The sequence below is a fragment of the Aeribacillus sp. FSL M8-0235 genome, assembly GCF_038000355.1.
In the GTDB taxonomy this organism is placed as follows: Bacteria; Bacillota; Bacilli; order Bacillales; family Aeribacillaceae; genus Aeribacillus; species Aeribacillus composti.
In genome coordinates this window covers 3614097-3729439 of record NZ_JBBOBW010000001.1, presented here as the reverse complement: position 1 = coordinate 3729439, position 115343 = coordinate 3614097, and the positions used below count along the sequence as shown (strand labels likewise).

98 protein-coding genes, 6 pseudogenes and 1 riboswitch (2 of these 105 cut by a window edge) are annotated in these 115343 nt (G+C 41.0%); of the genes and pseudogenes, 58 read left to right on the top strand and 46 right to left on the bottom strand.

Annotation, left to right across the window (positions count from 1 at the left end; all coding sequences use genetic code 11):
- From NSQ71_RS18060 to NSQ71_RS18045, 4 genes are all read right to left on the bottom strand, one after another.
- Positions 1 to 1237, bottom strand: partial view of an ABC transporter permease gene (locus NSQ71_RS18060; protein ID WP_063389124.1) — the 5' portion only. It extends 686 nt beyond the left edge of the window; 1237 of the gene's 1923 nt are visible here — the first part of the coding sequence; it begins with the start codon at positions 1235 to 1237; its stop codon lies beyond the left edge, outside the window.
- Positions 1227 to 1988 carry an ABC transporter ATP-binding protein gene (locus NSQ71_RS18055; protein ID WP_340734369.1) on the bottom strand — a complete coding sequence of 254 codons (762 nt, stop codon included), beginning with the start codon at positions 1986 to 1988 and terminating at the stop codon, positions 1227 to 1229. Before NSQ71_RS18055 ends, NSQ71_RS18060 begins: the two co-directional genes overlap by 11 nt.
- A gap of 94 nt (positions 1989 to 2082) precedes the next feature.
- Positions 2083 to 3087 carry a sensor histidine kinase gene (locus tag NSQ71_RS18050; RefSeq protein WP_063389122.1) on the bottom strand — a complete coding sequence of 335 codons (1005 nt, stop codon included), beginning with the start codon at positions 3085 to 3087 and terminating at the stop codon, positions 2083 to 2085.
- Positions 3080 to 3775, bottom strand: a complete 696-nt coding sequence (locus NSQ71_RS18045; RefSeq protein ID WP_066251529.1) for a response regulator transcription factor — start codon at positions 3773 to 3775, stop codon at positions 3080 to 3082. The genes NSQ71_RS18050 and NSQ71_RS18045 overlap by 8 nt, the downstream gene beginning before the upstream one ends.
- A 307-nt stretch (positions 3776 to 4082) precedes the next feature.
- Here NSQ71_RS18045 and NSQ71_RS18040 point away from each other — a divergent pair, with 307 nt between their 5' ends.
- From NSQ71_RS18040 to NSQ71_RS18025, 4 genes are all read left to right on the top strand, one after another.
- Positions 4083 to 4988, top strand: a complete 906-nt coding sequence (locus NSQ71_RS18040; RefSeq protein WP_311066685.1) for a carbon-nitrogen hydrolase family protein — start codon at positions 4083 to 4085, stop codon at positions 4986 to 4988.
- Complete coding sequence (locus NSQ71_RS18035; protein WP_311066684.1) at positions 4954 to 5622, top strand: GNAT family N-acetyltransferase; 669 nt, start codon at positions 4954 to 4956, stop codon at positions 5620 to 5622. The genes NSQ71_RS18040 and NSQ71_RS18035 overlap by 35 nt, the downstream gene beginning before the upstream one ends.
- A 247-nt stretch (positions 5623 to 5869) precedes the next feature.
- On the top strand, positions 5870 to 6415 hold the full coding sequence (locus NSQ71_RS18030; RefSeq protein ID WP_339210686.1) for a hypothetical protein: 546 nt from the start codon (positions 5870 to 5872) through the stop codon (positions 6413 to 6415).
- 441 nt (positions 6416 to 6856) lie between these two features.
- Complete coding sequence (locus NSQ71_RS18025) at positions 6857 to 7306, top strand: SgcJ/EcaC family oxidoreductase (protein ID WP_063389118.1); 450 nt, start codon at positions 6857 to 6859, stop codon at positions 7304 to 7306.
- A 386-nt stretch (positions 7307 to 7692) separates the two neighbouring features.
- Here NSQ71_RS18025 and NSQ71_RS18020 read toward each other — a convergent pair whose 3' ends face one another.
- From NSQ71_RS18020 to NSQ71_RS18010, 3 genes are all read right to left on the bottom strand, one after another.
- Entirely contained in the window at positions 7693 to 8895 is a 1203-nt protein-coding gene (locus NSQ71_RS18020) for a transposase (RefSeq protein ID WP_027725900.1), read from the bottom strand.
- A 163-nt stretch (positions 8896 to 9058) separates the two neighbouring features.
- Positions 9059 to 10630 carry a bifunctional metallophosphatase/5'-nucleotidase gene (locus NSQ71_RS18015; RefSeq protein WP_340734367.1) on the bottom strand — a complete coding sequence of 524 codons (1572 nt, stop codon included), beginning with the start codon at positions 10628 to 10630 and terminating at the stop codon, positions 9059 to 9061.
- A gap of 243 nt (positions 10631 to 10873) precedes the next feature.
- Positions 10874 to 11983, bottom strand: a complete 1110-nt coding sequence (locus NSQ71_RS18010) for an IS4 family transposase (RefSeq protein ID WP_340734366.1) — start codon at positions 11981 to 11983, stop codon at positions 10874 to 10876.
- Positions 11984 to 12705: 722 nt separating this feature from the next.
- Here NSQ71_RS18010 and NSQ71_RS18005 point away from each other — a divergent pair.
- From NSQ71_RS18005 to gucD, 7 genes and pseudogenes are all read left to right on the top strand, one after another.
- Positions 12706 to 13584: pseudogene (locus NSQ71_RS18005) on the top strand (IS982 family transposase).
- 112 nt (positions 13585 to 13696) lie between these two features.
- Positions 13697 to 15052: an MFS transporter gene (locus NSQ71_RS18000; RefSeq protein WP_340734448.1), complete on the top strand. Its 1356-nt coding sequence runs from the start codon at positions 13697 to 13699 to the stop codon at positions 15050 to 15052.
- A gap of 466 nt (positions 15053 to 15518) precedes the next feature.
- Positions 15519 to 16547 carry a mannonate dehydratase gene (locus NSQ71_RS17995; protein ID WP_340734365.1) on the top strand — a complete coding sequence of 343 codons (1029 nt, stop codon included), beginning with the start codon at positions 15519 to 15521 and terminating at the stop codon, positions 16545 to 16547.
- 23 nt (positions 16548 to 16570) lie between these two features.
- Positions 16571 to 18100, top strand: a complete 1530-nt coding sequence (gene garD, locus NSQ71_RS17990) for a galactarate dehydratase (protein ID WP_340734364.1) — start codon at positions 16571 to 16573, stop codon at positions 18098 to 18100.
- Between the two features lie 82 nt (positions 18101 to 18182).
- Positions 18183 to 19106, top strand: a complete 924-nt coding sequence (gene kdgD / locus NSQ71_RS17985) for a 5-dehydro-4-deoxyglucarate dehydratase (protein WP_340734363.1) — start codon at positions 18183 to 18185, stop codon at positions 19104 to 19106.
- A gap of 428 nt (positions 19107 to 19534) precedes the next feature.
- Positions 19535 to 20230, top strand: a complete 696-nt coding sequence (locus NSQ71_RS17980) for a FadR/GntR family transcriptional regulator (RefSeq protein ID WP_340734362.1) — start codon at positions 19535 to 19537, stop codon at positions 20228 to 20230.
- A gap of 263 nt (positions 20231 to 20493) precedes the next feature.
- Entirely contained in the window at positions 20494 to 21969 is a 1476-nt protein-coding gene (gene gucD, locus NSQ71_RS17975) for an alpha-ketoglutaric semialdehyde dehydrogenase GucD (protein WP_340734361.1), read from the top strand.
- A gap of 120 nt (positions 21970 to 22089) precedes the next feature.
- Here gucD and NSQ71_RS18660 read toward each other — a convergent pair whose 3' ends face one another.
- Together NSQ71_RS18660 and NSQ71_RS17970 are read right to left on the bottom strand one after the other, a co-directional pair.
- Positions 22090 to 22170 carry an IS3 family transposase gene (locus NSQ71_RS18660; RefSeq protein ID WP_445659463.1) on the bottom strand — a complete coding sequence of 27 codons (81 nt, stop codon included), beginning with the start codon at positions 22168 to 22170 and terminating at the stop codon, positions 22090 to 22092.
- Positions 22171 to 22380: 210 nt separating this feature from the next.
- A complete protein-coding gene (locus tag NSQ71_RS17970) occupies positions 22381 to 23778 on the bottom strand; it encodes an IS4 family transposase (protein ID WP_445659464.1) in 1398 nt (465 codons plus the stop codon).
- A 172-nt stretch (positions 23779 to 23950) separates the two neighbouring features.
- Between NSQ71_RS17970 and NSQ71_RS17965 the strand changes: the two genes are divergently transcribed.
- The 3 genes and pseudogenes from NSQ71_RS17965 (at position 23951) to NSQ71_RS17955 (ending at position 27855) form a co-directional block, all read left to right on the top strand.
- On the top strand, positions 23951 to 24418 hold the full coding sequence (locus NSQ71_RS17965; RefSeq protein WP_445684716.1) for a PTS sugar transporter subunit IIA: 468 nt from the start codon (positions 23951 to 23953) through the stop codon (positions 24416 to 24418).
- Positions 24419 to 24520: 102 nt separating this feature from the next.
- Positions 24521 to 25798: pseudogene (locus NSQ71_RS17960) on the top strand (IS110 family transposase).
- A 575-nt stretch (positions 25799 to 26373) separates the two neighbouring features.
- Positions 26374 to 27855, top strand: coding sequence for a transposase (locus NSQ71_RS17955; protein ID WP_340734358.1), 1482 nt, complete (start codon positions 26374 to 26376; stop codon positions 27853 to 27855).
- Between the two features lie 260 nt (positions 27856 to 28115).
- On the opposite strand, the gene NSQ71_RS17950 is transcribed toward NSQ71_RS17955, so the two are convergent.
- The 6 genes and pseudogenes from NSQ71_RS17950 to acnA (NSQ71_RS17930) all read right to left on the bottom strand — a co-directional run bounded on the left by NSQ71_RS17950 (position 28116) and on the right by acnA (NSQ71_RS17930) (position 33291).
- Complete coding sequence (locus NSQ71_RS17950; RefSeq protein ID WP_340734357.1) at positions 28116 to 28358, bottom strand: hypothetical protein; 243 nt, start codon at positions 28356 to 28358, stop codon at positions 28116 to 28118.
- A 57-nt stretch (positions 28359 to 28415) separates the two neighbouring features.
- On the bottom strand, positions 28416 to 28706 hold the full coding sequence (locus tag NSQ71_RS17945; protein WP_340734356.1) for a GNAT family N-acetyltransferase: 291 nt from the start codon (positions 28704 to 28706) through the stop codon (positions 28416 to 28418).
- Positions 28706 to 28870 (bottom strand): hypothetical protein, encoded by a 165-nt coding sequence (locus NSQ71_RS17940; RefSeq protein ID WP_340734355.1) that lies wholly within the window; start codon positions 28868 to 28870, stop codon positions 28706 to 28708. Before NSQ71_RS17940 ends, NSQ71_RS17945 begins: the two co-directional genes overlap by 1 nt.
- 98 nt (positions 28871 to 28968) lie before the next feature.
- A pseudogene (locus tag NSQ71_RS18655) lies at positions 28969 to 29088 on the bottom strand (DUF6431 domain-containing protein); the annotation flags it as partial.
- A gap of 288 nt (positions 29089 to 29376) precedes the next feature.
- On the bottom strand, positions 29377 to 30489 hold the full coding sequence (locus NSQ71_RS17935; protein WP_340734354.1) for a lactonase family protein: 1113 nt from the start codon (positions 30487 to 30489) through the stop codon (positions 29377 to 29379).
- A 72-nt stretch (positions 30490 to 30561) separates the two neighbouring features.
- Positions 30562 to 33291: an aconitate hydratase AcnA gene (gene acnA / locus NSQ71_RS17930; protein WP_340734353.1), complete on the bottom strand. Its 2730-nt coding sequence runs from the start codon at positions 33289 to 33291 to the stop codon at positions 30562 to 30564.
- A gap of 208 nt (positions 33292 to 33499) precedes the next feature.
- On the opposite strand from acnA (NSQ71_RS17930), the gene NSQ71_RS17925 reads away from it, so the two are divergent.
- Positions 33500 to 34369, top strand: a complete 870-nt coding sequence (locus tag NSQ71_RS17925) for a LysR family transcriptional regulator (protein WP_340734352.1) — start codon at positions 33500 to 33502, stop codon at positions 34367 to 34369.
- Between the two features lie 79 nt (positions 34370 to 34448).
- Positions 34449 to 35686: pseudogene (locus NSQ71_RS17920) on the top strand (IS701 family transposase).
- 759 nt (positions 35687 to 36445) lie between these two features.
- On the opposite strand, the gene NSQ71_RS17915 reads toward NSQ71_RS17920, so the two are convergent.
- From NSQ71_RS17915 to NSQ71_RS17895, 5 genes are all read right to left on the bottom strand, one after another.
- Entirely contained in the window at positions 36446 to 37057 is a 612-nt protein-coding gene (locus NSQ71_RS17915) for an RraA family protein (RefSeq protein ID WP_020959283.1), read from the bottom strand.
- Positions 37054 to 38397, bottom strand: coding sequence for an MFS transporter (locus NSQ71_RS17910; RefSeq protein WP_340734350.1), 1344 nt, complete (start codon positions 38395 to 38397; stop codon positions 37054 to 37056). The genes NSQ71_RS17915 and NSQ71_RS17910 overlap by 4 nt, the downstream gene beginning before the upstream one ends.
- 475 nt (positions 38398 to 38872) lie before the next feature.
- The gene (gene prpF / locus NSQ71_RS17905; RefSeq protein WP_301101100.1) at positions 38873 to 40030 is read right to left on the bottom strand and encodes a 2-methylaconitate cis-trans isomerase PrpF; all 1158 of its coding nucleotides are present in this window, start codon (positions 40028 to 40030) and stop codon (positions 38873 to 38875) included.
- A 163-nt stretch (positions 40031 to 40193) separates the two neighbouring features.
- Complete coding sequence (acnA, locus tag NSQ71_RS17900) at positions 40194 to 42920, bottom strand: aconitate hydratase AcnA (RefSeq protein WP_340734447.1); 2727 nt, start codon at positions 42918 to 42920, stop codon at positions 40194 to 40196.
- 344 nt (positions 42921 to 43264) lie between these two features.
- On the bottom strand, positions 43265 to 44131 hold the full coding sequence (locus NSQ71_RS17895) for a LysR family transcriptional regulator (protein ID WP_020959278.1): 867 nt from the start codon (positions 44129 to 44131) through the stop codon (positions 43265 to 43267).
- Positions 44132 to 44275: 144 nt separating this feature from the next.
- On the opposite strand from NSQ71_RS17895, the pseudogene NSQ71_RS17890 reads away from it, so the two are divergent.
- From NSQ71_RS17890 to NSQ71_RS17830, 13 genes and pseudogenes are all read left to right on the top strand, one after another.
- Positions 44276 to 45756 (top strand): annotated as a pseudogene (locus NSQ71_RS17890) (transposase).
- A gap of 324 nt (positions 45757 to 46080) precedes the next feature.
- A complete protein-coding gene (locus NSQ71_RS17885; RefSeq protein ID WP_063389111.1) occupies positions 46081 to 46422 on the top strand; it encodes an IDEAL domain-containing protein in 342 nt (113 codons plus the stop codon).
- Positions 46423 to 47311: 889 nt separating this feature from the next.
- On the top strand, positions 47312 to 49240 hold the full coding sequence (locus tag NSQ71_RS17880; protein WP_066251439.1) for a sigma-54-dependent Fis family transcriptional regulator: 1929 nt from the start codon (positions 47312 to 47314) through the stop codon (positions 49238 to 49240).
- Positions 49241 to 49445: 205 nt separating this feature from the next.
- Positions 49446 to 50435, top strand: a complete 990-nt coding sequence (locus NSQ71_RS17875; protein ID WP_066251437.1) for a thiamine pyrophosphate-dependent dehydrogenase E1 component subunit alpha — start codon at positions 49446 to 49448, stop codon at positions 50433 to 50435.
- Between the two features lie 25 nt (positions 50436 to 50460).
- Positions 50461 to 51480 (top strand): alpha-ketoacid dehydrogenase subunit beta, encoded by a 1020-nt coding sequence (locus tag NSQ71_RS17870; protein ID WP_066251433.1) that lies wholly within the window; start codon positions 50461 to 50463, stop codon positions 51478 to 51480.
- A gap of 29 nt (positions 51481 to 51509) precedes the next feature.
- Positions 51510 to 52877 carry a 2-oxo acid dehydrogenase subunit E2 gene (locus NSQ71_RS17865; RefSeq protein WP_340734349.1) on the top strand — a complete coding sequence of 456 codons (1368 nt, stop codon included), beginning with the start codon at positions 51510 to 51512 and terminating at the stop codon, positions 52875 to 52877.
- Positions 52878 to 53267: 390 nt separating this feature from the next.
- A complete protein-coding gene (locus tag NSQ71_RS17860) occupies positions 53268 to 53849 on the top strand; it encodes a class D sortase (RefSeq protein WP_222422786.1) in 582 nt (193 codons plus the stop codon).
- A gap of 681 nt (positions 53850 to 54530) precedes the next feature.
- A pseudogene (locus tag NSQ71_RS17855) lies at positions 54531 to 55019 on the top strand (sugar phosphate isomerase/epimerase family protein); the annotation flags it as partial.
- Between the two features lie 500 nt (positions 55020 to 55519).
- Positions 55520 to 56728, top strand: a complete 1209-nt coding sequence (locus tag NSQ71_RS17850; protein ID WP_063389097.1) for an ABC transporter substrate-binding protein — start codon at positions 55520 to 55522, stop codon at positions 56726 to 56728.
- Between the two features lie 21 nt (positions 56729 to 56749).
- On the top strand, positions 56750 to 57622 hold the full coding sequence (locus NSQ71_RS17845) for a branched-chain amino acid ABC transporter permease (RefSeq protein WP_327873546.1): 873 nt from the start codon (positions 56750 to 56752) through the stop codon (positions 57620 to 57622).
- A complete protein-coding gene (locus tag NSQ71_RS17840; protein ID WP_327856166.1) occupies positions 57619 to 58617 on the top strand; it encodes a branched-chain amino acid ABC transporter permease in 999 nt (332 codons plus the stop codon). Before NSQ71_RS17845 ends, NSQ71_RS17840 begins: the two co-directional genes overlap by 4 nt.
- A gap of 10 nt (positions 58618 to 58627) precedes the next feature.
- A complete protein-coding gene (locus NSQ71_RS17835; protein ID WP_117016884.1) occupies positions 58628 to 59401 on the top strand; it encodes an ABC transporter ATP-binding protein in 774 nt (257 codons plus the stop codon).
- Positions 59394 to 60086: an ABC transporter ATP-binding protein gene (locus NSQ71_RS17830; RefSeq protein WP_066251407.1), complete on the top strand. Its 693-nt coding sequence runs from the start codon at positions 59394 to 59396 to the stop codon at positions 60084 to 60086. Before NSQ71_RS17835 ends, NSQ71_RS17830 begins: the two co-directional genes overlap by 8 nt.
- A 599-nt stretch (positions 60087 to 60685) precedes the next feature.
- Here NSQ71_RS17830 and NSQ71_RS17825 read toward each other — a convergent pair.
- Positions 60686 to 61798 (bottom strand): cobalamin-independent methionine synthase II family protein, encoded by a 1113-nt coding sequence (locus NSQ71_RS17825; RefSeq protein WP_340734348.1) that lies wholly within the window; start codon positions 61796 to 61798, stop codon positions 60686 to 60688.
- Between the two features lie 188 nt (positions 61799 to 61986).
- Positions 61987 to 62514, bottom strand: a complete 528-nt coding sequence (locus tag NSQ71_RS17820) for a YceI family protein (protein ID WP_063389090.1) — start codon at positions 62512 to 62514, stop codon at positions 61987 to 61989.
- A 544-nt stretch (positions 62515 to 63058) separates the two neighbouring features.
- Here NSQ71_RS17820 and NSQ71_RS17815 point away from each other — a divergent pair.
- Both NSQ71_RS17815 and NSQ71_RS17810 read left to right on the top strand, forming a co-directional pair.
- Entirely contained in the window at positions 63059 to 63508 is a 450-nt protein-coding gene (locus NSQ71_RS17815) for an alpha/beta fold hydrolase (protein ID WP_117016880.1), read from the top strand.
- 84 nt (positions 63509 to 63592) lie between these two features.
- On the top strand, positions 63593 to 63850 hold the full coding sequence (locus NSQ71_RS17810; RefSeq protein WP_261308803.1) for a hypothetical protein: 258 nt from the start codon (positions 63593 to 63595) through the stop codon (positions 63848 to 63850).
- Between the two features lie 99 nt (positions 63851 to 63949).
- On the opposite strand, the gene NSQ71_RS17805 is transcribed toward NSQ71_RS17810, so the two are convergent.
- Positions 63950 to 64603: an HAD family hydrolase gene (locus tag NSQ71_RS17805; protein WP_340734347.1), complete on the bottom strand. Its 654-nt coding sequence runs from the start codon at positions 64601 to 64603 to the stop codon at positions 63950 to 63952.
- Between the two features lie 595 nt (positions 64604 to 65198).
- Positions 65199 to 65984: an HAD family hydrolase gene (locus tag NSQ71_RS17800; protein WP_066251396.1), complete on the bottom strand. Its 786-nt coding sequence runs from the start codon at positions 65982 to 65984 to the stop codon at positions 65199 to 65201.
- Positions 65985 to 66166: 182 nt separating this feature from the next.
- Here NSQ71_RS17800 and NSQ71_RS17795 point away from each other — a divergent pair, with 182 nt between their 5' ends.
- A complete protein-coding gene (locus NSQ71_RS17795; RefSeq protein WP_063389087.1) occupies positions 66167 to 66466 on the top strand; it encodes a hypothetical protein in 300 nt (99 codons plus the stop codon).
- A gap of 414 nt (positions 66467 to 66880) precedes the next feature.
- Here NSQ71_RS17795 and NSQ71_RS17790 read toward each other — a convergent pair whose 3' ends face one another.
- Genes NSQ71_RS17790 through NSQ71_RS17780 form a run of 3 tightly spaced genes read right to left on the bottom strand, consistent with a single transcriptional unit; the run spans position 66881 to position 69135 of the window.
- Positions 66881 to 67603, bottom strand: coding sequence for an amino acid ABC transporter ATP-binding protein (locus tag NSQ71_RS17790; protein WP_063389086.1), 723 nt, complete (start codon positions 67601 to 67603; stop codon positions 66881 to 66883).
- On the bottom strand, positions 67600 to 68256 hold the full coding sequence (locus NSQ71_RS17785) for an amino acid ABC transporter permease (RefSeq protein ID WP_063389085.1): 657 nt from the start codon (positions 68254 to 68256) through the stop codon (positions 67600 to 67602). The genes NSQ71_RS17790 and NSQ71_RS17785 overlap by 4 nt, the downstream gene beginning before the upstream one ends.
- 57 nt (positions 68257 to 68313) lie before the next feature.
- Entirely contained in the window at positions 68314 to 69135 is an 822-nt protein-coding gene (locus NSQ71_RS17780) for a basic amino acid ABC transporter substrate-binding protein (RefSeq protein WP_117016876.1), read from the bottom strand.
- Positions 69136 to 69556: 421 nt separating this feature from the next.
- On the opposite strand from NSQ71_RS17780, the gene thiM reads away from it, so the two are divergent.
- Positions 69557 to 70363 (top strand): hydroxyethylthiazole kinase, encoded by an 807-nt coding sequence (gene thiM, locus NSQ71_RS17775; RefSeq protein WP_327863460.1) that lies wholly within the window; start codon positions 69557 to 69559, stop codon positions 70361 to 70363.
- 16 nt (positions 70364 to 70379) lie between these two features.
- Positions 70380 to 71030: a thiamine phosphate synthase gene (gene thiE / locus NSQ71_RS17770; protein ID WP_063389082.1), complete on the top strand. Its 651-nt coding sequence runs from the start codon at positions 70380 to 70382 to the stop codon at positions 71028 to 71030.
- Positions 71031 to 71229: 199 nt separating this feature from the next.
- On the opposite strand, the gene metE is transcribed toward thiE, so the two are convergent.
- Positions 71230 to 73527 (bottom strand): 5-methyltetrahydropteroyltriglutamate--homocysteine S-methyltransferase, encoded by a 2298-nt coding sequence (metE, locus tag NSQ71_RS17765; protein WP_340734346.1) that lies wholly within the window; start codon positions 73525 to 73527, stop codon positions 71230 to 71232.
- A gap of 141 nt (positions 73528 to 73668) precedes the next feature.
- A riboswitch (cobalamin riboswitch) is annotated at positions 73669 to 73867 on the bottom strand.
- A gap of 398 nt (positions 73868 to 74265) precedes the next feature.
- Here metE and nfsA point away from each other — a divergent pair.
- From nfsA to NSQ71_RS17735, 6 genes are all read left to right on the top strand, one after another.
- Positions 74266 to 75015 carry an oxygen-insensitive NADPH nitroreductase gene (nfsA, locus tag NSQ71_RS17760; RefSeq protein WP_117016915.1) on the top strand — a complete coding sequence of 250 codons (750 nt, stop codon included), beginning with the start codon at positions 74266 to 74268 and terminating at the stop codon, positions 75013 to 75015.
- 487 nt (positions 75016 to 75502) lie between these two features.
- The gene (qoxA, locus tag NSQ71_RS17755; protein ID WP_063389080.1) at positions 75503 to 76468 is read left to right on the top strand and encodes a cytochrome aa3 quinol oxidase subunit II; all 966 of its coding nucleotides are present in this window, start codon (positions 75503 to 75505) and stop codon (positions 76466 to 76468) included.
- A gap of 23 nt (positions 76469 to 76491) precedes the next feature.
- Positions 76492 to 78432, top strand: a complete 1941-nt coding sequence (gene qoxB, locus NSQ71_RS17750) for a cytochrome aa3 quinol oxidase subunit I (RefSeq protein WP_144597612.1) — start codon at positions 76492 to 76494, stop codon at positions 78430 to 78432.
- A gap of 1 nt (position 78433) precedes the next feature.
- Positions 78434 to 79048: a cytochrome aa3 quinol oxidase subunit III gene (qoxC, locus tag NSQ71_RS17745; RefSeq protein WP_144597610.1), complete on the top strand. Its 615-nt coding sequence runs from the start codon at positions 78434 to 78436 to the stop codon at positions 79046 to 79048.
- Position 79049: 1 nt separating this feature from the next.
- A complete protein-coding gene (qoxD, locus tag NSQ71_RS17740) occupies positions 79050 to 79355 on the top strand; it encodes a cytochrome aa3 quinol oxidase subunit IV (RefSeq protein ID WP_130156413.1) in 306 nt (101 codons plus the stop codon).
- A gap of 493 nt (positions 79356 to 79848) precedes the next feature.
- Positions 79849 to 80550 carry a TrmH family RNA methyltransferase gene (locus NSQ71_RS17735; RefSeq protein ID WP_327856162.1) on the top strand — a complete coding sequence of 234 codons (702 nt, stop codon included), beginning with the start codon at positions 79849 to 79851 and terminating at the stop codon, positions 80548 to 80550.
- 41 nt (positions 80551 to 80591) lie between these two features.
- On the opposite strand, the gene NSQ71_RS17730 is transcribed toward NSQ71_RS17735, so the two are convergent.
- A complete protein-coding gene (locus NSQ71_RS17730; protein ID WP_340734345.1) occupies positions 80592 to 80873 on the bottom strand; it encodes a biotin/lipoyl-binding protein in 282 nt (93 codons plus the stop codon).
- Between the two features lie 294 nt (positions 80874 to 81167).
- On the opposite strand from NSQ71_RS17730, the gene NSQ71_RS17725 reads away from it, so the two are divergent.
- Together NSQ71_RS17725 and NSQ71_RS17720 are read left to right on the top strand one after the other, a co-directional pair.
- Complete coding sequence (locus tag NSQ71_RS17725) at positions 81168 to 81998, top strand: glycerophosphodiester phosphodiesterase (protein WP_339198053.1); 831 nt, start codon at positions 81168 to 81170, stop codon at positions 81996 to 81998.
- Between the two features lie 310 nt (positions 81999 to 82308).
- Positions 82309 to 83775 (top strand): nicotinate phosphoribosyltransferase, encoded by a 1467-nt coding sequence (locus NSQ71_RS17720; protein WP_340734344.1) that lies wholly within the window; start codon positions 82309 to 82311, stop codon positions 83773 to 83775.
- A gap of 61 nt (positions 83776 to 83836) precedes the next feature.
- Here NSQ71_RS17720 and NSQ71_RS17715 read toward each other — a convergent pair whose 3' ends face one another.
- Complete coding sequence (locus NSQ71_RS17715) at positions 83837 to 84646, bottom strand: bifunctional hydroxymethylpyrimidine kinase/phosphomethylpyrimidine kinase (protein WP_066251370.1); 810 nt, start codon at positions 84644 to 84646, stop codon at positions 83837 to 83839.
- Between the two features lie 200 nt (positions 84647 to 84846).
- Here NSQ71_RS17715 and NSQ71_RS17710 point away from each other — a divergent pair, with 200 nt between their 5' ends.
- On the top strand, positions 84847 to 85419 hold the full coding sequence (locus tag NSQ71_RS17710) for a TetR/AcrR family transcriptional regulator (protein WP_157727879.1): 573 nt from the start codon (positions 84847 to 84849) through the stop codon (positions 85417 to 85419).
- A gap of 82 nt (positions 85420 to 85501) precedes the next feature.
- Complete coding sequence (locus NSQ71_RS17705) at positions 85502 to 86449, top strand: SDR family NAD(P)-dependent oxidoreductase (RefSeq protein ID WP_340734343.1); 948 nt, start codon at positions 85502 to 85504, stop codon at positions 86447 to 86449.
- A gap of 138 nt (positions 86450 to 86587) precedes the next feature.
- Here the strand turns inward: NSQ71_RS17705 and NSQ71_RS17700 are convergent, their stop codons facing one another.
- Entirely contained in the window at positions 86588 to 87223 is a 636-nt protein-coding gene (locus tag NSQ71_RS17700; RefSeq protein ID WP_063389070.1) for a L,D-transpeptidase, read from the bottom strand.
- 748 nt (positions 87224 to 87971) lie between these two features.
- Between NSQ71_RS17700 and NSQ71_RS17690 the strand changes: the two genes are divergently transcribed.
- On the top strand, positions 87972 to 88655 hold the full coding sequence (locus NSQ71_RS17690) for a uracil-DNA glycosylase (protein WP_340734342.1): 684 nt from the start codon (positions 87972 to 87974) through the stop codon (positions 88653 to 88655).
- A 1078-nt stretch (positions 88656 to 89733) separates the two neighbouring features.
- On the opposite strand, the gene speE (NSQ71_RS17685) is transcribed toward NSQ71_RS17690, so the two are convergent.
- Positions 89734 to 90582 carry a polyamine aminopropyltransferase gene (gene speE / locus NSQ71_RS17685; RefSeq protein WP_094244739.1) on the bottom strand — a complete coding sequence of 283 codons (849 nt, stop codon included), beginning with the start codon at positions 90580 to 90582 and terminating at the stop codon, positions 89734 to 89736.
- A gap of 151 nt (positions 90583 to 90733) precedes the next feature.
- Here speE (NSQ71_RS17685) and NSQ71_RS17680 point away from each other — a divergent pair, with 151 nt between their 5' ends.
- The gene (locus NSQ71_RS17680; RefSeq protein WP_063389064.1) at positions 90734 to 91039 is read left to right on the top strand and encodes a YwdI family protein; all 306 of its coding nucleotides are present in this window, start codon (positions 90734 to 90736) and stop codon (positions 91037 to 91039) included.
- A 221-nt stretch (positions 91040 to 91260) separates the two neighbouring features.
- On the opposite strand, the gene NSQ71_RS17675 is transcribed toward NSQ71_RS17680, so the two are convergent.
- The gene (locus tag NSQ71_RS17675) at positions 91261 to 92490 is read right to left on the bottom strand and encodes an IS110 family transposase (RefSeq protein WP_027725928.1); all 1230 of its coding nucleotides are present in this window, start codon (positions 92488 to 92490) and stop codon (positions 91261 to 91263) included.
- A gap of 432 nt (positions 92491 to 92922) precedes the next feature.
- Here NSQ71_RS17675 and NSQ71_RS17670 point away from each other — a divergent pair, with 432 nt between their 5' ends.
- The 4 genes from NSQ71_RS17670 (at position 92923) to NSQ71_RS17655 (ending at position 95862) form a co-directional block, all read left to right on the top strand.
- On the top strand, positions 92923 to 93294 hold the full coding sequence (locus NSQ71_RS17670) for a DUF423 domain-containing protein (protein WP_063389063.1): 372 nt from the start codon (positions 92923 to 92925) through the stop codon (positions 93292 to 93294).
- A gap of 286 nt (positions 93295 to 93580) precedes the next feature.
- On the top strand, positions 93581 to 93736 hold the full coding sequence (locus NSQ71_RS17665) for a cytochrome c oxidase subunit 2A (RefSeq protein ID WP_117016867.1): 156 nt from the start codon (positions 93581 to 93583) through the stop codon (positions 93734 to 93736).
- A gap of 15 nt (positions 93737 to 93751) precedes the next feature.
- Positions 93752 to 94225, top strand: coding sequence for a cytochrome c oxidase subunit II (locus NSQ71_RS17660; protein WP_063389062.1), 474 nt, complete (start codon positions 93752 to 93754; stop codon positions 94223 to 94225).
- Positions 94222 to 95862 carry a b(o/a)3-type cytochrome-c oxidase subunit 1 gene (locus NSQ71_RS17655; RefSeq protein WP_063389061.1) on the top strand — a complete coding sequence of 547 codons (1641 nt, stop codon included), beginning with the start codon at positions 94222 to 94224 and terminating at the stop codon, positions 95860 to 95862. Before NSQ71_RS17660 ends, NSQ71_RS17655 begins: the two co-directional genes overlap by 4 nt.
- 383 nt (positions 95863 to 96245) lie before the next feature.
- Here NSQ71_RS17655 and gerQ read toward each other — a convergent pair whose 3' ends face one another.
- Together gerQ and NSQ71_RS17645 are read right to left on the bottom strand one after the other, a co-directional pair.
- The gene (gerQ, locus tag NSQ71_RS17650) at positions 96246 to 96689 is read right to left on the bottom strand and encodes a spore coat protein GerQ (protein ID WP_063389060.1); all 444 of its coding nucleotides are present in this window, start codon (positions 96687 to 96689) and stop codon (positions 96246 to 96248) included.
- Positions 96690 to 96699: 10 nt separating this feature from the next.
- Positions 96700 to 97077, bottom strand: coding sequence for a cell wall hydrolase (locus NSQ71_RS17645; protein ID WP_144597646.1), 378 nt, complete (start codon positions 97075 to 97077; stop codon positions 96700 to 96702).
- A 302-nt stretch (positions 97078 to 97379) separates the two neighbouring features.
- Here NSQ71_RS17645 and NSQ71_RS17640 point away from each other — a divergent pair, with 302 nt between their 5' ends.
- Positions 97380 to 98138 (top strand): alpha/beta fold hydrolase, encoded by a 759-nt coding sequence (locus NSQ71_RS17640; RefSeq protein WP_445684701.1) that lies wholly within the window; start codon positions 97380 to 97382, stop codon positions 98136 to 98138.
- A 15-nt stretch (positions 98139 to 98153) separates the two neighbouring features.
- On the opposite strand, the gene NSQ71_RS17635 is transcribed toward NSQ71_RS17640, so the two are convergent.
- Together NSQ71_RS17635 and hemQ are read right to left on the bottom strand one after the other, a co-directional pair.
- Positions 98154 to 98288 carry a hypothetical protein gene (locus tag NSQ71_RS17635; RefSeq protein ID WP_340734341.1) on the bottom strand — a complete coding sequence of 45 codons (135 nt, stop codon included), beginning with the start codon at positions 98286 to 98288 and terminating at the stop codon, positions 98154 to 98156.
- A 200-nt stretch (positions 98289 to 98488) separates the two neighbouring features.
- On the bottom strand, positions 98489 to 99256 hold the full coding sequence (gene hemQ, locus NSQ71_RS17630; protein WP_063389059.1) for a hydrogen peroxide-dependent heme synthase: 768 nt from the start codon (positions 99254 to 99256) through the stop codon (positions 98489 to 98491).
- A gap of 225 nt (positions 99257 to 99481) precedes the next feature.
- Between hemQ and pta the strand changes: the two genes are divergently transcribed.
- Positions 99482 to 100456: a phosphate acetyltransferase gene (gene pta / locus NSQ71_RS17625; RefSeq protein ID WP_066251515.1), complete on the top strand. Its 975-nt coding sequence runs from the start codon at positions 99482 to 99484 to the stop codon at positions 100454 to 100456.
- A gap of 76 nt (positions 100457 to 100532) precedes the next feature.
- Here the strand turns inward: pta and NSQ71_RS17620 are convergent, their stop codons facing one another.
- The 5 genes from NSQ71_RS17620 to NSQ71_RS17600 form a co-directional block, all read right to left on the bottom strand.
- Positions 100533 to 101039 carry a YwhD family protein gene (locus tag NSQ71_RS17620; RefSeq protein ID WP_063389058.1) on the bottom strand — a complete coding sequence of 169 codons (507 nt, stop codon included), beginning with the start codon at positions 101037 to 101039 and terminating at the stop codon, positions 100533 to 100535.
- A gap of 15 nt (positions 101040 to 101054) precedes the next feature.
- The gene (locus NSQ71_RS17615; RefSeq protein ID WP_144597598.1) at positions 101055 to 101717 is read right to left on the bottom strand and encodes a site-2 protease family protein; all 663 of its coding nucleotides are present in this window, start codon (positions 101715 to 101717) and stop codon (positions 101055 to 101057) included.
- A 100-nt stretch (positions 101718 to 101817) separates the two neighbouring features.
- Positions 101818 to 102336, bottom strand: coding sequence for a YwgA family protein (locus tag NSQ71_RS17610; protein ID WP_063389056.1), 519 nt, complete (start codon positions 102334 to 102336; stop codon positions 101818 to 101820).
- 17 nt (positions 102337 to 102353) lie between these two features.
- Positions 102354 to 103679, bottom strand: a complete 1326-nt coding sequence (locus tag NSQ71_RS17605; protein ID WP_063389055.1) for an HD domain-containing protein — start codon at positions 103677 to 103679, stop codon at positions 102354 to 102356.
- 166 nt (positions 103680 to 103845) lie between these two features.
- Positions 103846 to 104070, bottom strand: a complete 225-nt coding sequence (locus NSQ71_RS17600) for a DUF1450 domain-containing protein (protein WP_094244732.1) — start codon at positions 104068 to 104070, stop codon at positions 103846 to 103848.
- 182 nt (positions 104071 to 104252) lie between these two features.
- Here NSQ71_RS17600 and NSQ71_RS17595 point away from each other — a divergent pair, with 182 nt between their 5' ends.
- The gene (locus NSQ71_RS17595) at positions 104253 to 104930 is read left to right on the top strand and encodes an RsfA family transcriptional regulator (RefSeq protein ID WP_066251351.1); all 678 of its coding nucleotides are present in this window, start codon (positions 104253 to 104255) and stop codon (positions 104928 to 104930) included.
- A gap of 230 nt (positions 104931 to 105160) precedes the next feature.
- On the opposite strand, the gene NSQ71_RS17590 is transcribed toward NSQ71_RS17595, so the two are convergent.
- The 3 genes from NSQ71_RS17590 to NSQ71_RS17580 form a co-directional block, all read right to left on the bottom strand.
- The gene (locus tag NSQ71_RS17590; protein WP_063389052.1) at positions 105161 to 105775 is read right to left on the bottom strand and encodes a PH domain-containing protein; all 615 of its coding nucleotides are present in this window, start codon (positions 105773 to 105775) and stop codon (positions 105161 to 105163) included.
- Between the two features lie 19 nt (positions 105776 to 105794).
- Positions 105795 to 106628 (bottom strand): lipoate--protein ligase family protein, encoded by an 834-nt coding sequence (locus NSQ71_RS17585; RefSeq protein ID WP_340734340.1) that lies wholly within the window; start codon positions 106626 to 106628, stop codon positions 105795 to 105797.
- A gap of 285 nt (positions 106629 to 106913) precedes the next feature.
- Positions 106914 to 108974, bottom strand: coding sequence for a transglycosylase domain-containing protein (locus NSQ71_RS17580; protein ID WP_340734339.1), 2061 nt, complete (start codon positions 108972 to 108974; stop codon positions 106914 to 106916).
- Between the two features lie 197 nt (positions 108975 to 109171).
- On the opposite strand from NSQ71_RS17580, the gene speE (NSQ71_RS17575) reads away from it, so the two are divergent.
- The 4 genes from speE (NSQ71_RS17575) to argS all read left to right on the top strand — a co-directional run bounded on the left by speE (NSQ71_RS17575) (position 109172) and on the right by argS (position 113244).
- Positions 109172 to 110002, top strand: coding sequence for a polyamine aminopropyltransferase (gene speE / locus NSQ71_RS17575; RefSeq protein WP_082829608.1), 831 nt, complete (start codon positions 109172 to 109174; stop codon positions 110000 to 110002).
- 93 nt (positions 110003 to 110095) lie between these two features.
- On the top strand, positions 110096 to 110977 hold the full coding sequence (speB, locus tag NSQ71_RS17570; protein ID WP_063389049.1) for an agmatinase: 882 nt from the start codon (positions 110096 to 110098) through the stop codon (positions 110975 to 110977).
- 164 nt (positions 110978 to 111141) lie between these two features.
- The gene (locus NSQ71_RS17565; RefSeq protein WP_063389048.1) at positions 111142 to 111567 is read left to right on the top strand and encodes a DUF1934 domain-containing protein; all 426 of its coding nucleotides are present in this window, start codon (positions 111142 to 111144) and stop codon (positions 111565 to 111567) included.
- Positions 111568 to 113244: an arginine--tRNA ligase gene (gene argS / locus NSQ71_RS17560; protein ID WP_340734338.1), complete on the top strand. Its 1677-nt coding sequence runs from the start codon at positions 111568 to 111570 to the stop codon at positions 113242 to 113244.
- Between the two features lie 517 nt (positions 113245 to 113761).
- Here the strand turns inward: argS and NSQ71_RS17555 are convergent.
- On the bottom strand, positions 113762 to 114286 hold the full coding sequence (locus NSQ71_RS17555) for an RNA polymerase sigma factor (RefSeq protein WP_327873552.1): 525 nt from the start codon (positions 114284 to 114286) through the stop codon (positions 113762 to 113764).
- A gap of 222 nt (positions 114287 to 114508) precedes the next feature.
- On the opposite strand from NSQ71_RS17555, the gene NSQ71_RS17550 reads away from it, so the two are divergent.
- Positions 114509 to 115343, top strand: partial view of a (Fe-S)-binding protein gene (locus tag NSQ71_RS17550; RefSeq protein WP_117016864.1) — the 5' end (the start) only. Its footprint extends 1283 nt past the window's final position; the window shows 835 of its 2118 coding nt (coding positions 1-835); it begins with the start codon at positions 114509 to 114511; the stop codon falls past the right edge of the window.

Genomic DNA, 115343 nt, shown 5'->3' with positions numbered 1-115343 from the left:
ACTTCTGCATCATATCGTTATACCCTGCAAAAAGAGTTTCATCTGGAGACAGATTGATCTTTTCTACATCGTCGTCACTAATGATTGGGAGAGGCATGGATGCCGGGTCAACTTTCAATTCCTTCAGCTTTGTATCTAATATTTTTTCCATATTGATGTTTGCGTGGATCACATCAATCATTTTTTCACTGTATGGAATGTGATGCGCATGTAATGCTTCTTTAAAATGCTTTGCATCTTCCGCATTCGTCAGAGCAAAATCGGCGGCGACATAATTTTCAGCGGATTTTTCCGATGAATAGTAGGAAATATAACTTAAAGATAACAATCCGATGGCAAGAGCAGAGACGGTTGTAATGATCGTTAATAATAAAGCATTTGACTTCATTCGGAACATAATCGATGAAAGAGATAGTACCTCATGAATATTTAAATAACCATCCTTCTTTTTTCTAATGAGATAAAAAATAAAGCTGACAGACCCTTTATAAAATAAATAGGTTCCGATAATGACAGATCCTAGTATAAAGATCATCGCAAGGAATAGCTCATTCATCGTAGTAAAATCGCCGCCAAATAACTTAGACGAAATATAGTAGCCTATAATGATGAAGAATATGCCGAGAATCCCGATAATCATTTCCAACAGGGATACTTTTTTTACTTCTGTAGTGGAAGCAACTTTAAATAAAGATAAAATGTTCTGCTTTTTAATAAATACGTAATTCAACAGCATGATACAAAGATAAATCGCACTAAAAACGATCACTGTTTGGATCAAAGCATTAGGTGAAAAAGTAAGCGTTGCAATGGCATTGACACCGGTAATTTTAAACAAAATCATAATGAATAATTTGGAGCTGGAAAATCCAATAAAGACTCCAATGAATAATGAGCTGAAATAAATGATAAAATTCTCAGCCGTAAGAATGCGGAATATTTTCCCTTTTGTCATGCCGATTAATTGAAGCAAGCCAATTTCTTTACTGCGCCGTTTAATGAAGATGTTATTGGCATACAAGAGAAAGACAGTCACAATGACAATCAATAATACGGATGCAGTTCGAATGGCAGCAGCCCCTTTAATCGAGCCTTTTGTTGCATCCATTGACGGATCATATTGCAATGTGACAAACGCGAAATAAAGGGCTACTGTAAACATTAAGGCAAATACATATAAATAGTAGTTTTTCAGATTTTTTTTCAAATTACGGAAAATCAGCTGATTAATGCTCATTTTGCACCCCGCCTAATACCCCTTGGGTTTTCATAATATGCTGAAAGAACGTTTGTCTTGTTTCTTCCCCTTTTATTAATTGGGTATAAATTTGTCCGTCTTTTATAAAAAAGACCCTGCTTGAGAAGCTTGCTGCAACCGGATCGTGGGTGACCATAACAATGGTGGCTTTTCGTTTTTGATTTAATTTTTGCAGCTTGTTTAATAGATCAGATGCCGACTTTGAATCAAGGGCGCCTGTTGGTTCGTCGGCGAAAATAATGCTCGGCTCATGAATAAATGCCCTTGCTGCTGAAGTGCGCTGTTTTTGGCCGCCGGAAATTTCATTCGGATATTTGTCTTTGATCTCATAAATTCCTAGTTCTGTCGCTAGTTCATTAAATTTTTGCTCCGCGTCTTTTTTTGCTGTTTTTGTAATGGATAAAGGCAGCAGGACGTTTTCTTTCACTGTTAGTGTATCGAGCAAATTGTATTCTTGAAAGATGAATCCTAAATGTCTTTTGCGGAATTCAGCCAGTTGTTTTTCTTTCATGCTTACAATGTCTTTTCCTTCTATTTTGATCGTTCCTTGGCTGACTTGATCAATTGAGGATAGAACATTGAGCAATGTTGTTTTCCCTGAGCCGGATGCCCCCATGATGCTGACGAATTCTCCCTTTTCGACACGAATGTCCAATCCCTTTAACACTTCTTGTTTATTAAATTTGTTTCCATAGCTTTTGTAAATTTTTGTTGCCTCTAAAATATACATATCGCGTCCCTCCTTGATATTTTTATCATAATCGTCCTTCTTGTATTTTTCCTTCGATTCAGCGAACAAAATGAAAAAGCATGTGACAAAATTGTCACATGCTTGTAATGCGGACAAATTCATTTTTCTTTGGAAAGGTTAAGGTAACAGTCGTTCCTTCTCCAAGCTTTGACTCTACTTTAATATCTATCAGCAATGTTTCGGCGGCTTTTTTCGCCAAGTATAATCCCATGCCTGTTGAGGCATTGTCCTGATGTGCGGTCGTGGATGTGAAGCCTTTGTCAAAAATGCGCGGCAGATCCTTCGGGTCAATGCCACGGCCAAAATCCTTCACTTTGATCATTGTTTGATCATTTTGCCGATAGCTTTGAATGATGATATCGGATGAATCGCTGTATTTTACCGCATTTGTTAACAGCTGTCTCATGATAAAGGCGAGCCATTTCGCATCGCTTAGCACTTCGGCAGCCTCTAGCTCGACCTCAAACCCAATTCCTTTTTGCATACACCATGATTGCAAAGCTTTTATCTCTTTGAAAATGAGTGGTTCCAGTGCAACATTTTCAATATATAAATCATTTTCCATGAAAGGAATCCGTTTTTGATGAAGCTGCTGGTCAAGCAGCAGATGAATGCGCAGCCATTCATATGTCAATTGTGCTTTGATAACTTCATCATCTAATCGTTCAATGATTAAATGCATCGCTGTCAGCGGTGTTTTAACTTCATGAATCCATGACAGCAATTCATCTTTTTCCTGCTCGAGCGCAATTCGATTTTGCGAAGCCTCTTGTTTCAAAAGCTTCGTTTGGTTTATTATCCGCTGTTCAATCATTTTTTCAAAAGGGCTTTCAGCATTCGCTATACTTGTTAAATCAAGGCTGTTTTCCCATCCTTCCAAGCTTTTATAAAACTTTGTTTCTTTATTGTAGCGGATGATGACAAAAATGAAAAAAATAATCATCAATAAAAAGACAATATAGAGAACGGACTTTAATGAAATGGTTGAATCAAGATAAGAAATAAAAAGGATAAACAGCTGCATGAATAAAAAGAGAAGGATCCAGCTCTTTCTTTCAATAATATATTTTTTAATCATATACGGCTGCCTCTTCCTTTGCCATGTAGCCTTGGCCGACTTTCGTTTCAATAAAGCGTCCCAACCCGAGCTCATCCAATTTTTTTCGCAAACGATTGACATTGACCGTTAAGGTATTATCGCTGACAAAGCGCTCATCCTCCCACAGGCTTTTGATTAATTCTGTCCGGCTGACGATTTTGTTTTTCTTCTCAAGCAAATGCTTTAATATCAATAGTTCATTTTTAGTTAGTTCAATTGTTCCTTTATCATTTGTGACCGTATTGTTCTCATAATCGACCGTCGCCCCGCACCATGCCTTCAGCTTCATTCGTTCTGTATTATAGTTGTATACTCGGCGGAGAATTGCTTGTATTTTTGCGATAAGCACCTCGAAATGAAACGGTTTTTGTATAAAATCATCCGCTCCAAGCTGCATTGACATCACCATATCGGTCGGGTGATCCCGCGATGATAAAAAAATAATCGGAACGTTGGAATGGGAGCGGATCATTCGGCACCAATGAAATCCATCAAACTTTGGCAGCTGAATATCAATGATGACCAAATCAGGCTTGATGGCTGTAAATTCTTCAATCACTTTTCCAAAGTCAGTAATGCCGTATACATCATAAGACCATTGTAATAACCGTTCTTTTATTTCATGAAACAGGGTGGTGTCATCCTCAATCAGCAAAATTTTAAACAATGCTTTCACCACACTTTTCCTCTGATCTTTTTAAACGTTTCGCTATTCCATAGCGCTGTCGATTAAAAGAACAGCGGTTCGTTTTTTTCGATGTTTTCTATAATTTCCAGAACACATTTTGAATGTGTGGCTGTTCAAAAGTTTTTCGGTCTTCTGAAGATTGTAATATCACGTGATAATTCATTTTCGTTCACTATTTTTGCATAATTATTATACTGTATTTAGCAAATTAAAATAAACTGGTTTTATGTTATACTTTGTTCAGTAATAAGCGGGGAACAGATTATGATGAAGGGAAAGAGGCTACATGAAAATACGTGTATCTGCTGTTCAATATCATCTTCATTCCATCGAAAGCTTTGAAGATTTTGCAAACCAAGTAACGCATTATGTGAAAACCGCAGAAGAGTTTGATGCTGATTTTGTTCTTTTTCCTGAATTTTTTACGACTCAATTGCTGTCCATTCCGAATCAAAAGCAGACGATTCAAAATTTACCTCATTATACGGACCGATATTATTCACTATTTACATCGCTTGCTAAAGAAACGGGCATGCATATTATTGGAGGCACTCATATTATCGAAAAAGAGGGACGATTGTATAATACAGCCCATTTATTTTATCCCGATGGCCGGATAGCTGAACAAGCGAAGCTTCACTTGACGCCGACGGAAGTGAAAGAATGGCATCTGACTCCCGGAGAAACGGTTCAAATATTTGAGACCGAAAAAGGAAAAATTGCCATGTTGACTTGTTATGATATCGAATTTCCAGAAATCGTTCGAATTGTACGAGGAATGGGAGCTGACGTTGTGTTCTGTCCGTCTTGTACAGATGACCGCCACGGATTTCAACGAGTGCGGTATACAAGCCACGCCAGAACGATTGAAAATCAAATCTATGTGGTGACAACAGGGACAGTAGGTTCGCTTCCTACCGTTGATTTTATGAGGGCAAATTTCGGCCAGGCAGCGGTCATTACTCCGAACGACGTCCCATTTCCGAAAAACGGGATTTTGATGGAGGGGGAAATAAACCACGATATGATTATTACGGCGGATCTTGATTTATCTCTCTTATACAAAGTGAGAGAAAACGGATCTGTCACCACTTGGAGAGACCGCCGCTTTGATTTATATCCTGATTTAAGTGTTCATGGACGAAAGGGGAATGGAGATGAGCCGCTACAGAAAGAGATTTTATCTGAATAATCAAGGCCGCAATGTCGAAGTGGTGATAAGGAATTATAATGAAGCAGATTTTGATGAATTAATTGAAATTCAAAAGGAAAGCTTTCCGCCGCCTTTTCCATCAGAACTTTGGTGGAATAAAGAGCAATTAACGAATCACGTGACATTGTTTCAGGAAGGCGCTTTATGTGTTGAGGTAGAAGGAACGTTAGCAGGATCGATGACATCTTTAATCGTGAATTTTGATCCCGCCCATCCTGATCATACTTGGGAAGAGATAACGGACAACGGCTATATCCGTAACCATGATCCGAATGGCAACACTTTATATGTTGTGGATATTTGCATCCGTCCGTCCCACAGAAAGCTGGATTTAGGAAAATGGCTTATGCAATCAATGTACGAAGTAGTTGTCCATAAAGGATTGGATCGCTTGCTCGGCGGCGGCAGAATGCCGGGATATTATAAATATGCGGATGAGATGTCAGCTGAACAATATGTCGATGCTGTCGTCAGCGGAAATTTAAAAGACCCGGTTATTTCATTCCTTCTCCGTTGCGGACGGACGCCTCTTGGAATTGTGGCTAATTATTTGGAGGATGAGGAATCCCGTAACTATGCTGTTCTAATGGAATGGAAAAATCCGTTTAAATAAGTAATTGAAAAAAGCTGCTTGAACGCCAATTATTGGTGATACAGCGGCTTTTTTTCATGCTCGCTCTCTGCTAATATTTTAAACTTGCATTCACATGGAATATGAGCCAGTTTCCATATCAAACTTCGGCTTTTTGGATCTGTACTTCCGATATGATCGTTCGGCATTTACATATTGCAGCCATTGCCTATTCACTTTTGCCTAAGGTAAAATCAAGCATAATAAGGCATGACTGGGGCGATAAATAGTGGATGAACGAACGAGGCATTATTTTGCGGAATTGCAGTCAAGTGATAAAAATGCGCAGTACGAAGCGTACAGCAGCATTATGAAGATCACTGAAGAAAAAGTCGATTGGGCGTATGAAGTATGGGATCAGCTGAAGGAAGAGCTGACAAGTAAAGACCCTCATAAGCGCTCGCGTGCTGCTCAGTTTTTAAGCCGCTTAGCGATCAGCGATCCCGAACAGCGAATGTTGGAGGATTTTCCTCAAGTTTTGGAAGTAACCTATGATAAAAAGTTTGTAACTGCCAGACATAGTTTGCAGGCTATTTGGAGGATTGGTTTAGCTGGGGAAAAGCAAAAAGAGATGGTTATCCGTCATTTGGCAGCTCGGTTTGACAACTGTGTTGACGAAAAACATGCGACACTTATTCGGTTCGATATTATTCAAGGGCTGCGAAACTTGTATGATAAAGTGCAGGATGAAGCGATCAAGCAGCTTGCCTTCGATTTAATTGAAAAGGAAGAAGATCCGAAATATCAAAAAAAATATGCAGCAGTATGGAAATAGAAAAAAAGAGCCGTCAGTAGCAACACTCCCAGTAAATGAATGGCAATATGATTGCAAGAATGATTGTTTGCTGATTATGTAGTGGCTTTAGAGGATCGGAAGGTATTTGCAGACTGTCGCAGGCATTCATTTCCAACAGATTAATTGAAGAACAAACATATTCTTACAATAACAGAAGGAAAAATAATGCCCTTTTAAAGTGATTGCACATCAAATAAATGCCGTTTGAAGTGAAAAAAGAAGAAAATTTTCATTTTGAAGTATTATACGCTGTCAAGCTTCTATAAAAAATGCTTTTGATCATTCGTCTCAGCGTTTCAAAGCAGAGGTTTCAAAAGAAAAAACTGCACGTAAATATTAAATCGGCAACATTTTATAAAAAAAATTTTTCAGTTGATTGGCTATCATAGAACAAAGAATTACATTTCGGAGTGATAAACGATGGAAAATTCTCAAATAAATGAAGTTCAAGAGCTGTACCAGCAACTAATTAATGCGTGGAACAATCGAACTGCTAGCGGAATGACGGATCTGTTTACTAAGGATGGCGAAAGCATTGGTTTCGATGGCAGTCAGTCGATTGGACGCGATGAAATATTCGCACATCTCCAGTCCGTCTTTGAACACCACCAGACAGCTAAATTTGTCAGCAAAGTGAAAAATGTCCGGTTTCTAGCTCCTGATATCGCTATTTTACGAGCGATTGCCGGTATGGTTCCTCACGGCCAGTCCGATTTAAATCCTGATGTGAACACTCATCATACACTTGTTGCAGTGAAAACGGAAGGAATTTGGCGTATTCAACTTTTTCAAAATACTCCAGCTCAGTTTCATGGCAGACCTGAATTGGTTGAACAAATGACCGAAGAGTTAAGACAGCTGCTTAAATAATCCATGTCCTGTTCAGGGGAATGGTGAAATATACTTTCATGCAAAAAGAAGATTAGGAAAATCCTAAATCTTCTTTTTTGATGTGTGCGAATAAAACGCTTCACATTTTCATAACGAAAAAATCATTTTTATATAATCATCGTTGATATCAAATTTGTTATTAATGACTTTTTGTTGCTGTAAGCCTTTGTGATATTTGGACAAGTATACTTTGATACCTATTAGTGGCATTTGTTTTAAATGAGCATTTTGCAAAATTAGATTTTTATTAAAAAGAGTTTTAAAAGAAACCCAAATAAATTGGGGTATTTTGTATCTTTGGTTTACAAATATTCTGTTTGTCCTTTTTTGGGCATACTTGCAGAATTTTTCGCTTTAAAAATTTTTTAAGCGGTTTGTTGCTTTTTACTCTCTTTTGCCATTGCGAGAGCTGAAACCAGTAATACGATGGCGTTCAAGTAAATATGAGTTTTTACTTTATCGATTCCCCACACATGCAGGGAGTTCGCTGTAAGATAACTTTTCATTCTTGAATTGCACCGTTCTACACTGGTTCGCTCATTGTAAAGTTCTTTCCAACGTTTGGAATCGCGGTGTGGATTAGAGTACCGGCGAAGATCCTTATTCACGTTAATTTTTACTACCATTCCATAGTTGGAAGATGAACAGGCTGCCATTCCTAATGGGCAATCCACTTTTCCGGTTGCGTGTGGACATCTGAATTTGAGCTGGTCCTTATTGGCTCCCCAATAAGTCATTTCGTACCCCATAGAACAGCGTGGGGTTCCATTGGAGGCAATTCCTTCGGGAGGCTCCTTTTCATTACGCAAATTGAGTGGAATAATAGCTTGAGCCCCGATGTTCTTGGCGGATTCGTAGTTTTTAAGCTGGTCGTACCCACCATCCATTATCAGGAAATCAATTTTAGAGTTTGTACAACTCTTTACTTGTTCAATTAATTGTGGTGCGACATCCCCATCGTTGATATGAGCAGGGGTTACTTCAATCGCCATTGGTAATTCACTTTTGGTGTCAACGGAAAGATGCATCTTATAGCCAAACCAAGTAATTTTATTACCGAAGGAATCAAACTTTGCCCCCCAATTGGCGTTGCCTGTTTGTTCACTTCGCTTCTTAGGCTGCTTCTTTTCGTAAGCATCAATGGCGGCACTGTCGATAGCCTGATGTTTTCCATCAATTACTCCTTCCTCTTGAGCTAACTGGACGAGATCTTGAAAGATTCTTTTCACGAGTCCAGTTTTGGTTAGTGAAGAAAATACTCGGCTAAGAGTAGAGATGGATGGTGCAGGCCTGCTAATATCTAAACCACATTGGTAACGAAAACGCAGGTCATTTTTCAATCGATTGTGAAGAGAAGTAAAAGTATCAATACCTTCTAATGGGGCAGCGATAAGAGCCCTTAATATCCCTTCTTTGGAATGTCCTTCAGCCCCTTGGGGTGAAGAACTTTTCAATTGTTTAGCATAAGGACGCAAATCTAGAGCACTAAAAAAGATCGGTAATTTCTCTTTTGACTCTAAAATTTGCAATTCTTCAAAGGAAAATAGACTTTCTTGTAGAATATACAAAGTGACTTCCTCCTTGTGGATTTTTGTGGTTTGGTCACTTCAAAATTCTACAAATAAGGGGTGAAGTCCTTTTTTATGCTTTAGAAAACCTTATGGCTCTTGGGTTGAAAAATGTGCAAAATGCTCAAATAAAAAGCGGGCAAATCGGAAAATGCTTTTACTACTATAAAACTACCCTCCAATTATGATTGCAAGCTGCGATGATAGTTTTGTGCTCTAATATGTAGTTGGCAATGAGTTCGGTCATGTCGATGGGGATATTTTTAACGATCGGTTTTTCTTTAAACATATCAAAATTGCCTGTTCCACCTGCGCGGTAGCTGTTCATGACGACATCATATTCTTTGTCAAGCTCCAATGGGCTGCCGTGATAATTTAGCTTCACAACTCGTTGGCCAACTGGATTAGAGATTTTTAATTCGTATTCAATTCCTTCCCACATATCATAATTGTAATGCTGCGGTTTAGGATATAAGAAAGCGGGATTGACAGAAATTGTTCCGTTTTGAACCGTAAAATACTTGGCGCTTTGCTCTAAAGCATCTTTAATATCTTGGCCGCTGATGCGGATGACAGTTAATGTGTTCGGATAAATATAATTGGAAACAATATCGCGCATTGTAACATGTTGTTTGAATCCAGGCAAGTCATTATTGAATAAGGCAGTGGCAGAAATATCAACTTTGGCTGTTTCCATTTGCACCTTATTGATAAATTCTATAAAAGGATTGTCTTGTAATCGGGTCTTCAATGGATCAGATACGGTCATGTCACCAATAACGGTTCCGATCGGCTGATCCAGCCATTTTTGCGTTTCTTGTTCAATATCGGATATCAATGCCAAAACATCTTGATTCGCTTCCATTTTTTCATCAATTTTGATTAAGTTGGAATGACTAACGATTGCGGGGCTGTTTCCATTTGCCTTTTGTCTAACTTTCATCGTCACTTCACCCAAAAATTGCCCCTTATGGCCTGGCTGAATGATTGTGATGCCGTTTAGTTTATCTGCGAGTGGGCGGTGCTGATGGCCTGTGATTAAAATATCAACACCCTCTAGTTCTTGGCACATTTGGTATGCTTGGTTTTCTCCTGTCAGCTGTTCTATAGGCTCTCCAGTTTGTAGATCTCTTTCAAATCCCCCATGATATGAGACGATCATCACATCTGGTTTTTCTTTTTGGCGAATATCGCTCACCCATAATTTAGCCGTTTGCAATGCATCTTTGAAAACAAGTCCCTCAATATTTCGCGGCTCTTCCCAATTAGGGATGAAATGAGTGGTTATACCAAGTACAGCAATTTTGACTCCGTCCAATACCTTGACGAGATAAGGTGTTCCAAAAGCGGGCTCTCCTGTTGTTTGCTTCAAGATATTAGCGGACAGCCAAGGAAAAGCTGATTGATCAATCGCCTTTTGTAAATAACTTCGTCCATAATTAAATTCATGATTTCCCAATACGCATGCATCATATTGGAGATCATTCATAACTTGAATCATCGGATTTTCACTGTCGGGCCTGTTTTTTGCATGGTAATAAGTCAACGGGCTTCCTTGAATCAAGTCTCCATTATCAAGTAAAAGTACATAGCCTTTTTTTCTTTTTTCTTTTATAATCGTGGCTATTTTAGCCAGTCCGAAATTTTGTTCTTCTTTGTCTCTGTAATTGGTCGGGTAAATGTAGCCGTGAAGATCGCTGGTTACAAGCAGATGAATCGCAGTTTCTTTCTCCATTATTTTCCTCCTTCTTTTTTTCATCATAACAAATCGTTGTAAAAATAAAATAGATAATTGAATGAAAAGCAGTAGCGTTGCATAAAAAATAAAAACATTTTATGCAGAATTTTCTGAATAAAATGTTTTATGATAAACGAAAAACAAGGCAGTAACCAACTAAAGGTGATCACTATCCATTTGGTAATAAATGTATTTGTTTTGTTGTTACATGGCTACCGCGCTTCGCCGACTTTTTTCAACTCATTCCCGTTGAATTCGTTCCACCCACACGGTACTTGGTTTCCAAAGAAAAACGCGAAGCCAACGATAAATCTGGGTGAGGGAATGTTTCGATTTCATTTCAAGTTGAATAAGAATGAGTAAACAGTAAGAAATCAGAGCTAAGTAAACCTGATTTTCTACAGCTTCTGGACTCGTTCCATAAAGATGTTTGAGTGTTAAACGTTGCTTAATCCACTTAAAAAATAGTTCAATGGCCCATCGAGAACGATAGATATGACCAAGTTCTTCTGGATCTAGGTCGAATCGGTTCGTAATAATTCGAATTCGATTCCCGTCCGAATCGAATGTTTCGATTAATCGAAAGACATTTTCCGTTCGTTTTTGTGGTGTCCCAATGACCACCATCGAATCAGATAAAATAGAGGAATTGGATGGGACAGAGAACGATTCAAGAAATCGAACATAGGCATTCTTTTTCAGACGGGAAGCGAAAAAGAGGCCTTTATCACAGTAATAATCGAACTTTTCGTAGTCTACATAACCACGATCAAACACGTACATGGCATCTGTTTCGTCGATCAGTTGTTCCATTTGTGTTCGATCATTGTTCCCTGCTGGGGTCATGACCATTTTTTCCGGATAAACCGTATCTTCATTGACAAACACCAGTCGTAAATGAACCTTAATTCCCGACTTCGTTTTGCGAAACGTAGCCCATTGATATTTTTTCAGATTCAGTGAAATGGTCGTAGAATCCACGATTTTTAAGCCACTCACCTGACTGGAAGAACTCGTGGACATCTGGCGGATTTGATTCACTAAATCCAGAAAGATTTCTGCGAGTAATTCGGGTTTTACTTGGCGATGTTTTCGAGAAAGTTGTGAAGCACTAATAGATGTCAATCCTAATTCTCGCTGAAAATCATCCAGTAACGCATCATCGGCGATGGGGCGCGGTCTTTCTCGTTGTTGAAGTTGAGCATGCAAAAACAAAAGTAAATACGCTTTTGTGGTTAATTTTTTCGTATATTTATCTTGTTTCATCTCTTCAATTCTTTGTGTAAATTTAACAGAATTGAGAGGAGTGCCCCATTTACCAAATGAAGAAAATAGTGTATCCTTGTCCATAGACTTCATCCTTTATATTGGATTTGGACAGGGACCACCTGTACCATCCATTATAAAGGATTTTTTTATGGACTTTTTTCAATTCAGAATTTTCGAATTAAATTAATGCAACGCTAGTGACATAAAATCAATAAAAAACAAGAGAAATAATGAAAGACGATATAAAACAGTCATACCAAGAGTTGCAATAAGATATTACTCTGCGAAAGTTGAGTTTTTAAATTTCTAAATTGACTAAATATTTATTTTGTCTTACAATATAAAAAACTTACAAACAAACAATAAAAAGAGGGGAGGCCTAAGACAAGACAAATTTAAATTTAAAAATCGTTATTACCTAAATTATAATTGGTGATTTAACTTATCAATGTGAATGAGGAGGTGTAAATAGAGAAGAAGTAAATTAGATCATAATATCAAGATTAATTATCCATATTGCATACAACAAATATCGTTTATAAACCAACAAAAAGATTTTTGTAAGCGATTACTTCATGTTCTGTATGAAAAATGTTTGAATATTAGCAATTTACTGACCCTATTAATAAACAGAACTTATCTAGAGTTAGTAGTTATTATATATTGAAATAGTCGAAGCAATGAAAAATATAGACTCAATACCCGTGGTGCTAGATAAAATCAAACAAGCATAAAAATAGCCCTTGCATGAAGGATCTCCTTTAAAATGAAAGTGCTACCAAACATTTAAAAGGAGAAGTCACATGCAAGAGCACTTTCACTTTACAACAGACGGAGCGAAAATTCAAAAACAATATGTAGCGATTTTGTTCTTTGTATCTGGACAATTGTCTTTGATTCAGATGTATTTACAACGCCGAAATCGCCATTTGTTGAAGCAAGAAGATGAAGTCATCATCGCCGTCCATGTTCTTGGAAAGTTGTTAGGTTTTACATCCGAACGAGCTTGGCACCGATTTGTGATCGGAAACTTATTTTCGAAAGATTTATTTCCTGAACGCTCTCGATATAACCGTCGTTGTCGAAATCTTGGCTTTGCCGTCAAATGGATACGATATCAACTAGCCAAACGTGGGCAACATCACGCTTATGCGGTAGTGGATAGCTTACCTATTGAACTCTGCCACCACGCACGAATGTATCGCGTCAAACGGTTTTAAGGAATCGCAGATATCGGGTATTGTGCATCCAAAAAGATGGCTTACTATGGGTTTAAGCTTCATCTCCAGATCACTGACCAAGCGCTTCCGATGGGATATGTCGTCACCGAAGCATCCTGTCACGACCGGACAGCTGCGGAAACCGTGATGGCCCAACTTCCTCATCCGTATACATTTGGTGACAAAGGATAGGTGAGCCAAGACTTGCAAAAGAAACTGTATGATGAATACAAGATCACTTTTTGGACGCCCGTTCGGAAAAAACAGAAAATCCATCAATCGAAAGCATGGAAACGATGAATGAAACGAAAGCGCAAAGTCATGGAAACCGTGTTTTCAGTTCTCATTGATCAGTACCGGATCAGAGAGATTCGAGCCAACTCTGTTTCTGGATTTGAATCAGCTTTGGATGGCATTTTACTAGCTTATTCACTCGTCATTCTTGGGCTAGTTGAGCGTTAAAGTTCAACTAGCACCACGGGTAGCCTCAATGTTAGATGTTGTAATTATTAAATGTTCAAATCATCGTGATATGGCTGACAATACTAATGCTAAAAAAGAAGGAGGAATAAATATGTTAGAAACAAACACAAAAAAAGAAGCCGTCGTACAGACAAAATCAAAAAGAAGCCAAGTTCGCTGGTTCATTGTTGCCATGCTGTTTTTAGTCACTTCTGTCAACTATGCTGATCGCTCAACTATTTCTATAGCAGGATCAGCTATACAGAAAGAACTAGGCTTAAGCGCTGTCTCAATGGGGTATATTTTTTCGGCCTTTGCTTGGGCTTATGTTATTGGGCAGATTCCTGGAGGATGGTTTTTGGATCGCTATGGTTCTAAAATTGTCTATGCTTTTAGCATCTTTTTTTGGTCACTTTTCACTTTGCTTCAAGGGTTTGTTGGTTTTGTTAGTGCTGGTGCTGCTGTTGTGCTTTTATTTGTCTTGCGTTTTCTTGTGGGACTATCTGAAGCACCATCATTCCCTGCGAACAGTCGAATAGTAGCGGCTTGGTTTCCATCTCAAGAACGCGGAACAGCTGCCGCTTGCTTTAATTCCGCTCAGTATTTTGCAACAGTTATTTTTGCACCTATTTTAGGTTGGATCACAAGTTCTTTTGGCTGGCCATATAACTTCGCATTTATGGGTGTTTTAGGAATTATTTTGTCTTTTGTTTGGATGAAAGTGATTCACAATCCTAAAGATCATCCCCGTGTAAACCAAGCAGAGTTAGAATATATCGAGCAAGGTGGAGCTCTAATTGACATGGACAAAAATAAGAATAGCAACAAAAGTGATGAAAAACCAAAATTAGTTTATCTGAAACAACTATTAAAAAACCGTATGATGATTGGGATTTATATAGCTCAATTCTGTATTAATACACTTACTTACTTCTTTTCAACTTGGTTCCCAGTATATTTAGTTCAGGAACGCCATATGTCTATTCTTAAAGCAGGGTTTGTTGCCTCTCTTCCGGCAATTTGTGGATTTGCAGGAGGAATTTTAGGTGGTATTTTCTCTGACTATTTGCTAAGAAAAGGCTATTCTTTGACAGTAGCAAGAAAAGTTCCTATCGTTCTTGGGATGTTTATGTCTATGAGTTTGATTATTGCTAACTATGTAGATATGAATTGGATTGTTATTGTTGTAATGGCTCTTGCTTTTTTCGGAAAAGGATTTGGCGCATTAGGATGGGCTGTAATGTCCGATACCTCGCCGAAGGAGTTAGCGGGGTTAAGTGGTGGTTTATTCAATACATTCGGCAATATTTCAGGAATTACAACACCGATTATAATAGGTTATATTGTTGAAGGAACTGGATCTTTCAACGGAGCACTTATCTTTGTAGGAGTGAATGCACTAGTAGCTATATTCAGCTACCTTGTTATTGTTGGTGAAATCAAACGTGTGGAACTAAAAAAAGCATGATTAGAATGCACATGCTATCAAGTAAATATAAAAATCTTAATGGAGCATAGATGTCCATATCATGCTCCATCTTATTTATAGCTGCCGGAGACCTTTATAGAGCATATTGAAATAAGGAATGGAAGCCGCTCATGTAGGTGGAACTAGTGACCTACTATTAATCATTTCATGGATTTCCTACTATCTCATAAAGATAGATCTTAATATTTAATTTTCCCGCAAAATAAAAATTTTAATTGATTATTTATAAATTTATAAATTGACTAAATATTCATTTTGTCTTACAATATAAATAACTTACAAATAAACAATAAAGGAAACTAATTGGATAATCAGGTTTAACTTTGCGATTTTTTATTTACAATCGAGCAAAAAATAGAAAATAGCTATATTTAGCTTAATTCGTATGTGATTTATTTTTTATATCCAACTCCATAAATAATAAATCAATTTATGAGGTGATAAAATGTTTCAAGTTTCAGTTACAGTCAATACTACCAATTTAACTGATCTCGATTTGAAACAATTGTGTCAGCTTGGTGTAGATTGCATTGACTTTGGTAATGGAAATTCCTTCGAAGGGGTTAAAGAACAAGGATATCCTGACTTAGATAAGCTGTTAAAACTAAAAAAGAGAATCCGCTCATGGGGAATGGATATTAATCGGGTAACTCTTCCTAACATTACAGAGAATTTTATGAAAAACCGTCCTGGAAGTGAAAAGGAACTAGAAAATTCATGTAATGCGGTTAAAGTTTTTGCGGAAGCAGGGATAACACTTGTACGGCAACGTTTTGAAGGTGATGTATTTGAAGGTCTTTCTAGAAAATATAAAGCAGTTCAACGTGGAGGAGCTATTGCGCGAGGAGAAAGTATCGGCCTTATGACAGAAAAACGGCAAAAACCTACATTTGAAGAACTTCAAGACTGGTGGAAATCTTTCCAAATCGCTTATAGAGAGCTGGTCCCTATAGCTCAAGAAAATAATGTCAGAATAGCAATACATCCTTCGGATACGCCACATCCAGATTCACCTTTTGGTGGATTAGGACTACACAGAATTATTGACGATTTTCCAAATAAAAATGTAGGGTTTGTTTATTGTGTTGGAACAAGAGCTGAAGCAGGAGGGTCATCTTTAGTTCTTGATGAAATCAACTACTTTGGACGAAAAGGAAGAATATTTTTGGTTCATCTTCGTAATGTAAGAGGAAGTTTACCAACCGAAGGGGCATTTGAAGAAGCATTATTAGATGATGGTGATTTAAATATGTTCAGAATATTTCTTGAACTTAGGAAGGTTGGTTATCAAGGATGTATCAATCCCGACCATGTTCCAATTTTGACCGGAGATGAACCGGACTACGACGACAGATGGAAGTATTCCAATATCGGTTGGAAGACTTCCAGCATAGGATTTGCTTATTCCATAGGATATGTAAAGGCCTTAATAGCAGCAATGTATGAATTTGAAGGAAAACCAATATATAAATAATCAATACTGAAGGGGGAGTAATTTTGAAAGTTTATAGAAATAATCGCCCACCATTGTACATACAGGTACATCCGGATGACAATACGGCTATTATTGTAAATAGTGGCGGATTGGATGAAGGCACTGAATTTCCTTGTGGCTTAAAATTAATCGAGCGAATACCGCAAGGGCATAAAGTTGCCCTTCGCGACATTTATGAAGGTGAAGAAATTGTAAGATATGGAGAAGTTATCGGTTATGCCAAAACTACAATAAAAAAAGGGAGTTGGGTAAAGGAATCATTAGTGCTTATGCCGACTCCTCCAAAACTAACTTCTTTAACCTTTTCTAATAAGGTTAAAGAAGTTCTTCCGTTAGAGGAGGAATTCATTTTTTTAGGATTTCGCAACGAAGATGGTACAGTAGGCACCAAAAATATTCTGGGGATTACTACAAGTGTTCAATGTGTAGCTGGTGTTTTAAATGTTGCTGTAAAGAAAATAAAGGAGGAACTTTTGCCTCTATTCCCTAATGTTGATGATGTTATTGCCATAAATCATGCTTACGGCTGTGGTGTGGCAATCAATGCACCTGATGCAGTAATCCCGATTCGTACTCTTCAAAACTTAGCGAGACATCCTAATTTCGGTGGGGAACTGATGATTATCGGATTAGGATGTGAAAAATTATCTCCCGATCGTTTAAACAATGGCATTAATGACAACATCCTCATTTTACAAAATGAAAATGGATTTATGAATATGATTAATTCCATTATGGAAATGGCCGAAAAAAAGTTAAAAAAACTAAACGAAAGAAAGAGAGAGAAAATACCTGTTTCAGAATTGGTTATAGGTGTACAATGTGGTGGAAGTGATGCCTTCTCCGGGGTAACTGCTAATCCGGCTCTAGGTTATGCTGTTGATCTCCTAATTAAATCAGGAGCAACTGTATTATTTTCGGAAGTTACTGAAGTGAGAGATGCGGTGCATCTGTTGGCACCACGTGTAATTAATGAAGAAGTAGGAAAAGCGCTAATCAGAGAAATGGAATGGTATGATAATTACTTAAGAAGAGGGGAAGCCGATCGTAGCGCTAATCCGTCTCCAGGAAATAAACGTGGTGGATTAACAAATGTTGTAGAAAAGTCACTTGGTTCCATTATCAAATCCGGAAGCACACCAATTGTAGATGTATTAGCTCCGGGGGAAAGAGTAAGAAAAAAAGGACTTATTTTCGCAGCTACACCTGCCAGTGATTTTGTTTGCGGAACTCTTCAATTAGCATCAGGAATACATTTGCAAGTTTTCACAACAGGAAGAGGCACACCTTATGGATTATCAATGGTTCCGGTAATCAAAGTATCTACTCGAAGCGAACTACGCGAACAATGGCCTGATCTGATTGATATCGATGCCGGAAAAATCGCTACTGGAGAAGCAACAATTGAAGAAGTTGGTTGGGAGATTTTTAAAGAAATTATAGAAGTAGCAAGCGGAACAAAAAAGGCATGGGCCGATAAATGGAAAATTTATAATGATTTAGTTTTATTTAATCCATCTCCAGTAACATAAACAAAAAATATTAAAAACATATACAATTGTCTTACAATATTATTGACTTAAGTATATAATTAAAGAAAGGCGGAACTTACTTATGGATAAATTAAGAAAATCCCCTAGGGGGATTATGGGATTCCCAGTGACGCCAATGGATTCTAGAGGCAACATAGATCTTGATGGTCTAAGGGCAAATATCGATTTCTTAATTAAATCCGGGTTATCATCAATATTTGTCGTTTGCGGAGCCGGAGAACTACAATCAGTTAGTAATGATGAATATAAGGAGATTGTGAGAGTTGCTTTAGAGAGAACGAAGGGAAAAGTTCCTCTTTATACAGGGGTTGGAGGAAATATTAAACAGGCTTTGGAACAGGCAAGAATTTCGCAAGAGTTAGGAGCCAATGGATATTTAATCTTTCCTCCTTATCTCATAGACCCTTCCCAAGACGGTTTATATGCTTACTTAAACACCATTATTAATAGTACAGACTTAAACGCTATCGTATATAACAGAGGCAATTGTATGTTAGAGGTCGAAACGCTTCAAAAATTATGCGAATTACCACAACTAGTGGGTTTCAAAGATGGAATAGGTAATATTGAGTTGAATGCGGAACTTACGCATGCCATAGGCGATCGCCTCGAATGGATTAATGGAATGCCCTTAGCAGAAGTAACAATGGCAGCTTATCTTAATCTTGGCTTTAAGTCTTATTCATCTGCTATTTCTAACTATATTCCGCATATTTCTATCAAATACTATCATGCGCTGTTAAACGGAAACAAGGCAGAAGGGCGTGAAATCTACGAAAATGTAATTCTTCCTATTCATAGAATTAGAAAAAAGAAAAAAGGATATGCAGTAGCACTTATTAAAGCAGGCATGGAAATAGTAGGTTTACCAGTAGGTACTAATGTAAGACCGCCAGTTACACCAGTGGAGAAAGAACATTATGAAGAGCTCGAACACATAATCAAAAAAGCATTAGAAAAATATCCAAATGATGTAAAGGTTTAATTAGGAAACTATTCTTGAAGCAGGATTTGTTTCTATACTTCCTGTCTTATTTACCTTTATTGTCTTTGTACTTGGAGAAACTTTTTTAATAAAGAATGCTTGGTATCTAATCAAATGTCTGTGCCTTTGTTTTTCTAAACAAAGTGTATGTCCGACCTCCATCTCATGGATAGGTTGAACGAAGGAATTCGTGAGATATGGGAGGGTACACCGCCATGAGAAAGGTGAAGATCCAACTGGTGCGATCATAGGAACGCCCTCCCCTATTTCCGAGAAATGGGATCGTAGGGTATTTTCCTCCAGAGCTGTTGTATCGAAAAGTTTAAATATATTCAAGATCTATCCATTCTGGATGCATCCTTGCGAAAATTGAAGAGATTCAAAGAAAAACGAGAAAATCGATATTTTTATAGAGGGAGGGAGATTAAATGAGTGAACTAAAATACGCTGTAAGTTCGGTACGCAGGAGTACTTTGTCGCAACAAGTTTTAGATCAATTGATACAGCTTCTAGTAAGTGGTAAGTTGAAACCAGGAGATAGATTACCATCTGAGATAGAATTAATGGAACAATTAGAAGTAAGTAGACCTGTTCTGAGAGAAGCTCTAAGATCCCTTGAGACACTAGACATTATAACAAGGAAGCCACGTGGGGGAACATATATTAATGATAAAGTGGGAAGTGATCCTTTTAAGGCGATGCTTGCTGTGTCAATTAATAATGTTCCAGCCATCATTGAAGCTCGTATGACATTAGAGCTCGGATTGGTGACGATTGTTGCTGAAAAAATAACGGATCAGCAGTTAAAAAAATTAAAAGATACCATTGATCAAATCAGAGAACATGCTGATAGTAACTATGGATTTTTAGATAAAGAATTTCATCGAATCATTGCATTGAGTGCTAATAACCCTATTGTTGAAGGAATGATTATTTCCTTACTCATCACACATGAAAAAACAGACAGTTTGATTAAATATAGAGAGCCAGATATTACAATCGAACATCATCTTGCAATTTACGAAGCGCTTAAAAATAGAGACCCAGTAGAAGCTTTCAAACAGATGTACAGGCACTTAAGTTTTGTGCGCAATAAGATTTTAGCTGATTATGAAAATGAGTAATATATGTAATATTAAATATTCAATTAGGGGAACTTTTCATGTGAGTCATTACTTTATTGTTTAGGCGAACGTATTAAAATGTTTGAATCTGATTTTAAAATGCTTAAGCATATGAAAGGAAATAAACCCCTTTTCGAAATTATTTACTGTAAATGGTTGTATTTTCTACAAAATTTCTTATTGCAATAAACGAGTCAAGCCATTTTTCGAGATTAAGGCATGGCTCTATATTCGCATTTTCAAGTGACAAGGGGGATCTTAACATGGCGGTATCGGAAGTTAAAACTAAAAAACAAACATATCTCAATTATATAGATGGCAAATGGGTTCACTCATCCACAAAAAAAGTTGATAAAAGCATCAACCCAGCCAATAAAAATGAAATAGTAGGATATGTTCAACAATCCAATGAAGAAGATGTAAATAAAGCCGTAGAAGCGGCTAAGAAAGCGCAAGTTAATTGGAGAAGACTATCTAGTGTTAAAAGAGGGGAATGTCTTTATAAGGCTGCTAGTGAACTGGAAAAAAGAATGGATGAAATCGCAGAAACAATGACACGGGAAATGGGAAAGACATTCCCTGAGTCAAAAGGAGAGGTACAGAGAGGAATTGCAATCCTTCGTTACTATGCGGGAGAAGGAATGAGAAAGATTGGTGATGTTATTCCTTCTTCAGACAGCGAAGCGCTTATGTTTACAACCCGTGTACCACTTGGTGTTGTCGGGGTTATCACTCCATGGAATTTTCCTGTAGCCATTCCTATTTGGAAAATTGCCCCTGCCATTATATATGGAAATACGGTTGTATTCAAACCGGCTCAAGAAACAGCAGTGACTGCTGCTAAAATTGTTGAATGTTTAGATCAAGCTGGTTTGCCAGCTGGTGTTGTTAATATGGTAACCGGCAGAGGATCGGTAGTAGGAAATGCTATAGCCGAACATCCAGATATTAATGCAATTACCTTTACTGGTTCAAATGAAGTTGGAAGAACAATTGCTCAAAAAGCAGTGGCACGGGGAGCTAAATATCAGCTTGAAATGGGAGGCAAAAACCCTGTAATTGTATTGGATGATGCTGATCTTGACCAGGCTGTGGAAGCAACTGTTAGTGGAGGACTGCGCTCCACTGGACAAAAATGTACAGCAACAAGCCGAGTGTTCGTTCATAGTAATGTATATGATGAATTCAAAGAAAAACTATTATCGAGAATAAAACAAATAACAATAGGCAATGGATTAAATAATGATACATGGATGGGTCCTTGTGCTAGCGAAAAACAGTTTGAAACAGTTCTGTATTACATACACAAAGGAATCGAGGAAGGTGCCACTTTACTGTACGGTGGTAATCGTTTAGAAGATGGGGAATTTAAAAATGGATTTTATGTGCAACCAACTATCTTTGAAAATGTCTCTCCTAATATGACAATTGCTCGAGAAGAAATATTTGGGCCTGTATTAGCTTTAATTAAGGTGGATACGTTGGAAGAAGCATTAAATTTAGCAAATGATACTCCATTTGGCCTTAGCGCCTCTATCTTTACCCAAAATATAGGAAACGCCCTATCATTCATAAATGAAATTGAAGCGGGATTAGTTCGCATTAATGAAGAGAGTGCAGGCGTAGAGCTACAGGCTCCTTTCGGAGGAATGAAGCAATCTAGTTCACACTCAAGAGAACAAGGACGAGCTGCCATTGAATTCTTTACATCAATTAAAACTGTTCTTATTAAAAGTTAAAAGTGTCTGTTTGTCGCATTCCTAAATTATTGAAAATTAATGTAATGGAATATCAGAAAAAGAGAGCCTATCTATCTGTAACTATAACTGAACTGAACCAAAAAAGTTAGACACGGAAATTTAGACAATGATTTGGGTATGAGTTCGGTATTGAACCGGACTCATGCCTTTTAATTTTGTCTTGATTCGTGTTTTTGGCAAGTAGGAAATGTATCAAATGGCAATTAAAAATGTACCACTTGCCAATCCCTATATTTACTTATTGTGTAATAATGATTCTTTATACGTAAACGTCAAATAGCCCCCCACCTTTTTGAAGGCCGGGACTTGAAGTATTATTTAGTTAACTCAACTTTCGCACCCTTAAAATTGCTCTAAACCCTTGATATATTTGAATGCAGACTAAGTTGATTATGCCGCATTTGCCTTTTTTTCTTCGTTACTAAGAAAAGCCTTCTTTAGAAAATGTGGTAAATTATTAAATAGCTCATCAACTATAGATTGGACCTTTTCTTCTGAAAGAGTTGGTTCATTGGAAAGAGTAGATTTCAACAAATCCAAAACCAGTATAAGAGCTTGCGCAAAACGGATGTCCTCCATTTCATCGCAGCACAAATAGAAGAGCTGTCCTATCGTTTTTGGAACCTCTTCTTCCCGCGAACTTAAAGCAAGCATGATATAACGTGCGAAAACAATCGTGGTATGGGCTACCATCGCATCATAACTGCGGGATTGGAATTCTTTTGCTAAACGTAGGTGGGATTTGGTCACTTTGAAAAAGCACTCGATATCCCAACGTTTCCCATAAAGTCGAACAACTTCTTCGTCTGGAAGCTCAATATTAGTTGATAGAAGGGCTAACCAGTTTTTTGATCGGTTTCGGTCACGCACAAAAACTATCCGAGCTTGTATATCCTTACCTTTGTCATCCGGTCCTAGACTTACAACAATGGAAGCAAGAATCTTAGCACGTCCACGTTTTTTTCGAACTTTCTTATATAGTTGATTCAGAGTATACTCCTCACCTTGATACGTGTAATATACGCGGTGCATACTTTTGAGCATACAAATAACATGAAGGGGATATTCAGAAACAACACGTTTTATCACCTTGGGAAACGCAAACCAACTATCAAAAAGCAATGTCTTAGTACAAAGTTGTAATGGATTTACTTCATCTAAAAGATCGAACATTGCTTCCGTGGACTTTTTCAGTGCCTCCTTGCGTCGCTTATAACCGACTGTACGCTTGTCAATGTCTGAATTGATTTCTTGAAAACGATTTTTCTTTTTCGCGGAACTAAGCAATGAAAACGCTAGTGGAATGAAAGTATTCCCATCTGACCACCCAAGAGTTAGCATACGAAACCCCCTGATAAACTGGCCAGTCGTATGATCATGCACAAGTGACAAAAGCTCGACAGCCTTACTACGTGCGCGGCTGTATAAAGAGTCATCAAAAATAAGGACACGCTCCCGATCATTTGAGACTAAATGCAACAATTTGGTTACAATCACATTTTTGCTCAACAGAGTAAGGAATTTTCTCCAATTGTATGTTGGATTATTGAGTAAGCGATAGACAGTATCTTTTTTGGGTGCATCCTGTATGCGGTTGGAATCAAGCGTCCGATATAGGTTCTTGCCATGTAAAACGAGAGAGAAAATAAACTGAAAAAGTAACAATGGGGAAATTCCATCTTCCTTTTTAATATTTGCCTTATTTAACAATGTACCTAGTTTATTTTCTTTGAAAAACCGTGAAATATATGAATCAGTCTCGTTTTTTTGTTGAGAATTTGGTAAAATAGAAGCCACAGAAAACATCCCTTTCTTTGGTTATGGTTGTGGTGACTATATTTTACCAAAAAGGGATGTTTTTTTGTTCATTTTTAGATATAATGTTGTGAATTCTTTCAGTCATATCAAGTGTTTACTAGTGTTTTTCGACTGCGAAAGTTGAGAAAGTGATTTAAAACAAATAGAAAAATTAATTATTGATAATCAGCCCCCAATTAATACTTATTTTCGAAAAGATCTAATGTTTTTAAGAAAGAATTTTCATTCGTATGAAGAAGTTTTAACGTTTTTCCACACTGCATTGCTTGAAAAAGGCTTAGTAGATAATACTTTTTTAGAAGCAATATTCGAAAGAGAAAAAGTGGCACCTACATCTTTTGGGAATTTAGTGGCTGTTCCGCATCCTATCGTTCCAAAAACGAATCAAACATTTATTGCTGTATGCACACTAGATAAGCCAATTCAATGGAAGGATAAGCCTGTTCAATTGGTCTGTATGTTATGTGTGAAAAAGAACAGTAAGGAAAATTTGCAGGACATGTACGGTTTGTTGGTAAGATTAATTGACAATAGCTCAATGGTTCAGAATTTGTTAAAAACGAAATCATATGAACAATTTATACAAGTTTTAAAGGAGCATTCCTGTTAGAAGTTTTTTCGGGGACTTGAATAAAAAAAGCCCTCTTGGTATGATTCGGGGGTGTCAATCGGATGAATTGACCCCTAATTTGGATACCAAGGAGGACTATACATGAATTCTATCTCAAACAAGAAGATTAATCAAGTCACCGATCAAACGCTCGTTGTTGGCATAGATATCGCAAAAAAGAAGCATTATGCCTGCTTTGTGGATGAGCGAGGGAGAGTGCTAAAAAAATCGTTTCCCGTTCCGCAATCCAGAGAAGGGTTGGAATGGTTGTACCAGTGTATCGTGAAAGCGATGGAGGAATTTGAAAAAACGGAAGTGATCGTTGGCATCGAGCCAACGGGACATTATTGGCTCAATCTCGCTTACTTTCTTGACGAGAAGGGCATTCCTCTCGTGATGACAAACCCGATGCACGTGAAGCGCTCCAAAGAGCTAGACGACAATCTTCCAACCAAACATGATGCGAAAGACGCACTCGTCATTGCCCGGTTAGTGAAAGACGGCCGATTCAGCTATCCGCGTATTCTGAAAGGGATGGAGGCCGAACTGCGCACAGGGGCGACGTTTCGATCCAAACTCGTGGAAGAGCAGGGGGCGGTTCGAAATCAGATGATTCGCTGGCTCGATCGGTATTTTCCGGAATTTACGCAAGTCTTTCCGTCGTTTGGGAAAATGGCGCTCGCTACGCTGGAACAGACGCCGTTTCCGTCGGATTTAGCAGGGAAAGAGATCGAAGAGGTTTTCACCCTTTATCGGCAAAGCGAGGGATTACAATCGCCACAAAAGCCGAAAGTGAAGAAGTTGATGGAACTGGCCCAACACTCCATTGGCGTAACGGAAGGACAACAGATGGCCCGTATCGAAATCGCCACACTTGTCCGCCGATATCGCCAGCTGGAAAAAGAGATCGAGGCATTGACAGAACAGCTGATTGAACTCGTACAGACATCGGTCGAGTACGAATAGTTGAAGACCGTTCCGGGCTTAGGCGATGCGACCATCGTAGAATTGTTATCAGAGATCGGGAGTTTTTCCCACTATCAGGATCCGCGCCAATTATTGAAACTTGCGGGACTGACCTTACGGGAAAACTCCTCCGGCCAACACAAAGGGCAAAAACGGATCTCGAAGCGTGGAAGAAGGCGGTTGCGCGCCCTCCTCTTCCGCGTGATGATGCCGATAATTCGCCACAACGAAGCGTTTCGACAGTTACATGAATATTACACGACACGGCCCGATCATCCGTTGCGCAAGAAGCAATCCATTGTGGTGCTATGTGGGAAATTACTGAAGGTACTGCACGCTGTGTGTACGAAGCACCAAGCGTTCGATGCGAAGCAAATGATGCAGGACATCTTTTGTCTCGAAACGGCGGCTTGATGCCTGCATGCCTTACGATTCCCTAGACAACAAGGATGACACGGAGAAGCTGGCGCGATATCATCCATTCGACCTTGAGTCCCTAAAGGAGCTTAGCCGGCCTCTGCCTGATGACTAGACCGAACGAAGGAATGTAGGCACAAGGATGCCCAGAGACATGGGAGGGTTCGTCATCATCAGCGATGCAGAGATCCACGGTGCATCCCATACGCTTCCCCCACTACAACCAAATTTAACCAGTAGTGGCCGCAAAGCGTACCCAGTCAATGTAAGATATACACATATTTAAGAAATAATGTTAGAAACTTTGTCGAAAAACATTTTTTTGCCACCCCTGAAACGGCTACAACCGTTGATATATCAACATTTATAGAGGAGACGGTATATTAAGATCATGCACAAAATTTGGAATGGAGGGCTGTCTCATAATGATATGCTCCCCATAAGGTAGACAGATTAAAATATAAAAAATCTGTTTTACCTTAGGGGGGTTTTTCTATAAGGCCGGTGAAAAAGTACACCCTGAGTCAGGGATTTAGGTGGCTTGTGTCGAAAAAGGAAGAAAAATCGTTGGAATGGAGCGTGAATGGATGATGAAAGCCCCCAAAAACCCTTCGACTCAGCCTCGGCTGTTTCAAGTCATCGACATGGAGGACCTGGTTCCCGCACACCATATCCTGCGCCAAATCAACGAAGCGGTTGACTTTTCCGTCATTCACGATTGGGTGGCTCCCCTGTACACGGAAAAAACGGTTCGCCCGGCGGCGGATCCGGAACGGCTGCTTCGCCTGATGCTGCTCTCGTATTTGTTTGATCACTCCGAGCGGGAGTTGTATGAGATCCTCCCCATGCATGCCGGATACTTGTGGTTTTGCGGTCTCGACTTTGAATCCGTGCTTCATCCGGATCCTCATCATCCTGCGCTTCCGGATCGAACAACGCTCGTCAAAACGCGGAAACGCTGGCGCCAACATGGAATCTTTGACCGGCTGATGACCTACGTGGTGGATCAATGCATCGCGGCGGGGCTGGTCTCGCCGGATGTGCATGCGGCGGCTGACGGCACCCAAGTGCGGGCGAATGCCTCGATCCACAGCTTGCGGGAGATCAAGCTCGCTCCGGTGGAGACGTTGGAAGACTATCTGGCCCGCACCGCCCGGGAAGATGAACAGACCGAGTCCCCAGATGCGGACCGGGATCCCGATGACGACCCACCCTCTCCGTCTCCAAAATCAGGGGAACGCGTCCATGCCGAAGAACGAGGAAACTTCCGTGTAACCAGGTTTTCCAACCAAACCCATCGAAACGTGACGGATCCGGATGCCCGGTTGTACAAGAAAAGCAAAGGACAGGAAGCGTATCCTCGGTATCTGGTGCACGACGTCATCGATGTCCAGTCGCGCGTGATTTTATCCAGACGGGCCAGCCTCGCCACTGGAACGGCGGAACGGGAGACGAGTTTGGAGCAGCTGGCTTCGATTCAGTTTCGCCACCCGTCGATTACGATTCGGACCTTGTCTGCGGACAAAGCGTATGGCACCACCGAGTATCTGGAAGCGCTCTTCGTTCAAGGCATCACACCGCTCGTGCCGTTGCGCCGCAAGGAGATGGAGGAGATTCCAACCTGGAAGCGCCGGGCGAAGGATCCCGCTCAGGAAGCAAAGCGCCAGGCGAAAGTCCGAGACGTTCAGATTCGCAATCAAGCGAGGCTCATTCAGCAACAGGGCGGCTATCGATCCATTCAAGCCCTTCGCACGCGTTGTGAGCATGTGTTCGCCGAAGGGAAGGAATGTCACGGGCTGGACCGGGCCCGAAGCCGGGGCCTTTACGCCATGGAAGAACAGGCGCTGTTGACCGCCGTCGTGCAAAATCTGAAGCGATTGTGCCGGTTTCGAAAAAAACGAGGGGGGACCGGCTCTTTGGCGTGCGCAAAACCGGAATTGGGAGCAGGAAGTCCTGCTCGTCTTCCCATCCTTTGGCGCCAAATGGCGAGGAGAATGGCCTCCAAAATTCGACATGTGGGAAGTCTATGCCCCATTAATTCACCGGCCTTCTAACAAAACTATAGATGTTAGGGTAGCAAAGGCTACAAACCGCACGAAGTCCATACAAAACATCAAATATCTCCGGTCAACCCGATCAACAAGAGGAGAACCGAGTATTCGAACTACTATCTCTGGGATCACAAATGCAATATAGAGGTTTCCCATAGCCACTTGTGAACCGATCATTGTTTATTGCAAAATAAAAATGCAGAGATCTGCAGAGAATTTGGCTTAGGCCAACTTTACATGGAGAGGGGGGCGTGATAGCCTTTTTAGGCATAGCCAGCCCTTGATATTGCTGGCTTCCTGGCTTTTTCATCACGCCCCCAGAGGCTCCATGTCAAGTTGTAATTCTCTGCACTTTTCGTTGCGAAACTCTGTATTTTTTCTTTGCAGAAAACACCGATCATATTGTATACGATCCATCCCATGAATAAACTTGCGATGCTGTCACCAACAGAACTGACAGCCTGAGCAACCCATAGAAACCAGTAATAGCGGTTCAGGTAAGCCATACCATTAGGCACTCCTATTCCTGATAAACTCCCTCGATGTCTCCTTCTATGTTTTCGCTAAGACAGACGCTTTGCGAAAATCAGAAAATCCTCACCATCGCTCCAATAGTCCCGTAGGTAGCCTTCAAGAACAAAACCATTAGCTTTGTGGAAGGCAATCGCCGCCTCGTGTTCTGACTCGTTCCCTACATCGAGATAAACCTTTCGACAGCCCAAACGCCGAAGTTCTTCCTCAATATGACCATATAACTTAGTGGCAATTCCTCGTCGTTGCCATATGGGATCTACAAATAGCCATATTGCCCAATAAATGTCTTGCACACCCCACCGATCCTTCCCATAGCCCATTACTCCCACCACATGTCTGTTCTCTTCTGCAACAAAAAACGAGCCGTTTCTTTACGATGCCCCTCTGAGATATCGCGCCGCGCCAAATCAGCAAGTGTTGGATTATTTGCAGCCACTATCTCTACTACCCTTTCAAGATCTTCTTCTTTCATCTCACTAATCATCACGCCTATCACCTCACCAGAGCCTTAATGATTCATCTTTCTGATTTTACATACGAAGAGAAGCCCTCCATATACTCACTTGGCAACACCCGCAATGCTTTGGAGAGGTCGCGACGGGATGGACAGTGGGGGCATTGGCTCACGTCAGGAAAATCGTTCCCCTTCCCACGATCCGTATACGTTTGAATGTCAATGCCAAAGTCGTGAAACTGGATCACACTTCCTCCCCCTTCTCCTTGAAACGAATGGAAATCTTCGTCCGAAACAATTCACAAAAAATTTAGCACATTCCTTCAGAAAAGGGGAGAGGGCTTTCTGAAAGAATGTGCAAAAAAATGGCTCTTTTGTTCCGAAATAAAGTGATAATTTACAGTCCGCTCTGGATCGTAGCAGCGAAGCGACGAGTAAGGCATCTCCCCCGCTTGATCCATGTCCATGACAAAAGCGCGAACCGTTTTGTGGTTCGCGCTTCTTTCCTGCTTTATACGCGTAAGAACATTTGCTCCTCACCTTAAGGAAGAGAAAACAATACATACCGGGCTTTCTGTTTCCAAAATCCAGCCGGTAGGCTGTAGTTCGCCGGTTTTGCCATCCACTTTAAAGGCCACGATCGTATCGCTGTCCTCATTCGCAACGTACAGGAACGTTCCGAATGGATCAAACGTGAAAAATCGGGGAGTCGCACCTTTGGTAGACTCCCAGCCAATAGGGGAAAGTTCACCTGTTTGTTGATCCACCGCAAAAATGGCGATGCTATTATGCCCCCTGTTTGACGCGTATACGAAACACCCGCACGGTGAGACAGCGATTTCTGCCGCCGTATTTCCATTAACATGGCTAGGAACGGTCGGTATCGTTTGTTTCATCGTTAGCCGTCCATTTTCTTTTTCAAACGCATATACCGTGACAGTAGAATCAAGCTCATTCACAACATACGCATACGGCAAGACTGGATGGAAAGAGATGTGCCGCGGTCCGGCCCCTTCCTGCGTTGTTCCAAAAGGCAAATGTCTTGAAGTCAGTTCGCCTGTTTCGGTATTCAGTGTAAACAAAATGATCCGATTAAGCCCTAAATCGGGAACAACGAGGAAACGCCCCGTCGGATCAAATACCGTATGGTGGGGATGAGAAATCCCCTGTTTTTCATATAGATGCGTTGCATTAAATTGAGGGGCATAGGGAAGGGGAACCAAATGACGAATCTCCCCTAAAGAACCGTCGCTATGAATAGGCAAGACGGACAACGTTCCAGAGATATAGTTAGCGACAATAAGAAATCGGTTCGTTGGATCAATAACGAGATGAACAGGGTTTTTTCCGCCAGTTGATTGATAATTAATGAATGTCAGTTCACCTGTCTCTTGGTCAATTCGGAACGCGCTCACTTCGCTGCAATCGCCATGGACCGTATATAGGAAACGTTGGGTAGCATCAAGAGCTAAAAACGATGGATTGACAAGCCCTGGAACAAGCTGCACATGTATCCACTCGCCCGTCACAGGATCAACCCGGTAAACGTTGATTCCTTTTCCACGGGCATTGCGTTGCCATGATGTACGACAGCCAACATAAGCAATTAGTTTTGCATTTGTTTTATTTTCATTTTTTTTGATTGCCATAGTTTTTTCTGCCCCCTTACCCCCGGCGCACTAAAAATGTATCAAACTAGCCTCTTTTTTACTGAGCGGTTTTCAGCGAATTTCCGAATGGACTTGTGCAAGTCGGCGCATGACGGTTTGCATAATCCCGCCATTGCGATAGTATTCCACTTCTATGGGGTTATCAAGACGGACAATCACGTCAAACTCAAAGCAGGTTCCGTCTTCCCGAATCCCCTCTACCTTGATCTTTTGCCCTGGTTTGACTCCTTTGTCCAACCCGATCGTTCTGAACGTTTCTGCTCCTGTGATCCCGAGAGAGGAAGCGTTTATGCCATCGACAAACTGCAAAGGCAACACTCCCATGCCAACTAGATTGCTGCGGTGGATTCTTTCAAAACTCTCGGCAATGACGGCTTTGACTCCTAAAAGATACGTCCCTTTTGCCGCCCAATCCCTCGAGCTTCCTGTGCCATATTCTTTGCCCGCTATAATCAGCAACGGGATGTCCTTTTCCTTATATTTCATCGCTGCATCATAAATAGACATGATTTCTCCCGTTAACCAATTTTTTGTCATCCCTCGCCCCGCTTCTGGAACCATAAGATTCAGCACATTGGCCAGCGCCCCCCTTACCATGACATGATGATTGCCTCTGCGCGACGGATAGGAGTTAAAATCTTTCGGTTCTACTCCGCAACTTTGCAAATACAGCCCAGCAGGACTGTTGGGGGGAATGACCCCCGAGGGGGAGAGATGATCCGTCGTGACGACATCCCCTAACAGCACAAGGACACGAGCTTCTTTTATGTCTCCCATTTCTTTTACATCCCAACGGAAGCGTTCCAAGAACGGAGGTTTGCGGATGTAACAAGAACGTTCGTCCCATTGATACAGCAATCCTTCAGAAATATCAATACGATTCCATTGCTCATTTGCTTCGTATACGACCTCATACCGTTTACGGAACAATTCAGGTTGAAGTGATTGCTGCAACACTTGCTGGATTTCAGCTGAAGACGGCCAAAGCTCTTTTAAATATACCGGTTGGTGATTTTTATTATATCCGATCGGTTCTGTCGTCAAATCGATATTGACCGTACCCGCCAAGGCATAAGCAACAACAAGCGGAGGCGATGCCAAATAGTTTAATTTCACTTGTGGATGTATACGCCCTTCAAAATTGCGGTTTCCTGACAACACACTAGCTACAGTCAGTTCGTGATCGTCGATGGCCTTACTGACCTCTGGGAGAAGCGGCCCCGAGTTGCCAATACATGTCGCACACCCGTAAGCTACGATATAGAATCCTAACTCTTCTAAGTAGGACAGCAACCCTGCCCTCTGCAAGTAATCTGTGACCACCCGCGAGCCCGGGCTTAGAGACGTTTTCACATACGGCGGCGTCCGAAGTCCTTTCTTAACGGCATTTCTGGCCACAAGTCCAGCCGCCACCAATAACGTGGGATTGGATGTATTCGTACAACTTGTGATTGCTGCTAAAACAATCGAACCGTTTTGCAAAACTGACTGTGTCCCATCTTCATGCGTAATGACCACTGATTTTTGCCAATCCTTCTCCGCGGGTCCATAACCGCCTTGCGGCAATGGGACTTGAATCATCTCTTTGTAACGTTTCTTCATCTGTCCTAATTCAATGCGATCCTGCGGGCGCTTAGGCCCTGCCAGACAGGGAACAACGGTCGATAAATCCAGTTCAATGATTTCGGAATAGCATGGTTCCGGGCTTTCTTCTTGCTTATACATGCCTTGGATTCGGTAATACGTTTCCACGAGGTCTATTTGTTCCTCATCGTGACCCATCAGCCGCAAGTAGTTTATCGTTTCCCTGTCGAAAGGGAAATAGCCCATCGTGGCTCCATACTCAGGCGCCATATTCGCAATGGTCGCGCGATCAGCCACACTCAGCGTTTGAACTCCTGAACCGAAAAATTCCACAAACTTACCAACAACCCCTTTTTGCCGAAGAAGATTGGTAATGGTCAAAGCCAAATCGGTCGCTGTCACTCCCTCAGAAAGTGAACCCGTGAGTTTCAGGCCAACGACTTCTGGCATGACGAAGTACACAGGCTGCCCTAATATAGCCGCCTCTGCTTCGATTCCGCCTACTCCCCACGCTACAATTCCCAATGCGTTAACCATCGTTGTATGGGAATCGGTTCCAATCAGCGAGTCTGGAAAAATTACCGTTTCATTGCCATTCTTTTTTAAGGAAATAACCGATGATAGAAACTCCATATTCACTTGATGCATAATGCCGCTCGAGGGTGGAACAACGCGAAAATTAGCGAAGGCTTTTTGCGCCCAACGCAAAAAGCGAAAGCGTTCCATATTTCGGTTGAAGTTGAGTTGTTCATTTAAGTTGACGGCGTCCGGCTTTCCAAAATAATCAACTGTCACCGAATGATCTACGACAAGGTCCACAGGAATAAGAGGGTTGATTTTACGAACATCTCCTCCCATCTGTGCCATTGTGTCGCGCATGGCTGCTAAATCCACTAATGCTGGTAGTCCGGTCGTATCATGCATAAGAATCCTAGACGGCTTAAAAGGCACTTCCCGGGTTGTCTCGCGCTTTTTTCCCCAATTCGCTAACATGGCGATATGCTCTGCAGTGATCGCGGAACCATCAAATTCACGTACAGCCGCTTCCAACAACACTTTGATGGAATAAGGCAGTCGGGAAACGTTTCCGGCTCCATCCTCTTCGAGCGTGTTGATGCGATAGAAAGAGTAGGTTTTTCCACGTAAAGAAAAATGAGATTTCGTTCTCCGTATGCTTTTGAGCACTTTGTCTTCCATTACCGATAGCCCCCCTTTCTCTTTGGTTGATTTCATTTTATTACAAAACTGAAAAGCGAAAGAAATATCAATTTGTTATGAGCAGGTATGAAAATTTTATATGTGCAACGCTCTTGGTGCATTTTGGGCGCCACGGTCTTGCCAAAAAGAAAGATAGCAGGTAGATTAAAATAACAACAAGGAATGGATATAGAGGTGAGTAATCATTATGGAAGACCGCGATTGGATGATTTTGCATACCCTTTATAAGGAGAAAAGTATTACGAAAACCGCCCAACGACTATTTATTTCGCAACCAACACTAACAAAACGCCTGCAACAAATTGAAAAAGAGTTGGAAGTCAAAATTGTGAATCGCGGATTCAAAGGAGTGCAATTTACGCCGGAAGGAGAATACCTCGCCAAGTGCGCTGAAGATATGTTGCATCGTCTTCGCGTGATAAAAGAAAATTTAAAGAATTTCCATCATCAAGTAGCGGGAACGTTGCGCCTTGGTGTATCGAACTTCATTAGCAAATACAAACTCCCTGCTCTGCTCAAATATTTTAAAGATCAGTACCCTCAAGTCGAATTCCAAGTGAAAACCGGCTACAGTCGAGATATTTTTGCTTTATTATATAGCCAGGAAGTCCATGTGGCTTTTATTCGTGGGGAATACAACTGGCCTGATCAAAAACACTTGCTGTTTGAGGAAAACATCTGTGTTGCCTCTAAGCAAGAGGTAGATTTAGAACAACTCCCCCAACTGCCAAGAATTGATTATAAAACAGACGTCTTATATAGGCAGTTAGTGGATAACTGGTGGGCGGAGCGATATATACATCTTCCGTATATCGCTATGGTCGTCGATCAAGGGGACACATGCAAAGAAATGGTGACCAATGGATTAGGATACGCGATTATGCCTTCACTATTTTTGGAAAATGTGAAAGGGCTTCATAAAATCTGCCTGACAGATAAAAAAGGGCGCCCTCTCACCCAAAAAACATGGATGATGTACCATCAAGACTCTTTAACATTAAATGTCGTGAACGCCTTTGTTGATGTAGTCAAACAGCTTGATATATATTCCTTATAAAAATAATATAACTGTAGATGAGCAAATTCGCTAACATAAATTGACAATCAAACAAAAAAGGAGACATGAACCGGACTCCTTGGTTAGAATAGATGTGCTACCAACTACCCACAAGGAGGTTCATGTCTCATGAATTGATGAGCACATCACCAAGAAATCGACAAGTTTTTCTTCACGTTGGGGTTGATGTTGCAACTTTCGAAACTGGTCATCAAGCATCTCATTCCTATCGTCGATGCCTTGACCACCAAGGGATTCTCGGGAACGTTGAACGATGTCCATCACTGGAGTTTTCATCCGAATCATCGAACGACGCTCCGTCACTTTTTCACGAAAAGCCCTTGGGATGAGGAAAGGCTGCTTGAGAAGCTTCAAGCGTGGATCCTTGACCGGGTCGAACGCCTCACCAAACGGAAGAATCAGCCCCTTTTCCTTTCGATTGATGATACGATTTGCCAAAAAACGAAGCCTTCGTCACGGGGAACGCACGCCATGCAAGGGTGCGACTGGCACTACTCGCACAAGGATCATCAATCGGTCTGGGGGCATTCGCTCGTTTGGCTGATGGTGCACACCTTCACGCAGGCGTTTCCGTTCGCGTTCCGCTTGTATGACCAGAAGGCCGGAAGAAGCAAAATCGATCTGGCGATGGAGATGCTTTCCTCGATCAAGGGGAAGCTGACTCAGCCGGTGTATGTGCTCATGGATTCGTGGTATCCGTCCCAAACGCTCATCGAAGCCTGTCTGAAAAAGGGATTCCATGTCATCGCGATGCTCAAGACGAACCGGATTCTCTACCCGAAAGGCGTCGCAGTCCAAGCCAAGCAGTTTGCCCGCTATATCGAGTCCAAAGACACCCGCCTCGTCACGGTGGGGCAGGAGCGTTACCGCGTGTATCGCTATGAGGGGGCGATCCATGGCCTCGATGACGCGGTGGTGTTGCTGGCTTGGAAGGCGGATCAGCCGATGACACCGGAACATCTCCATGTTGTCTTGAGCACCGATCGGGAGCTCGGGGACGAAGACATCTTGCGTTACGATGCCGAGCGTTGGACGATCGAGTACTTTTTCCGGCAGGCGAAAGACCAGCTGAAGCTGGATGGATACCGCGTTCGCCACATTCGGGCGGTGAAACGGTATTGGGCGGTGGTGCTCTTGACCTCTGTGTACAGCATCGCCGAATCCCGACAAACCCTTTCCGCTGGATTGGAGCTTCTTCGATCGCGGAAAGGCCACAGCGTCGTCGAGTTCATTTATGACGCCGCGAAGCAAGAGATTCCCATTGATGTGATCAAAAAACAGCTCCATTTCTCCTAAGGGGTACTCTGTTTGTCTCTTAAAGTATGGAAATTATTGTAATGAAAAATGTTCATCTACAGTATAAAGATAAAAATAATAAAAGGAACGGCGGCATCTGCCCCGTTCCCCGTTCCTGTGCGCCCGGCATGGGTGTAATCTATAGGGTGAAAGTCCCGAGCTGCGAAGGCAGAAGTAGCAGTTAGCTTAACGCAAGGGTGTCCGTGGTGACGCGGAATCTGAAGGAAGCGAGCGGCAAACTTCCGGTCTGAGGAACACGAACTTCATATGAGGCTAGGTATCACTGGGTGAGTTTGCAAGACAAAACAAAGCCCTTTCTGCCGAAGGTGATACAGAGTAAATGAAGCAGATGGATGGAAGGAAAGATTACACTCTTACCCGGGGAGGTCTGGCTGGCACGCCAAGTAACCTTGGTAACCTATCTAGTGATAGATAGCTGAACAGTCAGAAGTCAGCAGAGGTCATAGTATTAGTTGGTCTAGAACAACTAAGAAGGACCGAACAATTAAGAGAGAATAGCCCTTGGCATTCAGTGAGTCATGATGAACACAGAAAACGTAGTACCTCACTTGAGGGAGGAAGCGGTGAATCCCGTGGGAGATCTCTTGGAGGGTGGAGTGACCACTGGCATAAAGAGAACAGCTATTCACGGAAGTTATAAAGACTTGCGTCAATTATCTTAATTGAACCGCCGTATACGGAACCGTACGTACGGTGGTGTGAGAGGACGGGAGTTAATCGCTCCCTCCTACTCGATTTTTATTTATTCAAGACATTTTCCAAATACCGAAGCGCTTCCTCCCTGCTGGATACCCGTTTTGCTCTGTCGAGATCCATTTGCAGTTTTTCTAATGCCTTTTGTAAAATTTCCTGTTCCCGCATTTGTGGTACAACAACAACTCCATCAGCATCACCGACGATCATATCACCCGGATGCACCGTCACCCCACCGCAAGAGACAGGGACATTGATTTCCCCCATACCAGCCTTTCCACTAGCTGCCACAGTCGTTCCGAGGCAGAAAACAGGAATATTCAATTTTCTAATCCCCTCAATGTCCCGTATCACCCCGTGGGCAACAATCCCTTTTATTCCTAACATTTGTGCTACGCCAACTAAAAAATCTCCTGCGATGGCCCGATAGGTGTCCCCTTTGGCGTCTACCACAAGGACACTTCCCGGCGGCGCTTCCTTCAGCGCCTTCAAGAAAACAAGATTGTCCCCTACGGGCATTTTCACTGTAAACGCTCTTCCTGCCACGCGATCATTTTCCTTCAAAGGCTTGATCTGCGAATCAAGATTATTGAGACCTTGCATCACATCAGAAATACAGGTGGTCGGTATCATTTCAAACTGACTGATTATATTCATTTCACCACTTCCCCTTTTAGCTGATTGGATTGTGAAGCCTGATGTTTAGAAAAACCTTGCCTTTTTTCAAGGCGCATCAACAAAACCATGATAAATGAGATAAATAAGAGCACACTTAAAAATACCAAACCTGCTTCCGTGCTCCCTGTAGCATCTTTCAAGGCACCAATCGCATACGGTCCGACAAATCCCCCTAGGTTTCCGACGGAGTTAATCGCGGCAATAGCGACAGCAGCGCTCGACTGCGTTAAAAATAACGAAGGCAAAGCCCAAAACGGAGATTTAAAACTATACATACCGGCCAAAGAAATCGATATGAATAGAAGGGCGAAATAAGGATTTTTCGTGATCCCTGCGCTCACCAACCCGAGTCCGGCCACTAGAAGCGGAATCGCCGAATGCAGTTGTCTTTCTCCCGTACGATCCGAACGACGCGACCAAACAATCATGCCGATCGTAGCGATAATGTAAGGAATCATTCCAATTAAGCCAACTTCCGTATTAGTCAATTTGCCAGAAAACCCTTTAATAATCTGCGGCATCCAATATCCCACACCAAGGCTCCCTGTCTGATAAACGAAATAAATGACAGAGAGAAACAACACTTTCGGATCTGCCAGGGCTTTTAAGGTGCTGAGATGCTTTACATTCTTCCTTGACTCTCTCTCTTCTTTTAATGAAGATATGAGCCAGCTCTTTTCCTCGTCCGTCAGCCATTTGGCATTCTCGGGGCGTTCAGTCAAATAGAAATAAGTGACAATTCCCATGATCACTGCGGGGGCCCCTTCCAAAATAAGCATCCATCTCCAGCCTTGAATTCCCCACCATTGAATATGATCCATAATCCAAGTACTCAGCGGTGCGCCAATAATATACGAAACGGGGATAGCAGCAGTAAATAACGCTACGGTGGTAGCCTGCTCTTTCGATCGAAACCAATAGGTGAAATATAAAATAATCCCAGGGAAAAATCCTGCCTCCGCTACTCCAAGCAAAAATCTTAAGATGTATAGATGAACCTCATTTTGAGCAAATCCTGTCAATACCGAGACGATCCCCCAAGTAATAAGAATTCTTGCAATCCATACTCGGGCGCCAAACTTCATCATCAATATATTACTTGGCACTTCGAAAAGGAAATAACCAATAAAAAAAATACCGGAGACAATTCCAAACACTTCAGCTGAAAGGGCTAAATCCTTATTCATTTGTAAAGCAGCATACCCGATATTTGCCCGATCCAAGTAGGAAATAATGTACAACAAAAATGTAAAAGGAATGATCCGCATTGTCACCTTGCGCATCGTTTGCTTTTCCAACACAGCGCCCGTATCATTCATTCATATTCAGCCTCCTCCAATTGTCATTGAAATCGTTTTCCGAAAATGGCATAAAAATTGATCAACACGTATCCTTAGTGTTATCCCCCCCTTCCTTTTCAACCTGCTGCGAAACAGGATTGATCCATGAGCAAAAATGGCAAGCAAAACGTCACAGGAAAGCGTTTACCAGAGCTGGCGACCCATCTGAACCAAAAACAACGCCCATGGACGTTTTCTTTTATTACTTCCATCTTAGCGAAAAGTAGCATGGTAGAAGAAATAGTTTTCGTTCATGACGCGGTATTCGAATTTCGAATGTATGACAGACAACGAGGATGGCCAGGGCAAAGTGGAATACATTCAATCATTCAAAGATGCCATGTTTTTCATGATGAACTATAAGAAGATCAGCAACTTACCGAATACAGGCCTCTTTCTCGGCCATACCTGCAGCCAAAAAGGAGAAAGAGGCCCAAAACATAAAACTGGGTGATTAATCGATGATATTAGGTACAAGGACAAACCCTTCCATCAATCGCCGGGCACTGCGGCTCATCACCACTTTTTTTACCATCCAACTATGATGATGTCGTTCGACTGCAGCTCCTACTCTTACAATGCCCGACGGATGCCCGATGCGAATCTCGGATACTGTGCGTCCTAAAATGTTGCTCACGATCGTTCCCGGGATCGCCGCCGCCGCAGCCATCGCCACCGCACCTGTGCCTGTCATGGCATGATGCAGTTTCCCCATCGACAAAATGCGCGCCAACAGGTCAATCTCTTCCCGGCGCACCACTTTGCCGCTCGATGCAGTATAGCTTGCTGGCTCAGCCAAAAAGGCAATTTTCGGTGTATGCTGGCGTTTCGCCATGGCGTACTCGATGTCGTCTGCCACCCCCATAGCGACAGCCCCGTGAGCGCGGATCCATTCCAACCGCGCCAACAAATCCGGATTGCCGTTAATATCTTGTTGCAATTCTGTTCCCGTTAATCCCATTGACGATGCAGAAATAAAGACAGAAGGATTTCCGGCATTGATTAGAGTTGCCTCCACTTCTCCTATTCCCGGAACGTGAAGGATGTCGATGGGATTTCCGGTTGGCAGAACCCCTCCCTCCCCGCCAGGATCAAGGAATTCCAGCTTGATTTCCGACGCTGGAAAGGCTACTCCGTCTAGCACGAAATCGCCAAGCTCTTGCACTTCTCCATCCTTCATCGGGACATGGGCGATGATTTCCTTTCCAATGTTCTCCTGCCAAATATGGACAGTGGCCACCCCATCCTTAGGAGCATCGACGAGCCCGTGATCAATCGCAAAAGGACCAACCGCCGCTGTAAGATTCCCGCAGTTCCCACTCCAATCAATGAGTGGCTGCCCTATGGCTACTTGGCCGAATAAATAATCAACATCACATCCGGGCCGGTTGCTTTTGCTGATGATGACCACCTTGCTCGTGCTTGACGTCGCCGCACCCATGCCATCGATTTGCTGCCCATACGGATCCGGACTTCCCATCACACGCAACAATAGTTTGTCACGTTTCGACGGATCAGAGGGCAAATCTTCTTTCAGAAAAAAAATTCCCTTACTCGTTCCGCCTCGCATATAAACGGCAGGGATTTTGATTTGTTTTCCCCACTGCTTCACTTCGTTCTCTCCTTCCAACTTTATGCGACTGAAAGGCGCGGAGGCGGCATCCTAAATAGCGGCCTGCCTTCCCCGCCCCACCGGCACGATGCTTCCTGAAACAGTGCAACAGCCGATGTCAGCCTTTCAGCCTTTTCTTTTCACAAACGGATCGGCTCCCGCTTCAAGCTAAGGGGGAGTAGTTCACTTTCTTACGAAGAACCATTGGCAATACACCACCATGGCGGTAATAATCAATCTCTATCTCGCTGTCGAAACGGACGATCACGTCAAACACCTTCCGGCAGCCGTATTCATCAGTGGCGATCACCGTTACAAGTTGGCGGGGGCGGATGTGATTGTCAATATGGATATCATATCGTTCGCGCCCAGTTAAGCCAAGGGTATCAGCATTTTCTCCCTCTTGGAATTGAAGAGGAAGCACACCCATCAATGCCAAGTTGCTGCGGTGGATGCGCTCGAAGCTCTGCGCCAAAACCGCTTTGACGCCAAGCAGCGCAGTCGCTTTCGCCGCCCAGTCCCGGGAACTGCCCATGCCGTAATCCATCCCGGCGATCACCAATAATCCCGTTCCATCTTGTTGATATTTCATAGCCGCATCGTAAATGGACATGACTTCCCCGGTTGGGAAATATGTTGTTACGCCGCCCTCTGTTCCCGGCGCTACTTCGTTTCTCAAACGGATATTGGAAAAGGCACCGCGCATCATTACTTCATGATTGCCGCGGCGGGAGCCATAGGAGCTTAAATCCCCCGGCTTTACCCCTTGCGACAACAAGTATTTTCCTGCCACACTATTAGGCGGAATCGTCCCCCCAGCCGGAGAGATGTGATCGGTCGTAACGGAATCACCAAGTTTGACAAGCACCCGCAACCCGTTCAGCGATTCGATTGGCCTAGCCTCTTTGGACATATTTTGGAAAAAGGGCGGGTTGCGAAGAAATGTCGAATCTTCCTCCCATTCATAAAGCAATCCTTTGCCCGCCTGCAATTGATTCCATGCTTCATTCCCGCTGAACATGCTTTTGTTTTGCTGTTCATATAAATCTACTGTAATGGTTTCAGCTATTACCTTTTCGATTTCCGAATGGGTTGGCCATATGTCTTGCAAGTAAACAGCCATTCCCTCTTTGTCTGTTCCGAGAGGCTCGTTTTGAAGATTGATGTCCACACTTCCGGCAATAGCATACGCAACAACGAGAGGAGGGGAAGCTAAAAAGTTCGCTTTAATGAGCGGATGAATGCGTCCTTCAAAATTGCGATTGCCGGATAACACTCCACAAACAATCAAATCGTTCTGCGTGATCGCCTCCGCCACTTCGTCAGGAAGAGGGCCTGAATTCCCTACACATGTTGTACAGCCATAGCCGACAAGATAGAATCCGAGTTTTTCGAGATAAGGAAGCAGCCCGGCCTTCCGCAAATATTGGGTAACGACCTTCGATCCAGGAGCAAGGCTCGTTTTGACAAACGGCGGAACGGATAGCCCTCTTTCTACGGCCTTTTTTGCCAACAGACCAGCGCCAATCATGACATACGGATTGGAAGTGTTTGTGCAGCTCGTAATGGCCGCAAGCACAATGGAGCCTGTTTTTAACGGATACGTTTGGCCGTCGTGGAAGGCGACAGAACATTGTTTGTCTATCTCCTCTTCGCTGAGGCCATATCCGTGATTCCCCAATGTGTTCGTTAAGGACTTTCGAAAAGCCTCTTTCACCTCAGATAATCGGATCAAGTCCTGTGGACGCTTCGGACCAGCGACATACGATTCAATGGTAGAAAGATCCAATTCGATCACTTCCGTATACATCGGCTCCTCAGCATCCGGTGTAAAAAACAGCCCATTCGCCTTGCAATAAGCCTCTACAAGCTGTACTTGTTCCTCCGTTCGTCCGGTTAGACGCAAAAAGTTCAATGTTTCCTGATCTACAGGGAAGAAGGAGATGGTTGCTCCATTTTCTGGCGACATATTGGCGACCGTCGCCCGATCGGCCACAGATAAATTTGTGACCCCTTCCCCGAAGAATTCCACAAATTTTCCGACAACGTGTTTCTTGCGAAGCAGATGTGTAACATAAAGAGCAAGATCTGTCCCGGTTGCGCCAGCAGGCAATTTGCCTTTTAGACGAATCCCAATTACCTCTGGGGCTGGAAAGTACGAAGGTTGCCCGAGCATCGCCGCTTCTGCCTCAATGCCTCCGACTCCCCATCCAACGACCCCGATCCCATTCACCATTGGTGTATGTGAGTCGGCTCCAAAACAAGTATCAGGGAAGGCGAGATATTCGCCATTTTCTTCCGTTGACTGTACAACCGAAGCAAGATATTCTACATTGGCTTGATGAATGATAGCGGTCGAAGGCGGCACGACGCGAAACTTCTTGAAAGAGTTGGACGCCCATTTAAAAAATTTGTACCGCTCATAGTTGAGCTCAAATCCTCGTTCGACATTATATTTCAATGCATCCGGCGTTCCGAACTTCTCTACTTGTTCGGCATGATCGATGACAAGGTCAACAGGGATTTCCGGGTTGATCATCTCCGGGCTTCCGCCCATATCCGCCATGGCTTGGCGCAAAGACGCGAGATCAACAACAACCGGAACACCCGTAAAATCCTGCAAAACGATTCGCGCAGGCTTAAAAGGAACATCAATCTCTCTTTTCCACTCGTCGGTTCCCCATTTTGCCAAATTCTCAATATGTTCTTTTTTGATTGCCACCCCATCGTATTGGCGGAGCACCGATTCCAATAAAACTTTAATCGAATAAGGAAGCCGAGAAACTTTCCCAACCCCTAATTCTTCCAGACCCATCAGACGATAATAGGTATACCTCTTGCCATTGACCGTAAAAAAGGAACGCGTTCGAAAAATATCATGTTCTGCGATCAACGGTTTCCCTCCCCTTTCATTCCATTCATGCAACTTTCAATTCGATTATAAGCTGGGATAATCTATAATAAAAATATCGTTTTTTGATGGTTAACCATGATGAAATGGAATACCTAACAACAAGAGACCACACACGGTCACAGAGAAGGTTCGTCACGTGGAGGATATCTCAACGCAAAACACCGTGGCGGGGGCCAACCGCACTAACGGTTTTCCCATAGTGCGGCCGTAAAGGAGCAATGATGACGGGGAGACGATGAAGTTAAGAAAAAACGCCCTAGCAAGGGCCTTCCCACTTTCCCATATTCAAAAGGACTGCACTGCGCAAAGGTGAACGTGTTTCACCAGTCGTCCAAATGTTCCACTAAATCCACAAACAGCTTAGCGATTTTGAGTGCCAACACTTCTTCATGATAAATCATCCACGTTTTCCGGAGGATCGGCGTTCCTTCCCGACCTGTGAGATCGAGCTTGTACAAGTGCGGCGCATCATGAAGGATCCGGCGGGGGACGATCGCATATCCAAGACCATGAATCACCATTTCCTTGCAAGTATCCACTCGGTCGACCGTCATCCCAACGTACGGGGGCTGTTCGAAATGTTCAGCCCACCAGTTATCAATGATGCCTTTAAATAAAGACTCCGTGCGATAGTCAATTCTTGGCAAGCGAGGAAGATCGCCAAGGTCGAATTCTTCCCTATAAGCAACGCAAAGCGTTTCTTCAAATAAGAGATGCTTTTTGCCCGCCCATTGATAGTCTCCCCGAACAAATCCAATATGTACATCCTGATTGTACACCCATTGAAACACTTCCCGGCTCCAACCTGTTTGCACTTGGAATTCAACATGCGGATGTTCATCTTTAAAACGTTTTAATACTCGCGGAAGCTGATACTTGGCAAAGTAATTCGAAACGCCTAGCCGCAGCGTTCCCTCTACGACAGCTGTATTCATATCCTTGACATGTTCTCTAATCTTGCGCAAATGACGCAACATTTGTTCTGCGCTCTTCGCCAAATACTCTCCTTCAGGGGTAAATTGCACTCCTCTTCTCCCCCTTTGCACGATGGTCACGCCAAAATGCTGCTCAATCTCGCGAAGCCGCTTCGAAATCGTTGGCTGGGAAATAAACAGCTCTTGGGCGGCTTTCGTGATGTTTTTATATTTAAATAAGGTTTGCAAAAGTTCCCAATCTCGTTCTTCCATAGTACCACTCTCCAAGAACAGATTGTTGTTTCTATCCGTCTCCGTCAATCATACCATTATTTTATTTAGAAGGCCGGTGAAAAAGTACACCCCGAGGCAGGGATTTAGGTGGCTTGTGTCGAAAAAGGAAGAAAAATCGTTGGAATGGAGCGTGAATGGATGATGAAAGCCCCCAAAAACCCTTCGACTCAGCCTCGGCTGTTTCAAGTCATCGACATGGAGGACCTGGTTCCCGCACACCTTATCCTGCGCCAAATCAACGAAGCAGTTGACTTTTCCGTCATTCACGATTGGGTGGCTCCCCTGTACACGGAAAAAACGGTTCGCCCGGCGGCGGATCCGGAACGGCTGCTTCGCCTGATGCTGCTCTCGTATTTGTTTGATCACTCCGAGCGGGAGTTGTATGAGATCCTCCCCATGCATGCCGGATACTTGTGGTTTTGCGGTCTCGACTTTGAATCCGTGCTTCATCCGGATCCTTATCATCCTGCGCTTCCGGATCGAACAACGCTCGTCAAAACGCGGAAACGCTGGCGCCAACATGGAATCTTTGACCGGCTGATGACCTACGTGGTGGATCAATGCATCGCGGCGGGGCTGGTCTCGCCGGATGTGCATGCGGCGGCTGACGGCACTCAAGTGCGGGCGAATGCTTCGATCCACAGCTTGCGGGAGGTCAAGCTCGCTCCGGTGGAGACGTTGGAAGACTACCTGGCCCGCACCGCCCGGGAAGATGAACAGACCGAGTCCCCGGATGCGGACCGGGATCCCGATGACGACCCGCCTTCTCCGTCTCCAAAATCAGGGGAACGCGTCCATGCCGAAGAACGGGGAAACTTCCGTGGAATCAAGTTTTCCAACCAAACCCATCGAAACGTGACGGATCCGGATGCCCGGTTGTACAAGAAAGGCAAAGGACAGGAAGCGTATCCTCGGTATCTGGTGCACGACGTCATCGATGTCCAGTCGCGCGTCATTTTATCTCGAAAAGCGGCGTGGCCACCGGAACGGCGGAGCGGGAGACGAGTTTGGAGCAGCTGGCCTCGATTCGGTTTCGCCATCCGTCGATCACGATTCGGACCTTGTCCGCGGACAAAGCGTATGGCACTACCGAGTATCTGGAAGCGCTCTTCGTTCAAGGCATCACACCGCTCGTGTCGCTGCGCCGCAAGGAGATGGAGGAGATTCCAACCTGGAAGCGCCGGGCGAAGAATCCCGCTCAGGAAGCAAAGCGCCGGGCGAAAGTCCGAGACGTTCAGATTTGCAATCAAGCGAGGCTCATTCAGCAACAGGGCGGCTATCGATCCATTCAAGCCCTTCGCACGCGTTGTGAGCATGTGTTCGCCGTAGGGAAGGAATGTCATGGGCTGGACCGGGCCCCGAAGCCGGGGTCTTTACGCCATGGAAGAACAGGCGCTGTTGACCGCCGTCGTGCAAAATCTGAAGCGATTGTGCCGGTTTCGAAAAAAACGAGGGGGACCGGCTCTTTGGCGTGCGCAAAAACGGAATTTGGAGCAGGACTTCCTGCTCCAAATTCCGTCCTTTGGCGCCAAATGGCGGGGAGAATGGCCTCCAAAATTCGACATGAGGGAAGTCCATGCCCCATTAATTCACCGGCCTTCTAGAGAGTGCGTTGAATCAATTATTAGCGATCTTCCAAACATTAGCAGAAGCTAATGTTTGTTTGAACATGGAATTATTTAAAAGTAAAGTACAAGAATGGATTGCGTCTTTACCTAATTACATCAAGGGATGTCTGACAATATCTGTGTGCGAAAGTTGAGTAATTAAATATTTCTTTCGTAAATGATTCATATAAAAAAAGATATAATTCTCAAAGTTAAATTGTTTGCGTTCCCTTTATTATCATGTAATAATTTCTGTTAACAACATAGATATTTAGTATTTCAAAACAGATCTCTATAATACTGCAAGTGGTGGTGTATAAAATGGAAGGAATCAATCAGTTGCCAGTGAAAGTAGGGGATTGGGTAAAAGGAAAAACAAAAAGCGGCGAATTTATTTACGGTTATGTTGAAACGATAGATTCATCACAAAAGATTATAAGAGTAAAAGTTATGGCTTGCGACAATGAAATCGTCGTTGGTAAAACAGTTGAAACATTAAATCATTGGGTAAAAAAATTGCCCGTATCTCCAATAGAAAATGAAGAGCAGATTAAAGCATTAATTGATTTAGCCTTGTTAACAAAAGATGAAAATTGGTTTATGGAGCTGTCCAACAAATTAAAACAATTAACGAAAGAAAAGGAGAAAGAAAACATAATATAAATGAATAGGACAGCTCCGATGATAATTTTTTCACAATAATTTTTATGATCGTTTTAATACGATTCACGTTCCCCCGTTATAACTTTATGTTATCCTCCCAGAATATAGAGTATTTTATTATTTCAATATATTATACTTCTTTCCCATTGCCAAAAACCTTTATTCTTTTATAGCTGCCCACATTCCTACATTGTATATATTTTTTATCAGCTCAATTCAGTTGTTATGTAATGAAGGAAGACGTTTGAAAAACATCATCATACTGATCAATATTTGTTCACAATAGGGAGTTCTGCTTACATATGCAGAAGAACCGGCGGCATTTTTCAAAGTGATCGTTGGAACGTCGTTTCGTCTTTTTTTGAAGCATACTAAAAAATCACTGATTTTAAACATTAAGAATTACCGTTTAAATGCCATGAAGCCGTTTCATTTAGAAAGAACAGGGCTTTGCCAAATCACCATTCGATCAAGTTAATAACTGGTAATACAATTTCCAAACATATGCATAACGGAAAAAAGAGAATGATTTGGCCTTCCGTGCAGCAGCAAGAAAGACTGATTCCAATCTTTTGGAATCGGTTTTTTTATGACCAATTTTGTCGATGCGTCCAGTACGATCGGCAACTGTAAATTTCTGTATTTTCGGGATATCAAAAGAAGGGCGCCCCAATTTCTCATGATTGAAAAAGTAAAAGGGGTTTCCAGCATTTTTGGTTTAAAAAGTTTCAAAAATAAAAGGAGCTTCATTCAGTGGATCGCTAGTTCTCACAGCTTTTTTGTAATGCTACAATATAGGAGAATATTAGAAAAATTCGATAAACATTGTAAGCTGGCATGTGATGTGATTGGACGAAAAGCTTCAATCAACAATTGAAGGAGGTGTTTTATGATGAAGAAAAGAGAGTATGTCAAACAATGTTGGAAGCGCTTTATTTTTGAAAATAAGCTCGACGAAAAATTATCTCCCATTGTAAAGGATTCATGGATTCGTTCCAAAGAAATGAATGTTGATCCTTTTCAACGATATGGTCAAATGAAAAAAATCGAAATAGACCATTACAAGCCTTTAATTGAATGTTCGGTTCCGTTTATGGAAGGATTGTATTCAATCGTAAAGGGCTCGGGTTTTTTAGTGATTCTTTGCAACGAAAAGGGACAGTTGTTAAAATCAATTGGCGACGCTGATACGTTAAAGATGGCAGCTGATATACAATTTGTGGAAGGTGCTGATTGGAGTGAACAAGCAATGGGAACGAATGCAATCGGCACTTCGATTGTGATCAATCAACCTGTACAAATATATGCTGAGGAGCATTATTCGGAAATTTGCCAGGCATGGACATGCTCGGCTGCGCCCATTCACGATTCAAAAGGAAAGATAATCGGCGTATTAAATGTTTCAGGCCCATATGAAAAAGTGCATCCACATACTTTAGGAATGGTAGTGTCAGCAGTGAAAGCGATTGAGTACCAGCTGGAGCTGATTGAAAAGACAGAAAAAAACATTATGATGCAAAGATTTCTTGAAGCGACTACCAATAATATGAAAGAGAGCATCCTCATTTTCGATACGGAAGGGCTCATTATTAAAGTGAATGATCAATTAAAAAAGCTGCTTCAATTGAATCATTCTTGCCTGGAAGGGAAAAAGATCAGCGAAGTTTTTAGCAACAAATCGATTATTTCCAATCGCCCTCGACATCTTCAAAATCATGAACTGCACTTAAAAATAAAACAGTCAAACAAAGTTTTTCATGTTCTAGTTGATAAACTCCCCATTTATAAAGACAGCCAATGGATCGGTTCAATGATGATTATAAAAGAGATTCAAAAGATAAGACAATTTATTAATCATTTATCAGGCAATCAGGCGAAAATCACTTTTTCTGATATGATCGGGAAGCATCCCCAGTTTCTCCAAAAAGTAAACGAAGCGAAGCTAGCAGCAAAAACGGACTCAAATGTATTAATTTTAGGAGAAAGCGGTACGGGAAAAGAAATGTTTGCACAAGCGATCCATAATGAAAGTGACAGAAAGCATAAGCCTTTTATAGCCATCAATTGCGGCGGAATTCCTCGAGATTTATTAGGAAGCGAACTGTTTGGTTATGCGGACGGTGCTTTTACCGGAGCGAAAAAAGGGGGAAGTGCAGGAAAATTTGAGCTTGCCGATGGCGGTACGCTTTTTTTAGATGAGATTGGAGAAATGTCTTTGGAAATGCAAGTATTGCTTTTACGAGTCATACAAGAAAAGGAAGTGGTGCGAATCGGCGGGCATAAAGTTTTGCCTGTTGATGTTCGCATCATCGCAGCGACGAACAAAAATCTTCGGGAAGAGGTCGAAAAAGGCAGCTTTCGGGAGGATTTGTTTTTCCGGCTTAATGTCATGCCGATCACTTTGCCGTCATTGCGAGAAAGAAAAGAAGACATACCGCTCCTTGTTCATCATTTTATTGAAAAAAATTGTGAAAAGTTAAATAAGCCTTTTCCTGAAATCAAACCGGATTTTTTTCAAGCGTTAATACATTATCATTGGCCGGGAAACATTAGAGAATTGCAAAATATAGTAGAACGAACTTTAAACAAATTGACGAAGCCTGTTTTAACTATTAAAGATTTGCCTGAGGAAATTATAAAAACGGACTCCAAGCCAAAATCGGAAACGGTGTTTATTCATCGAGATGAAATGAAAAAGCAGTCGATCTTGCAAGCTTTACATCTATATAACGGCAACATCACAAAAGCTGCGCAATATTTAGGGATATCACGAAGCACTTTTTATCGGCAAATGCAAAGATTTCAAATCCCTTATTAATATCATTTTGTTTTATTTCGTATCAAATTGTATCATTGTGTCTCTAAAAAGCGTCCCAAAACGGGACGTTTTTTGTGTAGCATAAAAAATCTTATTCATTTTCAATGAAACTAAATATATCAATCACAAAAAATGTAGTTTGGCACAATTTTTGCATTTAACTATTTGAAACCGTTTTCTATTTTGGTAGAAGGGAGAGAATACATTGGCAATTTCTAAAAATGATCTTTTATGGATGTATGAAAACATGTACAAAATCCGTTATTACGAAGACAAAATGGCAGAAGCTTATACTGAAGGGAAAAATCCGGTTTTCAATATTGGGGCGGGTCCTGTTCCTGGCGAGATGCATTTGGCAACAGGGCAAGAACCGGCAGCCGTCGGCATATGTGTTCATTTGAAAAAAGAAGATACGGTTACGTCGCCGCACAGGCCTCATCATCATGCCATCGCCAAAGGCGTTGACCTAAATAAAATGACGGCTGAAATTTTCGGAAAAGAAACCGGGCTTGGCAAAGGCAAGGGAGGACATATGCATTTGTTTGATCCGGATGTCAAGTTTTCCTGCGGAGGAATTGTTGGAGCAGGAATCCCACACGCTCTTGGAGCAGCTTTAGCTGCTAAGAAAAAAGGGAAAGACTGGGTTGCGGTTTCATTTATTGGAGAGGGAGCTGCCAATCAAGGAGCTTTCCATGAGTCATTAAATATGGCAGCACTTTGGAATTTACCTCTTATTGTGGTGATTGAAAATAATCAGTACGGAATTTCTGTTCCGAAAACAGCATCGACATCTGTAGCATCTAACGATGTTCGTGCAGCTGCATATGGCATTAAAGGATATTACGTCAAAGACAACGATCCGATCAGCATGTACGAAGTATCAAAAGAAGCAGTGGAACGCGCCAGACGAGGCGAAGGTCCATCGATTATTGAAATTGAAACATATCGTTACTTGGGACATTTCCAAGGGGATCCGGAGTTGTATAGAGATAAAAATGAAGTGTCGCTTCTTCGGGATAAAGATCCGATCGTCCGCCTTCGAAATCTATTAATCTCTGAACAAAACATAGCGGAAAACGATCTTGACATCATTGAAAATAAAGCAAAACAGGAAGTAGACGCTGCTTATCAATTTGCACGCAGCAGCAATTATCCGAATCCGGAAGATGCTTTAAAAGACTTATACGTTTCGTAAATAAACAGGAAAGGGGTTATAAGCTGTGCAAGGAACAAAAACGCGCTTATTAACGGGAAATAAAGCCATGGCGGAAGCGATTAAATTGGAGATGGAGCGGGATCCAAACGTGTTTGTCATGGGGGAGGATGTCGGAGTTTACGGGGGAATCTTCGGATCGACAGAAGGATTATTTCAACAATTTGGATCAGATCGAGTGATTGATACCCCGATATCTGAAACTGCATTTATTGGAGCGGCCATTGGCGCAGCAGCCGAAGGAATGCGGCCGATCGTTGAATTGATGTTTGTCGATTTCTTTGGCGTTTGCATGGATCAAATTTATAACCATATGGCAAAAATCCCTTATATGTCGGGCGGTCGAGTGAAGCTGCCGATCGTACTGATGACCGCTGTTGGCGGAGGGTACAGTGATGCTGCTCAGCACTCTCAAACTTTGTATGCAACGTTTGCGCATTTGCCGGGAATGAAAGTGGTGGCTCCATCCACTCCATATGATTTAAAAGGGATGATGATTTCAGCCATTCGGGATGATAATCCAGTAGTCTTTATGTTCCATAAAACATTGCAAGGCTTAGGATGGATGGATCAATTAGACGCATCAGTCGGTCATGTTCCGGAAGAAGCCTACACGGTGCCGTTAGGAAAAGCAAACGTTGTTAGGGAAGGGAAAGATATAACAATTGTAGGGATTCAAATGACGACTCATCATGCGCTGGAGGCTGCCAAAAAGCTGGAGCAAGAAGGAATTGAAGCAGAAGTCATCGATTTGCGTTCACTTGTCCCGTTAGATCGTGAAACAATCCTGCAATCCATTAAAAAGACTCATCGATTACTTGTAGTAGATGAAGATTATTTATCATACGGCATGACGGCGGAGATTGCTGCCATAGCTGCAGAGGAAGGCTTGTATGACTTAGAAGCTCCGGTCAAACGATTGGCTGTACCAGATGTGCCGATTCCTTTCAGCCGCCCGCTTGAACAGTTTGTTTTACCGAATGCAGAAAAAATTTATCAAGAAGCTATAAAACTCGTTAATGAATAAATCTACCATTTCTTTCACAGGAGGCCAACATGATTATTGAAATTAAATTGCCGCAATTGTCGGAAGAATATAATGAGAGCTTAATTGCATTTTGGCATGTGTCTGAAGGGGATGAGGTGGAGCAAAATGACATACTTGTTGAAGTTCAAACGGAAAAGGCGGTATCGGAGCTGCATGCACCTGCAAGCGGAATCGTGAAGGAAATCCGTAAAAAAAGAGGAGATACAGCATCTGTCGGCGAAGTGCTTGCAACAATTGAAACAGCTGAACGCGACGGGCAGCCAGACATAAAACAAGAAGAAACGAATGAAAGATCGGAAGAACAAATAGCAACGGAGCAAAAGGTCGAGAAAAGGGCGACGCCGCGAGTGAAGAAATTAGCGAAAGAGCTAGGGGTGGATTGGCGGCTTGTGGAGCCGACTGGTTTAAACGGGAAAGTAACGGAAGAAGATATTCGCAACGAGTACAAGAAGCGGGAAAAAGAGAAGCAAACAAATTCTTCATTCATAGTGGCCGCTCCATCCGTGCGCAAATTTGCAAGAGAACATCAAGTGAATCTTGAAGAGGTAATTCCATCGGGCCCAAACGGCAAAATATTAAAAGAAGATATTGAGGCCGTGATCAAAAGGCGCGAAAATCAGCAGCTTGAGATGGAAAGTCAGCAAAAACATCAGAAGGAAGAAACAAAGATTAATTCTGAACAAGATGAATATATTCCGCTTTCAAACATTCGCAAATTCATTGCACGTTCAATGGTTCATTCGAAAAAGACGATTCCGCATGTAACACATTTTGATGAAGCGAATGTTACTAAGCTTGTTCAGCATCGACAAAGCATAAAATCGTTTGCGGAAGAGGAAGCAATCAAACTCACCTATTTAGCTTATGTTGTGAAAGCGTTGACGATCGTTTTGAAAAAGTATCCGCAATTAAACGCTTCCTTTCATGAAGAACGTGAAGAAATCATTTTGAAGAAACAATACCATATCGGTTTTGCTGCTGATACAGACCGCGGTCTTGTCGTGCCGGTCATACGGCATGCAGACCAAAAAACATTATTTCAAATTGCTAAAGAAATTCACGAGCTTACCCTAAAGGCAAGAGATGGTTCCATTCAAGCGGATGAAATGACAGGCTCTACATGTACGATATCGAATATCGGATCAGCTGGCGGCGCATGGTTTACACCGATTATCAACCATCCGCAATCGTGTATTCTTGGCATCGGCCGAATCGAGAAAAAAACTGTTGTGGTCGATGATTCGATTGAAATTGCATCCATGATGGCGTTATCGCTCAGTTATGATCACCGGATTATGGACGGAGTGTTGGCACAAAAAGCATTGAACGAGCTAAAAAAATATTTGAACGAGCCAAATTTCATTTTTGTCAATTAATGTGGGTTTGAAGAAATATAGACAAATTGGGGCTGTTCAGACAGTCAAATCTCCATTGAAAACAAAAAACATCAAATATCAACGTTTTTAAAATTTTAAAGGGGGCCGTCTATAAGCCGAAAAAGTCTTATAGACAAGCCCTTTGTCCTTCACAACAATTTTAAATTCTGCCCTTGAGACGTTCTTACTTTTTTTACTTATTTCAGATCAATTGAAAACAGACCGACGCCTAGCATTTTTATGGGCTGCTTTAACAGGTTTCCCTAAGAACAGTAGCTGGGGTCCGATTATTTTATTTTTTGGTTTTCTCCGCAAAATGAAGCGGATGTCTTCTCGACTTTTTATGGTAAAATAATTAACAACAGTCTCAATTAAAGGAAGAGGATGCATGTGAAAAATTGGCTGCCCATTTTGTTTATTAGCTGTGGTTTGTTTTGTGTCGCATATGGCGGATGGAAGTTATGGTCAATGCACAGCGCACAAAATGAGGCATTGAAGGAAGCCCATCAGCTTGTTGGTGCAGAAGGTCTAAAGAAAAAGGAGAGAAGCGAAGTTGTACCAAGCGACTTTCAACCGAAAATGGACGAGGTGATTGGCATTTTGCACATCCCGAAACTTAAAGCACAATTGCCGATCGTTGAGGGGACGGATGAAGACGAATTGGAGAAAGGCGTCGGTCATTACAGAGGCACTGCTTTTTCTGGGCAAAACGACCAAATCGTTTTATCAGGACATCGGGATACAGTTTTTCGCAATGTTGGCGATTTAAAAATTGGAGATGAACTCATTGTTGAAATGGAGTATGGTCGTTTCACATATTTGATTCAAGAAACAGAGATTGTTGATGCCGATGATCGAACAGTGATCCGATCTACTGCTCCAAACGAAGTTTTAACGTTAACAACATGCTATCCGTTCGGTTATATTGGAAATGCGCCACAGCGATATATTATTTATGCGGTACCGGCATAATTCAGTGGAAAAACGAGCCCTTGCTATAAAGCATCAAGGGCTCTTTTCTGTTTTAATAAAGTCATTCAGCCGTCTATCGGTAACTGTTCATTTAGCATTTGAATGAAGTTAAATGAGCGGTAATTGAATGATAAATTTGGGGCTTTAATTGCAGATTAAGGCGATGTCGATTTCAAATTATTTCACAGTAAGATCCATTGGGCATTCATAAATAAAAAATTCTAATTTTTGATCGGAGAGTTGTTCGAGTTTTGTTTTTCAATATTTCATTACTGTACACGTGCATGTATGCTGGATGTCTCTTGCAATTGGCAGTATATTTTACACTTTACATCTGCATTTTGCTGAATAAAAGAGTCTGCTAAACTGTCTGGATAAATAATATTGGATTACCTGTTATGACCAGAAGCCCGGTTTTTTCTATTGGCACCCAATGGTTCAGTTATTGCTGTGATTGGATATTTGCCATCGGATACAATGTGTTGCGTAGTTTGAAGAATTGACTTTGTCAATCATTTAAAATGCCGCCTCGGAATATATAACAATTTGTTTTTTATTCTAAAAACCTTTTTTCCTTTTTAACGCTAATAAAGTTTTACAAACAATTAATTTTTAAAAAAGTAGAAAAAGTATTGCTTTATAATCATCTAGTTGTCGGCGGGGGAGCTGTACGTTCAAACGGGATTTTATAAAATTGCTTTTGAAATGCACCCAGGTTTTATTGTTTACAATCCTGAAACTTTATTAAAGTTAAGAGAAAATGTAGGGCCAAGTATTGGAGCGAATTTTGATCCAAGCCATCTCATTTGGCAAGGCATTGATCCTGTTGAAGCAATAAAAAAATTAGGACGTGAAAATGCCATATTTCATGTACACGCTAAAGATACTTATTTGGATCAAGCAAATATACAAGTGAATGGCGTTTTAGATACAAAGCATTACAGTAAAATTTTGGACCGATCATGGACATTTCGGTCGGTTGGCTATGGCCAAGGTGAAAAAGTGTGGAAGGATATTGTAAGTGCCTTGCGTGCTGCCGGATATGATTATGTTCTTTCAATTGAACATGAGGATATGCTGGCATCCATTGATGAAGGATTAGGAAAGGCAGTAAGCTTATTAAAGCAAATTCTTTTTAAAGAAGAAGTTGCTGAAATGTGGTGGGCATAACAGTCACATTGTAAAGGCAATCCCTAGGGAATTTTGAGAGTCCCTAGGTTTTTTTATTTGGGTTACGATGGGCATCACTTTTAATGCTTATTTTTTTGCGGAAAGTCCTCTGCAAATAAAAGCTTAGGATAATCATCTGTCTTTCTTAAACAATTACGAATAAAATTTATTCATTAAGCCATTTGTTTGTATGACGAGTGTAAAAAAAATAAATAATAAAATTTTCGTTATTAAAGAAAAAATGAAGATTGAATGATGAGAAAAACAAGAATTTCCAGCGTTTTCTGCGACGATCATAGATTTCATTAACTATATGTTTTTTTGACGAAATGAATAAAAAATATTGAAATTTTAAAAATTCAGATATATTATAATATTTGAAATATTAGTTCCGGAGGAAAAGGGAGGAGAAAAGATACCCAGGAAAATGAAAGCGTTTTAAAAAAAGGGGGAGGCGAATTTTGAAAGCGTTTTACTTGACGAGTACGGGGGGGATTTTGATGAAAAAGAAGTTATTTTTGATTATGCTAGTTGTTTTCTTAGCCGTTTTATCGGCTTGTGGCAACAGCGCGATTCAGTCAACATCGAAAAAAGAAGAAGGCGGGAGCAAAAGCGGAGGAACAATAAAAATTGGTGTGCTGCTTCCAGATTCGGGGGTTTATGCTTCACTTGGAAAGCATTTGCACAAAGGTATGGAGCTGTATTTTGACAGCATTGATTGGAAAATTGGCTCCAAAAAAATCGAAATTATTAAAGAAGACAGTGAAGCTGATCCGCAAGTAGCATTAAGGAAAGCGAGAAAATTGATTGATCAAGATAAAGTGGACATTTTAACAGGAACGGTAAGCACGGCGGTAGCCTATGCCATTCGCGATGAAGTGGATAAGAAAAAAATTCCGTTCCTTGTTTCGCATGCGGGAGGAAATGATTTAACGAGAAGCAAACGAAGTGACTATATTTGGCGTTCTTCTTTTTCCTCGTGGCAGATTGGCAATTCATTAGGAGAATGGGCGTTTCATAACGTAGGAAAGACAATGTACATTGCAGCAGCAGATTATGCGTTTGGACGGGAAGTATCTGAAGCGTTTAAAGAAGCTTATACTGCCGCAGGAGGAAAAATTGTCGGTGAAGTTTACCCGCCTCTCGGAAACAATGATTATTCCTCTTATTTGACCACGATTAAAAATGCAAAGGCTGAAGCAGTATATGCATTTTTCGCAGGAAGTGATGCGGTGAGATTTGTTCAGCAATACGATCAATTCGGGTTAAAAGAAGATAAGAAATTAATTGGTTCCGGCTGGCTTGTTTCAGAGGACGTGCGGAAATCACAAGGAAACGCAGGAGTTGGAACAATTTCCTCTATTTTCTGGGATTATAGTATAAAAACAGAAGAAAATAGACAGTTTAAAGAGGCTTTTGAAAAGAAATATAATGAACGCCCGACCATTGAAGCATTGGAAGGCTATGATGCTGCCAAAATTATCGCAGAAGCGCTGACAACGCTTGACGGCGACGCCTCAGATCCAGATAAAGTGGTAGAAGCGATTTCTAATGTTGAATTCATAAGCCCGAGAGGCCCGATTAAGTTTGACAAGGAGACCCACCACGTTATTCAAAACATGTATATCATTGAAACCAAGCTTGTGAATGGACAGACGGAAAACGAAGTGATCGAAATTATTGAAGAGGTGAGAGATCCAGGAAAATAGATAAAAAAAGAGGTGATAATCATGGATATTATCGGGGCGCAGCTAGTAAACAGCATTTCATACGGGCTTTTGCTCTTCGTCATTACATGCGGATTGTCGCTCGTCTTTGGCATTTTAGGAGTATTGAACTTGGCGCATGGATCGTTGTATATGATAGGAGCTTATGTCTCATATTCGATTACCGTCCATTCTGGACAAAATTTTGGGCTTGCCTTAATCATTGCACCTTTAGCAGTAGCTGTTTGCTCTCTCATTATTGAAATGATCTTATTGCGGCCGACTTATCAGCTAGGGCACCTGTCACAAGTATTGTTAACATTTGGGCTTGCGTATGTCATTCATGATATGACAGCGGCGATATGGGGATCGGATGTTTTATCGATCCCTTTGCCTCAAAGTTTATCAGGTACGGTAACCTTATTTAATCAAGCCTTTCCCGTCTATCGTTTAGCTGTAATTGCAATAGGTTTAATTTTAGCGGGGCTGTTGTGGTTCATTCAAGAAAAAACGCGCTGGGGGGCGATCATTCGCGCTGGACTGAGCGATAAAGAGATGATATGTGCTTTAGGTGTAAATATTCAACTAGTTTTTACCGTCGTGTTTTTCATAGGGGGATATTTAGCAGGTTTTGGCGGAGTCATTGCTGCGCCGATCCTCGGGCTTTATCCAAGCATGGAATTCCAAACGCTTATTTTGGCATTAGTTGTTCTCGTTATAGGGGGCTTAGGGTCGATCGCTGGAACGTTTGTGGCCAGCTTAACGATTGGGATTGTTGAGACTTTTTGCCGATTTTTAGTTCCTGAGTTAAGCTTGTTCGTCGTTTTCGGATTAATGGCGGTCGTCTTAATCGTCAAACCGAACGGATTGCTCGGAAGGCAGGTGGTTAAGCATTGAACAAAAAAGGTTTCGTTCTTATTGCCGCAGTTATGTTGCTCATCTTTTCCCCCTTTATCTTTTCTTTGTTTTATTTAAATTTGGTAACTGAAATTTTAATTTTAGCTATTTTCGCTCTTAGTTTAAATATTTTGGTCGGATATACCGGGCTGGTTTCGCTTGGCCACGCGGCGTTTTTTGGAGTCGGGGCTTATATGTCCGCCATTCTTGCAAGGGAGATATCTCCAAACTTTTTCCTTACTCTTTTCGCCTCGCTTGCGGCTGCAATCATTGCATCCGCCATCATCGGAATTTTTTGCGTAAAGGTGAGCGGCTTTTATTTTCTTATGTTAACATTGGCTTTTTCGCAAATGATTTATTCATTTGTCCACCAGTCAACGACTATCACGGGCGGTTCAAACGGATTATCAGGCATTCCAAGCCCTTTAATTGGATCACTTGATTTTTCAAACCCGGTTTACTTTTATTATTTGATATTGCTTTTGTTTATATTGATCTATGGCGGTTTAAGCCTCATCGTACACTCCCCTTTTGGGCAAGTATTAATAGGGATTCGCGAAAACGAAACAAGATTGAAATCGATGGGCTATCATACAACACTATATAAGCTTGCCGCATTTGTTTTAGCCGGCGGGCTCGGCGGAGTAGCAGGATCGTTATATACAAGCTTTAACAGCTTCATTTCGCCTAGCGATGTATATTGGACGATGTCTGGCTCTGTTTTAATTATGGTTCTTATCGGCGGTTCCGGAACAATGATCGGGCCCGTTTTGGGAGCAGCATTTATCGTCATTTTAGAAACGATTGTCAGCTCTTATACGACCATGTGGATGATGATTATCGGGATTATCTTTATCTTGTTTGTCGTATTTTTCCCAAAAGGAATTGTCGGGCTTGGAAAATTGCTCTTTCAGTCATTTTCAAAATCCAACAAGCTGTCAGCTATTTCCGGAAAAAAATCCAATGCGTTGTATAACAATGATGTGAAGAATTGAGGGATGGGGCATGGAGAATCCTGTAATCTTGAAGATTGATCGCGTCGGCATGCATTTTGGCGGTCTTGAAATTCTTAAGGATGTTTCATTGGAAGTGAAAAAAGGTGAGCGGATAGGCATTATCGGTCCGAATGGAGCCGGGAAAACGACCTTTTTCAACATTTTAACCGGCGACCTGAAGCCGAGCAGCGGGTCCATTTATTATAAAGGAGAAAATATAACGAATGTTGCCAACTTTAAACGGACAAACGCCGGAATCGTCCGCACCTTTCAACGAAACAATTTGTTGAACGAACTGACGGTGCTTGACAATTTATTATTAGTTTTACAGCGGAAACATCATTTGCAAAACGTGTGGTTTAAAAAGAGAAACGAAAAAAAATACCCGAAGCTTTTCGAGGAAGCAAACCAATTGATCAAAACTTGGGGATTGGAAAAGCGTGCAAATGAAATAGTGAAAAAGCTGTCATACGGCGAACAGCGGCAAATCGAAATTTTGCTTGGCATTGCGATCAATCCGCAAGTTTTATTATTAGATGAGCCGACTGCCGGCATGTCGCAGGCGGAAACGGATTATATTGTCGATTTGCTGCACAATTTGCCGAAGGACTTGACCGTTTTAATTATTGAGCATGATTTGGAGGTCGTATTTGGACTGGCGGATAGAATGGTCGTTTTATATGACGGAGGAATTCTCATTGACGGCGATCCAAATGAAGTGAGAAACGACAGGAGGGTGAACGAAATATATATTGGAAAGGAGGAAGCGGCAGCACATGCTTAAAGTTTCAGATTTAAATACATTTTACGGCGACAGCCACGTCCTCCATAATGTTTCGTTAACGGTTGAACAAGGCAAGGTAACCGTCCTGCTGGGAAGAAACGGAATGGGGAAAACAACAACGATTCATTCTATCATGGGAATCATTCAATCAAAAAAAGGAAAAATTGTGTTTGAAGAACAGGAAATTCAATCAAAGACGAGCTTCCAGGTTTCGAAATTAGGCGTTGCTCTTGTTCCACAAGGGAGAAGAATATTTCCGAATTTGACTGTAAAGGAGAATTTAATGACCACTTATAGGCCTGCCGAAAATGGCTGGACATTAGAACAAATTTATGACACGTTTCCAAGGCTGAAAGAAAGAGAAGCATCGATGGGAGGGGCTTTGAGCGGGGGAGAGCAGCAAATGCTCTCAATTGGACGCGCTTTGTTAACGAATCCTAAATTACTGCTGCTTGACGAGCCGTCAGAAGGATTGTCCCCATTGATGGTTCAGGAAGTGAAACGGATTATTCGTGAATTAAAGAAGCAAGGTCTTACAATGCTTTTAGTTGAACAAAATTTATCGATGGCGCTTGAGCTTGCAGACCGCATATATATTTTAAACAAAGGCTCGATCGTGTTTGAAGGCTCTCCCGACGAATTAAGCTCTGCTGTAAAGCATAAATATTTGCTGTTAAGTTCGTAAATTGTTCAGAAACATCTGATGATGATGCTGTCAAAAAGAAAAAGGGGCTCTTAGAAAGTCAAAACGCCATTGAAAACAAAAAATCATAAACACCGATATATCAACGTTTCTAAAACATTAATGGGGGCTAATAAGCCGTAAAATCGACTTATTAGCCCCCCTTTTTTACATATTTTCCAGAATAATAGAACGGAAGAAACAGGTCATTACGGTGATTTTCCTAAATAAACTGATGAGCGGGCAGCACCTTATTTTGCAAAAATAAATTGTCGGCGATTCGCAATCAAATTTTCCAAAAGAAAAACAGAGCTGCTGCAATTTACGGGTATCATTTCTAGAAATATTGATTCTTGATGCATAACCCGAATAGAGCTTTCGCAAAGCAGAAAAAGGTTCAATTTGGAACTCTTACATGCTGCAATTGCTTCGGAATGAACGATGAAACCAATCAATATAGGTAAAGCAAGCTGCTGCCCTTTATCGAAATTCCGCCACATTCTGTCCGCAAGCCTCGCTTAATCGATAGTTCATTGCACGAAATTCACGTTCGACAGGCTCTTAACATTACACATTTATGTAAGTATTTCTTTAGTAAACGATTATTTCCAAACCTCTTCGGCAATTTCTACGACATGGCGAAGTTTTGCCCATTGCTCGTCCTCTGTGAGCAGGTTTCCTTCCTCAGTTGATGCAAAACCGCACTGAGGGCTTAAGCAAAGCTGATTGAGATCAACAAATCGGGATGCTTCATCAATGCGCCGTTTAATTTCATCCTTATTTTCTAATTCTCCAAATTTTGACGTGATCAAGCCGAGAACGATGGATAAATTTGACCGGTTTACGAAGCGAAGGGGTTCAAAGCCGCCGGCTCTTTCGCTGTCGTATTCCAAAAAGAAGCCGTCCACATTTACGCCTTCAAACAATATTTCCGCCACTGGCTCATAGCCGCCGGATGAAATCCAAGTGGAACGAAAATTGCCTCGGCATATGTGCATCGTAATTCTCATATCATCAGAACGATTGGCAACAGCTTCATTAATTGTTTTCGCATACAATTGTCCTAACGTATCCGGATTTAAGCCGCGGGCCCGCATTTGCTCCTTTTGCTCTTCTGAACAAAGATATGCCCATGATGTATCATCCAGCTGCAAATAACGGCATCCAGCATCGTAAAATGCTTGAATTGCTTTTTTATATGTTTGGGCTAAATCGTGGAAAAACTCGTCTTGATCTTCATAAGCGCTTTTTTCAATCGTCCCTCTGAAATGAAGCATGCTCGGGCTCGGGATAGTCATTTTGGCTGTATGGCCGGAAGCGATGCTGTTTAGAAACTTGAAATCTTCAAGCATCGGATGGCCGTTGAAATCTAGTTTGTCAACAACTTTAATAGAATGAGATTTTGTTTGTTTTTGATGGAATTGGATTCCGGTCTCTGTGTCGTATCCTTCCACACCTACTAAATTTTCAAGGAAGTCAAAGTGCCACCAAGCTCTTCGGAATTCGCCGTCTGTCACCGCTTTGAGGCCAATTTCCTTTTGTTTTTCGACGATGCGTGTGATTTCTTCGTTTTCCACCTCTCTTAATTGCTCAGCTGTTATTTCCCCATTTGCTTTTTTCAATCGGGCTTGTTTAATTCGGTCTGTTCTTAACAGACTGCCTACATGATCTGCTCGGTAAGGCGGCAAGTGGCGTTGCAATGATTGATGGGACATATGCTGTTTTCCTCCTTCTCCGGTTGAAATATTATGAATAATAACAAAAAATAAAAGAAAAGTAAACTTTATAAGCAAGGGGATTTTTCATTAGAGAGGTATGAATGCCATTTTTTGATAAATTTTCATAAAATAAAAGCCCTCAGCCGCCATGTGCGGCCAAGGGCAAATCACTTGCCTGAGAAAGATTAGCTAATGACAAATTCGAAGCTGCCGAATAATTTTACATCTTTGCCGATGAGGAATCCTCCTGTTTCAAGAGCAGCGTTCCATGTTAAACCATAGTCTTCGCGATTGATTTTTCCTTCTACATCAAATCCTGCGACAATGCTTCCGTCCAACGGGTTTTTCGATTGACCGTTGAATTCTACTTTGAACGTTTCGGTTCTAGTAACATTTCTAATTGTCAATTTTCCTGTTACTTCATAGTCATCGTCGGAAACCTTTTTAATAGATTCGCTGACAAACGTGATGACCGGATAGTTTTCGACATCAAAAAAATCCCCGGAACGAAGATGGTTGTCTCTGTCTTCATTTTTTGTGTCAATAGAAGAAGCTTGAACTGTTACTTTTACTTTTGCAGATTCGAGCTGATCGACATCACCGTCAACTTCTACATCAAATTGTGTGAATTCTCCCTTTGCTTTGGAAACCATTAAGTGTTTTACTTGGAAAGAAATAGAGCTGTGCACCTTATCTAATTGAAAATTTGCCATTTTTTATTTTCCTCCTTTTGTTTTGATACTATCATAACCGAAAAATATCTCGAATTCAAATATTTTTATATAAATATTTTTTGACAAGGTAAAAGAAAAAAGAACCAATTTTGATAAGATCTTCTTTAAGTAGACAGTGGACAAGGCCCATATACTTAGAGGGGATTTTTTTGAAACGAAAAGAGCAAACATTTCGTCATTATTAAGAAAAAGGCTCTGCTTCCTTATTGACGAAAAGCACCCTTTAGAAAATTCGCGTTTTTTATTTTTGTTTAACCTCTGCAAGCAATTGGCCTATTGCAAAGGAATCAGGGCGGGAGAGATGGTTCGAATGGCGTTGGCATAGCCGATCAATAGAATGTTTTATAGAGAGAAGTGAAAGAATGAACAGTAAAAAGAAATCTTGATTTTGGATAATTCCAAAAAATATTTTTTTGTTTATGATTACAGCGGCTCTGATTTGAGGCGTTTTCCATCACATCATGACAGTGTATAAGCAAAATATCCACCATTAGGACAATTAGTTGAAGTAGATGGAAAGAATATGCACGTTTATACAAAAGGTGATGGAGAAAACACGATTGTGTTATTAAGCGGTTTAGGCACAGCAGCTCCCGTGTTAGATTTCGAACCCTTAGTAAATGAATTGGCAAAGAATCATAAAGTGGTCGTAGTAGAGAGCTTTGGATATGGTTGGAGCAACGTAACGAATAAGGAACGAACAGTGGAAAATATAGTGGAGGAAATTAGAACCACTCTAAAAAAATCAAATATAGAAGGTCCATACATATTGATGCCGCACTCTATTTCTGGCATATACAGCATGTATTATGCTAATGCATACCCAGATGAAGTGAAAGCAGTTATAGGGATTGATTTCACCTTGCCGCAGGTTTTAGAGTATTTCGGCGAGTCAGCTCCAACAATGTCCGAATATATGAAGTATGTTTTCACCAACTGGAATTGCACGATTGGCATTATATATCATTCCTGATGATTTCCTTCCTAGTAGCTGAAAAAGGTACTTATTCCGAAGAGAATTTGACAATGACCAGGCATATCAGGCGGGAAAGTTAAATTGACTGTTTGCTCAATATATTTTTTATTTCATTTGCTTCTTGTTGTATCCTTTGTCTTGATTTTTACTTCGAAAGAAGATCGAGTGAACGAAGATGGGAAATCCAATGTAACTTTTTATCAAACGAAATTAAGCCGCAGTTTTTCAAGTAAAATAGTTACTTTAGAAGGAAATCATTATCTTCATTGGACTCGTTATAAAGAAATGAGTGCACACGTAAATGATTTCACGAAAACATTTGCAGGTGGTGTTCATTGAGGAAGCAGCTAGATAAAGGACCTCCTTGGGGGTTCTTTATCTAGCGGATTATCAAATATTATTTGATAGAGCTTAGCATTAATACGAGATTTTAATTCTTTATTGTTCAATAAATTTTATGACATCGCTCAAACTTTTTTCTGCCATGGAATGAAGTCGCAAATCATAATTTTCGAAAGGTAAAGACTCCGTTACTGGATTTGGCACAATTACGCATTTCAGTCCAGCAGCTAGAGCTGCTTGGAGCCCATTTAAAGAATCTTCAAATACTAATGCTTCGTTTGAGCTGATATTTAAGGCATCAACTGCTTTTAAATACAAATCAGGTGCCGGTTTTACCTTCTCAACATCATCCTGTGTGATAATAGTATTAAAATAGTTTAACACCCCAAGTTCATCTAAATAATGAGTTACCCACTCCCTTGTGGAGCTTGAAGCAATAGCAATTTTATATCCTAAATCGTTTGCTTCTTGCAAATAATCCTTTACACCTTCACGTGCCTGAGGTGTTTTCATCTTTTCTTTATAAATGCTTTCTGCTTTGGCATCAATTTCCTCAATATTACAGCTTTCTCCCAATTGTTGTTTGAAAAACTCGTAAAGTACTGTATTATCTGACCCAACGCTTTTTACATAATGTTCAAGGGGCAAATCAACATTATAATAACCTAAAGTTTCTTTATAAGCCTCAAACCAGGGAGTCTCTGTGTCTATAATTAAACCGTCGAAATCAAAAATAATTGCTTTTATCAAAGCTTTTTCTCCTTTCCACTCATGAGGATAAAATAAATACACCTTCATAAACTATATGCAATAAAGTTAACTCAGTATGTTCCAGTAATTCTGAACACCAATCGATTGCTCATGATTTCAATAATAGTCTAATAGTTTCTTTTTATGCGGATAAAGGAATATATATTGTATCGGTTCACGCTCATAATTAGGAGCACATTTCCTGACCTTTCAGTTTATTTCGTCAAATAAATTCGGTCCTCTCCCTGCCGCAAAACCTTCATCGCCCGTTTTTTCTCTCCAATGTGAACAAAGATGACTCACTCCGTTTTGAAGATGAGGGAAGACCAGTCTTCTCTTTTTTGGTATTCGTCTAAGCAGAATAGAAGGACTCGGTCACATGGCAGCCGTTCTGGCAAAGACATCTGCCTGGATCACGCTGCATCGAGGCCTTTTTTACCTTAAAATAGAAATGTTGTATTTTTCTCACTGTAAAACAACGTCATGAACAATTTTTGCATTGTGCTCCAGCTGAATACCGAAACACAGTTTTGCATAATCTTTTTTTACAACTGTCTATTTGGCAGGGAAAAGACTATTTACACAGTCTTCTTACTTATTCAACGAGACCAAGCTTTTTCAAACCGTGATAGACACCGGAATTTGTTACGTCTGTTGTTTGGTGCTTCGCATATGGCAAAAGGTTTGGATCTGCGTTCCCCATTGCAAAACCTTCGCCGACTATTGAGAGCATCTCTTTATCATTCATGGCATCGCCAAAGGCAATGGCGCTTTCTTTTGGCACGCCAAGATAATTTAATATTGCTTTGACAGCTTTGCCCTTATTGACCTTTTCCCTAATGACATCGTAGCATTGGGCCAGGCCTTCGATATTCACTTGGGATAAGTATATAAGATCGTCTTTTTCATAAAGAGAAACATCGCGATCAGCTAAATTTAATATCGTCATTCCTAAAACTTGATCGATGATATCATATGAAAACAACTCATTTTTTTGTAAATGAAATTTTTGAATGAAATTTTTCATAGCAGGGGAATCAAACGAGCTAAGGACATTTTTTTCTCTTGTATACATGACGAGCTCATGTCCATGGTGTTTGGCGGTATGCACAAAGTTTTGAACAATATCTGGATTCATCGGCTCTTTTAAAATCTCGCGGCCCCTATAAACCGTAAATGCGCCGTTATAGCCAATAAACGATTGAACGTTCAGCTCTTTGCCGATATGCGAAATTTCATGCAAAGGTCTCCCTGTTGCCAGAAAGACCTCTACACCTTGTTTCTGAACTGCAGCTACAGCTCTTTTCGTAGATTCTTGAATTTGATCATCCGGTGTCAAAATTGTTCCGTCTATGTCCAAAAATAAAAGTTTATATGTCATCTCCATAAACTCCCGTTAAAATTTATTTTGTTGTAAGATTTTATCATAAAATAAAAATTGTGAAAACTCTAACAAGATGAATTGTCTTGCAAAAATAGTTTTTGTGCCGGGCTGAAGAATATTTGAAACATTTCAATTCGCAAATTCGTATATTGAAAAAACGGATACAGAGGTGGATTTATATGTCAGTAGTCAACATTTTAAAATGGGTAAGCGGGGGTCTTGAAGCATTTTTCGGAATTCCAGTTATAGGTGGAACGATTATATTATCTTTCCTATGGACGCCTTTGGCGTTTATGTTTGTACTGCACCTTGTGACGTTGATTTTTGCCATTATAACAAATAAAAACAAGCATGGCAGCATTTTAGGAATTATTACTTCCTGCATTGCATGGATTCCGATTGTTGGAATGGTGATGCATATCATAACGGCAATTTTCCTCTTGATCGATGCATACCGTGAGTTTAAATATGAAATTTAATGTTTTTTTGCTTACAGGGCCTTAGACCCTGTTTTTTTTAGAAAAAAGTTACTGACCTAAAAAAATTGGATGTGTTATCGGCATCTGTGCCTTCTGCTTTCTAATCCAAGATGAGAAATGTCAGTCTTCAAAAACTGAACAACTTTGGTACAAGCCGCGATGCTACGACAATTCAAATAGTACTTCCAAGCAGGAACTTCAGGCTGGGAAATATACGAAAGGCTTACCGTCCAAACACTTTTGGATGCTGATGGCAAATAATATATGAAGAACGAGTGCGTAGTGCGTAAGAGGGGAGAAGCTCCATTGAGAAAAAGATAAAGGACAAGCTTTTCGGCTTGTCCGAAATGAATTCGTATGAGATTTGATTGAAAAGGAGTTTAAGTCAACCCGCATGCCGGATACTTGCCTTATTCACAGCACTTTGCTTAAAAAAGCTTTTGTTCGTTCGTGTTTAGGATTGTTAAAAAGCTCGCTAGGTGTGTTTTCCTCTACAATATATCCGCCGTCCATGAAAATCACTCGATCGCTCACTTCTTTGGCAAATCCGATTTCATGCGTCACGACGACCATCGTCATTCCTTCCGCCGCTAATTCTTTCATAACTGTTAACACTTCACCGACCATTTCTGGATCGAGGGCGGATGTAGGTTCATCGAAAAGCATGATTTTAGGATTCATTGCAAGAGCGCGGGCAATGGCAACGCGCTGTTTTTGGCCCCCTGATAATTCGCTTGGATAGCTTGAAGCTTTTTCGCTTAATCCCACTTTTTTCAGCAGCTGCAAAGCTTTTTCGTTTGCTTCCTGTTCCGAGACTCCTTTTACTTTTATCGGAGCAAGTGTAATATTTTCCAACACTGTTTTATGCGGAAATAGGTTAAACTGCTGAAACACCATTCCAACCTCTTGGCGAACTTTATTAATGTCCAAGTTTGGATTTGTAATATCTTGACCGTTCACGATAACCTGTCCTGCCGTAATGTCCTCAAGCTTGTTTAAACAGCGAAGAAACGTGCTTTTGCCTGAACCGGATGGACCAATGACGCATACAACTTCTTTTTCTTTAATGTCTACACTGATGTCTTTTAACACTTCAAGATTCCCAAAGCTTTTCTTTAAATGTTTTACTTGAATCATCCGGTTGTTGTTCTCCTTTCAACAAAGCTTAATAATTTGCTTAAGGACAATGTCAGAACAAGATAGATGAGCGCAACGGTGAGGTATGGCTCCCAAACGATATAATATTGCCCCTGCATAGCCCGTCCCCAATACATCAGCTCAGGGGTGGCAATGATGGCGGCGATTGACGACTCTTTTATTAAAATGACGAATTCATTGCCAAGAGGCGGAATCATCCGTTTCGTCGCCTGCGGCAAAATGACATAGCGCATCGCCTGTTTATGGCTCATACCGAGAGATCTTGCAGCTTCCATCTGTCCTTTATCAATCGATTGAATACCTGCACGGAATATCTCTGCAATGTAGGCGGCAGAGTTTAAAGAAAGTGCAACAATTGCTGCTATAATTCCATTCGTATCACCGATTAGCAGCGGTACGAGCCCGAAATGAACGAGCAGCATCTGGACAAAAAGAGGCGTGCCTCTGAAAAATGTAACGTACCATGAAAAGGGCAGGCGAATAAATTTATTTTGAGCAATTTTCCCGATGCCGATAAAAAGACCCAAAATGGTGCCGATGGCGATTGCACCAAGAGAGAGCCCAATTGTTACAAGCGTTCCTTGGAAGAAAAAGGGTGCATATTCAGCTATGAGATCAAAACGAAAATTCATACATATATCTCCCCGCGTGCATTCCGGACAAGCAAAATACCTGTGGAATGCTTAAAATTATTGCTGATTTTTTAATATATCGATATCTGGTTCGACACCAAACCATTTTTTATAAATCTCACTGTACGTTCCGTTTTCAAACAGTGTATTGATCGCTTTGTCAAGTTCTGGTTTTAATTTGCTTCCTTTCGCGAACATTAGACCGTAAAACTCCGAATCGAAATTTTCCGGATCTTTAATTGCTTTCAATTTTTTGTCCGGATTATTTTTAATATATTCGTTGACAACCGCGTTATCGGCCACAACTGCGTCTGCGCCTCCGTTCAGAAGTTCCATGATCGCGAGGACGTTGTCTTCAAATTTTTTAACCGTTCCATCGCCGGCAAGTATTTTTTCAGCGGCTGTCTGACCGGTTGTTCCGTTTTGGACAGCAACTTTTTTGCCTTTCAGATCAAGCGCATTTTGAATATCGCTGTCTTCAGGAACTAAAATCATAAGAGTTGATTCAAAATACGGAACAGAAAAATCGTATGTTTGCTTTCTGTCTTCAGTAATGGACACAGAGGAAGCTGCCAAGTCAGCTTGTTTTCTTTGAACTTCAGCAAACATTGGATCCCATCCGGTATGTTTAATGTCTACTTTATAACCGGCCTCTTTAGCCACAGCGTTTATGAAATCAATATCAAAGCCGACAACTTTACCTTTGTCGATATATTCAAACGGAGCGTATGCTGCGTTTGTAACAACCTTTAACGTTTCTTTCTTCTCACTGCTTTCTCCTTTATCGCCTTCAGAACCTCCTGCACCGCATGCTGAAAGTATAAGCATTAGGCTTGTGAAAACAGCAAGTGCAATTATTTTGCTAAAATATTTTTTCATAAGTACCTCCTTATAAATGAATCAAAGAATAAAATTCGTTTCGACATTCACTGGTCTATTATAAATGAAAGATGTATATTCTTTCAATAACATGCATATTGATTCGAAATGATTGTTTTATTTGAAATTATATCATAAAAAGTGTCATGTTAAAATGAACAATTGCAGGCGGATAAAGAGCAAATTTTTCATGAAGAAGACGAAAATTTGGATTGTAAATAAAAAGAGAGTATAATGATTGGCAGAAATTATCATAAAAAAGCAGGTGCAGAACTTTTGGCACCAACCTGAAAATACAAATTCTTCTGTCTTATCGTTCAAATTTGTTGGGGAATTACGGAAGTTGTTGGAATAATTTCCAATACATGATGCGCTTTGCAGCTTGGACAAGATGCTTTAGCTTTCTAGAAGGAGTGAGAAAATGAATAAAGAACAATTGATTTTGGCGCTAGAAAAGGTTCGCGCCCAAAATCCTCTCGTCCACAACATTACGAATGTCGTCGTCACCAACTTTACAGCAAACGGTTTGCTGGCGATCGGCGCTTCTCCGGTTATGGCGTATGCAAAGGAAGAGGTTGCGGATATGGCGAAAATATCCGGCGCGCTCGTTTTAAATATTGGCACATTATCTCCTGAAGTAATCGAAGCAATGATTATTGCAGGAAAATCAGCGAATGAACACGGGGTTCCAGTCATTTTAGATCCTGTCGGTGCGGGCGCCACCCCTTACCGGACGGAAGCTGTTCGGGAAATATTAAAGGAGGTTCGCATCTCAGTTATTCGCGGGAATGCACCTGAGATTGCCAATGTGATAGGTGAAAAGCTTGCAATGAAAGGGGTGGATGCGGCGGATTCAGCTGCTGATCCTGTTTCGCTGGCCAAAAAAGCGGCCGAAGAGCTGAATACAGTTGCAGTCATTACCGGAAAAGAAGACGTGGCAACGGATGGGAAGACAACGTATTTGATTCAAAACGGCCATCCAATTTTAACAAAAGTTACCGGAACAGGCTGTTTATTGACCTCCATTATCGGTGCTTTTTCAGCCGTTGAAAAGGACTTTCTTGCTGCTTCAGTAGCCAGCCTCGTCACTTATGGGGTCGCTGCAGAAATCGCATTTGATTTAACGGAAGAAAAAGGTCCTGGAAGCTTTCAAATCGAATTATTGAACCAGCTGGCAAAGGTGACAGGAGACGAGTTGCTGAAAAAAGGGTCTTTTATAAAAAAATAAAGCAAAGGTGATAAACATGGCGCGAGTGTCGGCAAATAAAATGCGGGAGCTGCTAAAGGTGTATTTTATTATGGGCAGTGTAAACTGCAAAAGGAAGCCTGCTGATGTCCTTGAAGAGGCGATTGCGGGCGGAATTACGCTTTTTCAATACCGTGAAAAAGGTGCGAGGGCTTTAACAGGCGAAGAAAAATGGCGGCTCGGAAAAGAGCTGCAGGCTATTTGCCAAAAACATCACATTCCGTTTATTGTCAACGATGACGTTGATCTGGCTATTGAACTAGATGCAGACGGCGTTCATATCGGGCAAGAGGATGAACCGGCTGATCTTGTCCGGAAAAAAATCGGTGACAAAATTTTAGGCGTTTCTGCACATACAATTGAAGAGGCGCAAAAGGCGGTTGTCCAAGGCGCTGATTATATCGGTGTGGGGCCAATCTTTTCTACAAACACGAAAGAGGATGCAAAAAAGCCACAAGGTCCAAAATTGATTGAAAGCATGCGCAAACAAGGGATCGACATCCCTATTGTCGGAATTGGCGGGATCAACATCGCCAACGCCGGTCAGGTGATCGCTAGCGGAGCAGACGGCATCTCCGTCATTTCTGCCATTTGTCTAGCGGATGATGTTAAGGAAAGTGCAGCTCAACTGAAGAAAGCAACGATGTGAAACATTTTTTTCAATAAGATTTTGTGGATATAAAATATTTACATATAGGTTCGGCTTTTGAAAGTCGGCGAAAGGGGAGTTCTTTTATAAACGTAAAAAAGGAGCGGCAAGGCTCCTTTTTTAAATGAAAGTATAGAGACTGACATTTCTGCCGGTTTTATCGGGATTTGACTGCTGAGAGAATCGGCCTACACTTTTCTTAAATTTGTGCAGCAGTTATTTTTTCTCGATAGGTTTTCGCAGCTTCGACCATGACTTTTAAAGCACTAATCGTTTCATCCACTGATCTTGTTTTTAGGCCGCAGTCAGGGTTAACCCAAAACTGGCGCACGTCAAGCACTGCTAAGGCGCGGTCGATATTTTTTGCCATTTCTTCAACGGATGGAATTCGCGGGCTGTGAATGTCATATACGCCTAAGCCAATCTCTCTTTTATATTGATACGTTTCAAAAGCATGAACAAGCTCTCCATGGCTTCGGGAAGATTCAATTGAAATGACATCCGCATCAAGGTCATCAATTGCCTCCATGATATCTTCAAATTGCGAATAGCACATATGAGTATGGATTTGTGTTTCCGGGCGAACAGAGCTGGTGGCGAGCTTGAAGGCTTCAGCAGCTCCTTCGATATATTCTTTTTGTTTTGATTGTTTCAGAGGCAATCCTTCACGTAATGCAGGCTCATCAACTTGAATCATGCCTATTCCATTTTTCTCTAAAGCTAGCACTTCTTCGCGAATGGCAAGGGCGAGCTGGCGAAGAACGCTTATACGGTCGATGTCATTGCGCACAAATGACCAGTTTAGGATCGTGACAGGTCCTGTCAGCATCCCTTTAACAGGCTTGCTTGTCAATGATTGTGCATATACGCTTTCTTTTACGGTCATCGGCTGATCAAATGCTACATCTCCGTAAATAATCGGCGGTCTCACGCATCGTGACCCGTATGATTGCACCCAGCCGTTATTCGTAACAGCAATTCCATTTAATTTTTCCCCGAAAAATTCGACCATATCGGTCCGTTCAAATTCCCCATGGACGAATACGTCTAAACCGAGCTGCTCTTGAATGTCAATCCATTTTTTTATTTCATTATTGATGACCGATTCATACTGCTTGTTTGTATATTCGCCTTTCCGCCATTTTAAGCGGATTTGCCGGATTTCTTTCGTCTGCGGAAAGCTTCCGATCGTAGTAGTTGGTAAAATCGGCAGATTCCATCTTTTTTTATGCAGTTTTTGCCGTTCGGTATAATCCAAGCGTTTCGTTGGATATGCTCCGATATTTTTGGTAGCCTCTTGAACCTTCTCATTTGTCCGAAAGGAAGAATGGATAAAATCCGTATAAGAGCGGTCATGTTGTTTTAAATCATCGATCGTTCTTTTCCCTTTTGCATATTGAGCGAGTTCATTTACTTCATCCAATTTTTCATCAGCAAAGGAAAGAGCATTTTTCAATATGGACGGCAAGCTCTGTTCGTTTTGAACTGTAACAGGTACATGAAGCAAGCTGCATGAAGGCTGAATGATCAATCTATCAATATCTACATATTGTGCAAGATCATCGATTTCCTTAGCTTTTGATACTAAGGATGCTTTCCAAATGTTGCGGCCGTCGATCAAACCAGCTGCGAGAATTTTGTCTTTCGGAAAGCCGAACGTTTTGATGTTCGACAGATTGACGCCATGATCATGTACAAAGTCCAGGCCAATTGCAGCGACAGGAAGAGACACAATTTCTTGATAATGGGTTATACTTTCAAAGTATGTTTGCAAAATAATATTTAACGAAGGAAGCGCTTTGTGGAAAGCATCGTATACCTCTTTAAACAAAGGAATCGATGAATCATCCAGCTCCTGTACAAGAATCGGCTCATCAATTTGCACCCATTTCGCACCGGCCTGAGCAAGTTCCGTCAACAATTGGACGTAAACAGGAATTAAAGCAGACAAATGTTTATGAAAATCGTGTTGATCGTATTGTTTTGCCAGCTTTAAAAAAGTAATTGGACCTAGCAAAACCGGTTTTGCTTCAATATTCAGCTCGTTTTTCGCTTCCTGAAAAAGTTCAAGCAGACGGTTCTTTACTAACGCCGGCGTTTTATTTTCAAGCTCCGGAACAATATAATGGTAGTTTGTGTTGAACCATTTGGTCATTTCCATTGCTTCTGCTTCATCAGAGCCTCTAGCCATTGCAAAATATGTTTTTAATGAAGTCGGCTCCATATGCTGGAATCTAGAAGGAATATACCCAAACATAAATGCAGTATCGAGGACATGGTCATATAATGAAAAATCTCCGACAGGAATCAGGTCTATTCCTTTTTCCTTCTGTTTTTTCAGATTGAGAAGACGTATATCTTTTAATGTTTCCTCCAAGCTGCTTTCTGAAATGTTTCCGTTCCAAAATGATTCCAGCGCTCTTTTCCATTCTCTTCTTTCACCAATTCTTGGATAGCCAAGATTTGAACTAATTAATGTCAATATTGACACCCCCATTTGATTTGTATCTCAACACATAATAAAAAAAACCCTCTTTTTACGCGTAAAAGAGGGAATTGTGGACTCTAACTCGTGTTGAGATACATGTAGGGCTTAAATCTCAACATGGCTTCATCACTCCTCCCTATGACGCGTAGGTGGCAGTGCATACAACAGGCAGGTCTCCTGACTTAGGATCATCGCTTTCGATCCTCCTTCCCATTTCAAAATTGAAACAGTGGATGTTGGCCGAAAGCTCCCCATCACAGTGGCGCGACCGTGTTGGAATTTCACCAATCTTCCCTTTTAAGCGCATATTGCTGATGAAATATGACGCACCTGCTGCTTGGAACACTATATGAAACTATAATTATCAGAATAGATGATTTTTTTTGTTTTTTCAATCCCTATTTTTTAGGTTCAGAAAAGTGCTGCCCTATTTTGGGAAATCAATGGACAGAAGCAGGAATTCACATACAAATTGTGAAATGTTTAGAGGGTCGTTTTTAAAATTTAATTTTTCTAATAACGTAAATTCGAAAAATTTTGTTGTTTACAATACAGGATCGTTGCAGTGAATAGTTTGAGATACGATGGTAAAATTAGGTGCTTGGAGCCTTCACTGAAAAAGGAGCTATAAAAAACGTATTTTTCAATACGAATCATTTGAACGAGCAGCATTTTCATGTTAATACTTGGATTGGAAGAAGTGTGATTTTTCAAAAAATAAGTGGGATTATAGAAAGGATGATTATGTTGAACGACATTATCAAAACCATTTTAAATCACCGTTCCGTTCGTCATTTTGAGGATCGGCCTTTGACAGATGAGCAAATCCGATTAATTGTCGAATGCGCCCAAGCCGCTTCAACTTCAAGTTACATGCAAGCCTATTCCATTATCGGGGTGAAAAATATACAAACGAAAAAAAAGCTCGCTGAACTGGCAGGAAACCAAGCTTACGTAGAGAAGAGCGGACATTTATTTATTTTTTGCGCTGATTTGCACCGTCATGAAGTCATTGGTGAAATGGAAGGCAAAAATGTAGAAGATTCATTGAGGAGCACTGAAAAATTTATGGTAGCTCTCATTGATGCTGCACTGGCCGCTCAAAATGCTGCGTTAGCGGCTGAGTCAATGGGACTCGGCATTTGCTACATCGGAGGCATCCGCAATAATTTAGAAGAAGTATCGAAGCTGTTGAAAATTCCAAACAAGGTCATCCCTCTTTTTGCATTAACTGTCGGCTACCCTGCAAAAGAAACGGCGAAAAAACCAAGAATACCTTTTGAGCATATTTATCATGAGGAAGAATATAAGCAAGATCAAGAAGCATATGTGCGCGAGCTTGAACAATATAATGAAATAGTATCCAATTATTATGATCAGCGAACAAACGGGATTCGCAAAGATACTTGGACTGGTCAAATGGCTCGCATGCTTTCGAATCCGACAAGAATGTACATGAAGCAATTTGTTCAGAAAAAAGGATTGAATTTAAACTAAAGCTTCAGCTCCTATCTCGATTTTATGAAGATAGGAGCTTTATTTTTGAACAGAAAATTGTATGTAAGTCATTTATCCGAACTCTTCCTTTCAGCATGAATTTGTTTATTTTTCCCCTGACTCGGCTGCTAACTCATTTTGCTTATTTCCTCACTTGGCAAATTTAGAATGATACATCGGTTCAAGAAAACAGATGAAAACGTCATTTTTCAGCTTCTTCATGTACATCCCTCGAAAATACATTCCCATCAGCTTTTATTTGGAAAATATAGAGAAGATTCCCTGAAAAAACGGAATTTCTCTATATTGTGTCAGATTCATGGCAAAAATTTTACAAAAAATTTATCGTTTCTTGACTGTTTTTTGAATTAAAGTTTATTTCGATAAAAATGTGATAAAGTTCATTTACAACTCAATTATTTTTTGAATCGATTAAGTCGGTTTTTTATGAAAATTTAAAACATTTCTGATTTGAGAGGGATTGAAAATGCCGGCACAACAACAAAAATGGTTGAACTTGTTTATGAAGGTTTTACCACTGTCATTGCTTTTTTTGTTGACAGGTTGCAGTGAACGCTTTGTTTTATTAAATCCGAAAGGACCTGTTGCAGAGGTTCAAAAGGATTTAATCCTTTGGTCAATTTGGTTTATGCTGTTTATTATTGTTGTCATCTTTGTGCTATTTGCAGTTATTTTATGGAAATACAGGGAGAGACCGGAAAATCTTGATTATGAGCCTCCTGACCAGCACGGAAATACACTTCTGGAAATCATTTGGACAGCTATTCCTGTGTTGATTGTCATTGCATTGGCGATACCAACGGTTAAGGCGACTTTTGAGCTTGAAAAACCGCCGAAGGAATCTAGAGGAGTTGAACCAATTGTCATTCATGCGACAGCAGCCGATTGGAAATGGATTTTCAGCTATCCAGAGGAAAATATTGAAACAGTCAATTATGTCAACATTCCAAAAGATGTTCCAGTTGAATTTAAATTGACAGCTGTCGGCGGGATGAGCGCTTTATGGATTCCAGAGTTGGGCGGACAAAAATATAATATGGCTGGAATGGGAATGACTCTTTATTTGCAGGCTGATCATGTCGGGACGTTTAAAGGGCGGAATTCAAACTTTACAGGAGAAGGATTTGCCCATCAAACATTTGATGTGAACGCAATGGAAAAAGAAGATTTTTATAAATGGGTGAAAGAAACACAAGCATCAGCTCCATTGCTGACGAAAAAACAATTTAACGAAATCATCCAAGTCGGAGTTTTAAAAGATAAATTGACTTTTTCTGGAACACATTTGGCGTGGGTTGATTTTGCGAAACCAGGTGAGCATTTAGACAATATCCCTGCAAAAGAAAAGCACGGTACCATAAAATTGGAGGAAGTTGAATCTGATCATCATGATAATCGTGAACATGAAAGCCATCAGCACGAAGGACATTAATCGGAAGGAAGGAGGAACGTGCTGTGAAATGGGATGAATTTTTCGTTACCGGCGAACCCCTTATATATATGGCGGATGCAGCCATTGTATTAACAATTATTGGTATTGTTTTTGTATTAACCTATTTTAAAAAATGGAAATGGCTGTGGAAAGAGTGGCTAACGACTGTTGACCATAAAAAAATAGGGATTATGTATATTATTTCCGCCGTATTAATGCTATTCCGAGGGGGCGTAGACGCACTTTTAATGCGCGCCCAATTGACAGTGCCAAATAATACGTTTTTAGATTCACAGCATTATAATGAAATTTTCACTACACATGGAACCATTATGATTTTATTTATGGCAATGCCGTTCATATTCGGGATCATGAACATTGCAGTTCCTCTCCAAATTGGAGCTAGAGATGTGGCGTTCCCGTATTTGAATGCACTCAGCTTCTGGACGTTTTTCTTTGGCGCCTTGCTGTTCAACATTTCATTTGTGATCGGCGGCTCACCGGATGCAGGGTGGACGGCATACATGCCTCTTGCCGGAAATGAACTCAGCCCGGGGCCGGGCCAAAATTATTATTTATTAGGATTGCAAATTTCAGGGATCGGTTCATTAATTTCCGGTATTAATTTCATTGTAACGATTCTAAAAATGAGAGCTCCTGGAATGACTTTAATGCGCATGCCGATGTTTACATGGGCAACACTTATTACGTCTATATTGGTTGTTTTCGCTTTTCCGGTATTGACGGTTGCTTTAGCATTAATGACATTGGACAGAATATTTGGCACTCACTTTTTTACGCTTTCAGGCGATGGAGTGCCAATGCATTGGGCGAACCTGTTCTGGATTTGGGGGCACCCGGAAGTGTATATTGCCATTTTGCCAGCTTTTGGGGTTTTTTCAGAAGTTGTCTCAACGTTTGCAAGAAAACGTCTTTTCGGTTATACAGCCATGGTTTGGTCCATGGTGGCGATTTCTGTATTAAGTATGCTCGTTTGGGTGCACCACTTTTTCACAATGGGTTCAGGAGCCCCGGTTAATGCATTTTTCTCTGTATCGACGATGGCGATAGCCATACCGACAGGGGTAAAAATCTTTAACTGGCTCTTCACTTTATATAAAGGTCGAATCAAATTCACATCTGCGATGCTATGGTCTTTGGCGTTTATTCCAACTTTCGTCATCGGCGGGGTTACAGGTGTGATGCTTTCGATGGCTGCGGCCGATTACCAATATCATAATACGTATTTCCTTGTGGCCCATTTCCATAATACGTTAATTTGCGGTACGGTCTTTGCTGTCTTTGCAGCGCTTCATTATTGGTATCCGAAAATGTTTGGCGTCATTTTAAATGAAAAGCTCGGCAAAATTACGTTCTGGTTTTTCGTCCTTGGCTTTAATGTATGTTTCTTGCCGCAATATGTTTTAGGATTTATGGGCATGCCAAGAAGAATTTACACATATCCGGCAGATGCCGGCTGGACGGAATTAAACGTCATTTCGACTATTGGCGCAGTTATGATGGGAATCGGCTTTATCTTCCTGTGTATTAATGTTGTGTACACGTACTTTAAAGGCGAGCGTGACCTCACGGGAGATCCTTGGGATGGCCGAACGCTGGAATGGTCTATTCCGTCGCCTGCACCGCATTACAACTTTGCCGTAACACCGCAGGTAAAAGGTCTTGACGCTTGGTGGATGATGAAGAAGGAACGGAAAGAAGGAAAAGAAGAAGAGAAGCCGGAATATAAACCAATCCATATGCCATCAAATTCGGGGCGGCCTTTCATCATGTCGATCTTCTTCTTTATAGCCGGATTCGGTTTAGTTTTCGAATGGATGCCGGTTGCGATCATCGGATTGATCGGCGTTATCATCTGCATGATTTTGCGCTCTTTTGAATATGATGATGGATACTATGTGCCGGTCGAAGAAATTAAACAGACGGAAGCAGGGAGGGAGTAACATGTCGGAAATTGCTCCAAAACAATCGAATCTTCCACTTGAGTATTCAACGAAACAAAATCAATTAAATATTTTAGGTTTTTGGATTTTTCTCGGGGCAGAGCTTGCCCTGTTTGCCACCCTCTTTGCTACGTATCTTGTGCTCGTCTCCAGAACAGCGGGCGGACCAGGTCCCGAGGAATTGTATGAGTTGAAAACAGTTTTGATTGAAACTTTTCTTCTGCTTACAAGCAGCTTCACTTGCGGTCTTGCCGTTTATGAAATGCGAAGAGGCAAGCAAGCCGGTATGATCGGCTGGCTGATTGTTACGATATTGTTGGGAATCGGTTTTTTGTACTTTGAAATAGAAGAGTTTATTTTGTATGCTGTTCATGAAGGTGCAACAATGCAAACAAGCGCGTTCCTTTCATCCTTCTTCACTCTTGTTGGAACGCACGGGCTTCATGTCACGATCGGGATATTTTGGATTTTGATTATCATTTTGCAGGTGCTGAAAAGAGGTCTTAACGCGGATACGGCAAGAAAAGTGTTTATTTCAAGTCTATATTGGCATTTCCTTGATGTCGTTTGGATTTTCCTCTTCACACTCGTCTATTTGACAGGGATGGTGAGTTAACTTGGCACAAAACGAAAAAGGATTTCCTTGGAAGCATGTCTTCGGGTTTTTGTTGTCCATAATATTGACGTTATTGGCGGTGTGGATTGCATTTTCAACCGATCTGCCGACAAATACGATTATTACATTAATTGTCGTTTTAGCATTTTGCCAAGCGTTTATTCAGCTTTTGCTGTTCATGCATATGAAAGAAGGAGAAAGCGGTTCTTGGCAGGCAACAATGATTTATTACGGGATCTATATCGCAATTGTCATTGTTGCAGGGTCTATATGGGTTATGTCCTTGGGCCATCAACATCACTATTAACATAAGCGTCCCGAAAAAGGGTTACGAGACCACTTTTCGGGATTTTTTTGTTCAAAACAAGCAATTGAGTGTTTTCTGTTTGTAAACTGTGCGTAAGTGGATAAGTTTATCAACAAATGTGAATTATTTAATCATATATGTAGTAGGGAACAAATGTGCCAATACGAAATGTGGATAGCTAATGTGGATATGTGGATAAAATATGTGTAAAAGCTGTTTATAGTAGGGGGATTTCCTGTGAATATCCGTTGATATATAAACATTTGTTTTTTAAAAGAAGAGAATTTCCGCAAAGCTTCTTTGTATACTTTGTTGTTTTTGCCCAATGAGTACGAACGAAACAGTACAAAGATAATGTGGATAAACTGTTTATATTTAACCTGATCTATAACGTGTCCAGCTATAGGAGGTAGATTTTTTTTGGAGAAGACGTATAATAAATGAGAACGTTCGATCTTCTTGCCCGCACGTGCTTTCAAGGAGGTAAAGGGATGTGAATGTTAATAAAGAAAATAATATTGTGGAATTATTGCTGAAAGAGAAGATTGTAAATGATGAGGATCGCCAAATTCTTGATATGATTGTGCCGGAAAGGCTGAATCGTTTATATGAGGTATTGAAGGAACGGACTCGTTACGTATCCATATTGTTGGAAGCGGTGGATGACGGCCATAATCAAGCGGCTGTTCTTCGTTCTGCTGAAGCTTTTGGCGTGCAGAATGTAACGGTTGTAACCGGAAGAGCGCCTTTTGCCCCTAATGAATTGGTGACGAAAAGTGCAGACAAATGGCTGACAATTGATTATCAATCAGATATTAGTGCAGCCATCAGTCAATTAAAAAAGAAAGGATATCAAATATATGTTAGCCATTTGAGTGAACAGGCTGTTCCTCTTGAAAAGCTTGATGTAAGCAGACCGACTGTCCTTGTTTTTGGAAATGAACATAGCGGTGTTTCAAAAGAGGCGGTTGACATGGCTGACAGAACGTTTGTAATTCCTATGAAAGGATTTGTGCAAAGCTTAAACATTTCCGTTGCTGCTGCCTTGTCAATTAAACATATAACGGATCTTGCAAAGGGGAGAGCTGGCGCCGAGTATTATTTAACATTGGAAGAAAAACAGGAGATCTTTCGGGATTGGATGCTTAAGTCGTTAAATAACCGATTGAGAAAAATTGTTGCTCAATACAAGTAGCTATTACTGGACCCCTTTTTTCTTCTTAGGGGTCCTAATTCTTAATCGCTGCCACTGACTATTAAATCTCCATCAATGTATGCTAAGACTGCTCCAGGAATAACCCGATCTCCCTCTTTGACGAACAGCTTGTCAATGATTCCTCCAATACCGACGCTGATTTGGACAAGAGTACCCTCATCCGTTTGAATGGTAAACAACGGTTCCCATTCATAAATCCGGTTTTTTGCTTCGGTCATAATTTTTTTTATGACACCATAAAACGGACTTGTCACAATTTCTTTATTTCCCCATGTTTTTGTCATCACGTCTTTTCTAATCATTCCATCACTCTCCTTGAACTTAAGATTTTTTGCATAGGACATAATCCGGGACAAAAGCGAAATGGGTGTTATGAAGAGGAGATTTGGCCAAAACTTCTCATCATGAGGTGCAGGCTGGAAACAATGGTGTGTTGTAAGATGCGCTAATTAAAAATTTTTTTATATTCTAAATACTATTCTATTCCAAAACGAAATATCCTGCAAAAGAAAAATAAAATTGTAAAAAAAATGTTATAAATTAATGTAAGTGATTATTATTTAGTATAAATCCAAAAAAAACGGGGATGGTTATGCATGCTTGATTATGTTCGTTATTATGTTCACCGCTTTTTTTATAAAATATTTCATTTTCAAAAAGAGCCCAACAAAACAATTGCCGTCGCACATCGGGGAGCATCTGGATATGCTCCGGAAAACACATTTGCAGCTTTTGATCTCGCTATTGACATGAAGGCGGATTATTTAGAATTGGATGTACGGATGACGAAAGACGGGTTGCTCGCCGTTATTCATGATGAAACGATTGATCGTACAACAAACGGGTCAGGTTTAGTTAAAAATTTCACATATGAAGAACTAAAACAATTTGATGCTGGAGCCTGGTTTCATCGAAAATTTTCCGGAGAAAAAATACCGCTTTTATGCGATGTCCTTAAGAAATACAGGGGGAAGATCAATTTTTTAATAGAAGTCAAAGAACCGAAAAAGCAGTTCGGCATTGTAGAGAGGTTGGCAAAAGAACTGATCGAAAAAGGGGATCAGCAACTGAATGTGGTCGTTCAATCCTTTGATACCGCTTTTTTACAGGAATTCCACAGTGTCTTGCCGTCGATTTCTCTTGGAGTGCTCATCGGATATAGACATGGCGCTATTACGGAGGAGCATTTACAGCAATATGCAGCATTTGCGACATATATCAATCCGAATAAAGCGCTTGTAACCCCTAAATTAGTTTATATGATTCATCAGAGCGGCATGAAAATTATGCCTTATACAGCTAGAGATATACACGATATTCAACATTTGATGGCCATGAATGTCGATGGAATTATTACGGATTATCCCGATTATTTGACAAATTTGCCAAAATCACCCTCTCATAGTAAAAGAAGCAGGATTAGGTAATTTCGGCTTTTAAAATGGACACTAATTTTGGCAAATATTGAATGACGGTATAGAAAGGAGTACAATACGGTTAGTGCTTTCATAATATAATGGAGATTCGTCCTTGAGATTTGTTTCAACGATTAAGCCCGTTAGAAAGATCTGATAGATTGCAAGGAAGCTTGAAGGGGATGCCCGCTCTGAAAGGTTTCAAATGTTTGCTGAACAGGCTTCATCCATCTATCATCGCCGCTAGACACAAATGGGCCTCTTGGACATTTCAACATTCCGTATGGAACAGACAGCGATTAAATATTATGGGGGTTTCATGATGATGAAAATATATGATGATGATAGTTTGATGCTCCATACCGATTTATACCAAATCAACATGGTCGAATCGTATTGGAGGGATGACATCCACCAAAAAAAGGCAGTTTTTGAGTTGTTTTTTAGAAGACTTCCTTTTGGGAGCGGTTACGCTGTTTTTGCCGGCCTGGAACGAATTATTGATTATATACAAAATTTCCGCTTCACAGAAGAGGACCTTGCTTATTTAAGGGAAGAGCTGAATTACAAAGAAGATTTTATCCGTTACTTGGAGAACCTTCGTTTTACCGGCACGATTCGGTCCATGAAAGAAGGAGAGCTTGTATTTGGAAATGAACCGATTTTGCGTGTGGAAGCCCCTCTAGGGGAAGCGCAGCTTATTGAAACAGCTCTTTTAAATATTGTGAACTATCAAACGCTTATCGCAACAAAGGCTTCTAGAATTAAACAAATTATTGGAAATGAATCAGCGCTTGAATTTGGAACAAGAAGAGCCCATGAGATGGATGCAGCTATTTGGGGAACCCGTGCAGCTTATATTGCCGGCTTCGATGGGACAAGCAATGTCCGAGCAGGGAAGATTTTCGGAATTCCTGTTTCCGGAACCCATGCACATGCATTTGTTCAAACGTATCGTGATGAATATGTTGCATTTTGTAAATATGCAAGTACTCATAAAGACTGCGTTTTTTTGGTGGATACATATGATACGCTTCGCTCCGGTGTTCCGAATGCCATTCGGGTCGCAAAAGAATTTGGCGATAAAATTAATTTTATCGGTATTCGCCTTGACAGCGGGGATTTGGCTTATCTGTCCAAAAAAGCGAGAAAAATGCTTGATGATGCTGGTTTCCATAACGCAAAAATTATAGCTTCGAGCGATCTTGATGAACATACGATTGTCAATTTAAAAGCTGAAGGAGCGAAAATCGATGTGTGGGGGATTGGAACGAAGCTAATTACCGCCTACGACCAGCCTGCATTGGGAGCCGTGTACAAATTGGTTGCCATTGAAGGGGACGACGGCAAATTAGTCGATACAATAAAAATTTCATCAAACCCGGAAAAAGTGACAACACCAGGCTTGAAAAATGTATATCGAATTATCAACAACAAGGATAAGAGGGCTGAAGGAGATTATATTACATTACATTTTGAACAGCCGCAAAAAGAAAAGCGGCTGAAAATGTTCCATCCTGTCCATACATTTATCAAAAAATATGTAACCGATTTTACGGCAAAGGATTTGCATCACGATATTTTTGTTAATGGCGAGCTTACGTATGAATGTCCTTCATTGGAAGAAATCCGGTCATATGTAAAAGAAAATTTGGAGCTGTTATGGGATGAATATAAACGCATTTTAAATCCTGCCGAATACCCTGTTGATCTGAGCGAATTGTGCTGGGAAAATAAAATGAGAAATATTGAGGAAGTAAAGCAAAAAGTTAAAAATATGGATTATTAACATGAAAAGAGCCGAACGAACAGCCACAATGGTCGTGAGCTAATCGATTCGGCTCTATTATTTATTCGTATAATCTTAATGCGGCATGACAAGTTGGGCCGACATATTGATTTAAAGGAAAAGAATGGCGGATGGCTGCTGTAATAAACTTTTTGGCGGAATAAACGGCTTCTTTAACCGTTTTGCCATTTGCTAGTTCAGCTGTAATGGCGCTTGAATATGTGCACCCAGCACCATGTGTATAGGTTGTGTCGATTCGTTCGCCTTCTAGGATTTCAAAATCCTTTCCGTCATATAAAACATCAACAGCATATTTATGTTCAAGCTTTCCGCCGCCTTTCACCAAAACATATTTTGCACCAAGATCATGAATAATGGCAGCTGCTTCTTTCATTTGATCGACCGTTTGAATAGTACCTAACCCGCTCAATTGCCCTGCTTCAAAGAGATTTGGAGTAATAACCGTCGCGACTTTTGTCAGAGAATTGCGAATCGCTTCCGCATGGTCGGGATAAAGCACTTCATCTGCCCCTTTGCATACCATGACAGGATCGATGACCGTGTTTTTTAAATTATATTTTTTAATTGTATCTGCTGCCAGCTCGACAATTTCTGCTGTCGGGAGCATTCCGGTTTTCATGGCATCTACACCGACTCCCTCTATAATCGTTGCGAGCTGGGCCTTTATGGTATCGATTTCAATAGGGAATACTTGATGCTGCCATCCGTTATGAGGATCCATTGCTACAATTGTAGTGACCGCAGTCATTCCATAAACTCCGTATTCTTGGAACGTTTTTAAGTCCGCTTGTAAACCTGCTCCACCGCTGGAATCGGAACCTGCGATCGTCAAGGCTTTTTTCATTGTCATTTTGTTACCTCCATCCAGCTGTAAAGATTTTATAACAACATTATAGCAGTTTGTACCATAAGAAGAGAAAAACATTTGCTTAAAAACAAAAAAAGGATTAAAATATAATTAACCATCGGTTAATAAATAAGAATGCAGCTAAATGCCAACACGCCAAAATCAGAGGCACGCTTGTTGTTGTTAAGAAAGGAATGGAACAATTGGCTCCTAGAAAAAAAGACACTGAATTAACAAAAGAGGCAATTATGAATGCTGCTAGAGAGCTTTTTGTCATAAAAGGATATGAACATGTTTCCATGCGAGAAATCGCCAAAGAATTGCACTGCACACATGGAGCGCTTTATTATCATTTTCAAAATAAAGCAGAGCTTTTTTATAAAATTGTGCAGACGGATTTTCAATTTTTAGACGGGCTGTTAGAAAAAGTGCTGCAAGCCTCGTATTCTTCTAAAGAAGAAGCTGTAAAAACGATCTTGTTAAAGTTTATTGAATTCGGGCTGACATATAAAAGTCATTATAAGCTGATGTTTTTAACACAAAATCTCGAGCTTGATATGCTGATGGAGCAAGAGCCGAATAAGTCATATGAACGTTTTGCGCAGGCTATTTTTCAGTTTGCTCCAGATAAAGCAAATCCAACAGTCATTTGGTGTTTGTTTCTTGCAGTAAGCGGTTTTGTAACGAAATATGTACAGACCGATGCTGAGTATAAAGATATGGAAGGACTTGCTGAACAATATGTTGCTTTTTTAATCAAAGGATTTTTAAGTTAAAAAAAGTAATAAGCACTTAAGCTTATTTACTTTTTTGCATATTATTGACCAATGGTTAATTTTAAGATCGGAGGTAAAAAGGATGAAAAAAGCGGTTATTTTAGGTGCATCAGGCGGAATGGGCTACAATTTAGTTCATGAATTGCTGAATAGAGAGAATATTGAGGTTGTCGCCGTAGCCCGCAATACAGAAAAAATGAAAAAAATGTTTCACCGTTTGAACGGTCGCATCAGCATTGTCGCTGGAGATGCCCTCCATCGATCCAGCATCTTGCAAGCATGCGAAGGTGCGGAATGGATTTTCCATGCCATTAACATACCGTATCCGCAGTGGGAGAGAGATCTACTGATCATCATGGAAAATGTGCTGGCGGCAGCAAAAAAAGAAAAAGCTAAGCTTGTTGTCGTTGATAATATTTATGCATATGGACGGTCAAATGGAAAAACAATGTCCGAGACTGATCCGAAAAATCCTCATACTAAAAAAGGAAAAATACGATTGCGGCTTGCTGAAATGGTGGAAAAGAGCGGAGTAGACTACTTAATCGCTCACTTCCCCGATTTTTACGGTCCATGTGGGGAAAAAACATTGTTGCATCATACGTTAAAAAATGTTATCCAAAATAAACGATCTCAATTTATCGGGGATTTAAATATACCGAGGGAATATATTTTTTTGCCGGACGGAGCCAAAGCTTTAGTTGAGCTTGCATTAAGGGACGATACCTATCATGAGCACTGGAATATACCGGGGGCGGGAGTTATTTCCGGACGGGAAATTATTCAAATCTTGAGGGAAAAGCTTCAATATGAAAAGAAAGTAAGTGTTGTCACGAAATCGATGATTTATTTTTTAGGGTTATTCAGCCCGATGATGAAGGAAATGGTTGAAATGATGTACTTAGTCGAAGAGCCTGTCGTATTATCGGGTGAAAAATTTGAAAAAAGAATCGGGCCGCTGCCAAAAACTCCTTACGAACAAGGCATCATCGCAACTGTTGATTTTATGAAACATCAAGAAGAAGCGTGATCACTCCCGATGTTGCAACTGGCTTCGCATGGAACGGAGAGACTAAATGCTCAATACTTTCCCGATTTCGTCTAATTCAGCAAACCTTTTGAGTGGAACGGAGTAATTCAGCTGCTTGCTCCGTCTCCGCCCCATGGTTTATTGTTTAGCAAAAGCTCCCTGCGGTGAATACATATTTTCGGGTGATTTCGTTAACTGTTCCCTTTCAAACAGCACTCTTCCATTCCGAATAGTGACAGGAACCCCTTGTTCAGTATAATATCCGTGCTCTTTTGCAATAACGTCAAAGCTTTTATTGGATTTGAGAATAATGACTGGCGTATGCAGCTCAACTTTTTCAAAGAGCCAGCGAATTTCGGCGTTATGCATGCGGACACATCCGCTGCTTGCATACGTTCCAATCGATCTTGGATTATTATTGCCGTGAATGGCAAAATTATTTCCATAATATCCCAAAGCATCAAGACCAAGCCAGCGATCACCCAATGGATTTCTCGGGTCTCCTCCTGGAATCTTTTCTTTAAAATAAGGGCGGTTTTTAATTTTTGTGACAATGGGGAAAATGCCTTCTGGAGTTAGCTGAGCATATTTTCCTGTTGCGACATGAAATACTCTTTGAAGAATTCCGTCTTCAAAAAATGCCAGTTTATTTACGCTCTTGTTTATTATGATCAGCTGACCATCAATCTTTTGTTCAGCTGCAACTGGTGATGAAAGAATAAAAAAGAAACAAGAAATAAATGCGATACCTATATAGATTTTCTTTATGCTCATATGTTTTTAAACCTGTCCTTTCTGTTCATTCTCTTTATAAAATTATGTGCTTATGCAAAGAACTATTCAAAAAAAGCTGCAATTACGAAAAAATTTGTAATCAAAAAGAAACATAAATAATTTTTTTGTGAACTTGAATAAAGGAGTAAGCAAAAAAATTATTTCCGTCTTGTGTATCGACATCAAGCTCGAAACCTCTTCTAGCAAATGATTGGGATGAGGTGTGCCTCAGGATCATGATCCTCGCCTGAAATGCCTTCCTTATGGCGTCTGCCACATTAAAGCATCGAGGGGGGCAGCATATTTGATGTCGTAGGCTTTGTCCGTCTGTTTCAGCATTTTTTCAATGACGAGCTTTGTCTCATTTGGGCTATTCGGTAATTGTTAAAAATGAACGGATATTCCGTTTACCTGCGAGTTTCTATCAGACGAAAATCAATAGAATCGTCAGAACATTTGCGTTATTTTGGAGCATTCCGGCGTGTTTAAACGTGATAAAAATGCGTCAAATGTTTTTCGTACATTTAGAGCATCAAGCTTCTCACTTTAAAATGGGAACGGCTAAAAAGTTGATATTTCAGTCTTTACTGCGATTTTTGCCCTCTTGCTTCTGTCGAAAGCCTTAATGTTTCATGTGGAACATTTTGCAAAATATTAGCGGCAGCTGTCACCCTTTGACAAAAAAAGCCGAATCATCATAACATTAAAAATAGTGATAGATCAGTAGAAGCTAAGAGGGTGGCAAACGTTGAAGCAGATTTTAAAAAATGATTGGTGGGAACTGCTGAAAGAAGAGTTTGAAAAGCCATACTACAAAGAGCTGCGGGAATTTTTGAAGCAGGAATATGCCCATCATACGATTTATCCGGATATGTACGACATTTTTAATGCTTTGCATTACACGCCTTATGAAGAAGTAAAGGTTGTCATTTTAGGCCAAGATCCGTATCATGGACCGAATCAAGCACATGGATTAAGCTTTTCCGTAAAGCCGGGGATTGCTCAGCCGCCGTCTCTGAAAAATATTTTCATCGAGCTTGAGAACGATCTCGGCTGCAAGCCTCCAAACCACGGTCATCTTGTCAAATGGGCGAAGCAAGGTGTTCTATTATTGAACACTGTGCTGACGGTAAGGCAGGGACTAGCCAATTCCCATAAAGGAAAAGGATGGGAACAATTTACCGATCGAGTGATTAGCTGTTTAAACGAGCGAGAGCGTCCAGTCGTCTTTATTTTATGGGGAAGGCATGCACAGGCGAAAAAAGAAATGATTAACATGAATAAGCATTTTGTCATTGAGTCGCCGCATCCATCGCCATTTTCGGCAAACAGAGGCTTTTTTGGCAGCAGGCCTTTTTCTAAAGCAAATCAATTTTTAAAGTCCATCGGATCAGAAGAAATTGACTGGTGCATCAGCGATAATGACATTTAATTGCTGCCTGCCGTCTGCGTGATAAGTGGAAACATGAAAAAGGGACTATCCAAAAATAAAACGGATGAAGAAACATCATAAAGTTTTTCTTCATCCGTCTTTTTATTTTTTTGGAGATTCTGTTGAAAGTGAAAGATTTTCCGGCCGCTTTCAACAGATTGTGTTCCATGGCCACAATTCCAACTCCGTTTGGACTTTCGAAAGCCCTCGAAAAGAAAATCTGCGGAACGACCAATTGTTTTTGATATTGACCGAACACACTTTCTGCCCCATTTTTTTCAAGAATAGATTTGTGCACCCTCGTCAGACAAAAAGCTCTTTTTTCGGATACGATGCTATGAAGAAGCCACTTGGAGCCACAGCTATAAGAATTGGAGCTAAAGCCATTGTAGAAGTGATTCTGATCTTTCGTCCAGTTGAAAGAAAAGAACAGGAGGAGATCGAGTATGGATGATAGAAATAGCTCGGAATGATTGAAAATTTTTTAGAATCAGGTAGAAAGGTTAGATAAAGAAATTTATAACTTAAATTATAAGGTAGAGCTTTTAAAAATCTATTAATAAAGATTATTGGTAATCAAAAGATATCTCCTGACTTATTATTAATAATGATTACGTTGCTCTGAAAAAAGATTTAAATGGTGAGGAGCGGGCAGAGATCGCATTTTGCCTTCTCAAAATTCAAAAAGAGTATATGCAAGAAGGTAAAGTGCCTAGCCTAGAAGAATTTCATTCCAGATTGATTGAGGTATTAGACGTTACCCAAAATGAAAAAGCAGAATATCCAATCAAATCTCAAAACAACTGCTTCAAAAATATGAACAAATAGGCGAATTCCCAGTTGCAAAAGAGATTTTATCTAAGTGAGAGGTGCTTTACCATCGCCTCTCACTTTTTGCGTTTCTTTAAGCAAATTCTCGTCTTTGTCTGATTGCAATATTATGTACTTTATTTTGCAGCACACAGTTCTTTCTTTATTGTTCGTTTGACGCTTGCATTTTTACTAGAAAGTATGTTTTTTTGTCAAAACAAATAGAGGCCCAAAAAGCCAACTTTCAATGACTTTTGGGCCAGCTCCATTATTTCAATGCTTGCTGCAAAAACTCAGGAAGCTTAAAGCACCCTTCGAGAATAGCTTGATTTACATATTTTGTATCTTTCGAAAAATTGTCCGACTTTACATCTTCATATTTTTTCGATCCGATTGTAAAGCTCCATAGTCCTCCCGGATATGTAGGAACAACAGCTGTGTATAGTTTTGTAATCGGGAATAAAGATTGAATATGGCTATAAGACCGTTTTAAAACATCCAAGTGGAAAACAGGCGATTGACTTTGGCATACCATGAGGCCATCGTCTTTTAACGCTTTATATAGGTTGGTATAAAAATCTTTTGAAAACAGCTGTTCTGCCGGTCCAATCGGGTCAGAAGAGTCAACAATGATCACATCGTATTCATTTTGTTTGTTTTCTACATATTTCACGCCGTCAATAAATAAGAAATTTACGCGCGGATCGCTTAAGTTTCCTGACACTTCAGGCAGATGCTCCTTGCATGCGGAAACGACAAGCTCGTCAATTTCCACCATATCGATTTCCTTCACTGAATCATATTTGCACACTTCTCTGGCAACACCGCAGTCTCCGCCGCCGATGATCAGCACTTTTTCCGGATTTGGGTGGAGATTGAGCGGGACATGGGAAATCATTTCATTATATATATGCCCATCAATAGAAGTGGTTTGCACAACTCCATCTAGCACTAGCATGCGGCCAAAATCATATGAATCCAATACCATAACATGTTGAAAAGGGGATTGCTTTGAAAAAAGCACTTCTTTGATTCTATAGCTGATTTTTAAATTTTCTCTTTCATCTTCTGTTAACCATAAATCGCCGTTTATTGTTTGCAAATATTGATTGTCCATCTGCAGGCCCTCCTTGTGCTCAAAAATTCCTTACTTATTGTAACAAGTTTGTTATGAAAAGTGAATGAAGCAGACAAGTTTGTCAATAAGGAAAAAATCAAATATGATAAAAAAAGCAAGATCATTATCTTTCAATAAGGAGCGATAGGAGTTGAATATACCGGTTTCAAGCATAATAGGCAAAATGGAGGAGGAACTGAAAAAGGCAAAGGCAGCAGGAACACCTCATGATCTAAAAGCCCGGCTTCTTGTCATCCGTTCTTTATGTGATGTTATTTTGGATCAACAAGAGGAAAATTATGATTTTTCAGCTATTCAAGAGCCAAAAAGCGAAAGTGAAATAACTCCATTAGAGCTGGAAAAAATGATCGGAAATGCAAACAGCAAAACGCTGACAATGAAAGAACGTTTGTTGGTCGAAGACGATGCAAATGGAGAATCTATTTTTGATTTCTAAACAAAATCTTGTCATCTGTAAAATCTTCATTTAAAAAAAACGGACGATAAGGTAAGATGAAGGGAAAAAGTCCTGCGGTAATATGTCAAGGTGAAAAATCATAGAAATTGGAAATTCCCTTGTCCGATGATCCGAAAAAAGGCAATACTGAAGAAACCCAGTATTGGTACATGTAATAAACTGGGTCTAAAGGTTGATATTGGTATACCAGATCGATCCTCTTATCGATCTTCCCCCTTTCTTGGCGTGTAGATTTGACCGTTGCGTAGCAGCGCATCGATCACACGCACGAGTTTTCTAGCGGTGAGGACGAGGGCTCGTTTATGTTGGTGTTTGGGCACTTCCTCATACTTCTTCCGGTAGTACGCACGAAACGTCGCATCATGCCGTTGCACCGAGTTGGCAGCCTCCACTAGGTAGTAACGGAGATAGCGATTGCCGGAACGAATGAGGGAGGTGTCCTCGGCTTGAAAACGGCCCGATTGGTGCTTGGACCATGTCAAGCCGGCATATTTTGCCAAGGCGGCCTGGTTGTGAAACCGCTCGATTTGCCCGATTTCGGCCAGGATGCCTGCGGTATAAACCGGTCCGATGCCTGGGATGGTTTGCAGTGTGTTCGGAATGCCTTCAAGATGGCGGGTAATGGCTTTATCGAGCTCTTTGAGCTGCGATTGCAGGCTGCGGATTGATTGAATCGACAGCCCTAACAGCAAGTCGATGGAATCCTCGACACACTTGGACAACCGATACGACGAACGGGCCGCCTTTTGAATCGACTTGGCGATGCATTCCGGATCGGCAAAGCGATTGCGCCCTTTTTGGCGCAGGAAGTCGGCCAACTGCTTGACATCCATTTGGCAGATGTCATCGAGGCTCCACGACTCAAGCAGCAGTTCGAGAATGGCATGTCCGAAGATCGAACTGTCCACCTCTTGGGTAAAGGAACTGCATTTGTAAAACAAGTGCTGGAGAAAATACTGTTTCTCACGGGTTAACTGGTGGACGAGATGATATCGCATGCGTGTCAGTCGCTGAAGCGCGAGAAACTGCTCCTTGAGGACAGCCGTCATCTTCAGACGGCCGAAGCGAAGCCGATCCGCAATGATCCAAGCATCGATGTCATCCGTTTTCTCCAAGTCGACATAGGCTTCTTTAAACTTGCGAATGAGCTTTGGATTGATCGTAAACACCTTGACGTTCCAAGCCTGCAAGGCCTCCTGCTGGTGGAAAAACATAGCTGGATGCCAACTGTAGACCGAGGTGGCTTCCATCCCGATCAGAATTTCGGTTGGCTTTCGCTTGTTAGCCCACAGGAGGATTTGATCCCGAAGGAAGGTGGCGCCCAGAAGATGATTATCCACTTTGAAGCGTGCGCACGTATTTCCTTCATGATCCATAATGCAGGTGGCTAAGTCGCGTGAGCTCACGTCGATCCCGACGTAGAGTTTCATGAGATCACCTCCTATTGTTGTAGGATCGAGGGGTAGGACTCTTCGGGATGCCCCCGGATCGCGCCTGTTGACCAGTCACCCTCGCATATGAGAACTCACGTTGGACCATGGGCTGCCCTGGAAGCTGCTCCTTCCAGCATGGGGAAAACCAACGGGAACAGCCTGCGGGTTAGACGTCCAAACAGGGGCCGAGGAGACAGACTTTACAAGTAGTCAAAGCTACAGGAGTGAGAAGAGTATCCCCGATGATCCTAAGACCATTATCCAGGAACATTGCGAAAAGTCCAACCCCGGTACGCTCAACCCTTTGTGGGAGGGGCGCGCCCCTCCCACAAAGGCAACCACCCAAGATATGCGATTGTCAAGGAGCGTATCGGACTGGAAATTCGATAAAAAAACTTTCTGAAACTTAGTATACGAGGGGTGAAGATGATGAAAATATTTTTCATTCTTGGAGCCGTCGGTGCTTTTTTGTCTGTAGCTTTAGGAGCATTCGGCGCCCATGGTTTGGAAGGGAAAATTCCGCAAAAATATTTGGAGACATGGCAAACAGGTGTACAATATCAAATGTTCCATTCGATAGGCCTTTTTGTCACGGCTCTGTTTTTGCAGCAGCATCCGCAGGCAGGCTATGCAAATTGGGCCGGGTGGCTGATGCTCATCGGTATTCTCCTGTTTTCCGGAAGCCTGTATATATTAAGTGTGACGCAGATCAAAGTGTTAGGTGCAATTACGCCGCTTGGAGGCATTTCATTTTTAATTGCATGGGTTCTTCTTGCTGTTGCTGCAGTTAAATATATGTAAATATAAACGTCTGTCTACTATATCGGGACAGGCGTTTTTTTGTGCAAAGAAATGAAAGGGTGACCTTCTTAACCGATTCAAAGGTCATAGCCAGAGCTTTATCCAAAAATGTGTCCCGTTCATTTTGGCTCCTAGCTTCCTAATGATAGAAGATTCAGTGTGAATGCAATGTTTTTTTGTTCAACATACTGTCAAAAAGTACTATGGAAAATGTGATTTTTTTCACAGATTGACTAACGTAAGCTAAACTACAATTTTTTTAAAAGAAGAAAAGGTGGTGTTATGGGTGGCAAAAGAATTCATCTCCGATAAAAAAGAGCAGGAAATTGCTCAAAAGAAAGAATATTCGTTATTTGGCACTTTTTTATCCGTTCTTATGCTGGCTCTTTTTTTAATACTTTCTTGGTTTGGAGTTTACTACTTATTTATTCAACGATTATAAAGGAGGGGGATCATCTTGCATTTGCACAGACTTGAAAAGGTTTGGCTATTAATAGGTATAGGTACGCTTGTGATGTTTTTAACAATCGTGGGCATCAGTGCATTTGCACAAGGTCATCATCCGCCGAGTGATCTGACCACATTGGATCCGCAAAAAGTAGACACGACAGAGCCGTTTAATCAACCAGGCTTAAAGAAAATTGGAGACAACGAATACGAACTTGTTATAGTTTCTCAAGCTTTTGCCTTTATGCCGAATGACATAAAAATACCGGAGGGAGCAAAAGTTCATATTATCGTGACAAGCAAAGATGTTGTTCATGGCCTTGAAATCGTTGGCACAAATGTAAACATGATGGTGACCCCGGGACATGTGAATTCGCTTACACATACATTTCATAAACCCGGCAGCTATTTAATAATTTGCAACGAATATTGCGGTACGGGGCACCAAATGATGAGCACGAAAATTGAGGTGACAAAAGCATGAAAAATACAGCGCTTCACCCAAACGATGGAAAGCTGGCGCTCGCCCATATTGCAGTTGGTTATATTGCATTGTTTTTAGGAGCGATTGCCGGGTTATTGCAGGCTTTTGTTAGAAGCGGAACGCTTGAGCTTCCGGCAGGGATCGGATATTATCAGCTTTTGACTGCTCATGGCGTTTTGTTGGCACTTGTTTTTACAACATTTTTTATCATTGGTTTTTTATATGCTTCCATGAGTCGGACGACAGGTGATTTAACTCCGTTTGCCAAAAAGTCGGCTTGGATCGGCTTTTGGCTTATGACGATTGGAACAGCGATTACAACGGTTATGATCTTATTAAATAAAGCGACCGTTCTATACACTTTTTATGCACCACTTAAAGCATCGCCATGGTTTTATATCGGTCTGACGCTTGTTGTAGTCGGCAGCTGGGTAAGCGGAGCTGGCATGTTTAGCCAATACGCTGTCTGGAAAAAGAAAAATGAAGGAAAGCCGTCTCCTCTATTAAGCTTTATGGCAGTTGCCACAATGATTTTATGGATCATAGCAACATTGGGCGTAGCAGTAACGGTATTATTCCAGTTTATTCCTTGGTCCTTCGGGTTAGTCGATAAAATCAATGTGCTGTTAAGCAGAACACTTTTTTGGTATTTCGGCCATCCATTAGTGTATTTCTGGTTATTGCCTGCCTATATGTGCTGGTACGTCATCATTCCAAAAATAATAGGCGGGAAAATTTTCAGCGATTCGCTTGCAAGACTGGCGTTTGTACTGTTTGTTCTTTTTTCCATCCCAGTCGGCTTCCATCATCAAATACTAGAGTCTGGGATCACTCCGTTTTGGAAGTTTTTGCAAATTGTGTTGACGTTTATGGTCATTGTTCCATCTTTAATGACAGCTTTCGCTTTGTTTGCAACATTTGAAATAAGCGGAAGAGAAAAAGGGGCCAGCGGACTGTTTGGCTGGGTGAAAAAGCTTCCGTGGACAGATGTTCGCTTTTTTGCACCGTTTATGGGAATGCTCGTTTTTATTCCTGGCGGAGCAGGCGGAATCATTAATGCAAGTAACCAAATGAACCAAGTCGTTCATAACACTTTATGGGTAACAGGACATTTCCATTTAACAGTGGCCACCACTGTAGCGTTGACGTTTTTTGGTATTTCCTATTGGTTGGTTCCTCATTTAACAGGCAGAACGTTAACACCGCGATTAAATAAATTAGGGATCATTCAAACCGTTTTCTGGTGCATCGGTATGTTCCTAATGTCAGGAGCCATGCATACAGTTGGTCTGTTTGGAGCTCCTCGGCGGACCGCTTATACAACATATGGAGACCATCCGCAGGCGTTGGAATGGATGTCTTATCAAACTATCATGGCGGTTGGCGGAGCCATCTTATTCGTTGCCATTTTGATGATTCTTTATATTGTTATAAATTTGGCAGTGGCTGCTCCAAAAGGAACGGAAGAATTTCCAGTTGGTGAAGTTCATGAAGATGCGGAAAAAACGCCATTGCTTCTAGAAAATTGGAAAATTTGGATCGGTCTGTCTGTTGTGCTAATTGTAATCGCTTATACAGTACCGGTCATCGATATCATTGAAAATGCACCAAGTTCACCGGGATTTAAATTCTGGTAGAAGAAACTGGGCGTGGAATTTTCACGCCCGGTTTTTTTTATTGCTATGGATGCGGAAAATGCCCTAGATGAAATGGGGGAGGTAATCGGAAATTTTTTCTGAATCTCGATTATACGTTTTAAGTCGAAGGGAAAAAAAGCTTTATTGGCCGTTTTTGAAATTTAAGTGCTTTTATTTATATAAGTAAGATCGAAATGAAAATAAAAGCTCATAGAAAAGCTGAATAACCTTGCTTCATTAAAGAAGCAAGGCTGCTTAGACTTCTGTCCTGCTTAGACTTCTGTCTATTTGACAAGGAAGCTAGACAAGGGCAGGGCGCTGTTCAAGAAATTATAAAGCGTCTTGCAGCATTCCTACCGGCCTCTCTCTGTCTAGCGTTTTTCTTATCTTGGTGGATAAGAAGCGAGACTTTGAGGGGATGTATATACGATTTCCTCATCGAAAGTGACGTAATTCAAAAAAACCATCAGCAATAAATATCGCCTTCCTGTTTGCGGGTCGCTTAAAATGAGATGATCTCTTCCGGCAGCTTCAATGACGCCGCGAAATACTTTCGCCGGCCATTCAGGATTGTTTTCAAAGGTCATGTATACGGTGGCCAATTTCCCTTTATTTAAGCGCAAAATGTTTTCGACATAGGATTCTTCAAGCGGAAGCATTCCGGGTACAGCTTGACCGCTGGTGCCGCTTGGTTGAGCTGAGGGAGGGGCGCCGATAACAGACCCGCTGGGCGCGTAAAATCCGTACGGATAGGTTGGCTGTACAGGAGTAACTGCAGGAACTGGATACCCCTGCTGCTGCCGTTGGTTCTGTTTTTTGTTGCTCATGTTCAACCTCCTAAAATCTGTATACGCTTGGGCAAGCAGATTGTGCAGGAAAATAAAAACAATGGGATTTATATCGTCCTGAGTTATATTGGTTATACCATGTAGCAGGGCAATCGCCATATGGCTTAAAAAACCACAAAGCAGTTTCTGCAGGACTGTAGCGGTTTCCTTTCAAAACTTTTCTTGCTAAGTCTATTTCATTTTGCCTTGCAGCCTGATAAAAATATCCTTTCTGTGTGGCTTCGAAGCCTCCGGGGCTTTGAAACACCATACTGCGAACGGTGCGTATATCCTTAAAGTCTAAACAATCTGCAAGGACACGGTTGACACCGACATTGCCTACAAGAAGCATGCCTAAATCTCCGTCTCCTTCTGCTTCAGCTCTCATCAATCTGGCCAATAGCTTTACATCTTCTTCAGTATGTGGGAATTACAGCCATTTTTTCACCTGCCTTTTTCTTTAAAAAGACATTGCCTAAATAGTAATCTTTCATTCCAATGTATGACGATGAAACCTTTTTTATGACATTCGGAAAAATTCCCATTCCGACATCTTTGTTCTGTATAAAAGAAAAAAAGAAGCTTATAAAGTATGAGGGGCTGTCTAATAAGTCGATTTTCCGGCTTATAGACGCCCCTTTAATGTTTTAGAAACACTGATATATCAATGCTTATGATGTTTTATTTTCAGTGGATTTTGACTGGACAGCCCCATATTTTGAGAAGTGGCATATATGTATTCATCCATGGCGCTTGGCATGGTGCATGGTGTTGGGAAAAGTCACCCCATTGCTTGAAAAAGCCGGACACACCGTTTATGCAATTGATTTACCCGGACACGGTTCAGATCAAACACCAATTTCACAAGTTTCGCTAAAGAGCTACACTGACAAAGTATGTTCCATTTTGGATGATGCTGAAGAACCAGTTTACCTTGTCGGCCATAGTATGGGAGGTATCGTTATCTCGCAGAGTGCAGAATACAGACCAGAAAAAGTTAAGGCGCTCATTTTTGTAACCGCTTTCCTCTTGAGGGATGGAGAAGCTATGACAGATATAATTCCTACTGATATAGAAGCTCAAGTCGCACCTAATATGATTTTATTTGAAAAAGAAGGTTATGCTACCTTGAGAGAGGACAGCTTAAAGCATGTTTTTTATGGGTGCTGTGACGACGCTGATGTAGAAAAAGCGAAATCACTTCTAAGTCCTCAAGCACTAAATGTCCTTTCAACGAAATTAAGTCTTACAGAGGAAAGATTCGGCAGTGTTCCAAAATACTATATTGAATGTCTGCGCGACAACGCCATTACCATCCAGTGTCAACGGGCAATGTATTCAGCTAATCCATGTGAGCATGTATACACATTGGATACAGACCATTCGCCATTTTATTCAAAGCCAAATGAGTTAGCATCGATATTGCAATCAATTCATGAGAACCATTAAATAGGACTAGAAAATTCATTTGCCGCAAAGAGCAAATAAGAAGAGAAGAACTCCATTTAGAGTATCTGGAGGCGTGGCGGCATGGTATGAAACTTGCCTTTCAAGGTCGGCTGCGCCTGCGCATGACAAGCTGTCTCGCCATTCTTCCATTAAAGCTGGTACTCCACGTTTTTTCTTCAAATCTCCCCGTACTTTTATTTTGTTGCACGTAAGAAAGAGATAAATCGTGATTTATTACACTTCCTGTATAGTATGACATTTTTTCTTGCACATTAAGCATGCAGCTAGATTGCTTGCTTACTATTGGTAGGTCTTCAGCAGAAAAAACCAGTACTGAAAGCAGTACTGGTTTATACATGTAAAAATGCTGCAATTTTTTCAGGATGTAAAATGTTTCCGACAAAGAAGGAGCCAAATTCGCCGTATCTGGCGCTTACTTCATCAAAACGCATTTCATATACGAGCTTTTTAAACTGCAAAACATCATCAGAGAAGAGCGTGACGCCCCATTCCCAGTCATCAAATCCGACAGAACCGGTAATAATTTGTTTTACTTTATCTCCGTACTTGCGGCCGATAAGTCCGTGGCTTCTCATGAGGCTCCGGCGCTCTTCCATCGGCAGCATATACCAATTGTCATTGCCTTGACGGCGTTTATCCATCGGATAGAAGCAAACATATTTTGATTTCGGCAAAATAGGATATAGTCTAGATCGGATATATGGATTTTGATACGGATCTTCATCATTTCCGCCGCCTACGTAGCTGCTCAATTCCACAACGGAAACATATGAATAGGCAGGGCTTGTATATTCAGCCAGTTTTGTTTTATTAAATTCCGTTTCAATTTCATTCAATTCTTCCATCGTTGGCCGGAGAATCATGATCATCAAATCTGCTTTTTGTCCAACGATCGTATATAAAGCGTGGCTGCCTTGTTGGTCTTTTTCCACTGCACTCCATTTTTCTAACAAATTCAGAAATTCATGAATAGCTTCCTGGCGTTCATCGCTAGATAAAGTTTTCCAAGCGCTCCAATCGATCGAGCGGAAATCGTGCAAACAATACCAACCATCGAGCGTTTCAACGGCTTCATTTGAACGAACTTCTTCACTCATTTTCGTCACCTCTCATATTGGCTATGTACAAGTTTACTATACCACAGTTTAGGGGAGAATATCCGGGTAAAACAGTATGACAATTATGTGACAGAAAAAAGTGCTGTTGAAAGCGCTATGATGAAATTTTTCATTTTAAATTTAAGAGCAGGTGGGGTATGCTAAAAGTGAATGGAACAATTCATGTTAAAAGAATGTTTTAAGATTAAGGAGGCTGACTTTGTTTTGGCAGACATTTTTGCAGCATTGAAAAATAAAATATCGGGAAAAAATATTAAAATTGTTTTTCCTGAAGGATTGGATGAGCGAATTTTAACAGCAGTTTCCCGATTAACAGAGGAAAATTTGTTACAGCCCATTTTAATTGGGGATGAAACAGAAATTGAAGAAAAAGCAAAGAGTTTAAATATTTCTGTTGCAGGTGCAAAAATATATAATCCTGCCAATTACAGTGGAATAGAAGAGCTTGTTCAAAGCTTTGTTGAACGCCGTAATGGAAAGGTGACAGAAGAAGAAGCACGGAAGCTTCTTTTGGATGAAAATTATTTTGGCACGATACTTGTTTATAAAGGGGAAGCGGACGGGCTTGTGAGCGGTGCGGCACATTCAACCGCAGATACAGTGCGGCCGGCTCTTCAAATCATTAAAACGAAACAAAACGTGAAAAAAACATCAGGCGTATTCGTCATGGTTCGTGGTGAGGAAAAATATATATTTGCTGATTGCGCGATCAACATCGCTCCAACCAGTCAGGAGTTAGCAGAGATCGCTATTGAAAGCGCGAAAACGGCAAAAATGTTTGATATCGACCCTCGCGTTGCTATGCTCAGCTTCTCGACAAAAGGTTCAGCAACATCCCAGGAAACAGAAAAAGTGGCAAAAGCAGTTGAATTGGCAAAAGAAATGGCTCCGGACTTAATATTGGACGGAGAGTTTCAATTTGATGCAGCTTTCGTGCCGTCTGTTGCGGAAAAGAAAGCACCGGGATCTGTAATTAAAGGCGATGCCAATGTATTTATATTCCCGAGCCTTGAAGCTGGAAACATCGGCTATAAAATTGCACAGAGACTTGGAAACTTTGAAGCGATCGGACCGATTCTCCAAGGATTGAATGCTCCAGTGAACGATCTATCTCGCGGCTGCAACGCTGAAGATGTATATAAATTAGCGATAATCACAGCCCTTCAGGCGCTTGCATAAACAAAAAGCAGGGAATTTTCCATCAAAAATTCCCTGCTTTTCACATTTTTTGCTGAATCAACAACACCTTCCGCTTCTAAACAGAAAGGCTTTGCTTTAATTCATCGCTTGAGCGCTCCCACATGCCTTCATCATGGTTTCGAAGAAAATCGGAAAGAACTTTTTTCGAGCTTTCATCCATGTGGTCGACAATGATGTTCCGTTTTAGCGATTTATCCATGCGGTTTACGTGTTCAGGCAATGATTTATAACCTCGTCTTGCCTCGCGATCAACAGTCATATAACAGGCAGCAACCCCGGCATAATATGGCCCATCTTCTTTTCTGTCAATTGTTACCCATACAAGCCAATACGGTTTTCCGTTCGGAACGTCTTCTTTCACATGAGTAAATTTAATGCCGCGTTCTACCTGGCTTCTTGCATGCATTGCGCCGATATCTACAAATGCCGTTTTTTCCTCGATGTCAATGAAGACAGGGGAAACATTTTCCAGGCTAAGGGTGCCTGCTCCAAAGCCGCGATGGCCGTCAGTTGGATCGTTTTTAATAATTTGGAACTCGACCTTTTTCTTTTTTTCTGTCATGTAAACATCCCTCCTTTAAAAGAACGGTTGTAAAACGAAATGAAAAAGAGTGATAACGGCTCGGCTTCCCCAATTAAATATCGGATGAATAATATATTGATCCAAAGGGGTGATAACAATAATTAAAAAAATAAGCACTCCGTAATTTTCATATTGAGTAAGCTTGGCGCGGATGTCCGGCGGGGCTAAATCTTCAATGATGCGATAACCGTCAAGCGGCGGAAACGGCAATAAATTAAAGATAAACAACATAATATTTAATGATATAAGAATATTAAAAAATTGTTCAACCATTCTGGCTCCATCATAAGATAAGCCAGCAAATAATCCAAACGAAAAGAAAAAGTTCAGCAGCAAAAAAGCGAGAAAGGCAATGAATAAATTGCTCAATGGACCAGCTACAGATACTAATACCCCGGATAAGCGGGGATTTTTAAAATAGAAACGATTCACCGGAACGGGTTTTGCCCAACCAAACCCTGCCAAAAATATTAAAAGAGTACCGATCGGATCTAAATGGGAGATCGGATTAAGGGTCAGCCTCCCTTGATTTTTCGCTGTCGGATCTCCGAACTTATAGGCAACAAATGCATGTGAAAATTCATGGATAGTGAAGCCGACGATCAAAGCAATAATGACAAACGGTATAACTTCTAAATCGTAATATAAAAACGGCAAAAATGCGCCCTCCTATTCTAACAATTTCCTTTGCTTACAGTATACTATAAAAAGGTTGAAATACATAAAAAGGATTTTCTTCATTTTTTTAGGGGAAAATTCAGCTGATTTTTGCACTGAATTTGTGATCTTGCAATCGTTGAATAAATTGATAAGCTTCCTCCACTTCCTCATCCGTATAACGCTGCTTTTTTTTGAGCGTGAATACTTTTTCCTTCACTTCTTCCTTGTCCAAATGATCAAAATATAAAATGGTTGATACAAGTTCTAAAAAACGTGCTGATTGGGCGTTTAATTCATTTATGCAATTCTGCAGTTCGGGCATGTCCAAATCGTAATGGCTTAAAAATTCCTGCCCCGACTTTGTAAGGGAATATTTGTATTGATAATAGCCGCCTTTTTTTTCTTTTACTTCATTGATAAAGCCCATGTTGCAAAGCTCTTCAATGCGAAGCGTCAGCTCTTCTGAATACGGCCCGTAAAAATGGAATTCGTATTTTTCATAAAAGGGATAATTAAGTTTTTTTGCTATAAATATAATTTTTTGCAGTTTTTTTCGTCCGATGATCTCTTTCGAAGCGGACAGCACTTTCATTAATTTTGCGTGTTCGGTTAACACACCCTTCATCTCCTCACCTACAGAATAAATCCATCTTTGTCAGTTAGCTGCAAAATTTCTAAAATTTGTTTTTTCAAGTTTCGTTTCTCCGAGAAATCTTTTAAAAAATCAAGAGGAAAATATAATTTATGATCCGTTCTCCGCTTTCCGGTAATGGCGTCCACAATTTCCGACTCTCTTGAAAGCTCCCGTATTTCCCCGTTTGGCATGAGCAAATGGATCGGCAGCCGTTCTTCTTCCTCGCCCGGTCGGTAAAAATCGTACGGAAGATCTGAAGACGAGTCGACAACAAGATAATATTCCGGATCAATGCCTGCTTTTTTGAACAAATTCGTTAGTTCAATCAGCTTCATCAATTGTTCATTGGACGGTTGAAACTCCACATATTTAAACAGGCGCCTGTTTATAAATCTGTTGCACAGATCGCTTAAAATCGGATCCTTTTCCTTTTGCCATTCTTGGAAATAATAAAGGATGATGGATTCGTCTAATTTTAAATAATCTTCGACTGTAACATCTCCTTTGAAAATCGAATAAAAATGGACTGGATCTGCTTGGAATGAATAATTATTTTCATACAGAGCTTTTGCTCGATGGAGAATTTTGGACAAAATGACTTCAGCGCTTCTCGTTACTGGATGAAAATATACTTGCCAGTACATTTGATATCGGCTCATAATATAATCTTCGACAGCATGCATGCCGCTGTATTTAATGACGACTTGATCCTCTCTCGGCCTCATCACACGCAAAATGCGTTCCATGTCAAAATGGCCGTACTGAACGCCTGTGTAAAAAGCATCTCGTTGCAAATAATCCATTCGGTCGGCGTCAATTTGGCTGGAAATTAAGCTGATAACCTGCTTATTTTTGTATGTTTTCGCAATGACCTCTGCCACTTTTTTCGGGAATTCCGCCCCTGCATTTGAGAGAACACGGTTTATTTCTGTATTTCCTAAAATAATGGCTTGGGTAAAATCTTCGTGATCCAGATGGAAGACCTTTTCAAACGAATGAGAAAAGGGACCGTGTCCGACATCGTGCAAAAGGGCAGCGCATAAACTTAGCAGCCTCTCATCTTCGTTCCATTCCGGTCTCCCGCGAAATACGTCATCAACAATTCGGCGGACGATCTCATAAACGCCTAATGAGTGGTTGAATCGGCTATGCTCCGCACCGTGAAAAGTTAAAAAAGTTGTCCCGAGCTGGCGGATGCGGCGCAGCCGTTGAAATTCTTTTGTCCCGATCAAATCCCAAATGATTTTATCGCGAACGTGGATGTAACGGTGAACCGGGTCTTTAAAAACTTTTTCTTCTGGCAGCTTTTCACTTGCATAGGTCATTTTCTTCCCTCTTCCGTTTTGACATGATTATATTATAACTTGTTTAAATTCAGGTGAACACCTCGTTTTTTAAAGTGCGATTCTAAACAGACACAAAGGAATGTCGTTCAACAACCTTAAATAAAAAACCGCCTCAGGAAGCATTCATTCCTTAAAAGGCGGTTTCTTATTTTTTAAGCTTTGCTTTCACTTTTTCTATTAACTCTTCTTCCGTTAACGCAGCGACCGGACGGTTGTTCACAAATACAAACGTTTTCTTTCTTCCGGGCCCGCAGTACGATTGGCAGCCGATTTCAATTTTGCAATCGGGATCCAAATTCTTTAATTTCGGAATAAGCGATTTTAAATTTGGCGCTTTACAATCGTCGCATACACGGAACTCATTTGCCATCCTTTTGAACAATCCTTTCTTCATGAATAAGCACTATCGGGTAGTATACCTTGTCTTTTTTTTGAAATCAAGTACAGCGCTTTTCTGTAAAAATCTACTATCCTTGTATATATTTTTAATCTTTTGGGAAAAATGATGCTAGAACAAATAGTATTATTCAAGAATAAGGGAGTTGAGAGTGAATGAAAACAAGACAGGATGCTTGGACAGAAGAAAACGATCTGCTATTAGCAGAAACCGTTTTGCGGCATGTCCGTGAAGGAAGCACGCAATTAAACGCTTTTGAAGAAGTTGGTGATAAGCTGAACCGCACGTCGGCCGCCTGTGGCTTCCGCTGGAACGCCGTTGTGCGCCATAAGTATGAAAAAGCTTTGCAGCTTGCAAAAAAACAGAGAAAGCAGAAAATGAGAGCGCTTGGGAAAGGCCAGACTGCAAAGAAGCGATTGCTTTATACGCCACCTGAAGCGTCGCCTGGTGATTTTACTGAAGTAAATGCGGTGCAAAATTCAAAGAATTATAATCATCCAGAGCTCGCAGCCAATTCAAAAGTGGAGCTGACAATGGATAGTGTAATTGAATTTTTAAGAACTTACCAAGGGAACAGCGAACATATCGAGGCTTTGCAGCAAGAAAACGAGCGTTTGAAAAAAGAAAATGAAGAACTGATTAAGAAAAACGAAGAGTTGGAGAAGAAGGTTGCCAAGCTTGAGGAAGAATCGAAAACAGTTCAAGAAGACTATGAAACACTTATGAAGATTATGAACCGCGCTCGAAAGCTAGTTCTCTTTGAGGAAGAAGAACGTCCGACAACAACGTTTAAAATGGATCGAAACGGCAATCTGGAAAAAATGGCGGAATAGCGGAAGACGCTCCGCCTGCGTCTTTTAAAGGACAAAGGGCGGCAGCCTGATCTTATTCAATATTATTTTGAATAATAGCCATACAAAAAATAAAAAGGGATTGCGGCATTAGCCGCAACGTCCGAAAGTAGCAGGCATTCGCCGGCTACTTTCAAACAAACATACGAAATCAAGTAGAGAAACGGTTTGTTTTTCTCTGCTTGATTTATTTTTTAGCACTTATTTAGTGTTTATTGCTGGATAAAAAGGTCAAACACAAACCCGTAATCTTTTAAATTGTATTGCTTTTTCGCATTCATCAGCCAATTGAACGCAATATCGTTAATTTCTTTAAATTGCTCGGAAATATTGCTTTCATTAATGCGGTTGTTGGTGAATACAGAGGCGGCCATTTGCAGACTTTGTTTTGCATACTCCATATAATTGTCATGATCGTTTGAAATTTCTTCTATTTTAATCAACGCTTTATACAAATCTTTTAGCTCTTCTAAATGTTTTTTATGAACATCAATGGAAAAAGGCGTGTTTCCAATTTGGAATTTGATTTCTACATCTAAATCAATAGTCCCTGCCGTTTCAAGCACAACGTTTGAAACGCGGTGGGCATAGTAGTCATACCGCTTTAAAGTGCGTTTTTTGCTGACAGCGCTTGTGCCGTCAACGTGGATTAACGCTTTGTTTGTGAAACAATACTCGTCGGTTTTCGACTTAATGAGGAAGTAGATTTTTTCCCCATCCTCATGCATGACATAATCATCCGCGTCCACTTTATCATAATCCTCCGGCTTGATCACCGTGCCGATATCACTTAATCCTAAAACATCAGAAGCTACTTTTTTAAACATAACTTTCTCCCTTCCCGATTTACATATTAGGCAAAAATTTTTCATTCCGCTCTATCATTCTTATGAAGTTTGCTTCATACAATTCCAGTTCAAAGTCGGTTAAATTGGAGGAATAAATGCGGCCGCTCAAATGTTGTAAGGCTGCAAAAAGGTCGTGCACCACATCCTGGACGGTTAACTTCACCTTTAATAATTCATGTAAAGACGCCATCGTGCTCGGATTTACGTTTGGGTACTTGAAATGTTCGGCTTCTCCTTTTGCCGCCTTGTCATAAAACTGTTTAATCACGTTTGCGCGCGCTGCTCCGCTTCCTGTGATGCATAAATAAATTTGAACCGCTACGCCTCTCTTAAGACGGCGCTGAGAAATGCCGGCAAATTTTTTGCCGTGAATGCTGAGGTCGTAGCTCCCGGGACAATATGAACCGACAATTTCTCCTGCTTCGACTTCTGCACCATACGGTTTCAAGATGAAACAGATTAAATCCTTCATCGCATCATAACCACGGTTAATGTCAATCCCTTTTTCCTTTTCCGGCAAAATGATCGATACGTTTAAAATCCCTTCATCCAAAACAACAGCCAACCCGCCGGAATTTCGAACGATGACTTTATATCCTTGTTTTTTTAAAAACTCTACTCCATCTTTTAAAAACGGGGCTCTTGTATCTTGAATGCCGAGAACAATCGTATCATGATGCACCCAAGTGCGGACTGTCGCGGGGGACATGCCGCTCCCGACTGTCGTGCACAACGTATCATCGTAAGCGAATGATTGCTTGGCATCAAAAAAGAGTCCTAAGCTTGAATGATCGATGATTCTCCATTCCGGCTGTTTTAATAATTCGTTCATTGCTGTGATAATCCTTTCAGTCGTGTGTTTTTAAGCATGAAAAGGATAGTAGAAATCGGCTATTTCGTTTATTTTTCCTCAGATTTTTCGCTGAAGCTTTCGAAAAATATAAGAGCTGTAACATACATGTAATCGGTCGATTTCTACAAGGACTGGCCTCTTGTTATGACATCTGAAATATATATCGTCCTTTTTTATAGTATATCATAGGAGCTGCATCTTCTTTGAAAAATAAATAAGGGCTTGCGTCAAGACTATGCGCAAACCCTTATTTTGCCTATATGTCTAAAACCACGGCATGAGCCTTCTCCATAATGGTTTATCCTTTTTTTTCCGCCCGCTGTTTTTCGGCTCTTCCATATTGTCGCGGTGCTCCATACAATATTTTGTTGGTTCCGTGCCTTTCACATAATACGCAAGGCGGGAGACGGGACAATCTTTCGTCGCTAAAAGCCCGTTTTCCGGATTGACATAAACGCCGACAACTCCTTCAGGCGGCTTAAATTGTTTTACAGGTTCATGTTTCAACGCTTCTTCCATAAAGCCGGCCCAAATTTTTTTCGAATAGGCGCGTTCCTCGACCATGTCAATCGTCTTTCCTTTGTCATAACCTGTCCATACACCTGCTACGAGCTGCGGGGCAAATCCGATCATCCAGCTGTCAGTCTTTGTCGTCCCGGATTTCCCAGCAAAAGGTCTTGATAGTTGATCGATAATGTTTTCCCCTGTAACAGTTGTATAACTGTTTAGCTTTCGATCAAACATGCCGGTCATTAAATGTGCGGTGATAAAGGCTGTTTGTTCATTTAGAATTTGCTCCTTTTTAACATTTGCCTCATACAAGACTTTTCCATTTTTATCAATGATTTTACGGACAAATATCGGTTTTATTTTTTGACCGCCGTTCGCTAAAATGCCGTAAGCGTTCATGAGATCGAGCGGCCTTACGGGAGAAGTTCCTAAAGCTAGCGACGGAACCATTTTAAAATTTTCTCCGATTCCAAAAAGCTTTCCCATTTTTATTAATTGATCCATACCGATAAACATATGGGTTTTAACAGCATAAATATTATCGGACAAAGCAAGGGCTTCTATTAATGTAATTTCATCATTTGCGTAGTAGCCATTGTAGTTGCCCGGGGAATACGTGTTTGTTCCATTTTGAAAATGGAACGTTGTCGGCTCGCTTTTCAGCGTTGTGGACGGCGTAAATCCATTTTCCAAGGCTGCATAATATAGAAACGGCTTAATCGTTGAACCAGGCTGACGTTTTGCCTGAGTCATGCGGTTAAAAGGGCTCTCTTTATAATTCCGTCCGCCGATTAGAGCTTTTACCTCGCCTGTTTTCGGATCGATTGCCGAGAAGGCAACTTGGATATCCGAGTCTTTCCTCATGACTTTTTCTACAGTCGATTCAGCAATTTTTTGCAGATTTGGATCAAGAGTAGTAAAAATTTTCAGACCGGCTGTTTCAATTAATTGGTGGTCCTGCAATATTTCTTTTACTTCTTTCATAACCTCATCTTGAAAATAGGGGGCGAACTTTTCTGTTTTGGTGTTTTCGTTCGTTTTGAACGTTAATTTTTCCTTTGCAGCCAGTTCACTTTCTTTTTTTGTAATTAACCCTTGTTTGACCATTGTCTGCAAAATCATCTCTTGTCTTTTTTTTGATAAATCATAGTTCACCATCGGTGAATAGGAGTACGGTCCTTTCGGAATGCCGGCAAGTAGAGCTGCTTCGGCGAGCGTCAAGTCCTTTGCCTTTTTGTCGAAGTAATAACGGGAGGCCGCCTCGACCCCGTAGGCTCCGTGTCCATAATATATTGTATTTAAATAGCCTTCTAAAATTTTTTCTTTCGAGTAGTTCATCTCGAGCCGAATGGTATAAAAAGCTTCTGTCATTTTCCGAGCCCACGTTTTTTCAAATCCAAGATATAAATTTCTTGCGTATTGCTGGGTGATTGTGCTGGCTCCCTGCACCTTTGCCATCGCTTTGAGATCGGCAACGGCAGCACCTGCTATTCGTTTAAAATCAAAACCGTGATGATCATAAAAATTTTTGTCCTCAATAGCGATTGTCGCATTGATTAAATAGGGTGAAATTTCATCAAGTTCCACCCAAAAACGGCGGCCGCCGTGATGCTCCTCACCGATTTTCGTTCCGTTGCTTGCGTACAATACAGTTGATTGCGGCACAACAATGGAAGGAGCGCCTTGTACTTTAGCCGCAATCAAAACAACCGCAATACAAATAGCTGCCGCAGCAAAAACAAAAAAATGAATAAAAAATAATGCCCGGATTGTTTTGATGGTAAGACGAATGCCTTTTGGCGTCATCGCTTCCATTTCCATCACCTCTTAAGCCCGTTCGTTTTGTTATTCAGTATGAGGTGATTCGCCAGTTTTTAAACTTCCACCTATGAAAAATGAAATTTATTCTTTGCAATTTTGATAGATTCCACTATACTTTTTTTGAGGTTTACGTGTTGTCTGTTCAAATTAGGGAAAGATATTGGAAAAACATATGAAAGGAAGATTAAATCTTGGGAGGACTTTGGTATACAGAAAAACAGACAGAACATTTCGGGATTACGATGAAAATTAAACGCACTTTACATACAGAACAGACCGAATTCCAAAAATTGGAGGTAGTGGAGACAGAAGAATTCGGCAACATGCTTTTCTTGGATGGAATGGTAATGACATCGCAAAAAGACGAATTTGTCTACCATGAAATGATGGCCCATGTACCGTTGTTTACTCATCCGAAGCCAGAATATGTGCTAGTTGTCGGAGGAGGAGACGGAGGCGTTATCCGTGAAGTGCTGAAGCATCCAAGTGTAAAAAAAGTAACACTTGCAGAAATTGACGGCAAAGTGATCGAGTATTCAAAAAAATACTTGCCGGAAATTGCCGGAAAACTAGATGATCCACGCGTTGAAGTGAAAGTTGGCGACGGCTTTATGCACATTGCACAAAGCGAAAATCAATATGACTGCATTATGGTTGATTCAACCGAGCCTGTCGGTCCTGCGGTCAACCTCTTTACAAAAGGGTTTTATGCAGGAATATCCAAAGCTTTGAAGGAGGACGGCGTTTTTGTCGCGCAAACGGATAATCCTTGGTTTAAGGCAGATTTGATAAAAAATGTCTATCATGATGTGAAAGAGATTTTCCCGATTACAAGGCTATATACTGCAAACATCCCGACATATCCTAGCGGGCTGTGGACGTTCACGATCGGATCGAAGAAATATGATCCAATTGAGGTAAGTGACGATCGTTTCTTTGACTTGGATTCTAAATATTACACGAAAGAAATTCATAAAGCTGCATTCGCTTTACCGAAGTTTGTTTCCGAAATAATTAAATAGCCTTTAGGAAAACTGAACAAAAAGCGAATAGCATAATACAGTTTAAGCAAGAGGGATCAGCCTCTTGCTTTTTCAGACAGGAGGGTGATGTCCATGCGATTTGATGAAGCTTATTCAGGAAATGTTTTTATTAGAAGCCATCCAAGCTTTGAGGAAAGTGAAGCAGTCATTTATGGAATGCCGATGGATTGGACAGTCAGCTACCGGCCAGGCTCCCGTTTCGGTCCGGCCCGCATTCGGGAGGTTTCCATCGGGTTGGAAGAATACAGTCCTTATTTAGATCGTGAGCTTGGGGACGTAAAATATTTTGATGCAGGCGATATTCCTCTTCCGTTTGGAAATGCAAAGCGGAGCATTGAGTTGATTGAAGAGTTTGTGGACAAAATTTTAAAAGCGGATAAATTTCCTCTCGGAATTGGAGGAGAGCACCTTGTAACATGGCCTGTCATTAAAGCGATGCATAAAAAATATCCAAATTTAGCGGTCATTCATATCGATGCGCATACAGATTTGCGCGAGCATTATGAAGGCGAGCCTCTGTCTCATGCCACTCCGATCCGGAAAGCAAGCGATTTGATTGGCCCGGAAAATATTTTTTCATTCGGCATCCGATCTGGGATGAAGGAGGAGTTTGAATGGGCGAAAGAGGCTGGACTTTACATTGCCAAATTTGAAGTGCTCGAGCCGCTCAAAAAGATTCTTCCGAAACTTTCACAAAGACCTGTATATGTTACGATTGACATCGATGTGCTGGATCCTGCTCACGCGCCGGGAACCGGAACAGTCGATGCTGGCGGCATTACATCAAAAGAGCTGCTTGCTTCTATACATGAAATTGCCCGTTCTGATGTGAAAGTTGTCGGCGCTGATTTAGTTGAAGTCGCACCTGTATATGACCATTCAGAACAAACAGCGAATACAGCGAGCAAATTGATTCGCGAAATGTTATTAGGCTGGGTGGCAAAAAGAAAGTAAAGTCATTTTTCTGCCATAGTGCTTCTGCTATGGCTTTTTATTATTCAAAAGCTGAACAGCTTGGATCGAGCGTCAAGCGGCAGGCAGGCCAATATAAAGCTTTTAACAGCAAATGATTTCCACTAAAATATAGAATAAATCCCTAAAAAGGATGATATAAAGATATGCGCGTACCTGTTCAAATTTATGTTCAAAACAAGATTTTTCAAAATCAAACAGAAGAAGAGCGGATTGAATTTTATACAACCGGGGAATTTTTCAAAAAGCAGCACACTTTTTATTTGGTTTATGATGAGATTCAAGATGATGAAACCGTTAAGACGTTAATCAAAATCAGCGAAAAGGAAACGACTCTCATACGTTCCGGAGGCATTCGCTTAAGACAGCGCTTCAAGCAGGGACAAAAAACGTATGCCAATTATGAAACACCGTACGGGACGCTGAAGCTCGCAGCAGAGACAAAATCGCTTATCTGGCATACAGATGAAGAAAAACATGGTACACTTAGCATAGAATATTTGCTCGAAATAAATGGAGATACCCCTCGTTTACACAGTTTAAGCATTCAATTTAAGAAGGAGGAGCATTGAATGAACATTGTAGATGAAGTAAAGGAGCAGCTGAAACAAGAAATAAAAAATGCTGTATTGAAAGCAAACATCGCAGAAGAGGAGCAAATTCCGGAAGTTATTTTAGAGGTGCCGAAAGAAAAAGCACACGGCGATTACTCAACAAACATGGCCATGCAGCTTGCTCGCATAGCTAAAAAAGCGCCTCGGGCGATTGCAGAGGAAATTGTTCAACATTTTGATCGAACGAAAGCATCCATTGAAAAAATTGATATTGCTGGTCCGGGCTTTATTAATTTTTTCATGAATAATGAATATTTAACTAAGTTGATTCCAGCCATTATTCAAGCGGGTGACAAATACGGCGAATCAAATGTTGGGGAAGGTAAAAAAATCCAAGTGGAGTTCGTTTCTGCAAACCCGACGGGAGATCTTCACTTAGGGCATGCGCGCGGAGCAGCATTCGGCGACTCTCTTTGCAACATTTTAGAAAAAGCGGGGTATGATGTAACCCGGGAATATTATATTAATGACGCTGGAAATCAGATTCACAATTTAGCTCTGTCCGTAGAGGCAAGATATTTAGAAGCGCTTGGAAAAGAAGCGGAAATGCCTGAAGACGGGTACTATGGACAAGATATTATGGAAATCGGAAAAAAAATTGCTGATGAATATGGCGACAGTCTGCTTGAAAAAAGCGAAGAAGAACGGCTGCAATTTTTCCGTGACCTCGGTCTGAAATATGAGCTTGAGAAAATTAGAAAAGACCTCGAAGAATTTCGCGTTTCCTTCGATGTTTGGTATTCTGAGACATCCCTATACAAAAGTGGCAAAATTGATGAGGCGCTCGACATGCTTCGGAAAAACGGCCACATTTATGAACAGGACGGGGCAACATGGTTCCGCTCTACTGCATTTGGCGATGATAAAGATAGAGTGTTGATTAAGAAGGATGGGTCTTATACGTATTTAACACCAGATATTGCTTATCATAAAGATAAATTGGATCGCGGCTTTGATAAGCTGATAAACATTTGGGGCGCGGATCATCATGGCTATATACCGAGAATGAAAGCAGCCATTCAGGCGCTGGGGTATGATCAAAATGTTCTTGAAGTGGAAATTATGCAAATGGTCAGCCTCTTTAAAAACGGCGAAAAAGTGAAAATGTCAAAACGTACTGGCAAGGCTGTCACGATGAGAGAATTGATCGAAGAAGTCGGCTTGGATGCCGTTCGTTACTTTTTTGCTATGAGAAGCGGCGACTCGCATATGGATTTTGACTTGGATTTGGCTGTATCGGAATCAAATGAAAATCCTGTCTATTACGCACAATACGCTCATGCGCGTGTATGCAGCATTCTCCGCCAAGGAAACGAGCAAGGCCTGTCTTACAACGCAAACGAAAGCGATCTTTTGAATGAAATTCAATCTGAGAAAGAAATAGAGCTGTTAAAAAAGCTTGGTGAATTCCCTGGCGTTGTCGCTGAAGCCGCAGAGAAAAGAATTCCGCATCGGATTACGAATTACATTTTTGAGCTGGCATCTGTACTACACAGCTTCTACAATGCAGAAAAGGTGCTTGATGCAAGCAATGAAATGAAATCTAAGGCGCGGCTTGCTCTTATGAAAGCAACGCAAATCACGCTGAAAAATGCCCTTACCTTAATTGGCGTTTCCGCTCCTGAAAAAATGTAACGAATTTAGATGTGGGAAATGATTCGAGTAAAAGGGAATAGGAACGCTTTCCGATTTTAACCTAATCGCATCTCTTTTTCTAGGATGTTAAAACGAAGAGAGCAGAAAAAGCCTTTTTTCAACAAGTTATTGTGTGAAAAAGGGCTTTTTGCTTTTTTGTTTGCATATATTTGAAGGAGACATGCTATTTATTTTCCGACAGCTGTGCTGTTTTTTGAGTTATAACCCATTTTGTATTTTGTTTATGATAGGGAAGAGCTTATTCATTTTTTGCTGTATTAAACAGGATCCATCATACTGTTTTTTGAAATGAGGCTGAACCAGCTGAGACTATGGAAAAGCAGACAATGAAAAAAGCGAAAAACAAAAAACGCGATCCAAAAGTAAATTGCAGGCTCTATTGCTAGGTCAAGAGAGTTTTCCACAGCGATGTGAACGCTGTTTGAGTTGTTCAGCAAACGCCCGGCAGTCGTTGCAGAGATTATTGGTCGCTTAGTTATATTGAAAACTAACATCCTCATAAATCATTTTGAAAAACCCCGTTCTTTTGCAGAAATGTCATTAACTGTTTTCGGCCGCGGAAAATTTTTGTTTTCACCGTATTTTTAGGCAAATTCATCTGCTGGGCAATTTCTGTATAGGATAATCCCTGCTGCCGCAATAGAATAATCTTTTTTGTATTAGGATCCATTTCGTTTAATGCATTTTGCACATATTCAATCATTTGTTTTAATAAGGCCTCGGATTCGGGATTCCATTCTGAGCAGTTGTGCAAAATTGCTTCTTGCTGCAGATGGTTTAGCAAATGATTGTTTCGTTGAATTTTTCGAAGATGGTCGGTGGCTGTATTTTTTGAGACAGTCGTAATCCAAGCGCTGATATTGGTAGGCATATCATTCGTTTGAAAATATATATATATTTTAATACAAACTTCTTGGACGATATCATCAACAAGAGATTCGTTTTTCACAGTCCTTTTGACAGTTTTTTTTATTTGATGATGGTGTTGTTTAATGAGCCCGACAATGTCAGTCGTATCCATTTTTCCGGCACTCCTCTAGCAAAATGAACAAATAAATTTTGGAATTTGTTCAATATTTTAGAAATCAATAACTGTCATTATATACGAAACAAAGGAAAAATGGTTCCGATTTTCAACGATTTGGTGAATTGACTGAACGTTCATTCATTATATAATATAATTAAGAAACATCCGAAATTTCAGTCAAATACAACAGGGGGATTTTATGAATGGGGGAGAATAATGAATACACTATTATGGATTAATTTTTTTGCGTTTTTGCTTGTAACCGTTTACGCAGTGTATTTGTTTATTTATTTAATTCAAACTAGAATTGCTTATATCAAACTTGGAAAAAAAGAAGAATTCGACGGGAAGGTAAAAGAACGTTTCGAACGGATTTGGGTCAATGTGTTCGGACAGAAAAAACTATTAAAAGACAAGAAAATGGGCTGGGTTCATGTTATTTTTTTCTACGGCTTTATTCTTGTCCAATTCGGTGCGATTGATTTCATTTTAAAAGGGCTGATTCCGGGGAGCCATTTGCCTTTCGGACCGTTGTACCCGATTTTCACCTTTTTCCAAGAAATTGTTACCCTCCTTATTTTAGTAGCGGTAGTTGCTGCTTTTTACCGGCGATACATTGAAAAGCTTGTCCGTTTAAAACGAGGGTTTAAATCCGGACTTGTCCTTATTTTTATCAGCGGATTAATGCTGTCTGTACTGCTTGGAAACGGAATGTACATGATTTGGAGGGGATATGAACGAAGCTTTAGTGAACCTGTTGCCTCATCGGCTGCTTTCCTGCTGGGCTTTGTCGGTGAAACAGGCGCCGCTGTTATTTTTTACGTTTTTTGGTGGGTGCACCTGCTCATTTTGCTCACATTTTTAGTGTATGTCCCTCAGTCTAAACATGCCCATTTAATTGCAGGACCTGCCAATGTTTTTTTAAGTCGTTTGTCAAATCCAGGGAAGTTGGAGAAAATTGATTTTGAAGACGAAACTCAAACATCATATGGAGTCGGAAAAATTGAAGATTTCCGGCAAACGCAGCTTCTCGATTTGTACGCCTGTGTTG

What these genes read in the sequence shown, in the direction of transcription:
- NSQ71_RS17600 (WP_094244732.1), bottom strand. Translation starts at nt 104,070, where the DNA reads ATGGCAAATGAGTTCCGTGTATGCGACGATTGTAAAGCGCCAAATTTA.
- NSQ71_RS18055 (WP_340734369.1), bottom strand. Translation starts at nt 1,988, where the DNA reads ATGTATATTTTAGAGGCAACAAAAATTTACAAAAGCTATGGAAACAAA.
- NSQ71_RS18025 (WP_063389118.1), top strand. Translation starts at nt 6,857, where the DNA reads ATGGAAAATTCTCAAATAAATGAAGTTCAAGAGCTGTACCAGCAACTA.
- NSQ71_RS17885 (WP_063389111.1), top strand. Translation starts at nt 46,081, where the DNA reads ATGGAAGGAATCAATCAGTTGCCAGTGAAAGTAGGGGATTGGGTAAAA.
- NSQ71_RS18010 (WP_340734366.1), bottom strand. Translation starts at nt 11,983, where the DNA reads ATGGACAAGGATACACTATTTTCTTCATTTGGTAAATGGGGCACTCCT.
- NSQ71_RS17980 (WP_340734362.1), top strand. Translation starts at nt 19,535, where the DNA reads ATGAGTGAACTAAAATACGCTGTAAGTTCGGTACGCAGGAGTACTTTG.
- NSQ71_RS17800 (WP_066251396.1), bottom strand. Translation starts at nt 65,984, where the DNA reads ATGACATATAAACTTTTATTTTTGGACATAGACGGAACAATTTTGACA.
- NSQ71_RS17940 (WP_340734355.1), bottom strand. Translation starts at nt 28,870, where the DNA reads ATGATTAGTGAGATGAAAGAAGAAGATCTTGAAAGGGTAGTAGAGATA.
- speB (WP_063389049.1), top strand. Translation starts at nt 110,096, where the DNA reads ATGCGATTTGATGAAGCTTATTCAGGAAATGTTTTTATTAGAAGCCAT.
- NSQ71_RS17585 (WP_340734340.1), bottom strand. Translation starts at nt 106,628, where the DNA reads ATGAACGAATTATTAAAACAGCCGGAATGGAGAATCATCGATCATTCA.
- NSQ71_RS17565 (WP_063389048.1), top strand. Translation starts at nt 111,142, where the DNA reads ATGCGCGTACCTGTTCAAATTTATGTTCAAAACAAGATTTTTCAAAAT.
- NSQ71_RS17595 (WP_066251351.1), top strand. Translation starts at nt 104,253, where the DNA reads ATGAAAACAAGACAGGATGCTTGGACAGAAGAAAACGATCTGCTATTA.
- thiM (WP_327863460.1), top strand. Translation starts at nt 69,557, where the DNA reads ATGAATAAAGAACAATTGATTTTGGCGCTAGAAAAGGTTCGCGCCCAA.
- gerQ (WP_063389060.1), bottom strand. Translation starts at nt 96,689, where the DNA reads ATGAGCAACAAAAAACAGAACCAACGGCAGCAGCAGGGGTATCCAGTT.
- kdgD (WP_340734363.1), top strand. Translation starts at nt 18,183, where the DNA reads ATGGATAAATTAAGAAAATCCCCTAGGGGGATTATGGGATTCCCAGTG.
- NSQ71_RS17825 (WP_340734348.1), bottom strand. Translation starts at nt 61,798, where the DNA reads ATGTCCCATCAATCATTGCAACGCCACTTGCCGCCTTACCGAGCAGAT.
- NSQ71_RS17555 (WP_327873552.1), bottom strand. Translation starts at nt 114,286, where the DNA reads ATGGATACGACTGACATTGTCGGGCTCATTAAACAACACCATCATCAA.
- NSQ71_RS18040 (WP_311066685.1), top strand. Translation starts at nt 4,083, where the DNA reads ATGAAAATACGTGTATCTGCTGTTCAATATCATCTTCATTCCATCGAA.
- NSQ71_RS17880 (WP_066251439.1), top strand. Translation starts at nt 47,312, where the DNA reads ATGATGAAGAAAAGAGAGTATGTCAAACAATGTTGGAAGCGCTTTATT.
- NSQ71_RS17620 (WP_063389058.1), bottom strand. Translation starts at nt 101,039, where the DNA reads ATGACAGAAAAAAAGAAAAAGGTCGAGTTCCAAATTATTAAAAACGAT.
- hemQ (WP_063389059.1), bottom strand. Translation starts at nt 99,256, where the DNA reads ATGAGTGAAGAAGTTCGTTCAAATGAAGCCGTTGAAACGCTCGATGGT.
- NSQ71_RS17715 (WP_066251370.1), bottom strand. Translation starts at nt 84,646, where the DNA reads ATGACAATGAAAAAAGCCTTGACGATCGCAGGTTCCGATTCCAGCGGT.
- NSQ71_RS17955 (WP_340734358.1), top strand. Translation starts at nt 26,374, where the DNA reads ATGGAGCGTGAATGGATGATGAAAGCCCCCAAAAACCCTTCGACTCAG.
- NSQ71_RS17705 (WP_340734343.1), top strand. Translation starts at nt 85,502, where the DNA reads ATGAAAAAAGCGGTTATTTTAGGTGCATCAGGCGGAATGGGCTACAAT.
- NSQ71_RS17655 (WP_063389061.1), top strand. Translation starts at nt 94,222, where the DNA reads ATGAAAAATACAGCGCTTCACCCAAACGATGGAAAGCTGGCGCTCGCC.
- NSQ71_RS17820 (WP_063389090.1), bottom strand. Translation starts at nt 62,514, where the DNA reads ATGGCAAATTTTCAATTAGATAAGGTGCACAGCTCTATTTCTTTCCAA.
- NSQ71_RS17895 (WP_020959278.1), bottom strand. Translation starts at nt 44,131, where the DNA reads ATGGAAGAACGAGATTGGGAACTTTTGCAAACCTTATTTAAATATAAA.
- gucD (WP_340734361.1), top strand. Translation starts at nt 20,494, where the DNA reads ATGGCGGTATCGGAAGTTAAAACTAAAAAACAAACATATCTCAATTAT.
- NSQ71_RS17700 (WP_063389070.1), bottom strand. Translation starts at nt 87,223, where the DNA reads ATGAGCATAAAGAAAATCTATATAGGTATCGCATTTATTTCTTGTTTC.
- NSQ71_RS17835 (WP_117016884.1), top strand. Translation starts at nt 58,628, where the DNA reads ATGGAGAATCCTGTAATCTTGAAGATTGATCGCGTCGGCATGCATTTT.
- NSQ71_RS17945 (WP_340734356.1), bottom strand. Translation starts at nt 28,706, where the DNA reads ATGGGCTATGGGAAGGATCGGTGGGGTGTGCAAGACATTTATTGGGCA.
- thiE (WP_063389082.1), top strand. Translation starts at nt 70,380, where the DNA reads ATGGCGCGAGTGTCGGCAAATAAAATGCGGGAGCTGCTAAAGGTGTAT.
- NSQ71_RS17785 (WP_063389085.1), bottom strand. Translation starts at nt 68,256, where the DNA reads ATGAATTTTCGTTTTGATCTCATAGCTGAATATGCACCCTTTTTCTTC.
- NSQ71_RS17910 (WP_340734350.1), bottom strand. Translation starts at nt 38,397, where the DNA reads ATGAATGATACGGGCGCTGTGTTGGAAAAGCAAACGATGCGCAAGGTG.
- NSQ71_RS18015 (WP_340734367.1), bottom strand. Translation starts at nt 10,630, where the DNA reads ATGGAGAAAGAAACTGCGATTCATCTGCTTGTAACCAGCGATCTTCAC.
- NSQ71_RS17790 (WP_063389086.1), bottom strand. Translation starts at nt 67,603, where the DNA reads ATGATTCAAGTAAAACATTTAAAGAAAAGCTTTGGGAATCTTGAAGTG.
- NSQ71_RS17605 (WP_063389055.1), bottom strand. Translation starts at nt 103,679, where the DNA reads ATGACCTATGCAAGTGAAAAGCTGCCAGAAGAAAAAGTTTTTAAAGAC.
- NSQ71_RS17950 (WP_340734357.1), bottom strand. Translation starts at nt 28,358, where the DNA reads ATGGCTTACCTGAACCGCTATTACTGGTTTCTATGGGTTGCTCAGGCT.
- NSQ71_RS17865 (WP_340734349.1), top strand. Translation starts at nt 51,510, where the DNA reads ATGATTATTGAAATTAAATTGCCGCAATTGTCGGAAGAATATAATGAG.
- qoxC (WP_144597610.1), top strand. Translation starts at nt 78,434, where the DNA reads ATGTCGGAAATTGCTCCAAAACAATCGAATCTTCCACTTGAGTATTCA.
- NSQ71_RS17645 (WP_144597646.1), bottom strand. Translation starts at nt 97,077, where the DNA reads ATGAGAGCTGAAGCAGAAGGAGACGGAGATTTAGGCATGCTTCTTGTA.
- NSQ71_RS17670 (WP_063389063.1), top strand. Translation starts at nt 92,923, where the DNA reads ATGAAAATATTTTTCATTCTTGGAGCCGTCGGTGCTTTTTTGTCTGTA.
- NSQ71_RS17720 (WP_340734344.1), top strand. Translation starts at nt 82,309, where the DNA reads ATGATGAAAATATATGATGATGATAGTTTGATGCTCCATACCGATTTA.
- NSQ71_RS17635 (WP_340734341.1), bottom strand. Translation starts at nt 98,288, where the DNA reads ATGGAAGAATGGCGAGACAGCTTGTCATGCGCAGGCGCAGCCGACCTT.
- NSQ71_RS17675 (WP_027725928.1), bottom strand. Translation starts at nt 92,490, where the DNA reads ATGAAACTCTACGTCGGGATCGACGTGAGCTCACGCGACTTAGCCACC.
- NSQ71_RS17730 (WP_340734345.1), bottom strand. Translation starts at nt 80,873, where the DNA reads ATGATTAGAAAAGACGTGATGACAAAAACATGGGGAAATAAAGAAATT.
- NSQ71_RS17590 (WP_063389052.1), bottom strand. Translation starts at nt 105,775, where the DNA reads ATGTTTAAAAAAGTAGCTTCTGATGTTTTAGGATTAAGTGATATCGGC.
- NSQ71_RS17850 (WP_063389097.1), top strand. Translation starts at nt 55,520, where the DNA reads ATGAAAAAGAAGTTATTTTTGATTATGCTAGTTGTTTTCTTAGCCGTT.
- NSQ71_RS17915 (WP_020959283.1), bottom strand. Translation starts at nt 37,057, where the DNA reads ATGAATATAATCAGTCAGTTTGAAATGATACCGACCACCTGTATTTCT.
- NSQ71_RS17845 (WP_327873546.1), top strand. Translation starts at nt 56,750, where the DNA reads ATGGATATTATCGGGGCGCAGCTAGTAAACAGCATTTCATACGGGCTT.
- NSQ71_RS17795 (WP_063389087.1), top strand. Translation starts at nt 66,167, where the DNA reads ATGTCAGTAGTCAACATTTTAAAATGGGTAAGCGGGGGTCTTGAAGCA.
- argS (WP_340734338.1), top strand. Translation starts at nt 111,568, where the DNA reads ATGAACATTGTAGATGAAGTAAAGGAGCAGCTGAAACAAGAAATAAAA.
- NSQ71_RS17725 (WP_339198053.1), top strand. Translation starts at nt 81,168, where the DNA reads ATGCTTGATTATGTTCGTTATTATGTTCACCGCTTTTTTTATAAAATA.
- NSQ71_RS17995 (WP_340734365.1), top strand. Translation starts at nt 15,519, where the DNA reads ATGTTTCAAGTTTCAGTTACAGTCAATACTACCAATTTAACTGATCTC.
- NSQ71_RS17815 (WP_117016880.1), top strand. Translation starts at nt 63,059, where the DNA reads ATGCACGTTTATACAAAAGGTGATGGAGAAAACACGATTGTGTTATTA.
- NSQ71_RS17830 (WP_066251407.1), top strand. Translation starts at nt 59,394, where the DNA reads ATGCTTAAAGTTTCAGATTTAAATACATTTTACGGCGACAGCCACGTC.
- speE (WP_094244739.1), bottom strand. Translation starts at nt 90,582, where the DNA reads ATGGACAATCAATATTTGCAAACAATAAACGGCGATTTATGGTTAACA.
- NSQ71_RS17780 (WP_117016876.1), bottom strand. Translation starts at nt 69,135, where the DNA reads ATGAAAAAATATTTTAGCAAAATAATTGCACTTGCTGTTTTCACAAGC.
- qoxA (WP_063389080.1), top strand. Translation starts at nt 75,503, where the DNA reads ATGCCGGCACAACAACAAAAATGGTTGAACTTGTTTATGAAGGTTTTA.
- acnA (WP_340734353.1), bottom strand. Translation starts at nt 33,291, where the DNA reads ATGGAAGACAAAGTGCTCAAAAGCATACGGAGAACGAAATCTCATTTT.
- NSQ71_RS18000 (WP_340734448.1), top strand. Translation starts at nt 13,697, where the DNA reads ATGTTAGAAACAAACACAAAAAAAGAAGCCGTCGTACAGACAAAATCA.
- NSQ71_RS17580 (WP_340734339.1), bottom strand. Translation starts at nt 108,974, where the DNA reads ATGGAAGCGATGACGCCAAAAGGCATTCGTCTTACCATCAAAACAATC.
- NSQ71_RS17925 (WP_340734352.1), top strand. Translation starts at nt 33,500, where the DNA reads ATGGAAGACCGCGATTGGATGATTTTGCATACCCTTTATAAGGAGAAA.
- NSQ71_RS18035 (WP_311066684.1), top strand. Translation starts at nt 4,954, where the DNA reads ATGAGCCGCTACAGAAAGAGATTTTATCTGAATAATCAAGGCCGCAAT.
- metE (WP_340734346.1), bottom strand. Translation starts at nt 73,527, where the DNA reads ATGGGGGTGTCAATATTGACATTAATTAGTTCAAATCTTGGCTATCCA.
- NSQ71_RS18050 (WP_063389122.1), bottom strand. Translation starts at nt 3,087, where the DNA reads ATGATTAAAAAATATATTATTGAAAGAAAGAGCTGGATCCTTCTCTTT.
- NSQ71_RS17935 (WP_340734354.1), bottom strand. Translation starts at nt 30,489, where the DNA reads ATGGCAATCAAAAAAAATGAAAATAAAACAAATGCAAAACTAATTGCT.